Origin of the sequence: Massilia sp. LjRoot122, from assembly GCF_964252725.1 — a bacterium.
GTDB lineage: Bacteria > Pseudomonadota > Gammaproteobacteria > Burkholderiales > Burkholderiaceae_D > Telluria.
Genome location: NZ_CAXUPB020000001.1, coordinates 1,079,178 through 1,190,555, shown reverse-complemented (window position 1 = coordinate 1,190,555; position 111,378 = coordinate 1,079,178). Strand labels below are relative to the sequence as shown.

108 protein-coding genes, 3 tRNA genes and 1 other RNA gene (2 of these 112 running past the window's edge) are annotated in these 111,378 nt (G+C 64.7%); 59 read left to right on the top strand and 53 right to left on the bottom strand.

Going from position 1 to position 111,378, the window contains the following annotated elements:
• The 10 genes from ACSQ25_RS05170 to ACSQ25_RS05125 form a co-directional block, all read left to right on the top strand.
• Positions 1 to 454 carry the final stretch of a tetratricopeptide repeat protein gene (locus ACSQ25_RS05170; RefSeq protein WP_436104636.1) on the top strand. It extends 773 nt beyond the left edge of the window, so only the last 454 of its 1,227 coding nucleotides appear in the window; its start codon lies beyond the left edge, outside the window; it ends in the stop codon at positions 452 to 454.
• A 176-nt stretch (positions 455 to 630) separates the two neighbouring features.
• Complete coding sequence (locus ACSQ25_RS05165; protein ID WP_436104635.1) at positions 631 to 1,602, top strand: bifunctional riboflavin kinase/FAD synthetase; 972 nt, start codon at positions 631 to 633, stop codon at positions 1,600 to 1,602.
• A gap of 84 nt (positions 1,603 to 1,686) precedes the next feature.
• Positions 1,687 to 4,578 (top strand): isoleucine--tRNA ligase, encoded by a 2,892-nt coding sequence (gene ileS / locus ACSQ25_RS05160; RefSeq protein WP_436104634.1) that lies wholly within the window; start codon positions 1,687 to 1,689, stop codon positions 4,576 to 4,578.
• A 64-nt stretch (positions 4,579 to 4,642) separates the two neighbouring features.
• Positions 4,643 to 5,173: a signal peptidase II gene (gene lspA / locus ACSQ25_RS05155; protein WP_436108025.1), complete on the top strand. Its 531-nt coding sequence runs from the start codon at positions 4,643 to 4,645 to the stop codon at positions 5,171 to 5,173.
• A gap of 23 nt (positions 5,174 to 5,196) precedes the next feature.
• Complete coding sequence (coaBC, locus tag ACSQ25_RS05150) at positions 5,197 to 6,417, top strand: bifunctional phosphopantothenoylcysteine decarboxylase/phosphopantothenate--cysteine ligase CoaBC (protein ID WP_436108024.1); 1,221 nt, start codon at positions 5,197 to 5,199, stop codon at positions 6,415 to 6,417.
• A 13-nt stretch (positions 6,418 to 6,430) separates the two neighbouring features.
• Positions 6,431 to 6,880 (top strand): dUTP diphosphatase, encoded by a 450-nt coding sequence (dut, locus tag ACSQ25_RS05145; RefSeq protein ID WP_436104633.1) that lies wholly within the window; start codon positions 6,431 to 6,433, stop codon positions 6,878 to 6,880.
• Between the two features lie 107 nt (positions 6,881 to 6,987).
• Positions 6,988 to 7,986 (top strand): M48 family metalloprotease, encoded by a 999-nt coding sequence (locus ACSQ25_RS05140; RefSeq protein ID WP_436104632.1) that lies wholly within the window; start codon positions 6,988 to 6,990, stop codon positions 7,984 to 7,986.
• Between the two features lie 228 nt (positions 7,987 to 8,214).
• A complete protein-coding gene (locus tag ACSQ25_RS05135; protein ID WP_436104631.1) occupies positions 8,215 to 9,243 on the top strand; it encodes an XdhC family protein in 1,029 nt (342 codons plus the stop codon).
• Positions 9,244 to 9,258: 15 nt separating this feature from the next.
• Positions 9,259 to 10,164, top strand: coding sequence for a DMT family transporter (locus ACSQ25_RS05130; protein ID WP_436104630.1), 906 nt, complete (start codon positions 9,259 to 9,261; stop codon positions 10,162 to 10,164).
• Positions 10,161 to 11,042 carry a DNA-3-methyladenine glycosylase family protein gene (locus ACSQ25_RS05125; protein WP_436104629.1) on the top strand — a complete coding sequence of 294 codons (882 nt, stop codon included), beginning with the start codon at positions 10,161 to 10,163 and terminating at the stop codon, positions 11,040 to 11,042. Before ACSQ25_RS05130 ends, ACSQ25_RS05125 begins: the two co-directional genes overlap by 4 nt.
• A gap of 2 nt (positions 11,043 to 11,044) precedes the next feature.
• Here ACSQ25_RS05125 and ACSQ25_RS05120 read toward each other — a convergent pair whose 3' ends face one another.
• Together ACSQ25_RS05120 and ACSQ25_RS05115 are read right to left on the bottom strand one after the other, a co-directional pair.
• A complete protein-coding gene (locus ACSQ25_RS05120) occupies positions 11,045 to 11,458 on the bottom strand; it encodes a T6SS immunity protein Tdi1 domain-containing protein (RefSeq protein ID WP_369093767.1) in 414 nt (137 codons plus the stop codon).
• A gap of 148 nt (positions 11,459 to 11,606) precedes the next feature.
• Positions 11,607 to 11,683 (bottom strand) — tRNA-Met (locus ACSQ25_RS05115).
• Between the two features lie 139 nt (positions 11,684 to 11,822).
• Here ACSQ25_RS05115 and ACSQ25_RS05110 point away from each other — a divergent pair.
• The 4 genes from ACSQ25_RS05110 (at position 11,823) to ACSQ25_RS05095 (ending at position 15,030) form a co-directional block, all read left to right on the top strand.
• The gene (locus tag ACSQ25_RS05110) at positions 11,823 to 12,404 is read left to right on the top strand and encodes an NUDIX hydrolase (RefSeq protein WP_436104628.1); all 582 of its coding nucleotides are present in this window, start codon (positions 11,823 to 11,825) and stop codon (positions 12,402 to 12,404) included.
• 16 nt (positions 12,405 to 12,420) lie between these two features.
• On the top strand, positions 12,421 to 13,143 hold the full coding sequence (gene aat, locus ACSQ25_RS05105) for a leucyl/phenylalanyl-tRNA--protein transferase (protein WP_436104627.1): 723 nt from the start codon (positions 12,421 to 12,423) through the stop codon (positions 13,141 to 13,143).
• Positions 13,144 to 13,205: 62 nt separating this feature from the next.
• Positions 13,206 to 13,934 (top strand): arginyltransferase, encoded by a 729-nt coding sequence (locus tag ACSQ25_RS05100; RefSeq protein ID WP_436104626.1) that lies wholly within the window; start codon positions 13,206 to 13,208, stop codon positions 13,932 to 13,934.
• A gap of 58 nt (positions 13,935 to 13,992) precedes the next feature.
• The gene (locus ACSQ25_RS05095) at positions 13,993 to 15,030 is read left to right on the top strand and encodes a quinone-dependent dihydroorotate dehydrogenase (protein ID WP_436104625.1); all 1,038 of its coding nucleotides are present in this window, start codon (positions 13,993 to 13,995) and stop codon (positions 15,028 to 15,030) included.
• Between the two features lie 34 nt (positions 15,031 to 15,064).
• Here ACSQ25_RS05095 and ACSQ25_RS05090 read toward each other — a convergent pair whose 3' ends face one another.
• The 7 genes from ACSQ25_RS05090 to ACSQ25_RS05060 all read right to left on the bottom strand — a co-directional run bounded on the left by ACSQ25_RS05090 (position 15,065) and on the right by ACSQ25_RS05060 (position 20,947).
• Complete coding sequence (locus ACSQ25_RS05090; protein WP_436104624.1) at positions 15,065 to 15,994, bottom strand: CysB family HTH-type transcriptional regulator; 930 nt, start codon at positions 15,992 to 15,994, stop codon at positions 15,065 to 15,067.
• Entirely contained in the window at positions 15,991 to 17,064 is a 1,074-nt protein-coding gene (locus ACSQ25_RS05085) for a sulfate/molybdate ABC transporter ATP-binding protein (RefSeq protein WP_436104623.1), read from the bottom strand. Before ACSQ25_RS05085 ends, ACSQ25_RS05090 begins: the two co-directional genes overlap by 4 nt.
• Positions 17,061 to 17,981 (bottom strand): sulfate ABC transporter permease subunit CysW, encoded by a 921-nt coding sequence (gene cysW / locus ACSQ25_RS05080; protein WP_436104622.1) that lies wholly within the window; start codon positions 17,979 to 17,981, stop codon positions 17,061 to 17,063. Before cysW ends, ACSQ25_RS05085 begins: the two co-directional genes overlap by 4 nt.
• The gene (gene cysT, locus ACSQ25_RS05075) at positions 17,978 to 18,823 is read right to left on the bottom strand and encodes a sulfate ABC transporter permease subunit CysT (protein ID WP_436104621.1); all 846 of its coding nucleotides are present in this window, start codon (positions 18,821 to 18,823) and stop codon (positions 17,978 to 17,980) included. The genes cysW and cysT overlap by 4 nt, the downstream gene beginning before the upstream one ends.
• A gap of 120 nt (positions 18,824 to 18,943) precedes the next feature.
• Entirely contained in the window at positions 18,944 to 19,717 is a 774-nt protein-coding gene (locus ACSQ25_RS05070; RefSeq protein WP_436104620.1) for a sulfite exporter TauE/SafE family protein, read from the bottom strand.
• A 120-nt stretch (positions 19,718 to 19,837) separates the two neighbouring features.
• Entirely contained in the window at positions 19,838 to 20,476 is a 639-nt protein-coding gene (locus ACSQ25_RS05065) for a peroxiredoxin (RefSeq protein ID WP_436104619.1), read from the bottom strand.
• Positions 20,477 to 20,560: 84 nt separating this feature from the next.
• Positions 20,561 to 20,947, bottom strand: a complete 387-nt coding sequence (locus ACSQ25_RS05060) for a diacylglycerol kinase (protein WP_436104618.1) — start codon at positions 20,945 to 20,947, stop codon at positions 20,561 to 20,563.
• Positions 20,948 to 21,080: 133 nt separating this feature from the next.
• On the opposite strand from ACSQ25_RS05060, the gene ACSQ25_RS05055 reads away from it, so the two are divergent.
• Positions 21,081 to 21,881 carry an IclR family transcriptional regulator gene (locus ACSQ25_RS05055; protein WP_436104617.1) on the top strand — a complete coding sequence of 267 codons (801 nt, stop codon included), beginning with the start codon at positions 21,081 to 21,083 and terminating at the stop codon, positions 21,879 to 21,881.
• A 4-nt stretch (positions 21,882 to 21,885) separates the two neighbouring features.
• Here ACSQ25_RS05055 and ACSQ25_RS05050 read toward each other — a convergent pair whose 3' ends face one another.
• From ACSQ25_RS05050 to ACSQ25_RS05040, 3 genes are all read right to left on the bottom strand, one after another.
• Positions 21,886 to 23,073 (bottom strand): serine hydrolase, encoded by a 1,188-nt coding sequence (locus ACSQ25_RS05050; protein WP_436104616.1) that lies wholly within the window; start codon positions 23,071 to 23,073, stop codon positions 21,886 to 21,888.
• Between the two features lie 135 nt (positions 23,074 to 23,208).
• Positions 23,209 to 23,904, bottom strand: coding sequence for a nitroreductase (locus ACSQ25_RS05045; protein ID WP_436104615.1), 696 nt, complete (start codon positions 23,902 to 23,904; stop codon positions 23,209 to 23,211).
• Positions 23,901 to 24,821 (bottom strand): DMT family transporter, encoded by a 921-nt coding sequence (locus tag ACSQ25_RS05040; RefSeq protein ID WP_436104614.1) that lies wholly within the window; start codon positions 24,819 to 24,821, stop codon positions 23,901 to 23,903. The genes ACSQ25_RS05045 and ACSQ25_RS05040 overlap by 4 nt, the downstream gene beginning before the upstream one ends.
• A 346-nt stretch (positions 24,822 to 25,167) precedes the next feature.
• Here ACSQ25_RS05040 and phaP point away from each other — a divergent pair, with 346 nt between their 5' ends.
• On the top strand, positions 25,168 to 25,752 hold the full coding sequence (phaP, locus tag ACSQ25_RS05035; RefSeq protein ID WP_436104613.1) for a TIGR01841 family phasin: 585 nt from the start codon (positions 25,168 to 25,170) through the stop codon (positions 25,750 to 25,752).
• Positions 25,753 to 25,999: 247 nt separating this feature from the next.
• On the opposite strand, the gene ACSQ25_RS05030 is transcribed toward phaP, so the two are convergent.
• The 7 genes from ACSQ25_RS05030 to ltrA all read right to left on the bottom strand — a co-directional run bounded on the left by ACSQ25_RS05030 (position 26,000) and on the right by ltrA (position 33,055).
• Positions 26,000 to 26,722 carry an ABC transporter ATP-binding protein gene (locus ACSQ25_RS05030; protein ID WP_436104612.1) on the bottom strand — a complete coding sequence of 241 codons (723 nt, stop codon included), beginning with the start codon at positions 26,720 to 26,722 and terminating at the stop codon, positions 26,000 to 26,002.
• Positions 26,719 to 27,489, bottom strand: a complete 771-nt coding sequence (locus ACSQ25_RS05025; protein ID WP_436104611.1) for an ABC transporter ATP-binding protein — start codon at positions 27,487 to 27,489, stop codon at positions 26,719 to 26,721. Before ACSQ25_RS05025 ends, ACSQ25_RS05030 begins: the two co-directional genes overlap by 4 nt.
• Positions 27,486 to 28,697 carry an ABC transporter permease subunit gene (locus ACSQ25_RS05020; RefSeq protein ID WP_436104610.1) on the bottom strand — a complete coding sequence of 404 codons (1,212 nt, stop codon included), beginning with the start codon at positions 28,695 to 28,697 and terminating at the stop codon, positions 27,486 to 27,488. The genes ACSQ25_RS05025 and ACSQ25_RS05020 overlap by 4 nt, the downstream gene beginning before the upstream one ends.
• A gap of 19 nt (positions 28,698 to 28,716) precedes the next feature.
• On the bottom strand, positions 28,717 to 29,646 hold the full coding sequence (locus ACSQ25_RS05015; protein ID WP_436104609.1) for a branched-chain amino acid ABC transporter permease: 930 nt from the start codon (positions 29,644 to 29,646) through the stop codon (positions 28,717 to 28,719).
• Between the two features lie 177 nt (positions 29,647 to 29,823).
• On the bottom strand, positions 29,824 to 30,765 hold the full coding sequence (gene ispH / locus ACSQ25_RS05010; protein ID WP_436104608.1) for a 4-hydroxy-3-methylbut-2-enyl diphosphate reductase: 942 nt from the start codon (positions 30,763 to 30,765) through the stop codon (positions 29,824 to 29,826).
• A 14-nt stretch (positions 30,766 to 30,779) separates the two neighbouring features.
• A complete protein-coding gene (locus ACSQ25_RS05005; RefSeq protein WP_436104607.1) occupies positions 30,780 to 31,229 on the bottom strand; it encodes an FKBP-type peptidyl-prolyl cis-trans isomerase in 450 nt (149 codons plus the stop codon).
• 125 nt (positions 31,230 to 31,354) lie between these two features.
• Positions 31,355 to 33,055: a group II intron reverse transcriptase/maturase gene (gene ltrA, locus ACSQ25_RS05000; protein ID WP_436104606.1), complete on the bottom strand. Its 1,701-nt coding sequence runs from the start codon at positions 33,053 to 33,055 to the stop codon at positions 31,355 to 31,357.
• A 1,186-nt stretch (positions 33,056 to 34,241) separates the two neighbouring features.
• Here ltrA and radC point away from each other — a divergent pair.
• The 4 genes from radC (at position 34,242) to ACSQ25_RS04980 (ending at position 36,394) form a co-directional block, all read left to right on the top strand.
• Positions 34,242 to 34,913, top strand: coding sequence for a RadC family protein (gene radC / locus ACSQ25_RS04995; protein ID WP_436104605.1), 672 nt, complete (start codon positions 34,242 to 34,244; stop codon positions 34,911 to 34,913).
• 173 nt (positions 34,914 to 35,086) lie between these two features.
• Positions 35,087 to 35,323 (top strand): 50S ribosomal protein L28, encoded by a 237-nt coding sequence (gene rpmB, locus ACSQ25_RS04990; protein WP_026354825.1) that lies wholly within the window; start codon positions 35,087 to 35,089, stop codon positions 35,321 to 35,323.
• Between the two features lie 13 nt (positions 35,324 to 35,336).
• A complete protein-coding gene (gene rpmG / locus ACSQ25_RS04985; RefSeq protein ID WP_005665735.1) occupies positions 35,337 to 35,504 on the top strand; it encodes a 50S ribosomal protein L33 in 168 nt (55 codons plus the stop codon).
• 149 nt (positions 35,505 to 35,653) lie between these two features.
• Positions 35,654 to 36,394 carry a hypothetical protein gene (locus ACSQ25_RS04980; RefSeq protein ID WP_436104604.1) on the top strand — a complete coding sequence of 247 codons (741 nt, stop codon included), beginning with the start codon at positions 35,654 to 35,656 and terminating at the stop codon, positions 36,392 to 36,394.
• Between the two features lie 56 nt (positions 36,395 to 36,450).
• On the opposite strand, the gene ACSQ25_RS04975 is transcribed toward ACSQ25_RS04980, so the two are convergent.
• The 5 genes from ACSQ25_RS04975 to ACSQ25_RS04955 form a co-directional block, all read right to left on the bottom strand.
• Positions 36,451 to 37,665, bottom strand: a complete 1,215-nt coding sequence (locus ACSQ25_RS04975) for a DesA family fatty acid desaturase (protein ID WP_436104603.1) — start codon at positions 37,663 to 37,665, stop codon at positions 36,451 to 36,453.
• A 105-nt stretch (positions 37,666 to 37,770) separates the two neighbouring features.
• A complete protein-coding gene (locus tag ACSQ25_RS04970; protein WP_436104602.1) occupies positions 37,771 to 39,090 on the bottom strand; it encodes a mechanosensitive ion channel family protein in 1,320 nt (439 codons plus the stop codon).
• 9 nt (positions 39,091 to 39,099) lie between these two features.
• The gene (locus ACSQ25_RS04965; RefSeq protein ID WP_436104601.1) at positions 39,100 to 40,413 is read right to left on the bottom strand and encodes an RsmB/NOP family class I SAM-dependent RNA methyltransferase; all 1,314 of its coding nucleotides are present in this window, start codon (positions 40,411 to 40,413) and stop codon (positions 39,100 to 39,102) included.
• 13 nt (positions 40,414 to 40,426) lie between these two features.
• Positions 40,427 to 41,056 carry a phosphoribosylglycinamide formyltransferase gene (gene purN / locus ACSQ25_RS04960; RefSeq protein ID WP_436104600.1) on the bottom strand — a complete coding sequence of 210 codons (630 nt, stop codon included), beginning with the start codon at positions 41,054 to 41,056 and terminating at the stop codon, positions 40,427 to 40,429.
• Between the two features lie 71 nt (positions 41,057 to 41,127).
• Positions 41,128 to 41,535 (bottom strand): barstar family protein, encoded by a 408-nt coding sequence (locus ACSQ25_RS04955; protein ID WP_436104599.1) that lies wholly within the window; start codon positions 41,533 to 41,535, stop codon positions 41,128 to 41,130.
• A 346-nt stretch (positions 41,536 to 41,881) separates the two neighbouring features.
• On the opposite strand from ACSQ25_RS04955, the gene ACSQ25_RS04950 reads away from it, so the two are divergent.
• The 4 genes from ACSQ25_RS04950 to ACSQ25_RS04935 all read left to right on the top strand — a co-directional run bounded on the left by ACSQ25_RS04950 (position 41,882) and on the right by ACSQ25_RS04935 (position 45,238).
• Complete coding sequence (locus tag ACSQ25_RS04950; protein ID WP_436104598.1) at positions 41,882 to 42,391, top strand: glycine zipper 2TM domain-containing protein; 510 nt, start codon at positions 41,882 to 41,884, stop codon at positions 42,389 to 42,391.
• A 95-nt stretch (positions 42,392 to 42,486) separates the two neighbouring features.
• Entirely contained in the window at positions 42,487 to 43,269 is a 783-nt protein-coding gene (locus ACSQ25_RS04945) for a spermidine synthase (RefSeq protein WP_436104597.1), read from the top strand.
• 64 nt (positions 43,270 to 43,333) lie between these two features.
• Complete coding sequence (locus ACSQ25_RS04940) at positions 43,334 to 45,100, top strand: GspE/PulE family protein (protein ID WP_436104596.1); 1,767 nt, start codon at positions 43,334 to 43,336, stop codon at positions 45,098 to 45,100.
• Positions 45,101 to 45,162: 62 nt separating this feature from the next.
• Positions 45,163 to 45,238: transfer RNA gene (locus ACSQ25_RS04935), tRNA-Lys, on the top strand.
• Between the two features lie 72 nt (positions 45,239 to 45,310).
• Here the strand turns inward: ACSQ25_RS04935 and ACSQ25_RS04930 are convergent.
• The 4 genes from ACSQ25_RS04930 to ACSQ25_RS04915 are packed head-to-tail and all read right to left on the bottom strand — an operon-like array spanning position 45,311 to position 51,864.
• Positions 45,311 to 47,386: a phospholipase effector Tle1 domain-containing protein gene (locus tag ACSQ25_RS04930; protein ID WP_436104595.1), complete on the bottom strand. Its 2,076-nt coding sequence runs from the start codon at positions 47,384 to 47,386 to the stop codon at positions 45,311 to 45,313.
• Entirely contained in the window at positions 47,383 to 48,123 is a 741-nt protein-coding gene (locus tag ACSQ25_RS04925) for a DUF3304 domain-containing protein (protein ID WP_436104594.1), read from the bottom strand. Before ACSQ25_RS04925 ends, ACSQ25_RS04930 begins: the two co-directional genes overlap by 4 nt.
• Positions 48,124 to 48,178: 55 nt before the next feature.
• Positions 48,179 to 49,009 (bottom strand): DUF4123 domain-containing protein, encoded by an 831-nt coding sequence (locus ACSQ25_RS04920; RefSeq protein ID WP_436104593.1) that lies wholly within the window; start codon positions 49,007 to 49,009, stop codon positions 48,179 to 48,181.
• A gap of 2 nt (positions 49,010 to 49,011) precedes the next feature.
• Positions 49,012 to 51,864 carry a type VI secretion system Vgr family protein gene (locus ACSQ25_RS04915; protein WP_436104592.1) on the bottom strand — a complete coding sequence of 951 codons (2,853 nt, stop codon included), beginning with the start codon at positions 51,862 to 51,864 and terminating at the stop codon, positions 49,012 to 49,014.
• Between the two features lie 165 nt (positions 51,865 to 52,029).
• On the opposite strand from ACSQ25_RS04915, the gene ACSQ25_RS04910 reads away from it, so the two are divergent.
• Positions 52,030 to 52,545, top strand: coding sequence for a hypothetical protein (locus tag ACSQ25_RS04910; RefSeq protein ID WP_436104591.1), 516 nt, complete (start codon positions 52,030 to 52,032; stop codon positions 52,543 to 52,545).
• Positions 52,546 to 52,559: 14 nt separating this feature from the next.
• On the opposite strand, the gene ACSQ25_RS04905 is transcribed toward ACSQ25_RS04910, so the two are convergent.
• Positions 52,560 to 53,813, bottom strand: coding sequence for a hypothetical protein (locus ACSQ25_RS04905; protein ID WP_436104590.1), 1,254 nt, complete (start codon positions 53,811 to 53,813; stop codon positions 52,560 to 52,562).
• Between the two features lie 186 nt (positions 53,814 to 53,999).
• Here ACSQ25_RS04905 and ACSQ25_RS04900 point away from each other — a divergent pair.
• From ACSQ25_RS04900 to ACSQ25_RS04890, 3 genes are all read left to right on the top strand, one after another.
• Positions 54,000 to 54,075: transfer RNA gene (locus tag ACSQ25_RS04900), tRNA-Lys, on the top strand.
• A gap of 73 nt (positions 54,076 to 54,148) precedes the next feature.
• Positions 54,149 to 54,742, top strand: a complete 594-nt coding sequence (locus tag ACSQ25_RS04895; RefSeq protein ID WP_436104589.1) for an IMPACT family protein — start codon at positions 54,149 to 54,151, stop codon at positions 54,740 to 54,742.
• A 105-nt stretch (positions 54,743 to 54,847) separates the two neighbouring features.
• A complete protein-coding gene (locus ACSQ25_RS04890) occupies positions 54,848 to 56,014 on the top strand; it encodes an MFS transporter (protein ID WP_436104588.1) in 1,167 nt (388 codons plus the stop codon).
• Here the strand turns inward: ACSQ25_RS04890 and ACSQ25_RS04885 are convergent.
• Complete coding sequence (locus ACSQ25_RS04885; protein WP_436104587.1) at positions 55,993 to 56,577, bottom strand: cysteine hydrolase family protein; 585 nt, start codon at positions 56,575 to 56,577, stop codon at positions 55,993 to 55,995. The genes ACSQ25_RS04890 and ACSQ25_RS04885 overlap by 22 nt on opposite strands.
• 107 nt (positions 56,578 to 56,684) lie before the next feature.
• On the opposite strand from ACSQ25_RS04885, the gene ACSQ25_RS04880 reads away from it, so the two are divergent.
• Positions 56,685 to 57,599: a LysR family transcriptional regulator gene (locus ACSQ25_RS04880; RefSeq protein ID WP_436104586.1), complete on the top strand. Its 915-nt coding sequence runs from the start codon at positions 56,685 to 56,687 to the stop codon at positions 57,597 to 57,599.
• Here ACSQ25_RS04880 and ACSQ25_RS04875 read toward each other — a convergent pair.
• The 9 genes from ACSQ25_RS04875 to ACSQ25_RS04835 all read right to left on the bottom strand — a co-directional run bounded on the left by ACSQ25_RS04875 (position 57,596) and on the right by ACSQ25_RS04835 (position 69,259).
• On the bottom strand, positions 57,596 to 58,423 hold the full coding sequence (locus ACSQ25_RS04875) for an HDOD domain-containing protein (protein WP_436104585.1): 828 nt from the start codon (positions 58,421 to 58,423) through the stop codon (positions 57,596 to 57,598). The genes ACSQ25_RS04880 and ACSQ25_RS04875 overlap by 4 nt on opposite strands.
• A 93-nt stretch (positions 58,424 to 58,516) precedes the next feature.
• Positions 58,517 to 59,905: a BON domain-containing protein gene (locus ACSQ25_RS04870; protein ID WP_436104584.1), complete on the bottom strand. Its 1,389-nt coding sequence runs from the start codon at positions 59,903 to 59,905 to the stop codon at positions 58,517 to 58,519.
• 142 nt (positions 59,906 to 60,047) lie between these two features.
• Positions 60,048 to 60,734, bottom strand: coding sequence for a hypothetical protein (locus tag ACSQ25_RS04865; protein WP_436104583.1), 687 nt, complete (start codon positions 60,732 to 60,734; stop codon positions 60,048 to 60,050).
• 103 nt (positions 60,735 to 60,837) lie between these two features.
• Positions 60,838 to 62,013, bottom strand: a complete 1,176-nt coding sequence (locus ACSQ25_RS04860; RefSeq protein ID WP_436104582.1) for a methyl-accepting chemotaxis protein — start codon at positions 62,011 to 62,013, stop codon at positions 60,838 to 60,840.
• Positions 62,014 to 62,179: 166 nt separating this feature from the next.
• A complete protein-coding gene (locus ACSQ25_RS04855; protein ID WP_436104581.1) occupies positions 62,180 to 63,880 on the bottom strand; it encodes a dipeptidyl-peptidase 3 family protein in 1,701 nt (566 codons plus the stop codon).
• 42 nt (positions 63,881 to 63,922) lie between these two features.
• Positions 63,923 to 64,960, bottom strand: coding sequence for a WD40/YVTN/BNR-like repeat-containing protein (locus ACSQ25_RS04850; protein WP_436104580.1), 1,038 nt, complete (start codon positions 64,958 to 64,960; stop codon positions 63,923 to 63,925).
• Positions 64,961 to 65,033: 73 nt separating this feature from the next.
• Positions 65,034 to 66,473, bottom strand: coding sequence for an efflux transporter outer membrane subunit (locus tag ACSQ25_RS04845; protein WP_436104579.1), 1,440 nt, complete (start codon positions 66,471 to 66,473; stop codon positions 65,034 to 65,036).
• 17 nt (positions 66,474 to 66,490) lie between these two features.
• Positions 66,491 to 68,107, bottom strand: coding sequence for a DHA2 family efflux MFS transporter permease subunit (locus ACSQ25_RS04840; protein WP_436104578.1), 1,617 nt, complete (start codon positions 68,105 to 68,107; stop codon positions 66,491 to 66,493).
• A 9-nt stretch (positions 68,108 to 68,116) separates the two neighbouring features.
• Complete coding sequence (locus tag ACSQ25_RS04835; protein WP_436104577.1) at positions 68,117 to 69,259, bottom strand: HlyD family secretion protein; 1,143 nt, start codon at positions 69,257 to 69,259, stop codon at positions 68,117 to 68,119.
• Between the two features lie 114 nt (positions 69,260 to 69,373).
• On the opposite strand from ACSQ25_RS04835, the gene ACSQ25_RS04830 reads away from it, so the two are divergent.
• Positions 69,374 to 70,018 carry a TetR/AcrR family transcriptional regulator gene (locus ACSQ25_RS04830; protein ID WP_436104576.1) on the top strand — a complete coding sequence of 215 codons (645 nt, stop codon included), beginning with the start codon at positions 69,374 to 69,376 and terminating at the stop codon, positions 70,016 to 70,018.
• A 134-nt stretch (positions 70,019 to 70,152) separates the two neighbouring features.
• Positions 70,153 to 70,338 (top strand): hypothetical protein, encoded by a 186-nt coding sequence (locus tag ACSQ25_RS04825; RefSeq protein WP_436104575.1) that lies wholly within the window; start codon positions 70,153 to 70,155, stop codon positions 70,336 to 70,338.
• Positions 70,339 to 70,413: 75 nt separating this feature from the next.
• Here ACSQ25_RS04825 and ACSQ25_RS04820 read toward each other — a convergent pair whose 3' ends face one another.
• Entirely contained in the window at positions 70,414 to 70,734 is a 321-nt protein-coding gene (locus tag ACSQ25_RS04820; protein WP_436104574.1) for a hypothetical protein, read from the bottom strand.
• A 191-nt stretch (positions 70,735 to 70,925) separates the two neighbouring features.
• Between ACSQ25_RS04820 and ACSQ25_RS04815 the strand changes: the two genes are divergently transcribed.
• The 5 genes from ACSQ25_RS04815 to ACSQ25_RS04795 all read left to right on the top strand — a co-directional run bounded on the left by ACSQ25_RS04815 (position 70,926) and on the right by ACSQ25_RS04795 (position 75,852).
• Positions 70,926 to 71,894 (top strand): IS1595 family transposase, encoded by a 969-nt coding sequence (locus ACSQ25_RS04815; protein WP_436104573.1) that lies wholly within the window; start codon positions 70,926 to 70,928, stop codon positions 71,892 to 71,894.
• Between the two features lie 148 nt (positions 71,895 to 72,042).
• A complete protein-coding gene (locus ACSQ25_RS04810) occupies positions 72,043 to 72,456 on the top strand; it encodes a DUF2141 domain-containing protein (protein WP_436104572.1) in 414 nt (137 codons plus the stop codon).
• Between the two features lie 8 nt (positions 72,457 to 72,464).
• On the top strand, positions 72,465 to 73,937 hold the full coding sequence (locus tag ACSQ25_RS04805) for a carotenoid oxygenase family protein (RefSeq protein ID WP_436104571.1): 1,473 nt from the start codon (positions 72,465 to 72,467) through the stop codon (positions 73,935 to 73,937).
• Positions 73,934 to 75,103: a sensor histidine kinase gene (locus ACSQ25_RS04800; protein WP_436104570.1), complete on the top strand. Its 1,170-nt coding sequence runs from the start codon at positions 73,934 to 73,936 to the stop codon at positions 75,101 to 75,103. The genes ACSQ25_RS04805 and ACSQ25_RS04800 overlap by 4 nt, the downstream gene beginning before the upstream one ends.
• A gap of 20 nt (positions 75,104 to 75,123) precedes the next feature.
• The gene (locus tag ACSQ25_RS04795) at positions 75,124 to 75,852 is read left to right on the top strand and encodes a LytR/AlgR family response regulator transcription factor (RefSeq protein ID WP_436108023.1); all 729 of its coding nucleotides are present in this window, start codon (positions 75,124 to 75,126) and stop codon (positions 75,850 to 75,852) included.
• Between the two features lies 1 nt (position 75,853).
• On the opposite strand, the gene ACSQ25_RS04790 is transcribed toward ACSQ25_RS04795, so the two are convergent.
• The 4 genes from ACSQ25_RS04790 to aceE form a co-directional block, all read right to left on the bottom strand.
• Positions 75,854 to 76,063, bottom strand: coding sequence for a hypothetical protein (locus tag ACSQ25_RS04790; protein ID WP_436104569.1), 210 nt, complete (start codon positions 76,061 to 76,063; stop codon positions 75,854 to 75,856).
• A gap of 152 nt (positions 76,064 to 76,215) precedes the next feature.
• Positions 76,216 to 78,024 carry a dihydrolipoyl dehydrogenase gene (gene lpdA, locus ACSQ25_RS04785; protein ID WP_436104568.1) on the bottom strand — a complete coding sequence of 603 codons (1,809 nt, stop codon included), beginning with the start codon at positions 78,022 to 78,024 and terminating at the stop codon, positions 76,216 to 76,218.
• A 10-nt stretch (positions 78,025 to 78,034) separates the two neighbouring features.
• The gene (aceF, locus tag ACSQ25_RS04780) at positions 78,035 to 79,672 is read right to left on the bottom strand and encodes a dihydrolipoyllysine-residue acetyltransferase (protein WP_436104567.1); all 1,638 of its coding nucleotides are present in this window, start codon (positions 79,670 to 79,672) and stop codon (positions 78,035 to 78,037) included.
• Positions 79,673 to 79,749: 77 nt separating this feature from the next.
• Positions 79,750 to 82,449, bottom strand: coding sequence for a pyruvate dehydrogenase (acetyl-transferring), homodimeric type (aceE, locus tag ACSQ25_RS04775; RefSeq protein ID WP_436104566.1), 2,700 nt, complete (start codon positions 82,447 to 82,449; stop codon positions 79,750 to 79,752).
• Between the two features lie 289 nt (positions 82,450 to 82,738).
• On the opposite strand from aceE, the gene folD reads away from it, so the two are divergent.
• The 9 genes from folD to ACSQ25_RS04730 all read left to right on the top strand — a co-directional run bounded on the left by folD (position 82,739) and on the right by ACSQ25_RS04730 (position 93,277).
• Complete coding sequence (gene folD / locus ACSQ25_RS04770) at positions 82,739 to 83,647, top strand: bifunctional methylenetetrahydrofolate dehydrogenase/methenyltetrahydrofolate cyclohydrolase FolD (protein WP_436104565.1); 909 nt, start codon at positions 82,739 to 82,741, stop codon at positions 83,645 to 83,647.
• A gap of 16 nt (positions 83,648 to 83,663) precedes the next feature.
• On the top strand, positions 83,664 to 85,739 hold the full coding sequence (locus tag ACSQ25_RS04765) for a M3 family metallopeptidase (RefSeq protein WP_436104564.1): 2,076 nt from the start codon (positions 83,664 to 83,666) through the stop codon (positions 85,737 to 85,739).
• Positions 85,736 to 86,161 (top strand): DNA polymerase III subunit chi, encoded by a 426-nt coding sequence (locus ACSQ25_RS04760; RefSeq protein ID WP_436104563.1) that lies wholly within the window; start codon positions 85,736 to 85,738, stop codon positions 86,159 to 86,161. The genes ACSQ25_RS04765 and ACSQ25_RS04760 overlap by 4 nt, the downstream gene beginning before the upstream one ends.
• On the top strand, positions 86,158 to 86,529 hold the full coding sequence (locus ACSQ25_RS04755) for a hypothetical protein (protein ID WP_436104562.1): 372 nt from the start codon (positions 86,158 to 86,160) through the stop codon (positions 86,527 to 86,529). The genes ACSQ25_RS04760 and ACSQ25_RS04755 overlap by 4 nt, the downstream gene beginning before the upstream one ends.
• A gap of 84 nt (positions 86,530 to 86,613) precedes the next feature.
• Complete coding sequence (locus tag ACSQ25_RS04750) at positions 86,614 to 87,147, top strand: REP-associated tyrosine transposase (RefSeq protein ID WP_436104561.1); 534 nt, start codon at positions 86,614 to 86,616, stop codon at positions 87,145 to 87,147.
• Positions 87,148 to 87,290: 143 nt separating this feature from the next.
• Positions 87,291 to 88,334 carry an IS110 family transposase gene (locus ACSQ25_RS04745; protein ID WP_436104560.1) on the top strand — a complete coding sequence of 348 codons (1,044 nt, stop codon included), beginning with the start codon at positions 87,291 to 87,293 and terminating at the stop codon, positions 88,332 to 88,334.
• A 315-nt stretch (positions 88,335 to 88,649) separates the two neighbouring features.
• On the top strand, positions 88,650 to 90,818 hold the full coding sequence (locus ACSQ25_RS04740; RefSeq protein WP_436104559.1) for a gluconolaconase: 2,169 nt from the start codon (positions 88,650 to 88,652) through the stop codon (positions 90,816 to 90,818).
• Positions 90,819 to 90,905: 87 nt separating this feature from the next.
• Complete coding sequence (locus ACSQ25_RS04735; RefSeq protein ID WP_436104558.1) at positions 90,906 to 92,456, top strand: FAD-dependent oxidoreductase; 1,551 nt, start codon at positions 90,906 to 90,908, stop codon at positions 92,454 to 92,456.
• A 98-nt stretch (positions 92,457 to 92,554) separates the two neighbouring features.
• The gene (locus tag ACSQ25_RS04730) at positions 92,555 to 93,277 is read left to right on the top strand and encodes an SIMPL domain-containing protein (protein ID WP_436104557.1); all 723 of its coding nucleotides are present in this window, start codon (positions 92,555 to 92,557) and stop codon (positions 93,275 to 93,277) included.
• A 60-nt stretch (positions 93,278 to 93,337) separates the two neighbouring features.
• Here ACSQ25_RS04730 and ACSQ25_RS04725 read toward each other — a convergent pair whose 3' ends face one another.
• Positions 93,338 to 93,646 (bottom strand): c-type cytochrome, encoded by a 309-nt coding sequence (locus tag ACSQ25_RS04725; protein WP_436104556.1) that lies wholly within the window; start codon positions 93,644 to 93,646, stop codon positions 93,338 to 93,340.
• 173 nt (positions 93,647 to 93,819) lie between these two features.
• On the opposite strand from ACSQ25_RS04725, the gene ACSQ25_RS04720 reads away from it, so the two are divergent.
• The 3 genes from ACSQ25_RS04720 (at position 93,820) to lgt (ending at position 95,836) form a co-directional block, all read left to right on the top strand.
• A complete protein-coding gene (locus tag ACSQ25_RS04720) occupies positions 93,820 to 94,050 on the top strand; it encodes a TIGR04438 family Trp-rich protein (RefSeq protein WP_436104555.1) in 231 nt (76 codons plus the stop codon).
• 75 nt (positions 94,051 to 94,125) lie between these two features.
• Entirely contained in the window at positions 94,126 to 95,019 is an 894-nt protein-coding gene (locus tag ACSQ25_RS04715) for a LysR family transcriptional regulator (protein WP_436104554.1), read from the top strand.
• A gap of 7 nt (positions 95,020 to 95,026) precedes the next feature.
• Positions 95,027 to 95,836 carry a prolipoprotein diacylglyceryl transferase gene (gene lgt / locus ACSQ25_RS04710; protein ID WP_436104553.1) on the top strand — a complete coding sequence of 270 codons (810 nt, stop codon included), beginning with the start codon at positions 95,027 to 95,029 and terminating at the stop codon, positions 95,834 to 95,836.
• On the opposite strand, the gene ACSQ25_RS04705 is transcribed toward lgt, so the two are convergent.
• A complete protein-coding gene (locus tag ACSQ25_RS04705) occupies positions 95,837 to 96,181 on the bottom strand; it encodes a hypothetical protein (protein ID WP_436104552.1) in 345 nt (114 codons plus the stop codon).
• A gap of 119 nt (positions 96,182 to 96,300) precedes the next feature.
• On the opposite strand from ACSQ25_RS04705, the gene ACSQ25_RS04700 reads away from it, so the two are divergent.
• The 3 genes from ACSQ25_RS04700 to ACSQ25_RS04690 are packed head-to-tail and all read left to right on the top strand — an operon-like array spanning position 96,301 to position 100,243.
• Positions 96,301 to 97,560: a c-type cytochrome gene (locus ACSQ25_RS04700; protein WP_436104551.1), complete on the top strand. Its 1,260-nt coding sequence runs from the start codon at positions 96,301 to 96,303 to the stop codon at positions 97,558 to 97,560.
• On the top strand, positions 97,557 to 98,045 hold the full coding sequence (locus ACSQ25_RS04695) for a (2Fe-2S)-binding protein (RefSeq protein WP_436104550.1): 489 nt from the start codon (positions 97,557 to 97,559) through the stop codon (positions 98,043 to 98,045). Before ACSQ25_RS04700 ends, ACSQ25_RS04695 begins: the two co-directional genes overlap by 4 nt.
• Positions 98,045 to 100,243, top strand: coding sequence for a molybdopterin cofactor-binding domain-containing protein (locus tag ACSQ25_RS04690; RefSeq protein WP_436104549.1), 2,199 nt, complete (start codon positions 98,045 to 98,047; stop codon positions 100,241 to 100,243). Before ACSQ25_RS04695 ends, ACSQ25_RS04690 begins: the two co-directional genes overlap by 1 nt.
• Here the strand turns inward: ACSQ25_RS04690 and ACSQ25_RS04685 are convergent.
• The 6 genes from ACSQ25_RS04685 to ACSQ25_RS04660 all read right to left on the bottom strand — a co-directional run bounded on the left by ACSQ25_RS04685 (position 100,234) and on the right by ACSQ25_RS04660 (position 103,575).
• On the bottom strand, positions 100,234 to 101,397 hold the full coding sequence (locus ACSQ25_RS04685) for a hypothetical protein (RefSeq protein ID WP_436104548.1): 1,164 nt from the start codon (positions 101,395 to 101,397) through the stop codon (positions 100,234 to 100,236). The two genes, ACSQ25_RS04690 and ACSQ25_RS04685, sit on opposite strands and share 10 nt — an antisense overlap.
• Positions 101,398 to 101,454: 57 nt before the next feature.
• The gene (locus ACSQ25_RS04680; protein WP_436104547.1) at positions 101,455 to 102,258 is read right to left on the bottom strand and encodes a sulfite exporter TauE/SafE family protein; all 804 of its coding nucleotides are present in this window, start codon (positions 102,256 to 102,258) and stop codon (positions 101,455 to 101,457) included.
• Positions 102,258 to 102,728 (bottom strand): EVE domain-containing protein, encoded by a 471-nt coding sequence (locus ACSQ25_RS04675; RefSeq protein WP_436104546.1) that lies wholly within the window; start codon positions 102,726 to 102,728, stop codon positions 102,258 to 102,260. Before ACSQ25_RS04675 ends, ACSQ25_RS04680 begins: the two co-directional genes overlap by 1 nt.
• A gap of 67 nt (positions 102,729 to 102,795) precedes the next feature.
• Positions 102,796 to 102,976, bottom strand: a non-coding RNA gene (gene ssrS, locus ACSQ25_RS04670) — 6S RNA.
• Between the two features lie 45 nt (positions 102,977 to 103,021).
• Complete coding sequence (locus ACSQ25_RS04665) at positions 103,022 to 103,333, bottom strand: cell division protein ZapA (RefSeq protein ID WP_436104545.1); 312 nt, start codon at positions 103,331 to 103,333, stop codon at positions 103,022 to 103,024.
• A complete protein-coding gene (locus ACSQ25_RS04660) occupies positions 103,330 to 103,575 on the bottom strand; it encodes a hypothetical protein (protein ID WP_436104544.1) in 246 nt (81 codons plus the stop codon). The genes ACSQ25_RS04665 and ACSQ25_RS04660 overlap by 4 nt, the downstream gene beginning before the upstream one ends.
• 310 nt (positions 103,576 to 103,885) lie before the next feature.
• Here ACSQ25_RS04660 and groES point away from each other — a divergent pair, with 310 nt between their 5' ends.
• From groES to ACSQ25_RS04645, 3 genes are all read left to right on the top strand, one after another.
• The gene (groES, locus tag ACSQ25_RS04655; RefSeq protein WP_281910124.1) at positions 103,886 to 104,176 is read left to right on the top strand and encodes a co-chaperone GroES; all 291 of its coding nucleotides are present in this window, start codon (positions 103,886 to 103,888) and stop codon (positions 104,174 to 104,176) included.
• 48 nt (positions 104,177 to 104,224) lie between these two features.
• Entirely contained in the window at positions 104,225 to 105,871 is a 1,647-nt protein-coding gene (gene groL, locus ACSQ25_RS04650) for a chaperonin GroEL (protein ID WP_436104543.1), read from the top strand.
• A 94-nt stretch (positions 105,872 to 105,965) separates the two neighbouring features.
• Positions 105,966 to 106,382 (top strand): hypothetical protein, encoded by a 417-nt coding sequence (locus ACSQ25_RS04645; protein WP_436104542.1) that lies wholly within the window; start codon positions 105,966 to 105,968, stop codon positions 106,380 to 106,382.
• Here the strand turns inward: ACSQ25_RS04645 and ACSQ25_RS04640 are convergent.
• A complete protein-coding gene (locus tag ACSQ25_RS04640) occupies positions 106,316 to 106,765 on the bottom strand; it encodes a DoxX family membrane protein (protein ID WP_436104541.1) in 450 nt (149 codons plus the stop codon). The genes ACSQ25_RS04645 and ACSQ25_RS04640 overlap by 67 nt on opposite strands.
• Positions 106,766 to 106,837: 72 nt before the next feature.
• On the opposite strand from ACSQ25_RS04640, the gene ACSQ25_RS04635 reads away from it, so the two are divergent.
• The 5 genes from ACSQ25_RS04635 to ACSQ25_RS04615 all read left to right on the top strand — a co-directional run.
• Positions 106,838 to 107,752, top strand: a complete 915-nt coding sequence (locus ACSQ25_RS04635) for a LysR substrate-binding domain-containing protein (protein ID WP_436104540.1) — start codon at positions 106,838 to 106,840, stop codon at positions 107,750 to 107,752.
• A 93-nt stretch (positions 107,753 to 107,845) separates the two neighbouring features.
• A complete protein-coding gene (locus ACSQ25_RS04630) occupies positions 107,846 to 108,256 on the top strand; it encodes a GntR family transcriptional regulator (RefSeq protein WP_436104539.1) in 411 nt (136 codons plus the stop codon).
• A gap of 8 nt (positions 108,257 to 108,264) precedes the next feature.
• Entirely contained in the window at positions 108,265 to 109,182 is a 918-nt protein-coding gene (locus ACSQ25_RS04625; RefSeq protein WP_436104538.1) for an ABC transporter ATP-binding protein, read from the top strand.
• Positions 109,183 to 109,194: 12 nt separating this feature from the next.
• A complete protein-coding gene (locus ACSQ25_RS04620; RefSeq protein ID WP_436104537.1) occupies positions 109,195 to 111,030 on the top strand; it encodes a hypothetical protein in 1,836 nt (611 codons plus the stop codon).
• 11 nt (positions 111,031 to 111,041) lie between these two features.
• Positions 111,042 to 111,378 carry the 5' end (the start) of a S9 family peptidase gene (locus ACSQ25_RS04615; protein ID WP_436104536.1) on the top strand. Its footprint extends 1,697 nt past the window's final position, so only the first 337 of its 2,034 coding nucleotides appear in the window; it begins with the start codon at positions 111,042 to 111,044; its stop codon lies beyond the right edge, outside the window.

The following is a 111,378-nucleotide window of genomic DNA, read 5'->3' as shown; positions in this document are numbered from 1 at the left end:
GGCCCAGCTGGTGCTGCAGGCGAAAGCCCCGGCCGAAGCGCTGAAGGTCATCGACAAGGGCTACAAGGCCGGCGCCCTGGGCACCGGTACCGACGCCGCGCGTCACCAGCGCCTGAAGGACCTGGCCGAGAAGAACCTGGCCGAGCAAAACAAGGGCGTCGCCGCCCTGGAAGCCGAATACGCCGCCGCCAAGGACAACGACGCGCTGGTGGGCCTCGGCTACGCGCTGGTGCAGGCTGGCCAGGCCGACAAGGGCCTGAAAATGATGGAAACCGCCATCAAGGCCGGCGGCCTGCGTTACGCCGACGAAGCCAAGCTGCGCCTGGGCGAAGCCTATGCTGCGGCCGGCAAGAAGCAACAGGCGATCAGCACGCTCAAGACCGTCGGCGGCAAGGAAGGCGCCGCCGACCTGGCCCGCTACTGGATCATGGCGATCAACCGTCCGATCGCCTGATCACCAGCTGATCAAGCGTCCAGAAAACGCCGCCTGTTCGCAGGCGGCGTTTTTTTTGCGCCAGCGCATCCCTTTCCCACTCCCGCCATCCGGCCCTTCGTTGCTGTGCAACATGCGAGTTACCGTATAATCAGGTATTTCGCGCCGGACCGGCCGGCTGCGTCACTGGAACATTGATGAAGGTATTTCGCGGACTTCCCAACGACAGGGCGCGCGCACCCTGCGCCCTCACGATCGGCAACTTTGACGGTGTCCACCGCGGCCACCAGGCATTGTTGGCGCACGTGCGCGGCGCCGCCGCCAGGCTCGGGATCGAAGCCGCCGTCATGACCTTCGAACCGCATCCGCGCGAATACTTCGCCCGACGCATGGGCGACCTGTCGAAGGCCCCGGCCCGGATCGCCAACCTGCGCGACAAGCTGGGCGACCTGTCCGAGGCCGGCATCGACCGCGTCATCGTCGAACACTTCAACGAACACTTCGCCGCCCAGCCGCCGCAGGACTTCATCGGGCGCGTGCTGGTCGACGGCCTGCACGTCAAATGGCTGATGGTGGGCGACGACTTCCGCTTCGGCGCGAAGCGCGCCGGCGACATCGCCATGCTGCAGGAAGCCGGCCGCCAGTACGGCTTCCAGGTCGAGACCCTGGACGCCGTGATGCTCGGCGCGCGCCGCATCTCGTCCTCGGCCGTGCGCGAAGCGCTGGCCGCCGGCGACTTCGGCGCCACCCAGCAACTGCTCGGCCATCCCTATGCCATGTCGGGCCACGTGATCCATGGCCAGAAGCTGGGCCGTACCCTCGGCTTCCCGACCCTGAACCTGCGCGTCGCGCACCGCCCTGCCCTGTGCGGCATCTTCGTGGTGCAGGTGCATGGCCTGGCGGAGCAAGCGCTGCCGGCCGTCGCCAGCCTCGGCGTGCGCCCCACCGTCGAAGACGCAGGCCGCATGCTGCTCGAAGTGCACGTGTTCGACTATGACCAGCCCGCCTACGGCAAGCTGCTGCGGGTCGAATTCCTCGCCAAGCTGCGCGACGAGGAAAAATACGTCGACCTGCCCACGCTCACCGCCGCGATCGACCGTGATGCGGTGCAGGCACGCGCCTTCTTTGCGCACCGCAACGGCGCCCTGACCGCGACCGACCGAATTTGACGCCTGTCCGAAGGCAGCGCACCGAATGCAGGTGCTGCGCGGCCGCGCCGCGACACCGAACCGAATCCCTTAGAGAAGAAGCATATGTCCGACACCAAACCACAGAACAACGCCGGCCAAAAAGGCGCCAAGAAGCCTGAGAGCAAATACCCGGTCAACATGACCGACACCCCCTTCCCGATGCGCGGCGACCTCGCCAAGCGCGAGCCGGGCTGGGTCAAGCAATGGCAAGAGAAGAAGCTCTACCAGCGCATCCGCAAGGCTGCGGCCGGCCGTCCGAAATTCATCCTGCACGATGGCCCGCCGTATGCGAACGGCGACATCCACCTCGGCCATGCCGTCAACAAGATCCTGAAGGACATGGTCGTCAAATCGCGCACCATGGCCGGCTATGACGCTCCGTATGTCCCGGGCTGGGACTGCCACGGCATGCCGATCGAGATCCAGATCGAAAAACAGTTCGGCAAGAACCTGCCGACCGCCGAGGTGCTGCAGAAGGCCCGTGCCTACGCGCTCGAGCAGATCGACCGCCAGCGTGCCGGCTTCATCCGCCTGGGCGTGCTGGGCGAATGGGAAAACCCCTACATGACCATGGCCTACGGTAACGAGGCCGACGAGCTGCGCGCCCTCGGCAAGCTGCTCGAAAAGGGCTACGTCTACCGCGGCCTGAAGCCGGTCAACTGGTGCTTCGACTGCGGCTCGGCCCTGGCCGAGGCGGAAGTGGAATACCAGGACAAGCGCGATCCGGCGATCGACGTCGGCTTCCCCTTCGCGGAGCCGGAAAAAGTCGCGGCCGCCTTCGGCCTGCCGTCGCTGCCGACCACCAACGGCTTCATCGTGATCTGGACCACCACCCCGTGGACCATCCCGTCGAACCAGGCCCTGAACGTCAATCCGGAAGTGACGTATGCGCTGGTCCAGGCCGAGCGCGAAGGCCAGCCCCTGTTGCTGATCCTGGCGCAGGACCTGGTCGAAGCGACCCTGCAGCGCTACAAGCTGGAAGGGACCGTCATCGCCACCACCCTGGGCGAACAGCTGGACGGCCTGCGCTTCAAGCACCCGCTGCACGCGCAAGACGCCTTCTATGACCGCACGTCGCCGGTCTACCTGGCCGACTACGTCACCACCGACAGCGGCACCGGCGTGGTGCACTCGGCCCCGGCCTACGGCCTGGAAGACTTCCAGTCCTGCAAATCGCACGGCATGAAGGACGACGAGATCCTCAAGCCGGTGATGGGCGACGGCCGCTTCGCCTCGACCCTGCCGCTGTTCGGCGGCCTGACCATCTGGGAAGCCTCGAAGCCGATCTGCGAAGCCCTGCGTGCCGCATCCGCCCTGTTCGAACTGAAGATGTTTGACCACAGCTACATGCACTGCTGGCGCCACAAGACCCCGATCGTCTACCGCGCCACCAGCCAGTGGTTCGCCGGCATGGACCTGACCCCGAAGGACGGCGGCCCGACCCTGCGCGAAACCGCGCTGGCCGGCATCGCCGAAACGAAGTTCTTCCCTGACTGGGGCCAGGCGCGCCTGCACGGCATGATCGCCAACCGTCCGGACTGGACCCTGTCGCGCCAGCGCCAGTGGGGCGTGCCGATGGCCTTCTTCATCCACAAGGAAACCGGCGAGCTGCATCCACGCACCCCGGAACTGCTGGAGCAGGTCGCCAAGCTGATCGAGCAGAACGGCATCGACGCCTGGCAGCAGCTCGACCCGGCCGAGCTGCTGGGTGCGGACGCCGCCACCTACGAGAAGAACAAGGACACGCTGGACGTCTGGTTCGACTCGGGCTCGACCCACCAGACCGTGCTGCGCGGTTCGCACCAGGAGCAATCCGCCTTCCCGGCCGACCTCTACCTGGAAGGCTCGGACCAGCACCGCGGCTGGTTCCACTCCTCGCTGCTGACCTCCTCGATGCTGAACGGCCGCCCGCCCTACAAGGCCCTGCTGACCCACGGCTTCACCGTCGACGAAAACGGCAAGAAAATGTCCAAGTCGCTCGGCAACACGCTGGCGCCGCAAAAGATCTCGGACACCCTGGGCGCCGACATCCTGCGCCTGTGGGTGGCCTCGACTGATTACACCGGCGAGCTGTCGATCGGCGAGGAAATCCTGAAACGCGTCACCGAGTCCTACCGCCGGATCCGCAACACCCTGCGCTTCCTGCTGGCGAACACCTCGGACTTCGACCCGGCCAAGCACGCCGTGCCGATGAACGAGCTGTTCGAGATCGACCGCTATGCGATCGCCGCGATGGCCCAGCTGCAGAACGACATCGCCGGCCACTTCGAGCGCTACGAGTTCCACCCGGTGGTTGCGCGCCTGCAGAACTACTGCTCGGAAGACCTGGGCGGCTTCTACCTCGACATCCTGAAGGACCGCCTGTACACCAGCGGCGTCGATTCGACCGCCCGCCGTTCGGCCCAGACCGCGCTGTGGCACATCGCCCATGCGCTGCTGCGCGTGATGGCGCCGATCCTGTCCTTCACCGCCGAGGAAGCCTGGGCCGTGTTCGCAGGCCAGCAAGGCTACGCGGAATCGGACGAGACCATCTTCACCCAGACCCTGTGGAGCTTCCCGCAGCTGGCGGACGGCGAAGCGCTGCTGGCCAAGTACGCGGCCCTGCGCGAAGTGCGCGCCGACGTCACCAAGCAGCTGGAAGAAGTGCGTGCTTCGGGCGCCATCGGCTCCTCGCTGCAGGCGGAACTGGCGATCAAGGCGGCCGGCGAGAAGTACGGCCTGCTGGCCAGCCTCGAGGATGACCTGAAGTTCGTGTTCATCACCTCGCAGGCGAGCGTGGAACAGGTCGCGGACGCCGCCAACGAAGCGGTAACCGTGACCCCGTCGGAAGCGGAGAAGTGCGAGCGCTGCTGGCACTACCGCCGCGACGTCGGCCACCACCACGAGCACGCCGGCCTGTGCGGCCGTTGCGTGAGCAACCTGTTCGGCAGCGGCGAGAAACGCCGTTACGCTTAAGCCCCTTTTGCGGGTTTTACCGTCATGCCGCGAACGCGGCATGACGGGTACCACTTCCTCTACCATGGCCACCAAAAAGAAAACCGCATCGCCGGGCGCCAAGCCCGTCTACAAGAGCTCCGCCAGCCTGTTCCCGTGGCTCGGCCTTTCCCTGATCATCGTGCTGCTCGACCAGGTCACCAAGCTCACCGTCGAGCGCACCTTTGCTTATGGCGAGCGGCTGCCGATCACGGGCTTCTTCAACCTGATCAAGGTCTACAACCCGGGCGCGGCCTTCAGCTTCCTGGGCGACGCCAGCGGCTGGCAGCGCTACTTCTTCCTCGCGATCGCGATCGGCGCGGTGGGCTTCTGCCTGTACATGATGAAGAAGAACGCCAGCCAGCGCCTGTTCTGCTTCGCGCTAGGCCTGATCATGGCGGGCGCCATCGGCAACGGCATCGACCGTGTGGTGCATGGTCACGTGATCGATTTCCTCGATTTCTACTGGACCGGCATCGGCCACTTCCCGGCGTTTAACATCGCCGACATCGGCATCTCGATCGGCGCCGTGCTGTTCGTCGTCGACGAGCTGCGCCGTGTAAACAAGTCGTCCTGAACGCATCTGGAGGCATCATGAGCATGGACCTGAAGGGGAAGAAGATCGTCCTCGGCCTGACCGGCGGCGTGGCCTGCTACAAGGCGGCGGAACTGTGCCGTGCGCTGACCAAGGAAGGCGCCAGCGTGCAGGTGGTGATGACCGAGGCGGCCACCCACTTCATCGGCACGGTCACCATGCAGGCCCTGTCCGGCAAGCCGGTCTACACCGACCAGTGGGACCCGCGCATGGCCAACAACATGGCCCACATCGACCTCACGCGCGAGGCCGACGCGATCCTGGTCGCGCCCTGCTCGGCCGACTTCATCCGCAAGCTGGCGCACGGCGCCTGCGACGACCTGCTGTCGACCCTGTGCGTGGCGCGCCCGCGCCGGGTGCCGCTGCTGGTGGCGCCGGCGATGAACGTCGAGATGTGGGAAAACCCGGCGACCGCGCGCAACGTGGCCCAGATCCGCGACGACGGTGTGTGCCTGTTCGGCCCCGCAGCCGGTTCCCAGGCCTGCGGCGAGACCGGCCTGGGCCGCATGCTCGAGCCGGAAGAACTGGTCGAAGAACTGATCGCTTCCTTCCAGCACAAGCTGCTGGCCGGGCGCCGCGTGCTGATCACGGCCGGGCCTACCTTCGAGCCGATCGACCCGGTGCGCGGCATCACCAACCTCTCCTCGGGCAAGATGGGCTACGCCGTGGCGCGCGCCGCGCGCGAAGCCGGCGCCGAAGTCACCCTGGTCACCGGCCCGACCTCGCTGCCGACCCCGCACGGGGTGCGCCGCATCGATGTGCTCACCGCCCAGCAGATGCACGACGTCGTCATGGCCGGCATCGAAGGCCAGCACGTCTTCATCGGCGTGGCCGCGGTGGCCGACTGGCGCGTGGCGAATGCCAGCGACCAGAAGCTCAAGAAGCTCGATGACGGCGGCGCGCCCCAGCTGGAATTCGTGCAGAACGCCGACATCCTGGCCACCGTCGCCGCGACCACTACGCTGTCCGGCTGGCCCTACTGCGTGGGCTTCGCGGCCGAATCCGAGAACCTGATGGCCTACGGTCCGGCCAAGCGCGAGAAAAAAGGCATTCCCCTGTTGGTGGGCAATATCGGGCCACAGACTTTCGGGCAGGATGAGAACACCATCATCCTGTTCGACGACAACGGCCATACCGTGCTGCCACGCGCCGACAAACTGAGCCTGGCACGCCAGCTGGTGTCCGAAATCGCGAAGCGCCTCGAACGGCGCTCGCTACTTACCTGAATAGCAGAACAGCATGAAGAACATCGATCTCAAAATCCTCGACCCGCGCATGAAGGAGCTGCTGCCGGCCTACGGCACGCCCGGCAGCGCCGGCCTGGACCTGCGTGCCTGCATCGACGCGCCCCTGGTCATCGAACCCGGCCAGACCGTGCTGGTGCCGACCGGCCTGGCGATCCACATCGGCGATCCGGGCTATGCGGCCATGATCCTGCCGCGCAGTGGACTCGGCCATAAGAACGGCATCGTTCTCGGCAATCTGGTAGGCTTGATCGACTCCGACTACCAGGGCCAGCTGATGGTCTCGACCTGGAACCGCGGCCATGCCACGTTCACGCTGCAGCCGCTGGATCGGCTCGCCCAGCTCGTGATCGTGCCCGTGCTGCAGGTGGGCTTCAATGTGGTGGAGGAGTTCGCATCGAGCGAACGGGGCGCCGGAGGGTTCGGCAGCACCGGCAAACAATAAAGAAGAAAGGAAGAAGGAGGAGCATGATCCGCATTCATCGTTTGCGTCAGACTGCGCTAGGAATCGCTATTGCAGCATTGCTGTCGGCCTGCGCCACGCAGGGACCGATGCAGCCGGGCCAATCGTTCCCACCGGGACAGGCGGCGCCGCAGACCCCGCAAGTGACACCGGAGATGACGGCTGCGGCCGAGACCCTCACCCGGATGGCGACGCTGCAGGACCGCCTGTACAAGGTGTCCGCGCCCCTCCTCATCGACAATGCGGAACTGTGCACACGCCACGCGCGCAACCTGCTCGGCTTCACCGCCAAGAACCGCCACACCTATCCGGGCAGCTACAACGATGCCGCGCACATGGTGCTCGGCATGGGCGAGCGCCTGCAGGTGACCAATGTGCTGGCCGGCAGCGGCGCCGCCAAGGCCGGCCTGCGCAACGGCGACGAACTGGTGGCCGCCGCCAACAAGCCGCTGCCGACCGGTGCTGGTGCGCTGTCCCGGGCCGGCGCCGTGTTCGGCCCCATCGTCGCAAAGCAGGCCAGCCTGCCGCTGACGATCGAGCGCCGCGGTTCGCAACTCGACCTGACCATCCCGGTGACCCGCGCCTGCGCCTTCGGCATCGAACTGGGCAACGCCGACAACGTCAATGCCTACGCCGACGGCCAGCGCGTGATGGTCACGCGCGGCATGATGGGCTTCGTGCAGAGCGACGACGAACTGGCCTACGTGGTGGCGCACACCATGGCGCACAACATGCTGGGCCACGCCGCCAGCCAGCGCAACGCGGCCACCATCGGCAGCATCATCGACAACCTCACCCGGATCTCGCCGGATACCTCGATGCTGATCGGCAGCGGCGGCATCAAGGCGATGCCGGCCACGCTCGACAGCTCGGCCGACCGCCTCGCGGTCTACCTGCTGGCGCGGGCCGACTACCGCATCGAAGGGGTGGCCGGGTTCTGGAAACGCTTTGCCGAGACCTATCCGGCGACGGTCCTGAACGGCCACATGGCCAACCATCCCGCGCTGCCCCAGCGCATGGCGAGCATCGACAAGGCGGTGGCCGAGATCAAGGCGAAGAAGTCGGCCAACAAGCCGCTGACGCCGTAGGGTGGGCGGCTTTGCCGCCCACGCGGTGATAGTTTGCAGCGAGATCATTCGGCGCGGGAGCGGAGCCGTTAGCAATCACCGCGTGGGCGGGTAACCCGCCCACCCTACAGAAGCCTTACCCACCGATCGCGGACGCCTCGTGCGTCCGCGATCGTTTCTGCCCTCCTCCGGCAAGCCTGGCCTGTTTTTTGTATCATTGCCCTCTCGACCACCACAGCAGCAGGCATCATGGACAGCATCGACCTCGACGTACTGAAGACCTGCGAGGCCTGGCTCGCCGCGGGCCGCCGCTGCCAGCTGGTGACCGTCATCAAGACCTGGGGCTCGAGCCCGCGCCCGATCGGCGCGACCCTGGCCATCTGCGAGGACGGCAGCGTGGTCGGTTCGGTCTCGGGCGGCTGCATCGAGGACGACCTGGTCGACAAGGTGCGCGCCAACGGCATCGAACTGGCGCGTCCCGGGATCGTCAGCTACGGCATCAGCGCCGACGAGGCGCACCGCTTCGGCCTGCCCTGCGGCGGCACCATCGAACTGGCCATCGAGCCGCTGTCGCAGGACAGCCGCATCGGCGAACTGCTGAAGCGCCTGGGCGAGGGCGAACTGGTGGAGCGCCGCGTGGCGCTGGCGACCGGCGCGGTCAGCCTGGCGCGCGCCGATGCCGGCGCCGTGCAGCGCGTGGAAGACGGCGTGCTCGCCACCATCCACGGCCCGCGCTGGCGCCTGTTCATCATCGGCGCCGGCCCGCTGTCGCGCTTCCTGGCCCAGGTGGCGAGCGGCATGGATTACCGCGTCGTCGTGTGCGACCCGCGCGAGGAATACCGCAGCGGCTGGAACCTGCCTGGCGTGGAGCTGGTGCACGCCATGCCCGACGACCTGGTGATCGAGGCGCGCCTGGATGCGCGCAGCGCGGTCGTCGCCCTCACCCACGATCCCAAGCTGGACGACCTGGCGCTGATGGAAGCGCTCAAGTCCGAGGCCTTCTACGTCGGCGCGATCGGCTCGCGCCTGAACAACGAGAAGCGCCGCGAACGCCTCAAGCTGTTCGACCTCGGTGATGCCCAGCTGGCGCGCCTGCATGGCCCGGTGGGCATCTACATCGGCAGCAAGACCCCGGCCGAGATCGCGATCTCGATCATGGCCGAAATGACGGCCGTGAAGAACGGCGTGCCGGCCGGGCTGCTGGTGCCGCATGCCGCCGCGCGGCAGCAAGAACCGGATGGCGCCCCGTGCGCCGTGCCGCCACAATCGACCCTTTGATCCCGCACGAGCCCGATGAATACCGCAAACATGCTGCGCCTGGTGGTGCTGGCCGCCATCTGGGGCGGCTCCTTTCTCTTCATGCGCATCGCCGCGCCGGTGCTCGGCCCCGCCGTGCTGATCGAATACCGGGTGCTGTTCGCAGCCCTGTTCCTGGCCGCCGTCGCCTGGGTCATGCGGCGCCGGGGCAAAGGCACGCCGCTCGACCTGCGCCAGCACTGGAAGCACTACCTGATCCTGGGCTTCTTCAATTCGGCCTTGCCCTTCCTGCTGTTCGCCTTCGCGGCGCGCACGCTGTCGGCCTCGGTGCTCTCGGTGCTGAACGCCACCGCGCCGATGTTCGGGGCCCTGGTCGGCGCCGTGTGGGCGCGCCATATGGTATCGGGCCGCGCAGCGCTCGGCCTGGTGCTGGGCACGGTCGGCGTGAGCCTGCTGGTCGGCTTCGACCACGTGTCCGAGCGTCCCGGCGCGGCCCTCGCCATCGGTGCGGCGCTGGTGGCGGCCTTCAGCTACAGCGTCGCCAGCCAGTACGCCAAATCGGCCAGGTCGGTGGCACCCTTCGCGAATGCGCACGGCTCGATGTGGGCGGCGACGCTGTGCGTGATCCCGGCCCTGGCCTTCTTCCCCGCGCCGGGCGAACCGACCGTGGGCATCATGGCGGCGGTGCTGGCGCTGGGCGTGCTGTGCAGCGGCATCGCCTACATCCTCTACTTCAAGCTGATCGAGGAAGTCGGCACCACCTCGGCGCTCACGGTGACCTTCCTGAACCCGATGTTCGGCATCCTGTGGGGCGCGCTCTTCCTGCATGAGGTGATCGGCTGGCATACGCTGCTCGGCTCGGCCATCGTGCTGGTCGGGACTGCCCTGGTGACCGGTTTCGTGCCCTCCTTCCTGCGTGCGCCGCTCGCGCAGGCCAAATGATGCGCTCCGGGATCGCGCTCGACCTGCCTCCAGGCTACCGCACGCAGGACGTGCTGGCTTTCCACAGCCGGGATGCCGAAGGCGTCGCGGAGCAAGTGATGCCCGGCGGCCTGCGCAAGGGCGTGCTGCTCGAGGGCGTGCCGGTGCTGCTGGAAGTCGCGTTCGAGCCTGCCGCCGCGCGCTGCACGGTCGACGCCGACGGGGCGCTGACGCCGGAGCTGCTGGTGCGCGCCCGCGATGCGCTGCTCAACATCCTCGGCCTGCGCATCGACCCGGCCCCATTCGAAGCCTTCGCGCGCACCGATCCCGCGCTGGGTCCGGTGGTGGCGCGCCAGCCCGGCCTGCGCATCGTCCAGTCCGCCACCGTGTTCGAAGCCCTGACCTGGGCCATCATCGGCCAGCAGATCAACCTGCCTTTCGCGATCGCGCTGCGCCGGACCTTCATCCAGCTGGCCGGCCGTGCGCATGCGAGCGGCCTGTGGTGCTATCCGGAGGCAGGTGACGTCGCCCGGCTGGCCCTGGAAGACCTGTGCAGCCGAAAATTCTCGCGCTCGAAAGCCGAGACCCTGCTGCGCCTGGCGCAACTGGTGGTCGACGGCAGCGTCGTGCTCGACCGCGAACGCCCGGTGGCCGAGGTCGTGCAGGAATTACTGGCCGTGAAGGGCATCGGCCCCTGGACCGTCAACTACGCCCTGCTGCGCGGCTACGGCTACCCCGACTGTTCGCTGGAAGGCGACGTGGCCATCCGCACCGCCTTCCACCGCCTGCTGGGCGGCGAGGCACGTCCGGACATTCCGGCCACGCAGCGCCTGCTGGAACGCTATGCGCCGCACCGCACGATGGCGGCTGCCTACCTGTGGGCCAGCCTGAGCGAGTAGTGTCAGTTCCAGCGCGGCAGGTCATCGAACTGCTGCGCACTCTCCCCTGAAAAACGGATCAGTTCCGGCAGCGGCACCGTGGCCAGGTTGTCGCGCCCGTAGTGACCGCCCAGCGCGCTCGGAATCTTGAGGCAATACTTGCGCCCCTCGGCCAGCGGGCCCAGGGTGGATTCCGCCAGGTGCACGACTTCCGGCATGTACCAGTCGTTCAGGAAATCCTGGTTGTAGGCCAATGCGTCGAGCGCGGCGCGGCTGTCGGCCACCGGCTCGCAGCACAGGTCTTGCGGCCGCAGCCGCCAGTAGCGCCCTTCGTCGTCGCGGATGATGAGGTTGCCGAATGCATTGGACCCAAGGACTTCGACAGCGGTCAAGCCGACCCAGCCCCAGGCGTCGTTGATGTCGTCTACGTTGATCATGTGGTCCCCCCATGGTTCGCAGTTGGACAAGGCTGGCTCGACAACATTCCGTGCGGATGCGTCCGGTTTGACCTGCGTCGTATGGGAAGGAAAACGGGGCTGGAATTGAAAAAGCCGTTGATCCTTGCGAATCAACGGCTTCGAATTCTGGTTGCGGGGACAGGATTTGAACCTGTGACCTTCGGGTTATGAGCCCGACGAGCTGCCAGACTGCTCCACCCCGCGTCTGATGAAATGAATTATACGCTCATACGGTCTTTTAGGCAAATGCAATCCTGCCCCAGGGCCACCGCAGCGCGCCGGCGGCGGCCAAAGGCGAGGAAATCAGTGTAAAGTAAGCACAATATCAACCTGCCGCCGACCTATGAAATTCTGTTCCGAGTGCGCCCATCCCGTCGCCCTGTCGATCCCCGAAGGCGACAACCGGCCGCGCTACGTTTGTCCGCACTGCCACACCATCCACTACCAGAATCCCAAGCTGGTCATCGGCTCGATCCCCGTCTGGGAACAGGACGGCAAACTGCAGGTACTGCTGTGCAAGCGCGCGATCGAGCCGCGCTACGGCTACTGGACGCTGCCGGCCGGCTTCATGGAAAACGAGGAAACCACCGAGCAGGCCGCCGTGCGTGAAACCGAGGAGGAAGCCGGCGCCGACGTCGAGCTCGGCAACCTGTTCACCCTGCTCAACGTCGCCCACGTGCACCAAGTCCACCTGTTCTACCTGGCGCGGCTGCGCACGCTCGACTTCGCCCCTGGCGAAGAAAGCCTGGAAGTGCAGCTGTTCACGCAGAACGAGATCCCCTGGGACGAACTGGCTTTCCCAACGGTACGTACGACGCTGGAACTCTTCTTTGCCGACCGCGTCAAAGTGCGCGAGGGCGGCAGCTACGGTTTCCATAGCCGGGACATCGTGCGCCCGATGCTGGCTCCCCGCGAACCCGACTGATTCGATAGAAGCCGCCATGATTCCCTGGCTCGAGCCGACATCGCCCTTCCCCGACGTATCCGAGGCGCTGACGATCGACGCTCCCGGCCTGCTCGCGGCCGGCGCCGACCTGTCGCCCCAGCGCCTGCTGCTGGCTTACCAGAACGGCATCTTCCCCTGGTTCTCCGAAGGCCAGCCCATCCTGTGGTGGAGCACCGACCCGCGCATGGTGCTGCGCCCCGAGCGCTTCAAGATCAGCGACAGCCTCCGGAAAACCCTGCGCCGCGTCGAGCGCAGCCGCCTCGAGGGTGGTCCGTGGGACGTGCGCTTCGACACGGTCTTCGAAGCCGTGATGCGTGCCTGCGCCGCACCGCGCAAGGACGGGCCGGGCACCTGGATCTCGGAAGACATCATCGACGGCTATACCGGCCTGCACGCGATGGGCTATGCCCACTCGGCCGAGGTCTGGCACGAGGGCGAGCTGGTGGGCGGCGCCTACGGCGTCTGCATCGGCCGCATGTTCTACGGCGAATCGATGTTCGCACGGGTGACGGACGCATCCAAGGTGGCGCTGGCCTACCTGGTCGCCTTCCTGCGCAGCCAGGGCGTGCAGATGATCGACTGCCAGCAGGAGACCGGCCACCTGGCTTCGCTGGGCGCCTCGCCGATTCCGCGCAGCGCCTTCCTGGCGCACCTGCGCCAGGCCATCCGCGAGCCGGCCATCCCCCGCTGGGCGCCGGTGACTCCGTTGACTGGCTAACAGTGGTGGCCCTTCGAATTCGTTAGAATAGGTCCAATCACGTCGTCTCGAGAGCTTTTTGCATGACGCACTTAAATGACCTGCCCTTCGCCACGCTGCAGTTCTACACGACGGCGCCCTATCCCTGCAGTTACCTCGACGCCCGCCAGGCCCGTTCGCAGGTGGCGACTCCTTCGCACCTCATCAATGCCGACGTGTATTCCGAGCTGGTGCGCAACGGTTTCCGCCGCAGCGGCATCTTTACCTACCGCCCCTATTGCGACGGCTGCCAGGCCTGCATCCCGGTGCGGGTCAAGTGCGAAGACTTCACGCCCAGCCGCACCCAGCGCCGCGCCTGGAAGCGCCATGGCGACCTGGTCGCGATGGTGGCCAACCTCGCCTTCTCGGACGAGCACTACGCGCTCTACCTGCGCTACCAGACCACCCGCCACGTCGGCGGCGGCATGGACCAGGACAGCCGCGACCAGTACGCCCAGTTCCTGCTGCAGAGCCGCGTGAACACCCGCCTGGTCGAGTTCCGCGAACCCGACGGCCTGCTGCGCATGGTCTCGATCATCGACGTGCTGTCCGACGGCCTGTCCTCGGTCTACACCTTCTTCGATCCGGACGTGGCGGGTGCCTCCTTCGGCACCTACAACGTGATGTGGCAGGTAAACCAGGCGCGCGAACTCGGCCTCCAGTACGTCTACCTCGGCTACTGGATCGAGCAGAGCCCAAAGATGGCCTACAAGATCAACTTCCGCCCGCTGGAAGCGCGTGTCAAGGGCGTCTGGAGCGTGCTGGAGCGCTGAGGGCCGCCGCGTTCTCGCGGCGCTGTAAAATGGCGGGAGTCCTTATTACGAGTCCCCCATGTCCGACAAGCTCCTGTACTCCCTCGCCCGCCCGCTGCTGTTCTCGCTCGATGCCGAGCAAGCCCATAACCTCGCCCTGCCGCTGCTGCGCCGCGCCGCCGCACTCGGCCTGACGAAGCTGGCGAGCCGGCCCGCACCGGACCCGCGCACGGTCATGGGCATCACCTTCCCGAACCCGGTCGGCCTGGCCGCTGGTCTCGACAAGGACGGCGCCTACATCGACGGCCTGGCCTCGCTCGGCTTCGGCTCGATCGAGATCGGTACCGTGACGCCGCGCCCCCAGGGCGGCAACCCGAAGCCGCGCATCTTCCGCCTGCCGCAGGCGCAGGGCATCATCAACCGCATGGGCTTCAACAACGGCGGCGTGGACGCCTTCGTCGCCAACGTGCAGGCCTCGCGCTTCTACCAGGACAAGCAGGGCGTGCTGGGCCTGAACATCGGCAAGAACGCCGACACCCCGATCGAGCGCGCCGCCGACGACTACCTGCACTGCCTGCGCAAGGTCTATCCCTACGCCAGCTACGTGACGGTCAACATCTCGTCGCCGAATACCAAGAACCTGCGCCAGCTCCAAGGGGAGTCGGAGCTCGACGCCCTGCTGGCGCAGTTGAAGGAAGAGCAGCTGCGGCTGGCCGACCAGCACAAGCGCTATGTGCCGGTAGCGCTGAAGATCGCCCCGGACATCGACGGCGACCAGGTACGCAACATCGCCGGCGCCCTGCTGCGCCACAAGATCGACGGGGTGATCGCCACCAACACCACGCTCAGCCGCACCGCCGTACAGGGCATGCAGCACGGCGAGGAAGCGGGCGGCCTGTCGGGCGCGCCCGTGTTCGAGCTGTCGAACACCGTGATCCGCCTGTTGAAGGCCGAGCTGGGCGACGCGCTGCCGATCATCGGCGTCGGCGGCATCATGCGCGGCGAGGATGCGCGCGCCAAGATCGCCGCCGGCGCCCAGCTGGTGCAGCTCTACACCGGCTTCATTTATGCCGGCCCGGCGCTGATCCGCGATTGCGCGGCCGCACTGCGCCGCTGAAGGAGGAATCCTGGGGAGTGAGTGGTAGCGGCGCTCACTCCGCCGCCTGCAAGGCCTGCTCGATATCCGCCCGCGTATACCCTTGGGCAAAGCGCTCGATGAAGTGATAGGCATACGCGCGCAGGTACGAGCCCTTGCGCACGGCGAGCCGCGTCACGTTCGGCGCGAACAGGTGCGAGGCTTCGATCGCCCGCATCCCCTTGTCGCGTCCATGATCGAAGGCCATCGAGGCCACGATCCCCACGCCCATCCCCAGCGCCACGTACTGCTTGATGACGTCCGAGTCCATCGCGGTGAGCACGATGTCCGGCGCCAGGCCCGCTTCGACGAAAGCCGCATCGATGTGGCTGCGGCCGGTGAAGCCGACGTCGTAGGTGATGAGCGGATACTCGGCCAGGTCTTCCAGCCGCAGCGGCGTGGCCGAGGTAAAGATCGGATGTCCTTCCGGCGCCACGATCAGGTGGCTCCAGCGGTAGCATGGGAAGGACACCAGGTCCGGGAAGGCCGACAGGCCCTCGGTCGCGATGCCGATGTCGGCCTTGCCCGACAGGACCCATTCGGCGATGTGTTCCGGCGCGCTCTGCTGCAGGGCGATGCGCACGCCCGGGAAGGCGTTGCGGAAGGACTGCACCACCTGCGGCAGTGCATAGCGCGCCTGGGTGTGGGTGACGGCCACCGTCAGGGTGCCGCTGTCCTGGGCCGCGAATTCGCGGCTGGCCTGCTGCAGGTTCTCGGCTTCCACCAGCAGCTTCTCGACGATCTTGAGGATGCCCTTGCCCGGCGGCGTCAGGCCGGTCAGGCGCTTGCCGTTGCGCTCGAAGATCTCGACCCCGAGCTCTTCCTCGAGCTCGCGGATCTGGCGCGACACGCCGGGCTGCGAGGTGAACAGCGCATTGGCCACCTCGGTCAGGTTGAAGTCGCGGCGTGCGGCCTCGCGCACGGAACGCAGCTGCTGGAAGTTCATATGCCCTCTCCCGCGTCCACGAAGACTTCGATGCGGCGCGGCCTGACCACCAGGGTCTCGCCTTCCTTGAAGCCCTGGCGCGAGAACAGCTCGTTCGGGATCACGGCCTCGATCAGCTGCTGGTTGTCGGCACGTTCCAGGTCGAGCTGGGCCAGCGGGCCGATCGCATGGGCGCGGCGCAGCTTCGCGACCACGCCGTCGGCACCCGGCGTATAGCGTTCGACGTCGAGCTCGTGCGGACGCACGTAGCCGATGCCTTCGCCGTTGCGCACAGCCGCATGTTCGGGCGCCTGGAACTGCACGTCGCCGCTGGCCAGCACGCCTTCGTGCACGCGGCCGTGGAACAGATTCACGTTACCCAGGAAGCCGTAGACGAAGGGCGACGCCGGCTTGTTGTACACGGCGTCGGGCGTGCCGAGCTGCTCGATGCGGCCCTTGTTCATCAAGACCACCTGGTCGGCCACTTCCAGCGCTTCTTCCTGGTCGTGGGTGACGAAGATCGAGGTCACGTGCAGGTCGTCGTGCAGGCGGCGCAGCCAGCGCCGCAGTTCCTTGCGCACCTTGGCATCCAGTGCGCCGAAGGGTTCGTCGAGCAGCAGGACGCGCGGCTCCACCGCCAAGGCGCGGGCCAATGCAATCCGCTGGCGCTGGCCGCCCGAGAGCTGGGGCGGGTAGCGGTCGGCGATCCAGTCGAGCTGCACGAGTTCGAGCAGTTGGCGCACCTTGTCGCGGATCTGCTGCTCGGACGGGCGCTCCTTGCGCGGCTTGACGCGCAGGCCGAAGGCGACGTTCTCGAACACGGTCATGTGCTTGAACAGCGCATAGTGCTGGAACACGAAGCCGACCTGGCGCTCGCGCACGTGGCGGTGCGAAGCGTCCTGGCCGTCGAGCAGCACGGCGCCCGAATCGGGGTGTTCCAGGCCTGCGATGACGCGCAACAGGGTCGTCTTGCCACAGCCGGAAGGGCCGAGCAAGGCGGTCAGCTGCCCGTCCGGGAACTGGAGCGAGACGTCGTCGAGCGCGGTGAACTGGCCGAACTGTTTGCGGATATGCTGGACTTCGATGGTCATGCTGCGTGCTCCATGTTACGTTCGTCTGCGGCTGCCTTCTTGGCCTGGTGCAGGCGCCATTCGATAAAACTCTTCACCGCCAGCGTGACCAGCGCGAGCAGCGCCAGCAGCGATGCGATCGCGAACGCGGCCGTGAAGTTGTATTCGTTGTAGAGAATCTCGACCTGCAGCGGCATGGTGTTGGTCTCGCCGCGGATGTGGCCCGACACCACCGACACCGCGCCGAACTCGCCCATGGCGCGCGCGTTGCACAGGATCACGCCGTACAGCAGGCCCCACTTGATGTTCGGGATCGTCACGCGCCAGAAGGTCGACCAGCCCGAGGCCCCCAGCACCAGCGCCGCCTCTTCCTCTTCGGTGCCCTGCTGCTGCATCAGCGGAATCAGCTCGCGTGCGACGAAGGGGAAGGTAATGAAGATGGTCGCCAGCACGATCCCCGGCACCGCGAACAGGATCTTGATGTCGTGTTCCGCCAGCCATTCGCCGAACCAGCCCTGGGCGCCGAACAGCAGTACGTAGATCAGGCCGGCGATCACCGGCGACACCGAGAACGGCAGGTCGATCAGCGTCAAGAGGATGCTCTTGCCGCGGAATTCGAACTTGGCGATGGCCCAGGCGGCGGCGACGCCGAACACCAGGTTCAGCGGCACCGAGATACCGGCGGCGATGAGGGTGAGCTTGATGGCCGACAGCGCGTCCGGGTCGCGGATCGATTCGAGGTAGACGTCCCAGCCGCGCTTGAGCGCCTCATGGAACACGGCCGCCAGCGGCACGAACAGGAACAGGGTCAGGAAGGCCAGGGCCGCCGCGATCAGCAGGTAGCGGACCCAGTCCGGCTCCAGCACGTTGTTCTTCGAACGGCGCACGGGGGCGGCGGTCTTTGGCGCCGGCTGGATGTTGTCGAGGACTGCGCTCATTTCTTGCCTGCCCGTTTGCGGGTCCATGCCTGCAGCAGGTTAATCGTCAGCAGCAGGATGAAGGAGATGACCAGCATGACCACCGCGATCGCCGTGGCGCCCGCGTAGTCGTACTGCTCGAGTTTGGTGATGATGAACAGCGGCGTGATCTCGGACACCATCGGCAGGTTGCCCGCGATGAAGATCACCGAGCCGTATTCGCCGGTGGCGCGCGCGAAGGCCAGCGCGAAGCCGGTCAGCAGCGCCGGCACGATCGCCGGCAGCACCACGCGCCAGAAGGTCTGCAGCGGCGAGGCGCCCAGGCTGGCGGCGGCTTCTTCCAGCTCGCGCTCGGCTTCTTCCAGCACCGGCTGCACCGTGCGCACCACGAAGGGCAGGCCGATGAAGGTCAGCGCCACCAGCACGCCGAGCGGGGTGAAGGCCACCTTGATGCCGAACTTGGCCAGCTGTTCGCCGATCAGGCCATTGTGCGAGTACAGGGCGGTCAGCGTGATGCCGGCCACCGCCGTGGGCAGGGCGAAGGGCAGGTCGACCAGGGCGTCGATGATGCGCTTGCCCGGGAAGGTGTAGCGCACCAGCACCCAGGCCACGATGCCGCCGAAGATCACGTTGATGAAGGCGGCCAGCAGCGAGGCGCCGAAGCTGAGCTTGTAGGATGCGACCACGCGCTCGGAAGTGACGGCGGTCCAGAACGCGTCCCAGCTCATCGTGAAGGTCTTCAGGAAGACGGCCGACAGCGGGATCAGGACGATCAGTGCGAGGTAGAAAATCGTGAAGCCGAGCGAGATGCCAAAACCGGGGATGACCCGGCCCGGAGATCTGCGTGGCGCTATGGTTTGCATGGAAGCCCTTATAACGAATTCTTCTAACGGGATACCATAATCGCACGCAGCCCTTATATTACAAACGAAACTTTCCTCATTTGTATAGACGGTTTCGGCTATTAGGCAGTAGCAAAGAAATCAGAAAACCAGCTTGGCCGCCACGCCGGTCAACGTGGTTGCGAGCAGGCCGCGCAGCACGCGCTCCGGCACCTTGCGCGCCGCCATGGCACCAAGGGTAATGCCCGGCACCGAGCCGATGAGCAGGGTCAGCAGCAGCATCCAGTCGATCGAACCCAGCCACCAGTGACCGACCGCGGCGATCGCGGTCAGCGGCACGGCATAGGCGATGTCGGTGCCGGCCACTTCGGCCGGCGTGAGGCGCGGATAGAGCATGACCAGCAAGGTGGCGCCGATCGCGCCCGCCCCGATCGAGGACACGGTGACGAGCACGCCCAGCACCGCACCCGAGACGACGGTGGCCGTGGTGAGCGCCCTGCCCTGCAGCTGGCGTCCCGGCCTGGCGTTGACCCAGGCCAGCATGCGGGCGCGGAACAGCAGCGCGACCACGGTCAGCATCACGGAGACGGCGATCGAATAGCGGATGAGCTGGCCGATTTCGGCGTCGAGTCCGCCGAAATGTTTCAGCGCCAGGGTCGCCACCAGCGCGGCCGGCAAGGCGCCCAGGCACAGGCGGCCGACGATAGGCCAGTGGACGGTACGGTTGAAGCGATGGGTGATGGTGCCGACGCCCTTGGTGATGGACGCGAAGGCCAGGTCGGTGCCGACGGCGACCGAAGGCGAGACGCCGAACAGCAGCGTGAGCAGCGGCGTCATGAGTGAACCGCCGCCCACGCCGGTCATGCCGACCAGTAGCCCTACTGCAAAACCCGCGATGATATACGTCGTCGACATGCCTTTACCCCTAAGTTAATGCACAGGGTAAGGTGACTCGGCAGTTAGGCAAACAACAGGTTTCTTATTTGCTTATGCGGGGTCATCGGCGGCAGTGCCGCCGATGACGAATGGCGGCAATTACTTGTTCGGCTGCGGGGTCAGGCGCAGGTAAGGACGCGGCGAGGTATAGCCTTTCGGATACTTCTGCTGGATGACAGCCGGATCCTGCACGGTCAGCGGGATGATGACGTCGTCGCCATCTTTCCAGTTGCCCGGGGTGGCCACGGTGTAGCCGTCGGTCAGCTGCAGGGCGTCGATCACGCGCAGCACTTCGTCGAAGTTGCGGCCGGTGCTCATCGGGTAGGTGATCATCAGGCGCACCTTCTTGGCCGGGTCGATCACGAACAGCGAGCGCACGGTGGCGGTGGCCGAGGCTTCCGGGTGAATCATGTCGTACAGGGTAGAGACCGATTTGTCGGCGTCGGCGATGATCGGGAAACCGACCACGGTCTGCTGGGTTTCTTCGATGTCCTTGATCCAGTCGCGGTGCTGGTCGGCCGGGTCCACCGACAGCGCGATCGCCTTGACATTACGCTTGTCGAATTCCGGCTTCAGCTTGGCAGTCAGGCCCAGCTCGGTCGTGCAGACCGGGGTGAAGTCGGCCGGGTGCGAGAACAGCACCACCCAGGAATCGCCCGCCCATTCGTGGAAACGGATCTTGCCGATGCTGGAATCCTGCTCGAAATCGGGGGCGGTATCGCCAAGGCGTAAGCTCATCGTAATTTCTCCATGGTGGACGACGGGTGGCTGGCCAGTCTAAGTGGACTCGACCATTAATCAAACGACAGCTTTGTAATTTGCTTAGAAAAATCGACTGTACAGGACGACAGCCCAGGTCGCCACTGCCAGAAGCAGGGTCAGGGCGACCGCCGCGCTGCCCATGTCCTTGGCCACCTTCGACAGCGGATGGCGCTCGAGCGAGATGCGGTCGACGATCGCTTCGATGGCCGAGTTGATGATCTCGACGATCAGCACCAGGATCAGCACGCCGACCAAGACCAGTTTCTGGAAGCCGGACACCGGCAGCAGCAGGGCCGCCACGGTGGCGATGGCGATCACCACGACCTCCTGCCGGAAGGCAGCCTCGCTGCGCCAGGCCCAGGCCAGGCCGTCGCGGGTGTTGCGGCAGGCTGCGAGAATGCGGTCGATGCCGCGCCTGGTCTTGAACTCGCTGATCGGGTGTTCCATGGCTTGCTCGAAAAGAATGTTGGAATATCATTATGCCCCGCCGGCAAGACCTTGCACACCAAAGCCCATCGGTTTGCATCCGCGTTTCACATCATGGTATAAAGGGGCAATACTGCACCGCACCAAGCACCTCATGAAAATGGAAACCTCAGAACTGGCAGCGCCGACACCCGGCAAGACGTCGATCCAGGTCATCGAACGCATGATGGCCCTGCTCGATGCGCTGGCCACGTACTCCGATCCGGTGAGCCTCAAGGAATTGTCGAAGGTCTCCGGCCTGCATCCCTCGACCGCCCACCGCATCCTGAACGACATGGTGGTCACGCGCTTCGTCGACCGGGTCGAGCCGGGCACCTACCGCCTCGGTATGCGCCTGCTGGAACTGGGGAACGTCGTGAAAAGCCGGCTGTCGGTGCGCGAAGCGGCGCTCGATTTCATGCGCGCCCTGCACAAGAAAACCCAGCAGACCGTGAACCTGTCGGTGCGCCAGGGCGACGAGATCGTCTACATCGACCGCGCCTATTCCGAGCGCTCCGGCATGCAGGTGGTGCGCGCGATCGGCGGCCGGGCGCCGCTGCACCTGACCTCGACCGGCAAGCTGTTCCTGTCGATCGACGACGCCAAGACGATCCGCGCCTATGCCACGCGCACCGGGCTGGCGGGCCACAACAAGAATTCGATCACCGACCTGGCGCGCTTTGAGCGCGAGCTGAGCCTGGTCCGGGCGCGCGGCTATGCGCGCGACAACGAGGAGCTGGAACTGGGCGTGCGCTGCATGGCCGCCGGCATCCATGACGACAGCGGCAAGCTGGTGGCCGGCCTGTCGATCTCGGCCCCGGCCGACCGCCTGCAGGAAGAATGGCTGGATGACCTGGTGCAGACCGCGTCGAGTATTTCCGCCACCCTCGGCTACCGCCCTACTCCGGCAGTCTGAACTGCTAGTGCAGCACCGGCGCCGACACGGTGGCGGTGCTGATGATCTGCGTATCGTTCGCCCCCAGGGTGCCCGGCGTCAGCACGTCGACCTTGCTCGGCGCCAGCGCTTCCAGGAAGCGGCGCACCCGGCCGGCATCGGCGGTGCGCGACATCTTTCCCTTCGAATCCAGGAACACCATGATCACGTTGCGACCCTGGATGGCTGCCTGCATCACCAGGCAGCGCCCCGCTTCGTTGATGAAACCGGTTTTCTGCAGGCCGATGTTCCAGTCGGGCAGCGCCACCAGGTAGTTGGTGTTGGCGTAGCGCATCGGGCGGCCGCTTGCCTTCACGACCGAGTTCGGCGTGGTGGAATATTCGCGCAGCAGCGGCTCATGGTAAGCCGTGGAGACCAGGCGCGCCAGGTCGCGCGCGCTCGACACGTTGCGGCTCGACAGGCCGCTCGAGTCGACGAAGCGGGTGTCTTTCATTCCGAGTGCGCGCGCCTGGGCGTTCATGGCCGCCACGAAGGCATCGATACCACCCGGGTAGTTGCGCCCGAGCGCGGACGCGGCGCGGTTTTCCGAACTCATCAGGGCAATGTGCAGCAGCTCGCGGCGCGTCATGCGCGTTCCCACCGGCAGGCGCGAGCTGGAATACTTGTGGCGGTCGACGTCGGCGTCGGTGATGCGCAGGGTTTCGTCGAGGTCCTGTTTGGCCTGCACCACGACCAGTCCGGTCATGAGCTTGGTGATGGAGGCGATCGGCAGGGCGACGTTGGCGTTCTTTTCGAACAGGACTTCGGAGCTGTTCTGGTCGAGCACGAAGGCGACGTTCGAGCGCAGCGACAGCGGATCGGTGGTGCGGCGCAGGCCGGCGGCGTCGCCGACCGTGCGCAGATCGATGGCAAGGGCGGGCGCGGCGCGCCGGACCAGCTGGTAGGTGACCTTGCGCTTGCCGCGCACCATTTCCACGCGGCGCACCATGCGCTGGCGGTTGTCGTCCGCGATGACCTGGGCCAGGTCCTTGCGCTTGCCGCGCACGGTCTTGCGGACCGTCGCGCGCTTCTTCTTGACGACCTTCTTCTTGGCGGCCTTGGACTTGGATTCGGCACCTGCGCCCACGCCCGCACCTGCGCCCGCACCTGCCCCGTGGACAGGCTGGAAGGCAAACAGCAGCGAAACGATGGCAGCCAATGCAAGTTTGAACATCTGGATCCCTTCGGCGCAAACTGATGAGGTACGGATGAAGTTTAGCGGATCGAGGCCTGATCGCAAGCGAAAATTAGAATCCGTGCGGCAACACCGAATAAGAACAAGCCTTTGCAATCAAGTATTTACAATAGCTTACTCCAGGAAGCGCGCGAACTGTGCCGGCTTTTCGCGTTCGGTCACCAGCGTGTTCTCGATCTTGTCCGGATCGGCCCAGCCGAGGGCCATACCGCACACCACCATTTCATTCTCCGGCAACCCGAGCTGCTGTGCAATCACGCGGTGATACTGTGTGAAGGCCGCCTGCGGGCAAGTGTCGAGGCCGCGCCCGCGCGCGGCGACCATGATGTTTTGCAGGAACATGCCGTAGTCGAGCCAGGAGCCCTGCTCCATGATGCGGTCGATGGTGAAGATCAGGCCGACCGGCGCGTCGAAGAAGCGGTAGTTGCGCGCATGCTGGGCCGCCATGCCGGCCTTGTTGTCGCGCGTGAGTCCCAGCAGCGAATACAGGTCCCAGCCCACCTTGCGGCGGCGGTCGACGTAGGGCGAGATCCATTCGCGCGGATAGTAGGCATATTCCTCGGTGTGGCGGCGCGCCCCCTCGGGGTCGGCGTTCGCCGCCAGGATCGCCTCGCTCAGGTCGCGGCGCGCCTGCCCCGTCAGCACATAGACTTTCCACGGTTGGGTGTTGGTGCCGGACGGCGCGCGCGCGGCCACCTCGAGGATGCGCTCGACGTCGGCCCGCTCGACCGGCTTGTCCAGAAACGCGCGGATGGAACGGCGCGAAGTGATGGCCGCGTCGACGGCTTCCTGCTGGGGGCTGGTGATCATGGGCTCTCCTTGTTGTTGGCTTGCTTGACGACGAATGCGACACCCAGCACGGCGATGACCATGCCGGCCAGTGCCAGGGGGCTGAACGACTCGCCGAACAGCAGCCAGGCCATGACGGCGGTGGTGGGCGGCGTCAGGTACATCAGGCTGGTGACTTCAGTAGCGCGGCTGCGCCGGATCAGGGTGAACAGCAAAAACAGCGCGCCGATCGACAGCGCGAAAATCGACCACAGCCAGGCAGCGATGAACTCCACACTCCAGGTCACTGTCGAAAAGCGCAGGTCCAGGCCTTCCAGCACGATGGCCAGCGGCAGCAGCGCCACCACGGTGGCGGCGAACTGGATCACGGTGCCGGTGCGCAAATCGAAGCCCGGACACCAGCGTTTCTGGTACATGGTGCCGGCTGTGATGCACAGCAGCGCGAACACGCACAGCACGATGCCGGCCGCGCTCAGGCCGGCCAGGTGCAGCTTGGCCTGTACCACCAGCGCCACACCGGAGAGGCCGAGCACGAAGCCGAGCCACTGGCGCGGCCTTACCCGTTCGCCGATCAGGGGCGCAGCGGCGGCCGTCAGGACAGGCTGCATGCCGACGATGAGGGCGGTCAGTCCGGCCGGCATGCCGAGCTCGATGGCAGCCCAGACGCCGCCGAGGTAGCCGGCCTGCAGCAGCAATCCCGCGACCGCGACGTGCAGCAACTGGCCGCGCGGCCAAGGCGCGCGCACGATGAACACGACCGGCAGCAGCACGGCCAGCACGCCCAGGCAGCGCAGGATCAGGAAGGTGAGCGGCGGCGCATATGGCAGGCCGAGCTTGGCGACGATGAAGCCGGTACTCCACAGGAACACGAACAGCAGCGGCACCGGCGACAGCCAGGATGCGGACGGGACGGGATGGGTGCTGGTGCTGGAGGACATGGATGGATGCTGCACAGCAGCTTATTCCGAACGACTTGGTGAAAACACAAGCCATGAGTCTACCACGCTGTCGAAAGCGGGCCGGGCGCTGTCGCCGTTTCAACATTTCTTGCGTTAAATCAAGCCTAAGTCTTTGAAATTTCTTGCAATCAATGCATTCAAGAAATTTATGAACAGATTATGGTGCGTTGCATCAAATTCGCTTGACTCCCCCGAAAACATGGTTGAAAATCGGGTCTGTTGCGGTGCACAAAAAAGAGTTTCGTCGAAACTACGCGAATAAAACCTGCCTCACCGGTCCAAGCAACATTTCATCCACTGAACTTATTGAAATTTGGAGATCCACATGTTTGCAATCCCTGAGCAGTTCTCGAATGCTACCAAAGCCAACCTGGAGTCGCAGTTCGCGCTGATGTCCTCGCTGACTGCCAAGACCTTCGAAAGCATGGAGAAACTGGTCGAGCTGAACATCAGCACTGCCCGCAGCACCCTGGAAGAGTCGTCCAACGTCACCCGCCAGCTGCTGAGCGCCAAGGATCCACAAGAATTCTTCTCGCTGACCGCTTCGCAAGCCCAGCCGACCGCTGAAAAAGCCCTGTCGTACAACCGCCAGCTGGCCGCCATCGCCACCGGCACCGGCGCCGAGTTCTCGAAGGCCGCCGAAAGCCAGATCGTCGAAACCAACCGCAAGGTCATCGCCCTGGTCGACGAAGTGAGCAAGAACGCCCCGGCCGGTTCGGAAACCTTCGTTGCCGCCGTCAAGACCGTGATCAGCAACGCCAACGCCGGCTACGAGCAGTTCAGCAAGACCAGCAAGCAGGCTGCCGAAGCGATCGAAAACAACGTCAACGCCGCGGTGAGCCAATTTTCGGCTACTGCTCGCAAGGCTACCGCTACTGCGGCTGCTGCGACCCAGACGGCTGCCGCCTAAGCTGCGCCTGGTTCAAATAAGAAAGCCGGGACGGTGACGTCCCGGCTTTTTGTTTTTGCATGCAAGCTTTGGCGTCTCCAATCCCGTTAGCAGAAAGACCGTCATTCCCGCGTAGGCGGGAATCCAAGTTTGCTAGCACGTCGCTAACTTGAAACTGTAAGTGGAACGCGGCGAAATTGGGTCCCGGCCTTCGCCGGGACGACGGTTTTGAGGTTAACGTGCTAACTGCGTTAGCGGAGCTCCGGCATCACTCCCCCAGATACGCCGCCTGCACCCGCGGATCGTTGAGCATGTCCGCCGCATTCCCGCTCATGGTCAGGCTACCCGACTCCATCACATAGCCCCGGTGCGCCGCCTGCAGCGCCAGCCTGGCGTTCTGCTCCACCAGCAGGATCGTGATCCCCTGCCGCGAGACCTCGCGGATCACCTCGAAGATCTTCTCCACCATGATAGGCGCCAGGCCCATCGACGGCTCGTCGAGCAGCAGCAGGGTCGGGTGGCACATCAGCGCGCGCGCCATGGCCAGCATCTGCTGCTCCCCGCCCGACAGGGTGCCCGCCAGCTGGCTCGATCTCTCCTTCAGGCGCGGGAACACGGCATACCACTTCTCGATGTCCTGGGCGATCGCCGCCTTGTCATTGCGCGTGTAGGCGCCCATCAAGAGGTTCTCGTGGATGGTCATGCGGGTGAACACGCCCCGCCCTTCCGGCACCATGGCCAGCTTGCGCTGCACCATGCGGAAGGATGGCGTGCCGCGCAGCGGCTGGCCGAGGTAGCTGATCTCGCCCTCGACCCTGCAGGGCGGGAGGGTGCCGGTGATGGCTTTCAGCGTGGTGGTCTTGCCGGCGCCGTTGGCGCCGATCAGGGTCACCAGCTCGCCCTTGTTCACCTCCAGGTCCAGGCCCTTCACGGCCTTGATGCCGCCGTAGGCGACCTTCAGGCCCGAGATTTTCAGGATGTTGTCGCTCATTGCTGCGCTCCGCCGAGATAGGCCTTGATGACGGCCTCGTTCTTCTGGATCTCGGCCGGCAGACCTTCCGCGATCTGCTTGCCGTACTCGAGCACCGTGATGCGGTCGCACAGGCCCATCATCAGCTTGACGTCGTGCTCGATCAGCAGCACGGTCTTGCCTTCGTTCTTGATCTTCACCAGCAGCTCGCGCAGGGCCAGCTTCTCGGTGGCGTTCATGCCGGCCGCCGGTTCGTCCAGCGCCAGCAGCTGCGGGTCGGTCGCCAGCGCGCGCGCGATCTCGAGGCGGCGCTGGTCGCCATAGGACAGGTATTTCGCGGTGCGATGGGCAAACTGGCCGATGCCGACGAAATCCAGCAGTTCCTGCGCGCGCCGGCGGATCGCCGCTTCTTCCTCGCGCGCCGCCTTGTGGCGGAAGATGGCGCCGAACACGCCCTGGCGGGTGCGCACGTGGCGGCCCACCATCACGTTCTCGAGCGCGCTCATCTCGCCGAACAGGCGAATGTTCTGGAAGGTGCGCGCGATGCCGGCTTTCGCCACTTCGTGCGGTGCCGAAGGCGAGTATGGCTTGCCGGCCAGTTCGAAGCTCCCGCTGTCCGGCTGGTACAGGCCGGTGATCACGTTGAAGAAGGTGGTCTTGCCGGCGCCGTTCGGGCCGATCAGGCCGACGATCTGGCCGCGCTCGATGCGGATGCCGACCTCGGTCAGCGCCTGCAGGCCGCCGAAGCGCTTGTTGACGCCGGCGATGTTCAAGATGATCTCGCTCATGCCTTGGCCTCCTCTTCTTCCTCGCGTGCCAGTGCGGCGTTCGGGCGGTCTTCCTTGTTCGGCGACGGCCACAGCCCGGCCGGACGCACCAGCATGATCAGCACCAGCGCCAGGCCGTACAGCAGCTGGCGCAGCACCTCGGCCTCGATCACGACGGTGCCGAACAGCGCCTGCTGCGCCGGCTCCACCACGTGGCGCAGCACTTCCGGCAGCGCCGCCAGCAGCACGCCGCCCAGCACCACGCCGGGGATGTGGCCGATCCCGCCCAGCACCACCATCGCCAGCACGGCGATCGATTCGGTCAGCGAGAAGGACTCGGGCGACACGAAGCCCTGGAAGGCGCCGAACATCGCGCCGGCCACGCCCCCAAAAGAAGCACCCATCGCGAAGGCCAGCAGCTTGACGTTGCGGGTATTGATGCCCATGGCCTTGGCCGCGATCTCGTCCTCGCGGATCGCCACCCAGGCGCGGCCCAGGCGCGAATGCTGCAGGCGGCTGGTGACGAAGATGGTCGCGATGGTGAGGAACAGGAACAGGAAGTAATAGGCGTTCACCGAGGGCATCGAGAAGCCGGCGACCTGCACCGTCGCCTGCGAGCCTGCTTCGCCCGCCAGCGACACCCCGAACACCCGGATCGGGTCGATCATGTTGATCCCCTGCGGCCCGTTGGTGAAGTTGATCGGGTCGTTCAGGTTGTTCATGAAGATGCGGATGATCTCGCCGAAGCCGAGGGTCACGATGGCGAGGTAGTCGCCGCGCAGCTTCAGGGTCGGGGCGCCCAGCAGCGCGCCGAACAGGGCCGCCACCAGCGCCGCCAGCGGCACGACTGCCCATACCGACAGGTGGATGCCGTTCTGCTGGATCTCCGGGCCGAAGAAGGCCACCAGCGCTTCGCCCAGCGCGGGCGAATAATAGATGACGGATTCCAGCAGCGCCGCGAACTGCGGCGAGGAGAACAGGCCGACGAGATACGCGCCCACCGCGAAGAAGGCGATGTAGCCCAGGTCGAGCAGGCCGGCGAAGCCGACCACGATGTTCAGGCCCAGGGCCAGCATGATGTACAGCAGCGCGATGTCGATGATGCGCACCCAGGAATTGCCGAACTGGGAAGCGACGAAGGGGAAGACCAGCATCAGGGCCAGCACGATACCCATGCTGGCGTAGGCCTGGCGCGGCTTGTGCTGGACGTCGAAAGTCAGGAGTGCCATGGTGTCTGTCCTCCTTGGTTCAGGCGCGGTCCGCCACGCGCTCGCCCATGATGCCGGACGGGCGCAGGGTCAGCACGAGGATCAGCACGACGAAGGCGAAGATGTCCTGGTAGTGGCTGCCCAGGAAGCCGCCGGTCAGGTCGCCGATGTAGCCGGCGCCGAGCGCTTCGATGATGCCCAGCAGGATGCCGCCGATCATGGCGCCGTAGATGTTGCCGATCCCGCCCAGCACGGCGGCGCAGAAGGCCTTCAGGCCCGGCAGCACGCCCATGGTGAAGGTGATCGAGGCGTAGTTGGCGCCCCACATCACACCGGCCACCGCGGCCAGCGCGGCGCCGATGGCGAAGGTGGCGACGATCACGCGGTTCGAATCCACCCCCATCAGGCCGGCCACGCGCGGATTCTCGGCCACGGCGCGCATGGCGCGGCCCATGCGGGTGCGCTCGACCAGCAGCACCAGGGCGACCATGGCAAGCGCCGCCAGCACCAGCAGCAGGATCTGGGTGTGCGAGATCAGGGCGCCGCCGATCGACACCGGCTCGGGCGAGAGCAGCTGCGGGAAAGGCAGCGGGCTGCGGCCCCAGATCATCATGGCGAAGGTCTGCAGCAGGATCGACACGCCGATCGCCGTGATCAGGGGCGCCAGGCGCGGCGCATTGCGCAGGCGGCGGTAGGCGACGCGCTCGATCAGGATGTTGACCAGGATCGCCACCGGAATGGCGCCGATGATGGCGGCCGCCAGCTGCAGATAGCCCGGCAGGCCGGGTGCATAGGCCTCGAGCAGCTTGAGGATGCTCAGGCCGATCATGGCGCCGATCATCAGCACGTCGCCATGGGCGAAGTTGATCAGGTTGAGCACCCCGTACACCATCGTGTAGCCGAGGGCGACCAGGGCATACATGCTGCCCAGCACCAGGCCGTTGAGGATTTGTTGAATGAAGGTTTCCATTGTGCGTCCGCGCTTTCGTGACGGGCCAAGAAAAACGGCACTCCGGGTATCCCCGCAGTGCCGTCCCTGGCCTGGCGTTCATGTTCCGATTGCCGCCATCATAACTTGGCAAATGGAAAACTTACACTGGAAAACACCTCATTTCGGCAAATTTGCTCCGATGTAAAGACGCCTTATTCAGGCGGCCTTGGCCCCGTCCAGCCCCTTCGGCAGCGGGAACACCACATTCTCTTCGACACCCTCGAGGGCGCGCACGCTGGCCGCGCCCAGTTCCTTGAGGCGGTCGATCACGGCCTGCACCAGCACTTCCGGGGCCGAGGCGCCGGCCGTCACGCCGATGCGCTTCTTGCCGGCGATCCATTGCGGGTCGATTGCATCGGCCCTGTCGACCATGTAGGCCGGGGTGCCCATCTTGTCCGCCACTTCGCGCAGGCGGTTCGAGTTCGAGCTGTTCGGGCTGCCGACCACTACCACGACTTCCACCTGGGGCGCGAGGAACTTGACGGCTTCCTGGCGGTTGGTGGTGGCGTAGCAGATGTCGCCCTTCTTCGGCTCGATGATGTTCGGGAAGCGCAGCTTCAGTGCGGCGATGATGTCGGCGGTATCGTCCACCGACAGCGTGGTCTGCGACACGTAGGCCAGCTGGTCCGGGTTGTTGACCTGCAGCGTGGCGACGTCGTCCACGGTCTCGACCAGGTGCATGCCCTCGTCGGCCTGGCCCATCGTGCCTTCGACTTCCGGGTGGCCGTCGTGGCCGATCATGATGATCTCGCAGCCCTGCTTGCGCATCTTGGCCACTTCCACGTGGACCTTGGTCACCAGCGGACAGGTGGCGTCGAAGATGGTCAGGCCGCGCGCCTCGGCATCGGCACGGACGGCCTTCGAGACGCCGTGCGCCGAGAACACCAGGGTGTTGCCGGCCGGGACGTCTTCGAGATTTTCGATGAAGATCGCGCCCTTGTTGCGCAGGTCTTCGACCACATAGGCGTTGTGCACGATTTCATGGCGCACATAGATCGGGGCGCCGAACTGGCGCAGGGCGCGCTCGACGATCTCAATGGCGCGGTCGACGCCGGCGCAGAAGCCGCGCGGCTGGGCAAGCAGAATTTCGTTGTCCATGAAGGTTTCCTGTTTTACAGAACCGAAATCAGTTTCACTTCGAATTGCAGGGCCTGGCCGGCCAGCGGGTGGTTGAAATCGAACAGCGCGCTGGACTCGCGCATTTCCAGCAGCACGCCGGCGAAGCGGCCGCCCTTGGGCGCGTTGAACTCGATCAGCTCGCCCACCTTGTAGTCGGCGTCCGGCACCGAGTTCTCTTGCAGCGTTGCCTTCGACACCGCCTGGATCAGCTCCGGGTTGCGTTCGCCGAAAGCGTCAAGCGCGCTGAGCTGGAAAGTCTGGTGCGCGCCTTCCGGCAGGCCGATCAGGCGCGACTCGAGGAAAGGTGCCAGCTGGCCCTGGCCCAGCAGCAAGGTGGCCGGGGTGCCGCTGAAGGTAGTGATGAGATCAGTACCGTCGGCGGTGGCAAGCCGATAATGCAGGGTCAGGTAGGACGATTCGTTGACGACTGGTGCGTTGGACATGTTCTTTGTGATGACAGGCAGGCCTGTTGCAGGGAGGGTAGGAAGGGTCTGTTACCAGAACCCCTCCCCCCTAAGAACCGTGCATGCGACTTTCACCGCACACGGCTCAAGCATAATAAAAGTTCCTATACAGGAACCGGTTTAACAACTTGCAAATTTTGGCTATGCACTCGGGCATGGCAATTGGGGTGCAATAATACGCGATTTCGAAGGGCCTCGGAGCCTCCCGCCACACGGTACTCAATGTGGTGGTCGTGCCATCCAGTTTCCATGTTCATTTCGTATCCACACAGCGCGCACGTGCCGCGTTGGTTCATGTACAACGTCGCCAACTCCTTCCGGTAGCCAATGTTTTTCAACATTCGCTCCTGCCGAAGGGCTTCGCCGTACTCTTCCCATTGCGGATCGTAGGGATTGAATTCCCCCTTGATCTTTCTGTGGCGCTCGATGGGAGTACCCGCAAGCGAGTACAGTTCCATCACCTTCTTGCTACCATCCTTCGCGACAACGTCCGCAGCAAACACCCAGTTTCGTCCTCCGACTGACCGCCAATACTTCTGGCGAATCCATCCGGCGTTCTTGCTGGGGTGCCTTCGCTTGGCCCACCGCATAAGCCGCCATAGCAACAGCGACTCCATGCGCGAGAGTGCCTCCTTGGCCACGACGGGACTGTGATACTGCGCCCAGCCCCGTAGCATCGGATTCAGCAGTCGGATCAGGTCCTCCTGCTTCACCATCAGACGCTCCCCGATGACCTTCCTGAGCTTTTCATAGAACGCGTCCACGTTCTTCTTACTAGGCTTGATGAGCAGTCTCCCCTCGTACTTCCGGAAATTCCACCCAAGGAAGTCAAAACCTTGGTCGATGTGCACGATCTTGGTCTTGGCCTGAGACAGCCGCAATCCTCGTGCTGCCAGGAACGCTTCTATCCATGGCCGGATTTCGATGTCGAGCAGTTCTTGCGAAGCACCCGACACTACGAAATCGTCCGCGTATCGTATGACACCAACTTTCAGCTTCTCGACCTTTGACTTACCAACCTGCGTACCGAGGTACGCGGTTAGTTCCGTTTCCAGTCCGTTTAGCGTCCAATTTGCCAAGGCAGGGCTGATGATGCCACCCTGCGGCGTCCCTGCTGTGGTTGCCAGCAACTGCGCCCGGTCGACTACTCCGGACTTAAGCCACTTCCGGAGGATCGTCTTATCCATGCGGACGTTGTCGATCAGCCAGTTGTGGTTGATGTTGTCGAAGAAACCCTCGATGTCCGCATCCAGTATCCATTGCGCCGAGGCCTTCCGACACGTCTGGAGAAAGATCTGTGACATCGCGTCTGCCGTTGAGCGGTTTTTCCTGAACCCGTACGAGTTCGGGTCGCTCGTCGTTTCAAGGACGGGATCTAGCGCCAGCAGGTGTAATGCCTGCATTGCTCGATCTTTCATGGTCGGGATGCCTAGAGGGCGTTCCTTCCCATTGGCCTTGGGTATGTAGACCCTCCGAAGTGGTAGGGGCCGATACCGACGCTTCTCCAACTGCGCAATCGCCGCAAACTTCTGCAGCGGCGTGTCCCATAACTGCCGGTCCACACCCGCGGTACGCTTGCCTTGATTCTCCGTCACCCGTTTAACTGCTAGCGCTTTCGCGCTAAACGAGCGGGTCAGCCACCGTTGCAGGGATTTCACCCGGCGCCAGTTGCCTTCCTGTGTTGCCTTCGTTAGACGAATCTGCATGACTCTCACGTTTTTCTGAACGCGCCGCCAATCAATGGCGGCCCACTCTGTAGGGACGTGCGAGGACGCAGAACCGAAACTATTTTCGATTACTTTCATTGCGGAACCTCGTCGTAGTGATGCCCGCCGAGGACGCACTTCTCCCCCGAAGGGAAGAAATGCATCCCTTCGGGGCTGATAAGCTACTTGTCTATGTAGTCGCTGAACGACTATTGCACCAGATGGAAGTCTGCTCGCTTTCACGACAGGACAAATTTCGAATCCCTATCCAACCCATTACAGGTTGGCATTCGCTTTTTCCATCCTCCCATACCCGCTCCGCCATGGGCTTCCCTTGCGGGTTGCTTGCCTACCCCGGTACTCTGGGGCAGGCGGCGGGTCGGGCTTACCACGTTCCCTGCGAAACCAGCACGGCCTGATTGCGCCGCACATGACTGTTTAGGGTCTGACTCTCCCCCGGTGGTCCAATGACGACGTGTCCCCAGTTTGCACAGAGACATCCGACCACGTACCTTTTGGTTCAGGCCGCCAGCAGATTGGGCCTGTTAATAGTCACGAGGGTTCACCCGTCAGTTCACTTTATGTTACCCATGCAGCCTCACCTAGCCCCTCAACCGCCTTTCTGCTGGCAGTCTCCGCGCATCCATTCACATGGGGAGCACGCTGCTTGCGCAGGGGTACATTGTCGTCGAAGCTTCACACCCCTCCGTTGCCAGAGACGCATGTCCGACTAGGTGACAAGTGGTCGTACACTTGGTCACAGCCCCATATCCTCCTAAGGAAGACATGGGGTGTGACAAGGTATCGCAGAGCTTGCACGATCTTGCTGAGCTACCTTGTTTCAATTTGACCGTAGATGGTCATTTCTTACCCCTGCTGATCCGAGGCTCGTTGTTTAAGTTCGTTTTAGAAAATTTTCTTGAACTGTGGCAACTGGACAACACTTCTTTCGCTTTTGAGCGAAAGCACGGGCCGCAACGATATCTAAATCACAATCAATGACGTGATTTCGACGTGTTTGGACCTGATGTTGTTGCAGTAAGATTTTCTGATTTTCACCCTGAATTGCGGACGCAACTAGGGAGCCCACGGCATTTAGGTGTCAGTCCTGAGTGATTTAAGTAATTAAATCAAGGACTTGCCGAGTGACTTGCAAGGTAGGTACAGCTTCTAATGCTTGCCGTAGAACGGCGATCGCGACTACGTGTCGCACGCAAACCGCTATTGTAAGCCACGCCCGACTCTCGCGCCGTGGCGTGCCCTTATTTATGGCAAGGATCAGACAATGAGAATCACTGAATGGCCGGAAGAGCAACGCCCGCGCGAGCGGCTGCTGCGCGGCGGCGCCGGCGTGCTGTCGGACACCGAACTGCTGGCGATCTTCCTGCGCGTGGGCGTCGCGGGCAAGAGCGCGGTGGCGCTGGCGCGCGACATGCTCGACCATTTCGGCTCGCTGCACCGGCTGCTGCACGCCAGTTCGAGCGAATTCGGCGCCCTGCACGGGCTCGGCCCGGCCAAGTATGCCCAGCTGCAGGCGGCAATCGAACTGACGCGGCGCGCCGTGGCCGAGGAGTTCGAACGCGAGGGCATGTGCTCGCCCGAGGCGGTGCGCGCCTGGCTGCGCCACCAGTTCGCGTTGCAGGCGCACGAATCCTTCGTCGTGCTCTTCCTCGACGTCAAGAACCGCCTGATCACATTTAGAGAAATGTTTAAGGGAACACTGACGCACACCAGCGTCTATCCGCGTGAAGTCGTCAAGGCTGCCTTGCAATGCAATGCCGCGGCCCTGATCCTGGCACACAACCACCCCTCCGGCGTGGCCGATCCGAGCGAGGCCGACCTGCGCCTGACGGTGGCCCTGGTGCAGGCCCTGGCCCTGGTCGACATCCGCGTGCTCGACCATTTCGTGGTCGCCGGGACACAGGTGCACTCCTTCGCCGAACACGGCCAGCTGTAAGGACGAAAGACGGAATATCAGCGTGAAAACAGGGAGTTACTTCACTCAACTGGAATTGTTAAATAAGTGCACTGGAGTAAGACACAATTGTTTTTCGCAAGTGATTGATTTGTCGTGGGTTTCCACGCTATACTCTCGTTTTTCCAAATTTGGATATTCTTAAGGAGTGCACTATGGCACGTGTCTGCCAAGTTACCGGCAAGGGAGTGATGGTTGGCAACAACGTCTCCCACGCTAACAACAAAACCAAGCGTCGTTTCCTGCCGAACCTGCAGAACCGCCGCATCTTCGTGGAATCGGAAAACCGCTGGGTCTCCCTGCGTCTGTCCAACGCCGGTCTGCGTGTGATCGACAAGCTCGGCATCGACGCCGTGCTGGCCGACATGCGTGCCCGTGGCGAAAAAGTTTAATTAGGGAGCTATCATGGCAAAAACTGGCCGCGACAAAATCAAGCTGGAATCGACCGCAGGTACCGGTCACTTCTACACCACCACCAAGAACAAGCGCACCATGCCGGCGAAGATGGAAATCACCAAATTCGACCCGAAGGCACGCAAGCACGTGATCTACAAGGAAACCAAGATCAAGTAATCGATCTTGTTTCTGCGAAAAAGCCGCCCGTTTCGACTGGCGGCTTTTTTATTGCAGCTTGACTCCGCTCAGCGGCGCGGAAATGCATATATTGCCATTTCCGCTGGGGCGTGAAAGCATAGGGCGTTGTCGACTTCACCACGAGCGGCATGCTCTCTCTGCTGAAATTTTCCGTGTTGTCCCTGGCCGCCTGCCTGCTGTGCGGCTCGCCGGTGCACGCCCAGCCGCCCTCCCCCGAGGGCTTGCCGACGGTGGAAGTCAAGGCTGCCCGCACCCGCCTGCTGCCCTACAAGGAATGGTTCTACCCGATGGCCAAGGCGGTCCAGCAGAGCCTGGCCGGAAGGGCTGCACTGGCGGTCCAGCTGCGGCCGGCCAGGGCCGGCGTCCGCACCGACGACCTGTCCCTGTGGCTCGAAGGGGGCGGCGAATCGCTGCCGGTGCGTGCGGGCGAACACGGCCTGTACATCGTCCCGGTCGCCGACCGCATTGCGCAGCAGGACGGCAGCTTTTCGATCAACAAGAATCCCGCCGACCTGCGCGCCAACCTGGTGCTGATCCCCACCCTGGCGCCGGATGCCTGGACGGTGGGCGAAATGCGGCGCCTGCTGCGCGACGTGCATGCGACCATCGATCCGCTGGTGCCATGGCACCATCGCCTCCTGAACCGGGTCTCGATGCGCAAGCTGGGCGTGTCCGTCTGCAGCCTGTCGCCGAACGCCTACGTCGAGGTCCGCGACGGCAATCGCCTGCTGGCGCGCTATCCGACCAGCGAGCCGGAGCGCAACCATGCGAACTCGCCGGTCTATTGCCACCGCTTTACGGGCAACGAAGACTTCGATCCGCGCGCGCGCCTGGTGCTGCCGGAAGATGCGCAGGTGCTGCTGATTTGAGGGGAAGTAAAAAAAACGGCTCCCGAAGGAGCCGCTTGTTATCGTCGCAGAACTGTTTATGCGTAGCTGCGCAGGCGCAGCGAGAAGTCCTGCAGCGACTTGATGCCCGAGGCTTCGGCGCGTGCGCACCAGTCCTGCAGCTGCTGCAGCAGCTGGTCGCGGGTTGCATGCGAACGCTCCCAGATGGCACCCAGTTCCACGCGCATCTGATGCATGGTTTCCAGCGCCTTGCTGTGCTGGAACAGCTCGACCAGTTGCTGCTTCTGCGACGACTCCAGCTTGGCCGGCTCGCGCTGCATCAGCTTGCGCGAGCTCTTCAGGAAGCGCGCTTCCAGCTCGGCCTTGTGCTTCAGGTGCTCGAATTCCTCGTGGAAAGCATGGCGCACCGACTTGGCATACTTGGCCATCACGTCGTAGCGGTTCGCGATCACCGACTGCAGGGTGTCGAGGTCGGCCACCATCTTGCCCTTGGCGAACTTCGGTGCCGGGGCGACCTTTTTCACCTTGGCCAGACCCAGGGTTTCCAGGATGCGGATATAGCCCCAGCCCAGGTCGAACTCGTACCACTTGCTCGACAGCTTGGCCGAGGTGGCGAAGGTGTGGTGGTTGTTGTGCAGTTCCTCGCCGCCGATCAGGATGCCCAGCGGGAAGATGTTGGTGGCCGCATCGCTGCAGTCATAGTTGCGGTAGCCCCAGTAGTGGCCGATGCCGTTGATGATGCCGGCGGCGGTGATCGGGATCCACATCATCTGGACCGCCCACACCGACATACCGACGATGCCGAACAGCGCAAGGTCGATCAGGAGCATCAACACCACGCCCATGGCGCTGTGCTTGGTGTACAGCTTACGTTCGATCCAGTCGTCCGGCGTACCGTGGCCGTACTTCTCCATCGTTTCCTTGACCTTGCTCTCGGCGCGGTACAGCTCGGCACCTTCGAACAGCACCTTGCGGATGCCGCGGGTCTGCGGGCTGTGCGGATCCTCTTCGGTATCGCACTTGGCGTGGTGCTTGCGGTGGATCGACGCCCATTCCTTGGTCACCTGGCCGGTCGTCAGCCACAGCCAGAAGCGGAAAAAGTGGCTCGGGATGGCGTGCAGGTCGAGGGCGCGGTGCGCCTGGTGACGGTGCAGGTAGATCGTCACGGCGGCGATCGTGATGTGCGTCAGCACCAGCGTGGCAAAGAACACCTGCCAGCCGGTGAAATCCAGCAGGCCGGTGGACAGGAAAGTCAGCACAGCTTGCACGGGGTCGCTACTAAAGAAATTCATTCAGTCTCCATGGATATCGTCCGCCAGATAAACGTGGCAGCGCCCCACATTTTACGCGGTTCCAGTGACCCACGGCACATTTAAGTACCGTAACCCATGCATGGATCAGGAAGCGGTCGGGGTTCGCGCCACAACTGATGTTATGTGTGCATCGAGCAGGCGCGTATCCATGGACGGATGGCCAAGTTTGATCTCGCCCGAATGGACAAGTGCATAAATCTTCTTGTTCACGTCGGAGATCGGCCCGCCCTGCCCGTTTTCCGGGTCGCCCAGCCAGAAACCGACTTCCAGCTCATAACCGTCTTGCGTGAAGGCATTAAGCAGCACATTCGGCGCCGGCTCTTCCAGTACCCGCGGCACGCCGCGCGGCTGGGCTTCCAGCAGCGGCATCACCACCGACAGGTCGCTGTCGTAGGACACGGTCAGCTTGGTGACGGCGCGCACGTTGCGGTTGGTCGATGACTGGTTCAGCACCACGCCGGTAATCAGCATCTCGTTCGGCAACAGGGTCTGGGTACCGTCGGCACCGCGCAGCACCGTGTAGCGCGTGTTGATGCGCGCCACCTTGCCGGAATATTTATCGAGCGTGATCGGATCGCCGATGGTCAGGCTGCGTTCCAGCAGGATGATGAAGCCGGACACGTAATTACTCGCGATACGCTGCATGCCGAGACCGAGGCCGACGCCCAGGGCACCGCCGAATACCGACAGCACCGTCAGGTCGAGGCCCGCCTGCCTCAGGCTGAACAGCACGGCGACAAGGATCAGTACTGCCCGGCTCATGCGCGCCAGCACCACCCGGCTCGAGGTGTGCATGCGCTCGACCTTCATCAGACGCTCTTCCAGTGCCGCGCCGGCCCACAACGCCAGCATCATCAGCACCACGATCGACACGATGCCTTCGACCAGCTCGGTCAGCGACGTCCCGTCTTTGCCGACTGGCAGTTTAGTGTGATCGAAGAAGCGGATGACGTCCGGCAACGCACCGACGATGTGCAGGGCGACGACCAGCCACACGCCCAGCGCGAAGATCTTCTCGAAGGTCTGCAGCGCTTCGCCCAGTTGGCCGTGACGCGCGAATATCCGCCGCAACAGGTAAAAGAAGGTGCGGATGACTGCGAACGACGAGGACAGCGGCACCGCGATATCGAGCAGGTGCACGCTCTGGTAGTTCGCCATGACGGCACGCGTGGCCACCAGCAGGCCGAGGATCAGCAGCGGCGGCAGCACGCGGCTGAAACTGGCCATGCCCAGGCCGATCAGACCGCGGTGCTGGTTCTGGTGGCTCTGCAGCCAGGACCGGTGCATCAGCCGCGCCAGTCCCCAGCCGACTGCCACGCACAGGACAATGGCGAGCGCCTGCCACAGGATGGCAGGCTGGTGGATGTCGCCGAGCAGGTCGGCCAGCAGTTGCTGGAGCGGCATGTTCCGGCGTTAAGCTTCTTCTTCGCCGGCCTCGTCGGCCGCTTTCTCTACCTCGGCCGCCTTGGCTTTCGCCTTGCGCTGGAGCACGGCAGCGAAGAAGCCGTCGGTCTGGTGCTTGTGCGGCAGCATCTTGAGATACTGGTCCATCTCGAGCGGAATCTTCTGCTCGGCCAGCACGTCCTTCATCGGCACCAGTTCGAAGTCCGGGTGGGTCGACAGGAATTGTTCGACGATCACGTCGTTCTCTTCGTTCAGCAGGCTGCAGGTGGCGTACACCAGGCGGCCGCCGTTCTTGACCAGGCGCGCCGCACCATCCAGGATTGCGGTCTGCTTTTCCTGCATCTCGGCCACGGCTTCCGGCTTCTGGCGCCACTTGACATCCGGGTTGCGGCGCAGGGTGCCCAGGCCGCTGCATGGTGCATCGACCAGCACGCGGTCGATCTTGCCGGCCAGGCGCTTGATCTTGGCGTCGCGCTCGTGCGCGATCAGCACCGGATGCACGTTCGACAGGCCGCTGCGCGCCATGCGCGGTTTCAGCTTGGCGAGGCGCTTTTCCGAGACGTCGAAGGCATACAGGCGGCCGGTATTGCGCATGGTCGCGCCCAGCGCCAGGGTCTTGCCGCCGGCACCGGCGCAGAAGTCCACCACCATCTCGCCGCGGCGCGCGCCCACGATCTGGGCCAGCACCTGGCTGCCCTCGTCCTGGACTTCGATCGCGCCTTCCTTGAACAGCGGCAGATTCTGCAGCGCAGGCTTCTTGAACACGCGCAGGCCGAGCGGTGCGTATGGCATCGGCTCGGCAGCGATCGGCGCCTTGGCCAGTTCCGCCATCACCTCATCGCGGTTGGCCTTGATGGAATTGACGCGCAGGTCGAGCGGCGCCGGGGTGTTCAGCACCGCGGCCAGCTCGAGCGCTTCGGTTTCGCCGAACTGCGCCACGAATTTGTCGTACAGCCAGGTCGGCAGGTTGGCCTGCATCTGCGGCGGCAGCAGCTTGCGGTCGACTTCCTGGATGCGGGTGAGAAACTGCGTTTCGTCCTCGCTCAGGCCGCCGAGGGCATCGATGCCGACGGTTTCGGACAGGCCCAGCAGGGCCAGCTTGCGCATCGACGGCATGTTGCCGGCGCCGGCGAAATCGGTGAAGAAGGATTTGTTGCGCAGGACCGCATACACCGCCTCGGCGATGACGCCGCGCTCGCGGCCGCCGAAGCGTGGGTGGTCCTTGAAGTAGCGCGATAGTGTAACGTCGGCCGGCGATGTAAAGCGCAGTACCTCGCGCAATACTTCTTCCGTATTGCCGAGGATTGCTGGTGGCAATCTCATTGTGTTCCTTTGTTTAGATGCTGGTGGTTTCGGCGGGCGCTTCGTTAATGCGCACATCGCCGTTTTCAATACTGAGCCTGTCTTCGACGAACAGGCGCACCGCATACGGGTAGAGCTTGTGTTCCTCGACGAGCACGCGGGCGGACAGCGTGTCCTCGGTGTCATCCGGCAGCACCGGCACGCGCGCCTGCGCCACGACCGGGCCATGGTCGAGCTCGGCCGTCACGAAATGGACGGTCGCGCCATGTTCCTTCTCGCCGGCGTCGATGGCCTGCTGGTGCGTGCCCAGGCCCGGGAACAGCGGCAGCAGCGAAGGATGGATGTTCAGCATGCGGCCGGCGTAGTGTTCGACGAAAGGCGCAGTGAGGATGCGCATGAAGCCGGCGAGCACGACGAGGTCGGGGGCGAAGCGGTCGATCGTTTCCTGCAGCGCCGCGTCGAATTCGGCGCGGCTTGCGTATTCCTTGTTGGCGACGACTGCGGTCGGGATGCCGCGGGCGGCGGCGAATTCCAGGCCCTTCGCTTCCGGTTTGTTGCTGATGACTGCCGCGATTCTGGCCGGCCAGCCTTCGGTTTCAAGGGCGCGCACAAGCGCTTCCATGTTGCTGCCACGGCCGGAAATGAGGATCACGATATTTTTCATACCCCGCATTGTACCGTATCGCCGGCGGGCAACCGCGGCGGGCGGGGGTATGCCGGCCGTTCGAGGCGCTCTTAGGCTGGAATCGCGAAAGAGTAGAAGACGCGGAACGGGACCTTCTTCTCGGCCCAGAATTCGGCGGCGTCGCGGAACACGTCGAGCAGATTCTCGCGCGCTTCCTTGTCGAATTTTTGTGCGCTTGGCAACTGTTCCAGAACGACGAGGAAGCCCGGCTGCGGACCGGCCTCGGCGACGGTCTCGGTGAGACACTTGCGCAACGCGTCGAAGTTCTTGCTGCAGGGCTTGGGGAAATAAAAGTTTTCGCCGATGCGGGCGCACACCTGCTGCTTGGTCAAGGTATTGGCACAATGTGCATACAAGAAGTGCTGACCAAGGCGCGCAGCCTCCTGCTGCAGCTCGACGACGCGGAAGGCGCGGATCGACTGCACAAGATTGGGCGGCACTCTCATCAACAAACTCATTTTTTCCTCAAGTTGACCAGGTCGGCACTCCTATTGTCATTTCCACGCGCCAATAAGACCCTGATTTGTGTAAGGGTAACGTTTTGTGGTATTGGAAGCAACCCAAATGTGATTACAGGAATTGTATTTGTAAAAAATGGTAGGACGACATCTGTATAAATAAGGCCTCCGACCAGGCCCCTGCCATTCTGGCGCTGGAAGAAAGATGGTTGCGCTGCTGTTACATTTTGTTGCCACACAGATTCGTTGAGTCCGCCGGGATCGGATTACCATAGGAGGCATCAAAGTCCGGTCGGTTCCCTTTCCCCCACCAGACTCGTCGATCGTCCCCACTACGAGGTAGAACATGAACTTTCAAGCCAAACTGATCATCGCCGCCATGGGCATTGCCGCACTGCCGCTGGCCCAGGCCCAGGATTTCGAAGACTTCGGCCGCGTGGTGCGTGTCCAGCCGCGCGTGGAACAGATCCGCATGCCGCGCCAGGAATGCCGCACCGAGTACGTGCAGGTGCCGGTCGAGCAGCAGCGTGGGGCGGGCGGCGGCATCGTCGGGGGTATCGTCGGCGGCCTGCTCGGCAACCAGGTCGGCAGCGGTAGCGGCCGTGTCGCCGCGACGGCGGCCGGCGCCATCGCCGGCGCCATGGTCGGCGACCGCGCGGAAAACAACAACCGCCAGCAGGGCGGCGTGCAGGAACAGGCCGTGCGCCAGTGCCGTACCGTCGATGCCTACGAGTCGCGCACCGCCGGCTACGACGTCACCTATGAATTCCGCGGCCAGACCTACACCACGCTGATGAACCGCGATCCGGGCAACCGCGTGCGCCTGCGCGTCTCGGTCCAGCCGATCGATTATTAATCTCGGCGCCGGCTTCCAGCCGGCGCCACGGGATCCCGCGCTTGCGCTGCGGGAACCCCTCCCCCGATAATAGGGCGACTCAACCAGGTTGCCCTATGCTCATCAAACGTAAATCCATCGAACAGGCCGAATCCTCGCGCCGTCCCACGCGCAAGCCGAAGTTCGCCCCCGTCACCCTGTCCGAACAGGACGGCGTCCGCTACCTTCACTTCGGCACCGAATGGGTGCAGGGAGCGATGCGCATCCGCAAGCCGGACTGGCCGGAGCTGGAATACGCGCAGCAGATGATGGCCTGGATGCTGTTCATCGAATCGCCGCGCGTCATCGTGCAGCTGGGCCTTGGTGCTGCCACCTTGACCAAGTTCTGCTACCGCCAATTCCCGGAGGCGAGCGTCACCGCGGTCGAACTCAATGCCGCAGTGATCGGCATCTGCGCCTCGATGTTCAAGCTGCCGCCGGAGGACGAGCGCCTGAGCGTGCTGGAAATGGATGCGATGGATTTCGTCCACGACCCTGCCAATCACGGTGCGATCGACGTGCTGCAATGCGACCTGTACGACGCCACCGCGCGCGGGCCGGTCCTCGATACGCCGGAGTTCTACCAGGCCTGCAACGAGTGCCTGGCCGAGGGCGGCATCATGACGGTCAACCTGTTCGGCGACCATCCGAGCTACGCCAAGAACCTGAAGGCGATGAAATTCGCCTTCGAGCACGTGATCTGCCTGCCGGAAGTCCACGAAGGCAATGTGGTGGCGCTATGCTTCAAGAACCGCCCGCAGCTGGACAAGGAAGCGCTGACCGCGCGCGCGGCGCAGATCGTGGCCGGCACCAAGCTGCCGGCGAAGACCTGGGTCAAGGGCATTTTCGCCGCCGACTGAAGCAAACCCTCGGGAGCCGAACGTGAACACGAGTGCCATCCCCTCTACGTCCAAGGCGCCGCGCATGCGCGCGCTCGACCTGCAGTCGATTTTCTCCTGGCTGCTGGCGGACGGCATCGTCACCAAGGAACACGTCAAGGCGCATTTTTCCCATGCGCAGGGCATCCTCAAGAATGCGGCCGGATCGATGCATCCGCTCACCGCGGTGGCCCAGTGCAAGCTGGTCTCGGCCCAGCCGCCGCACCGACTGCTGACGCTCGACGCGCTGACCGAATGGTGCGCGAGCAAGGTCGGCCTGCCCTTCATCCGCATCGATCCGCTGAAGATCGATTTCACCAAGGTGGCCGACGTGATGTCGGCCAGCTATGCGGCGCGCTTCAATATCCTGCCGGTGGAAATGACCGGCTCCACGCTGGTGGTGGCGACGGCCGATCCGGCCAATGTGGAGTGGGAAGCGGAGATCGCCAAGGTCTCGCGCCGCAAGATCGAACTGGTGCTGGCCAATCCGCTCGACATCGCCCAGTACATCTCGCAGTTTTTCAGCCTGGCCAAGACGATCCGCGATGCCAACCGCAGCACCGGGCAAGACCTGGCGATGCGCAACAACTTCGAGCAACTGGTCGAACTGGGCAAGTCGAACAAGCAGTTCGATGCAAATGACCAGCACATCGTCAACATCGTCGACTGGCTGTGGAGTTATGCCTTCGAACAGCGCGCATCGGATATTCACCTGGAGCCGAAACGCGAATTCGCGGTGATCCGTTTCCGCATCGATGGCGTGCTGCACCAGGTCTACCAGGTGCCGGCCGTGGTCATGATCGCCATGACGGCGCGCATCAAGCTGCTGGGGCGAATGGACGTGATCGAAAAACGGCGGCCGCAGGATGGGCGGATCAAGACGCGTACCGCAGGCGGCCAGGAAGTCGAGCTGCGCCTGTCGACGCTGCCGACGGCGTTTGGCGAAAAGCTCGTCATGCGTATTTTCGATCCGGAAGTGGTCGTCAAAACGCTGCCGGAACTGGGCTTTCCGCCGGACGATGCGGCGCGCTGGGATGCGCTGACCAATCGGCCGCACGGGATCATCCTCGTTACCGGACCGACCGGGTCGGGCAAGACGACGACTTTGTATACGACCCTGAAAGCGCTGGCGACCAGCGAGGTGAACGTGTGCACGGTCGAGGACCCGATCGAAATGGTCGAGGCTTCGTTCAACCAGATGCAGGTGCAACCGGGGATCGATTTGTCGTTTGCGGATGGCGTGCGCGCGCTGATGCGGCAGGACCCGGACATCATCATGGTGGGCGAGATTCGCGATCTGCAGACGGCCGAGATGGCGATCCAGGCGGCGTTGACGGGGCACCTGGTGTTTTCGACGCTGCATACGAACGATGCGCCGGCTGCAGTGGTGCGCTTGCTGGAGCTGGGAGTGCCGGATTATCTGCTCGAGACGACGCTGATCGGGGTGATGGCGCAGCGGCTGGTCCGCACGCTCTGCCCAGACTGCAAGGCGGCTGGGGGCGAGCTGAGCGATGAAGTGTGGCAGGGTATTGGGGGTGCGTGGAATATTCCCAGGCCGACGAGCGTGTACCGTCCGATCGGGTGTCCGGAGTGCCGGCAGACTGGTTACCGTGGGCGTACCGGCATCTATGAGCTGCTGACGGTGAGCGAAGGATTCGCGCACGTCATCCGGGAATCCGGCGACATTCAGAAGCTGCGCCAGCAGAGCGTGGCCGATGGCATGAAGCCGCTGCGGATTGCCGGGGCGATGAAGGTTGTCGAAGGGGTGACCACGGTTGATGAGGTGCTGAAGGTGACTGCAGCGCTGGGTTGATGCCAGCCTATGCAAAGGCACTAGCGCAAACCGCAACGCCCGGCTATAATGCTGCCTCTTTCGGGTCGTTAGCTCAGCTGGTAGAGCAGCGGACTTTTAATCCGTTGGTCGCAGGTTCGAATCCCGCACGGCCTACCACGAATTTAGCAGTAGCAATGAAGGCGTTACGAGCGATCGTAGCGCCTTTTTTGTTTTTCACTGCCAATACGCTTAGGCTGCCGCCTGCGCTCTACTCACATTATCAGTAGCAGATCCAAGCAGCACCTCGTCAAAGCCTCCATACACTTTACGGAATCTAAGATATCCCGCAAACACAGGATAACCTAACGGTTCGCGGCCACTATTAATCATCCGAGGAATTTTCCCAGTTTTTCCGTACTCATCAGCAGCCTTCCTTTTTGTCGCGTCCAGTCCATCGAACAGCGGCAGACCTAATCCTGCGTTTGCAGCACTATAATTTTCGAAAAATCTCTTCTTCTTTAACCAGTCGCCTAAGTCACGGCGTAAATCCTTTTCATTATCTGCGCCGTCCAACTTAAAGGATGCGCGAGAATCGTGAACATACTCATCAAAGAATTGAATAACCACCGGCATGGGCGTCGCAAGATTCTTCCACCATCTTGCTATCTCCTCCCATTCAGCTTTTTCTTCGTTTTGGAAACCAGCTTTTTGTGACCGCGGAACAAATTTTGTACCTTTCTCGCTTAACCAATTAGTAAATTCCTTCAGTTCCTCTTCAAACTCCACAGCAGCACTATGGATATCATTCTTATATAAAACAGTTGCTCGGGAAAAGCTCGCCACTTTCAGTATCGAATTTTTTCCAGTCACACGTCGGAAAATTCTCCATTCGATGTACTTTCTAGCGTGCTCACGCATGATGTGATGGATCGGACCTTGCTTCTCCTTACATGTAGCAATATAGGCATTAAAGTCTGTGATGGTTTGGGGTGCCACCTTAAATCCCGCTTTCGCCTCGCGACTGGCATGCTCGAGTTTTAGGGGCACTCCATTTAAGCGCGCGGCTTTATACATCATAAGAAGAGGAATTCTCGACATCATATCTGCACCGTTGCCATCAACCCCCTTCCCCTGCTCCCCAGGCCCATACCCGCCCCCAACGTCCGAGTGCGCACCAGGCAGTACAATTTCTTCGCATCCCGCTGGCATTACTCCTCGCACGGAAATAGAGTCGAGTGGAAAGCTCCGTCTGACTTCGTGTGAAGCAACGAGATGCAAACAATTAACTCCTGGGGGAACCCGAAGACTGTCTTCGGAATCCGCCCATCCACTGTGCCCATCGAGTCGTCTGCCAAGCAAGCTGTTCCCTAGTGTATTACCTAGCCCAACAGACGCCACAGTATCAAACACTCCTAGAAAGTCGATCTGAACGTCAAACCCACCGAGTGACATACCGCTTTTCCTCCCGCACATTCGCGAATCGAGTGTGCAAAGGGACTGAAACCAATTTGCAAAAACTCTTGCTTGAGTAGCTCCGCGCGAAAAACCAAAAACCGACACGTGAATTGTTTTAACGATCGCAGGATCTGTTTTCTTTGGCTTTCCCGTTCGAGCGTCCGGCCAATGTTGTGAGACCGCTGAATGCAACTTCTGCAAAAGGAACTGAAAATAGATAGTCGCAGCCAAATCATGTCCGGGAGCAACTGAAGTTACGTTCTTTATTGGCTTCGAAAGTGGGTTTCGATCCTCCATTAATCTACGAGCATTTTTATTTAGTACAACTCGGTTATACATATCCTCCAGATCAACCTTACCTACAAGGGGTTTCTTACAAAAGTAACGGTGCACATTATTGATGGCTTGAACAAGTGCCCAAACGATGCGCCGCTCTCCAAACTTTCCAAACGCAGCTCCATACGTGAGATCGTCCCCTGCCCCGGTGTCGTTAACGAAAGAAAATTGAGAGGCCACCCCTGGGATATAGACTTTAAAGAAATGCTCATATTGCGATGGCTCATGCTTCCAATCGGCACTAGCATCAAGCACATTTTGTATACCCTGCCCCGGGAAACAATTGTATAAATGCGCAATATTAGAAAAATCTTTTCCAGCCATTGCGTTCCGATAATTATTTTTGGTTCCATCGAAGAAGAAGCCGAAGAAAAGATTGGTATCACAAGACCTTGCAGGATCCCTAAAGGCAGCCTGCTCCCCCGGGCCCCACTTCCGGAATATATAATCTGCGCCAGCGTTGCCAAAGAATTTTTTGAAATCTTCCGCTTCGGCAAATTCGGAAGGAATTGGCGCACACAGCGACGCTGTCATGGTCGAGCCTCCACAATTACTTGTAATCGCTGTTTCGTTTGAGCCAGTCCTTGCCTAATACGCTGCTTAACGGCTGACCAATATCGAGGATCGTGTGGCCCAGCAAAGCCCTCCACGGATTTGGGGTCATATTTCTTTTCCGTTTCCCAAATCTTCTGCGCCGCTTGCGCGGGTGATCGCTCTAATTCATCGAGCAACTCGACAGCAGCAGCCACTCCGTCTTCTTCATGTTTTTTTGAAATGGCCCACTTCTCTCTTCTGTATTCAAGCGATGGCACAGGCCATCCTTTGATTCTTCCAGGCCAATTCGGATGATTAGGTTGCAAATCGCTAGACACAGCGCTGATTTTTCCGCTTGATTCACGTAAGATCCAGAGCTCCCCCGGTTTACCGATGGCGTACCTCGGGATCTCTACTTGATGAATTTCGTGGATCTCTTGGCGAGCACCGTCAGGCAGCTTATTTAACCAATGGATCGTTTTGACTTCTAACTTCATCCCAGGGCGCCAACTTTTGGGAAGCGTGGCACAACAGGTGATGCCTCCAGCGCTAAACGGTCCCACCAAATCCCCCCAGCCGCCGGCATTAGGATCCGCAGGATCCACGACGTAGAAACGAAACGTGTACTCACTATAATTGACACCGTGAAGATTGACTTCCGCAGTTTTGTGTTCGAACGCCCACATCGCAGAAGCGGGCAGAAGAAATATAACCATCAGAAATACCCGAATCACCATTTCGCATTCCAGCAAAAATTTTCAATTAACTAAATTCATTAACTTGCGTCCTGCGTCAATTTATCTCGCGACTGAGCATACCATTCTCCTTACGCCATGTTTCCAGGATGCTTACCACCGAGTCATCACAAAGGTGAGAATTTTTAACGTACCAAATTGCCCATTCGATCAGATCAGAATCGCGTAAATCAGATGCATCAGCGACCTTAATGGCCTCAATTACTAGAACCCAGCGTTGATAACATGTAACCCCCGTTTCCTCTCCGCGATACGCCATTACTGCAAGTATCTCGTCTGGCCGGCTGTCGTCCAGAAGTGCTGCAAACTGGGATTTTTGAAGAATGGGATAAAAATATTGTGCGTGATATTTATGGCGCGTCTCGACGATATCCAAATCCGCCCAATCTCCTTCTCTATTTACAAACGACCATCTTTGTGCCGGTCCGAAAAAGTGGCGACACTGCTCAGCCGTGAGATATTTGGCGATAGCAGGGAGACGCCGAGTGTCAGCAAATCGGAAATTAAATCGATCGTTTTCCACTTCAACTACGCACCAAGCGGATAGACGAGTAAACAAGTCGCTTAATTCCTCTGGTGTCTCAATAAGACTGATCATTGGCCATCCACATGCACGACTCAATAAAATGCGCTGTCTCTGGTCAAAAGGATCAAATCGAATCAAAAACGGAGATACGTTTCTTGTCTCATCATTACATGACGGCAAAGCTTCGAATAGAATCCGTTTCTCCTCTACTTTAAACGATTTGTGGATGCCTCTTACAAAAGCTCCATCCACCAAGAGATACAGGTTGTATTTTCGCTGAAGTTGGGATGCACGTTCATAAAGATCATCAAGGAAACATTGTTCAAATCTATCGATGAGCATTGTTATTCGACCATTGAAAATGCCGGGCCGGCAATGAGAGATTTTCTTAAGCACTCTACGCAAATACTGCGCGGCAATGCGGGCATTGGGTAGTTAGTTTGTTCGGATCCAGTAAAGCTCTTCCTATTGGCGTGCATCTTTATTTTCCCAGGACACTGCAATGTAATATTTCCGGCGTCGATTGTAATATTCGCCCCACCTGCTGTTGCGAGAGTAATTTTCTTCGCAGCAGCAAAATCGATATATCCGCCGGCGCTGATCGCATTTACCTCATTTTTAGCGTTTACACGCAGCTCATCAGCTTGGGACTGTATATCGACGGCCTCTTTAGCTGCGATGATACTTAGGCCGATGTTCTCTTCGTCGTGCTTCACCGTTCCAGCTAATACTCCAATCGTCTGCTTTGTCTGAGTTCGCATCTGCGCACCGGTCGCGAACTGAGTTGCTTGGCCGCTAACTAAAAGAACTGTTTCACCATTTGCTAACTGGATACTCTGTCCTGCATTTACGCCGACACTACTTCGGGCAGCGACTGCGACAATTGGGTCAGTCATGACGGGAATACTTCCTTTACCTGCACTCGAATTCTTCGCGCGGGCATCCGCGAACGCTGTTCGAAAATCGTTTGCGCTGCCAACTCCTGACAAGCTGATCGACATCGCGCTGACTGGCGCGGCTGCGCTATCCAACACGCTTTGGTTTAGTTTCATCACGCCTAAATGCGCGGCCAAGGTTACCGTTTGATGCGCACCGGCTGCCACGCAAAATGCGTCCGTCATTACACGCACCTGCTTCATAGATGCAACTCCAGCAGCGTTTTCACCTGATGAGTCTCTGGCAGTCGATCTGTGATTAATTTTGTAACTCGACACCAATAATCCTGCTCCTGCCCGCGCAACGCCATGCGCATCCGTACGCAACTCGATGCCAGTGCCCCGGAAGTTGCCTCTATAGTTGTCGGCTGCGTGAATCAGATGACCCAGATTCAGCTCGCTTCCCTGATATGTGCATCTCAACTGCACCCGCCCTTGCCCATCTATGTCATCGAACAACAGCTGAGAGTATCCAGACCCGCCAAACTCCTTACTCCGTACCCCCCATTGCGAAGTCGGATTCCGATGCCCGGCGCTATCACCCGCTGCGCCATGCCACACTGGGCTATTCCCCCCGCTCAGATTTCCTTGCCCCGATGACGCATGATCGTGCGCGGCTTTAAAACAGGAAATGTCCGCCTCCCTAACGCGACGACCTGCAGGCGTCGCGACAACGCCACCTTCACCCTTCCCGTTGTACAGCGCACCAACGACAATCGGCCGGTCGATATCGTTCTCGAGGAATTGCACCAGCACCTCCTGCCCGATGCGCGGCAAAAATTGCTGCCCCATTCCCCCACCCGCCGAGCGCTGTGCAACTCGCACCCAACAAGTCGCATTCCCACCGTCCTGCCAATGAAACCGAATGCGTATCCGCCCCAGCCTGTCGCAATACAGCTCATCCGTACCACTCGGCTGATCGTTGCCATCTGCCCCCACGACGATGGCACTCTGGGCCCCGAACGCAACCGGCTTTGGATACGCCCGTCCATCGAATGCCGTCAACTTCGGACGCCAAACGATATCGCTCGCCACTGCACTGAAGCAGTTCGCATAGCCCGTCTCCCGCGCCTGCGCAACCGCAAGATCCAGCTCCTCAGGCATATCCGCGCGGGCAAGTTCCTCTAGCAGTTCCGGAATCGGCCCGAACAACTCGGCCAGCGCATGCTGCGCCTGCGGCGGCATGTTGTTGACGCCGATACTCAGGACACGAAGCACAGTAAAGGACGCCGACTCACCCAACTGCTGCAGCGGCGCACCCAAAACCTGCACCCGGGTCCCGGCGCGAAGCGTCCGCACAGTCGAACGACCACGCCACATTTGCCCTTGCGCCTCCCGCTCCTGCATGCGCAGGTCCGCGTAATGCTGCGCCTGCTGCCAATCGGCATAGGCATACTGCCCCGGCACCTCAAACGCCTCCAGCGCCGGCAGCTTGCCGTAGATGGTGTGCGACGGCGAACTGGCGCCTATAGCCTGTTTGGCCTTGTAGTCGACACTCAGCACCGTCGTCAGCGAAGCGTGCAACCGCCGTTGCGCCGACAGCGCCTGGATGCTGTCCGACTCTTCCACCGAACGGGCCCCGTGGAAGCGGATGCCGCCGAGCGCCTCACTGCTGGCATCTTCCGGCACGGCGCACAGCTGGCTGCTATCCGCAAACAGCACCAGGCCCGGCCCGTCATCGGTCTGCTCGAGCCGCCAGCTCAGGCCCTCCTCGGCAAGCAGTCGGTGCACGAAATCGAGGTCGGATTCGCGATACTGACAGCAGTAGCTGCGTGACGAGACCTCCGCCAGGAAGGGCCCGACATCGTCGCTCCAGCGCCAGCGTGCCAGCGGCTGATACGCTTCGAACACCGCATCGACGATCTCGACCACGCTCATGTTCTGCCACACCCGGCTATTGCGCACCTGCCCCAGCCGCCATAGCCAGGACGAGATGCGGACACGGTAGCGCGCCAGCCCACCGTCGCTGCCGAGCATCGCGGCTTCGCAGATCTCGCCGGCGAAGCGCTCACGTGCACCGTCCGCCAGGGAGATTTCCAGCACCGCCGGCTGGCCCAGCAGCGTCTCCAGCGCCACGAAGGCATCGGTCGACAAGGCAATCACGTCGCGCGTGCCGACCACCTGCAGGGCATCGTCGGCAAGAAATGCTTCGACCAGCAGGCCGGCCTCCTCACCGTCGCCGATCTTGAGCTCATACAGCCGGCTTGCACTGCTGAACTCAGCCAGGGCGGCAAAGATCTGATCCCTCAGCGTCGTGCTCATGACCGTCTTGATTCCTCGTGGGTTCACAGCGAAGGCACCACGATATAAGCAGTCTGAGCGTCAATTCTTGCGCCGTGTCATCAGTTATAGACCCGGACTGAACCGAACGCGCCCCTTACCCGAATATTGTTAAAATAATTACAACTCTCTCACCTGGCGCCTGTCGTGAAATACATCCAGAACATCTTCCTGGTCGGGTACATGTTGATCGTCGCCCTGTTCTTCGTGTGCGGCCTGGGCCTGATCGTTCTCGCCGCCGTGGAAACCTGGAGCGCCCTCAATCCTGGTGCTGGACTCAAGGTAAGGGAGCGTTTCGAACTCATCCTGGAATGCGTGGGCCTGCTGACGATCGCGGTCGCCTCGCTGGAATTGGGCCAGACCGTGCTGGAAGAAGAAGTGCAGCGCTCGGTCAACATCAGTTCCCCTACCCGCGTGCGCCGCTTCCTGTCGCGCTTCCTGATCGTGGTGGTGGTATCGCTGTCGATCGAATGCCTGATCGGCGTGTTCCAGTTCATGCATGGCCGACCGGAATTCCTGCTGCATGCCGCCTCTGTCGGCCTGGCCGCGGCCGCCATCCTCGCCACCTGGGGCCTGTTCGTGCGCATGAACGTCGATGCCGAAAAGCTCGAACCGCATTCCATGCACGAGGTCCAGGCCGAGGACAAGGCAATCAAAACCTGAGCGCTACACCGGCATCATCGGCCGAACAGTCCCCGGGTCAATGCATCGACCACACCTTTGGTCACGGCTTCCGTCACCGCCCCTTTGACGGGAGCAGGGGCCGTTTTCTCTTCCGATGGCCCGGTCTGTTCCACCATAGCGGCATTCATCGCCGCCCCCATGCCCGGCGCCAGCGACGCAACCGACTTCAGCCGGACCTTGAGGTTCCATTGCGGTTCCCACGTGATCTTCGGATCCTTCGGCCGCGGCGGATACGCCATATTCAGCTCATCGCCATAGGCGATGACACTCGACATCGACATGGCGCTGACCGCCTCTTTCGGCGCCATGCACTCGGTCGCCCCGGCTGGCAGCAGCACCTTTTCCTTTTGCCACTTGCTGATGGAGCCGTTCGGTTGGTAGTTCACCAGGCCCATCCCCATGTCCGGCAACTCGCTCGAGGTCCAGTACACCATCTCCATGTCGCCAGCGTCACCCTTGCCAAGCTCCCGCATGCCCATGGCCTGCACGAACCATCCGCTGGCCTGCTGCATCGGCTTCCACTTGAACAGCACAGCCTGGCCTTCATCGTTGCGGCTTGCCTCGACGGCCGGCATCAGGTCGTGCTGCGCGTCGATGTTGAACTTGAAGCCGTCCACTACGCCGTCGCCGGCAAAGGCGTGCTCCCCCACCAGCGACGCACCATCCGGCAAGCGGCGGGCATCGCTCTTGTTGGGCCAGGCCGGGCGGCCGGGCGCCGGCTGCGGCACGCGAGCAGTGGCACTGCGATTCTGGAAGAACTTGCCGAATTGCGCCGGATCCATCTTGGCGAGACCGATGACCAGCGGCTGTCCTTTGCGCACTTCCGTTCCACAGCCCCAATACAGATACATTTTCCCTTTCGGCATCTCGAACTTTGGCGGTACCGTCTCTGTATCTTCCGGGCCGGGCAGGTCTGCCGGCCCCTGGTCCGGTGCCAGCAGGTTCAGCACTGGCCCCAGCTTCGAGCCGGTCGGCACGCTTTGCGTCGCCGTCTTCAGCTTGCTGTTGTTGCGAGTCAGGAGCGTGACGTCCATCCAGCGGCCCGGGCTCTGGGCCTGGGTCATGCCGAAGGTATTGTTCAAGCCGCCGCCCCCACCGGGCATCGGCATGCCGCCGGAGAAAGTCGCCAGATCGATATAGGCCTGGCTGACGGGCGGCTTGACCTTCTGCACCGGCGGTGCGGCGAAGACGGAAGGGAGGACAAACATGCCCGAGACGGCAAGCGCTAAGTGTTTTGGCGAGAACATGGAAGCTTCCTATGATGTGGTATGGGTATCCGGAAGCGGCTAGTTTGCTGGCATGTCCGTGTCCATCCCATCCCCCCGGGAGGGGGAAGTTGACGTATCAGGAAGCCGATTGCCTCCAGCGCCAAACAAAATTGGCACGAAGCACTTGGATATTCGCGCAAACGCCGCTATAATCTTGGCTTCTTCGGGTCGTTAGCTCAGCTGGTAGAGCAGCGGACTTTTAATCCGTTGGTCGCAGGTTCGAATCCCGCACGGCCTACCAAAGATTCAGCAAGGAAGGCGTCATGAGAAATCGTGACGCCTTTTTTGTTTTTTGACGGTTGGCATTTCCTCCCATGCCCTATTCCATCGCTGCGCCCGTCCACTTCGAACTCGTCATCAAGAAGAGCCGCTTCCTCGCCTGCGTCCAGCCGATGCCCGACCGGGCCGGCGCCCAGCAGGTCGTCGCCAGCCTGCGCGCCGGGCATCCCGGCGCCGCCCACGTGTGCTGGGCGCTGCTGGCCGGCGGCCAGTCGGCGGCGGTCGATGACGGCGAGCCGAGCGGCACCGCGGGGCGCCCGATGCTCGACGTGCTGCGCCACCAGGACCTGGAGGGCGTGCTGGCCACCGTGGTGCGCTACTTCGGCGGGGTCAAGCTGGGGGCGGGCGGCCTGGTGCGTGCCTATACCGACAGCGTGGCTCAGGCCCTGTTGCAGGCGCAGAAGATGCCGATCATCAAGTTGCAGCAGCTGCGTTGTACGGCCCCCTACGCGCTCGAAGGCCTGGTGCGCCGCGAGCTCGACGGCGCCGGCGCGACGCTGAATGAGGTTGCCCACGGCGACGAGGTGTTGTTCGACTTCAGTCTTCCCGCCCAGGACGCCGGCGCGCTGCGCATCCGCCTCGACAACGCGGGCCATGGACGGATTGCCTGGCCGAAGGCTGGGGAATAAGCGTATTTCATATCGGCCCGCTATACCTGTCATCACGACAGGAAAGCGGACTGGACGCGCGCAAGCCGCTATAGTGGCCGGTCCTCCCTGCCACGTCTGCGCACCTTGATCAAGAAAAGCCTCCTTCCCCTCGCCCTTGGCGGCTTCGGCATCGGCATGACCGAATTCGTCATCATGGGCATTCTGCCCGAGGTCGCCGGCGGCCTGCACGTCAGCATCCCGCAGGCCGGCTACCTCATCACCGCCTACGCCCTCGGCGTCGTGGTCGGCGCGCCGACCCTGGTCAGCCTGATGGCGCACCGCCCGCCGCGCAGCGTGCTGATGTGGTTCATGGCGATGTTCACGCTGTTCAATGCGATGTCGGCCTTCGCACCGAATTTCGAGGTGATGATGCTGTCGCGCTTCATGGCCGGCCTGCCGCACGGCGCCTTCTTCGGCGTCGGCGCCGTCGTCGCCAGCCGCCTGGCCGACGAAGGCAAGGTGGCCGCTGCACTGGCGACCATGTTCACCGGTCTGACCCTGGCCAATGTGGTGGGCGTGCCCGCCGGCACCTGGCTCGGCCACAACATGAGCTGGCGCGCGGTGTTCCTGGTGGTGGCGGCAATCGGCCTGCTGACGGTGCTGGCCCTGCGCCAGCTGGTGCCGCACATCGAGGCAAAAGCGCGCACCAGCCTGATGCAGGACCTGCGCATCTTCCGCAGCCCCGCCCTGTGGCTGGCGCTGGCCATCACCTCGATCGGCACCGGCGGCTTCTTCGCCTTCTTCAGCTATATCGCACCCTTGCTGACCGAGGTCACGCACTTCCAGCCTGCAAGCATCCCGATGGTGATGACCGTGGTCGGGGTCGGCATGACCGTGGGCGTGCTGCTGGGCGGCAGGCTGGCGGACCGGGTGCCGCCGCTGCAGGCGATCCTGCTCTTGCTGGCCAGCATGACCACCCTGCTGCTGTGCAACGGCCTGTTCGCCGGGTCGCAGCCGGCCATGCTGCTGCTGGCCTTCGCCACCGGCGCCAATGCGCTGGCCCTGGGACCGCCGATCCAGATGCTGCTGATCGAGCATTCGCGCGAGGCGGAAATGCTGGGCTCCTCGCTGGGCCAGTCGGGCTTCAATATCGGCAACGCCCTGGGGGCCTTCCTCGGCGGCATTCCGCTGACCCTTGGTTATTCGTATGCCTCGCCGCAGTGGGTCGCGGCCGGGCTCGCGCTGGCCGGTGTGGCGCTGGCTGCGACGATGCTGGCCCAGGGCCGGGTTCAGGCGCGCGCCGTCGCCTGAGTCCCGAGGGCTGCCAGCACCTCTTCCGTCCAGAGCACTGTGGCGAATTCGCCATGCAGGCTGGCCAGGGCCGTGTCGTGCATCTGCTCGGCCGTGTAATGGCGGCCGTCCGGACCGGTACGCTCGAAAGTCGCGCTGGCATCCGCCACAAAGTAAGTCTCGAAGCCGAAGTTGCCGGCCATGCGCGTCGTGGTCGACACGCAGTGGTCGGTGGTCAGTCCCATGATCACCAGGGTACCGATGCCGGCCGCGCGCAGACGCGCCTCCAGGTCGGTGCCGATGAAGGAACTGTTGACGTTCTTGACGATCACCGGCTCGCCCGCCAGCGGCCGTCCTTCCGGCTTGAGTTCGTAGCCAGGTGTCCCCGGCCGGAACAGCCCGGTTGGCGACGCCGAGCGGTGCTGGATGTGGAAGATCGGCCGGCTTGTTGTGCGCCAGGCCGCCAGCAGCGCGGCGATCTTTTGCTCGGCATCGGGATTGTTGCGCTGGCCCCAGCTGGGGTCGTTGAAGGCCTGCTGCACGTCGATGCTGATCAGGGCGGCATTCTGGGGAAGTGATGTCATGTGGCTGTTCCGCTGAGTGGATCGGAACGCCATCCTGCGCCCCTTGCCATGAAGCCACAACCGAAATGGCGGATAATGGCCGGCTTGACATGAAGGATTTCGATGGCATGAAGCTGAGCCAACTGAAGATGCTGGTTGCCGTGGCCGAGCACGGCAGTTTCAGCGCCGCTGCCGCCGAGCTGGACTGCACGCAATCGCGCATCAGCCATGCGATCGCCGAGCTCGAAGGCGAGCTCGGCGTCAGCCTGCTGGCGCGCGGCCGCGCCGGCTCGGTGCCGACCGAGGCCGGGCAGCGCGTGCTGGCCAAGGCGCGCCAGATGCTGCGCCTGGAGGCCGGCCTGCGCGACGCGGCTTTGGCCGGCGATGGCCTGTGCGGCAGCGTGCGGATCGCCTGCTTCCGCAGCATCGGCACCCACCTGCTGCCCCATGTGGTCGAAGCGCTGGCGCAGGCCCACCCGCAGCTGCAGGTCGAGATCGACGACAGCTGCGAGCAGCGCGCCGACATCCACGGCGCACTGCAGGACGGCCTGGCCGAGATCGGCATTGCCCAGCTGCCGCTGGCCGCCGCGCTGGCCTCGCACCCTTACCTGCATGACGACTACGTGCTGGTCGTTCCCCGCGCGCTGCCGCTCCCGGGAGATGGCTTCCCCGGCTGGCCCGCGCTGGGCGCCCTGCCCTTCATCGGCCTGGCCTGCAGCGGCGCCGCCGAGATCCTGGCGCGCTGCCGCGCCGCCGGCTTCGCGCCCGAGCCAAGCCGCCTGCTTTCCAACGACACCAGCATCGCCGCCATGGTCGGCCGCGGCATGGGCTATTCGATCCTGCCGCGCCTGGCCACCTTCCCGGAACCGCCCGACGTGCGCGTCCTGCCGCTGCCGATTCCGGCGCGGCGCCAGTTCGCGATCGCGGCGCTGCCGGACGTGATGCGCCAACCGGCTGTACGCGCCGTGGTACGCGCGCTGCGCGACCGCAGCCTGGCCGCCGTTACGCAGGCCGGCCGCGCCGGAATCATCGGCTGGGATTAAACCAGGGTAGGATCGCCGAGCGCCTGCGCGATCTCGGCGGCCTCGTTGCGCAAGACCTGCAGCGTGGCCGCGTCGAGCGGCCCCGGTTCGGTATCGTTCGGGTGTTCCGCCGGTCCGCCCAGCGGCGAATCGACCAGGGCATAGCGGTTCGCCAGCAGCAGGGTGTCGAGCAGGGTGTGCGGCTCCGGGTTCAGGACGCCGTCGCGCAGGGTGCCGATGGCTTGCGCCACGTCCGCCGGGATCGCCAGCTTGCGCATGATTTCCAGGCTGGCCACGTCCTCGACCAGCACGCCCCAGTTCTCGGTGTCGTCTTCCAGCAGGCCGGGAAACTCGTCGGCGCGCGACAACAGGTAGAAGCCGCCGACCTCGTGCACGATGCCGGCGAACAGGGCGGTGTCGGGATCGACCTTGGTGACGTGGCGCGCCAGCGCATGCGCCAGTGCCGCCACCTGGGCGCTGTGGTTCCACAGCTGCTCGGCCTTGGCGCGCAGCAGCGGGTCGGCGATGCGGTGGCCGAACTGGCGCACCATCAGCGCCGCCACCAGGCCGCGCAGGCGGCGGTAGCCGATGCGCAGCACCGCAGCGCGTACATTGTTTACCTGCACGCCATTGGCGGCCCCATACGCGGCGGTATTCGCCAGCGCCACGGTGCGCGCGGCCAGTTGCGGCTCGGACAGCACCAGCCGGATCGCCTCGTCCACATGGCAATCCGGATCGTCCAGCGCCAGCTGCAGGCGCAGCACGGCATTCACGCTGGTGGGGAAGGTAATATCCCCGCGCGCGGCCTGGGCGGCAATGTATCCGAAGGCTTCGAGTTTGTTCACACGGGAATTATAACCCCGCCGCTGCGCCTGCCCGACAGTAAAAAGCCCGCAGGAAAGGCCTGCGGGCTTCGGTGACGGCAGGAGTGCAGGCGCTTACTTCACCTTGATCGTGCTCTTGACGCGGCTGACGCCCTCGACGCCCTTGGCGACCTTCTCGGCGCGCTCGGCTTCGGCCTTCGAATCGACGAAGCCGCTCAGCATGACGACGCCCTTCTCGGTCTCGACCTTGACCGCCAGCGCGCTGGTGTCCGGTTCGGCGGCCAGGCCAGCCTTGACCTTGGCGGTGATCGCGGTATCCGACAGGTTGGACGCGGTGCGCGAGCCGGCGCGCTCGGTCGCCCTTTCGGTCTTGTCGCCCATGTTCTCGGCGGTACGTTCGGTGCGGGCTGCTGCGCCGCCGGTCACTTCGCGGGTCTTGTCGGCCACGTTACGGCCGGCTTCCTTGGTCTTGTCGACAACGCCTGCGACCGCATTGCGGGTCTTTTCGCCGGCGCGCTCGAGGGCGGTGTCCGGCTTGTCCTTGTTCTCGACCAGGCAGGCGGTCTTGTTGCCCCGTTCGTCGCACTTCTCGACGGCCGCCGCCTTCACCGGATCCTTGGTGTCGGTCGAGGCGACCAGGCCGGCGCTGCCGCTACCGCCCACGGTGCGGGAATCACGCGCATCGGCATCGCGGGCGTCGCCGAGCTTGGCCAGGGCGGCGGTGCGTACCGACTTGGCCTTGTCCATGCAGCTGTCCTTGGTGTTGCCGTTCATGGCATCGCATTTCTCTTCAGCCAGCTCATACTCGGCCTCGGCCAGCTTGCGGCGCGCCGCATCGAGGTTGGCCGTATTGTTCTTGTCGTGCTTCTGCACGGCAGCCAGTTCGGCGCGCGCGCGGGCGACGTCGGCCTGCTCTTCGCAGACGTCTTCCTTCTTGAGGGCATCGCATTTCTGCTTGGCAGCCTTGTGGTCGGCCGCGACCTTGTCCATGGCCTGGCGGTAAGCCGGGCTGTCGTTCCGGGACAAGGCGGAAGCGGTGGCGGCCGTGCTGCCGCTACCGCCCACGGCGACTGCGGTGCGGGCGTCGCGCGCATCATCGGCATCGCGGGTGCCGCCCAGCTTGGCCAGGGCGGCGGTGCGCACCGACTTGGCATTGTTCATGCAGCTGTCCTTGGTGTCGCCCTTCATGGTGTCGCATTTCTCTTCAGCCAGCTCATACTCGGCCTCGGCCAGCTTGCGCTGTGCAGCATTGCGGCTCGCGGTGGTGTTGTCGTGCTTTTGCACGGCAGCCAGTTCGGCGCGTGCGCGGGCGACGTCGGCCTGTTCCTCGCAGACATCTTCGTCCTTGAGGGCATCGCATTTCTGCTTGGCCGCCTTGTGGTCGGCCGCGATCTTGTCCATGGCCTGACGGTAAGCCGCGCTGTCGTTCTGGGCGAAGGCGGGAGCGGCGGCAATGGTGGCGCCTGCGGCGCTTGCCAGCAGGGCTGCGAGGAGTCGGTTCATGATGGTGTCCCTTGTGGTGGTTGTTGTGATGACATCATCATTAGACGCTCCACACCCGACAGCATCTGTGCGAGAACGAACACTCACGGGCTTCCTTGCCGTTCTGGCGGCGTCTGCTGTTGCGCCAGCGCCGCAGCAGGCCTTATTCCGGGGCCAGCAAGCCTTCGCGCCAGAGGTCGTCGACGTCGGCGAAGGGTGCCTCCGCTTCTCCGAAGGCGGCGCCGTCGCCCGCCAGGCGGACCCACACGCGCGTGTCGTGGCCGCTGCGCGGCACCGCGACCCTGTCGCGTACGCCGGCCAGCCAGCGGTAGACCCGCGCGTAGTCGTCCGGGTTGCTGCGCCGGGTCCAGGCCAGGGCCGCCAGATCGGCGAAGCCTTCCTCGCGGCGCGTCTCGCGCATGGCTTTCGATGCCGCCAGCAACGAGGCATCGGACGCACGCTCTTCATTCACCTCCACGAAACCGGCCGGCAGCGCATGCCAGGCACCCTGCGCATAGCGCCAGCAGTGCGCGATCTCGTGGGCGGCCATGGCTTCGATCAGCGCGCCCTGCTCTGCTTCGGGAATGCCGGCCAGCACGGTTTCGGCATCGGGGTTGTTACGCAGGGACATCACCAGCTTGCAGCGGCCCTTGTCGAAGCCCATCGCCAGCGGCACGTCGCCCGGTCGCGGCCGGGGCTGTACGGTGATGTCGAGCGGAAGCTTGAGTTGCCGGGAATAGGCCAGGACCGGCCCGGCGGCGCTGAGCCAGCGCTTTTCCAGCGCGGTCAGTTCGGCGGCGTGAAGTGCCGGTGCCAGCAGGAGCGTTGCGAACAGCAGGGGCTTGAACATGGCGTTTCCCTCAAGGACAGTAAGATGCCTATCGGCAATTCTAGCCCGGGATCAAGCCCATCTTGAGGGAAAATATTTCGCCGTTTTGAGAACGGCAAGCTTGTCAGTTTTGCCTGTCCGACGCGGCGTCGCCGGCCGGCAGCACCGGCGCCAGCATGGCGGCGAGGCGTTGCGCTTCGGCTTCCATGGCGGCGGCCGCGGTCGAGGCCTGCAGCAGGGCCGTGGTGCGGCGCGAGCTTTCGGTCTGCCCTTGCGGCGGGCCTTCGTCGAGGCCGATCGAAGCGGTCACCGCGGTCACCCTGGCCACCGCGTTCGCGATGGCCTGCAGGGCGCCGGCATCTTCCATGTGCGCCACCGGGCTGCCGACCAGGTCGCGGATGTCCTTCACCACGGCGGTCGAGCGCAGCGCCAGCGCCTGCAGTTCCTGGACCACGGCGGTCTGGCCTTCGTCGTGCTCGCCGGTGCGCAGGGCTTGCACGGCAGCATCGAGCGCCAGGATGTTGGCCCGGAAGGCCAGGCCGTCGATGGCGCCGACGATGTCGTCGACACGCTTGGGTGCGGCGCTCTCTTCGCTTGGGGCCGCCGGACTGTCGTCGGACGCTGCGGCGGGGGGTATACGCGGCAGCCCGCGCACGACGTACCAGGTGCCGCACACGGCCGCCGCCACCGCAGCGGCGCACAGCAGCACGAACCATTGCGAGAAGCCGGAAGACAGCCCGCGTGCCGCCGCCATGTCGTCGGCCGCCAGTTTCTGTTCGAGTTCGATGAAGCGCGTCAGGCTGGCGAGCCAGTCCTCGAAGGCCGGTGCCGCCTGTTGCGACAGCAGCGTGGCCGCTTCCTGCGCCTGCCCTTCGGCGTGCAGGGCGATGACCCGCTCGACCAGCGGGCGGGTGCGCCTTTCCTGTTCCTTGATGGCGGCCAGCGCTTCACGTTCCGCAGGCAGGATGCCCGGCAGTTCCTGGAACAGCGCATCCAGCGGCGAGGCCGCGCGCGCATAGGCGTCGGCCAGGGTCTTGAGACGGCCGATGGGTGCGGCGGCGGCGGCGGGATGAGGGGCGAGTGCGACGTCGCGCACCGCGATCGCACGGTCGCGCACGCTGCTGCGCAGTTCGAAGGCATAGCGCTGCTTGATGCCGCCGACCTCGTCGATGCGGTACAGCAGCTGCTCGATCTGCCCCGCACGCGCGGCCGCCAGCACGGCCAGCGCGATCATCAGGAGGATCACGGCGCCGTAGCCGATGGCCAGCCGGGCGCCAGTGGAAAGGGGCTTCGTCGTCATGTTCTTGTCGTTGGTAGCGGGAGGCGCCGAAGGCGCAAATTCTTTCCCCTAAGCAATGCAGCGACTATAACATGGTCCTGTATGGATTGACGAAGCCTTCAGTTTAAGTTAAGTAAATCTGGCGGCAACTGTTGCGTCGATGCCAATCGCGCCGCCAGTTCCGGGCTTATTTGCTCAGCGATGCCGCGGTCACGAAGCTCGGACGGATGTCGTTCGGCACGGTCGGCTTGAGGCGGTCGAGCGCCTTTTGCACTTCCGGACGGATCACCACGTACTTCGTCATCATCGCCTTGGCACGCGCGTAGTCGCCGGTGGCTTCGATGCTCAGGAACTCGCGGTCGAGGTCGATGACGGCCTGCTTGATCTTCTTGAAGTCCACCGAGAAGGTCCCGTCGCTGTTGGCGACGAAACCGCCCTTGTCGAGCAGGTAATTCACCTGGATCGCCATGCCGCGCGCGTGCGAGGAGGTCAGGCCGAAGTGCAGGGTGCGGAAGCTGGACGCCAGGAAGGTGTTGTACAGCTTGCGCTCGGCAGCGGCGCCCTGCCCCAGCGTGTCCTTCAGCATGCCCTTCTCCATCATGTAGCCCAGCGCCCACAGGCCGGTGATGTCGGCCTTGGCTTCCTCGATGGTCGAATAGCTGTCCTTCAGGTCCTGGCGCGGGGTCGATTCCTTGCCGCCCTGCTTGGTGTGGTGCGGGCCGAGGCCGTGCATGATCTCGTGCGCGAGGATGTGGGTGAAGAAGGAGTCGAAGTCGAGGTCCTTCTGGTCGGCCGGACGCAGCACCAGCTTGGAGATCGGCTTCAGGGTCGATTCGAACTTCGCTTCCTGCACGTTCTTGAGCATCACGCGCTTGGAGCCGCGCTCGCGGATCACACGCTCGTCGTTCGGCAGGTTGTAGGCGGCGGTCTGCACGCCCATGTTGCCGTCGCCGGCGCCATAGACCTCGTTCACCACCACCATCGGGGCGATCGCGCCGACCTTCGGGTTGCGGTACTGCTTGTCGAGCGGCAGATTGTCTTCGAGTTCCTGCAGGTGCTGGCTGAAGAAGGCCAGCTTCTGGGTTTCCTTCTGGTCGCGGATGCTGACGTAGGCTTCGAAGGCGGCCTTGTAGCCGAACAGCTCGTCGTTATAGGTTTCGTAGGGGCCAATGGTGACGTCCACCGGCGAATCCAGGTCCATCCAGGCGAAGTCCGAAGCCAGGTAATCGTTGCTCAGGAAGGCGTCGGCGCGCAGGCCCAGGAATTTCTTGAGCGAGGCGTTGTCGGTGAGCGCAGCGGCTTCGCGCAGCAGCTTGGCCAGCTTCTCGAGCTCCGGGCGGTATTCGTCCGAGTACTTCACGGTGCGGAACTTGCCGTCCGCACCAGGGCGGATCACGGTGAAGAACCATTGCGCGTCGGCCTTCTGTGCGGCCGGCAGACCGTTCATCCAGCTTTCCAGGGCTTCCTTGCTTGCGTTTTCCGGATAGAAGTTGGCGCCCAGCGGCTTCTTGGCCGGGATCTTGATGCCGGCATACTCCGCGGGCATGAAGGAGGTGTTGTCGTCGATGCCCGACCACGGGCCCTTGTTCAGCCAGAAGGCGTTCTGGCGCGCGCGGCCGAGCTCGGAGTTGTCTTTCTGCAGCGCGGCCCACAGGGCTTCGTTGCCCGACCAGCGCTGGCGCAGCTGCAGGGTGTCGACGATCTTGGCGGCCTCGATCAGCTTGACCATGGCGGCGCGGTCGCCTTTCGACAGTTTGGAGGTATCAGCCTTCAGTTCGACCGGCGCGAAGCGCTTGCTCATGCCGGTGAGCTGGGTAACGGTGGCGGGTTCGGCGTAGGCGCTAGCGATGGCCGCAAACAACACGAGAGGAGCAAGGAGTTTCGTCATGATGTCTCTGAGAATGGTTATTGTCCGGCGATTGTAATCGCTTCAGCGCAGCGCAGGCCCCGTGTACTTCATCAGTAATCCCTTCGGCCCCACCGCCCAGCCCTGGGTCGGGCCGGAGAAGCCGACCGTGTTCATCGGCGTCTTGTCCAGTTCAGTCCAGCTGCGGCCGCCGTTCAGCGAATACCCCGATCCGGCCAGGCCGGCCGCCACCAGGGCGCGGGGCGCACCGGGCACCGGCACCACCACCGACATGTAGCCGCTTGGGGCCAGCTCGACCGGGGTCCAGCTGGCGCCGCCGTCCTGGCTGTAGGCGCCGTTGATGCCGGCCATGCGGGCCTCCTTGTAATCGCCGCCGGCGGCGAATCCCTCTTTCGTGTTCAGGAAGGCGACCGAGAACACGCCGCGCGCGGGCGCGCCGGCCGGGATCGGGGTCGAGGCCGGGCGCCAGGTCTTGCCGCGGTCGGCGGAGTGGAAGACGCGCGCGGTGGCGCTGCCGCCGGTGGCGATCCAGGCGTCATTGGCGCCGGCCACGGTGAGACAGGTGCCGCTGGCGGCGAAGGCGCCCTCGTTCGGCATCGCTTCGATGCCCTTGGCCGCGACTTCCTGCCAGGTCTTGCCGCCGTCGCCGGTGGTGTAGACCTGGAAGCTGCCCTTGACCGGATCGCCGAACAGGATGCCATTGTCCTTGTCCCAGAACGCCATCGCGTCCCAGAAGCCCTCGGCGACGCCGTTGGTGACGACCAGCTGCCAGCTGGCGCCGCCGTCGATGGTGCGGTAGATGCGCGAGGCCGCGCCAGGCCCTGCCCCCATCACCACGGCCGTCTTGGCATCGAAGGCCTGGATGTCGCGGAAGTCGATCTTGTCGGCCTCCGGGACCTGCATCGCCTGCCAGTTGCTGCCATCGACCATGCGCAGGACGGTGCCCTTGGCGCCGCTGGCCCAGGCCACCTTGTCGCTGACGACCGACAGGCCGCGCAGCTCGGCGCTGGTACCGCTGGGGGTGGCTTGCCAGGATTGGGCGGAGGCCGCGCTCGAGGACAGAAGCGCGGCGATGAGCAGGGCACGTGCGGGCAGGGACATGGATGCGGATCCTCTCATGGTTGAGTATTGATGCCGCATTGTAGCCTGCCGTTCCCGGCCCGCTGCCGGGATATCAGGGCTTGGCGATCGTGGCCAGTGCTTCACCCTGCTGCCAGCCGCCGCCGAGGGCGCGCGCCACCGCCACGGTGGCCAGCAGGCGCTGGGTGCGAATCTGCGCCGCCGCCCGGTCCGCCGCCAGCGAGGTGCGCTGGGCATCGGTCACGTCGAGATAGGTCGACACGCCGCGCTCGTAGCGTGCCTGCGCCACCAGCAAGGCACGCGCCGCGGCCTGCTGCGACTGCGCCTGCACCTCGCCCTGCTGCGCGCGGCCCTGCAGGTCGGACAGCGCGTCTTCGACTTCGCGCAAGGCCGTCAGGAGGCGGGTCTGGTGGTTCGCCACCGCTTCTTCGTAGCGCGCTTTCGAGAGCGCCAGGTTGGCGCGGTTGCGGCCGCCGTCGAAGATCGGCAGCGACAGCGCCAGCGGACCGGCCGAGAACGCGCGCGCGCCGCCGCTGGCGAGGTCGCGCAGGTGTTCGGACGCGAAACCGAAGTTCGAGGTCAGCGACAAGGAGGGATAGAAGGCCCCTTCGGCCACGCCCACCTGGGCATTGGCCGCCTTCAGCTGGGCCACGCTGGCCGCCAGGTCGGGACGCTGCCCCACCAGGCTGGCCGGCAGGCCGACCGGGATGCCCGGGGGCTGCGGCAGCTGTGCGCCCTGCGCAGCGGCCAGCAGCGGCGCGCTCGGCGAGGCGCCCACCAGCGTGGCCAGCGCGTGTTCGACCGTATTGCGCTGGCGCTGCACCTCGTGCAGGTCGGCTTCGGCATTGGCGCGCTCGATGCGGGCACGCGAGACGTCCAGTTCGTTCGACAGGCCGGCCTTGAAGCGGGCCTCGACCAATTCCTGGGCTTCGCGGCGCGCATCCAGGGCATTGCGCAGGATCGCCAGCTCGGCGTCCAGGCCGCGCAGCTGCCAGTAGCTGCTTGCTACCTGGCTCGACAGCAGCAACAGCACGCCGTCGCGGTCGTCCTGGGCCGCCAGGGCCTGCGCATCGGCCGCTTCCACCACGCGGCGCACGCGGCCCCACAGGTCGAGCTCATACGACAGCGAGGCGCCCAGGCTGAAGTTGTTGCCCTCGATCGAGCGGCGGCCCAGGGCGATGCCCTGCGCGGTCTCGCTCGAGCTGCGCGTATTCGATACGCCCGCGCTCACCGCCAGGTTCGGCGCCTGGCCGGCACGCACCACGCCCAGCTGGGCCTGGGCCTGCAGCAGGCGCTGCGCCGCGGCCTTCACACCCGGGTTGTCGCGCAGCGCGCGCTCTTCGAGTCCATTCAGGGTGCTGTCGCCGAACACGGTCCACCACTGGGCCGGCAGCTGCGCAGCTTCCTGCGTCGTTGCCGCGTGACGGAACGCCGCGTCGGGCGCACCGGCCGGCGCCTTGAAGTCGGGGCCGACGGTGGCGCAGCCGCCGAGGGCTGCGGCCAGCGCGGAGACGAGTACAAAATTCTTCAGCATAGTCATTCTCTTCAATATCAATGTGCGGCCGAGGCACCGCCCGGCGACTTCACCTTGTCCGCCAGCCAGATCGCGGCGATGCAGCCGATCAGCACCAGGCCGACGATCCAGAAGGCGTCGTTGTAGGCCATCACGTAGGACTCGCGCCGCACGATGCGGTCGAGCACGGCCAGCGCCTGATTCGCGGCGGTTGCCGGGTCCATGCCGCCGGCGATGAAGCCCTGGGTCAGCCCGTCCAGCCGCTGCTGGGTCGCCGGTGCAAAGCTCGACACCGCCTCGCCCAGGCGCGCCGAGTGGAAGTGCTCGCGCTTGGTCAGCGCCGTGGCCAGCAGCGCGATGCCGATCGAGCCGCCCAGGTTGCGGGTCATGTTGAACAGGCTCGAGGCCGAGGGCATGTCCTTCGGCGCCACGCCCTGCATCGCGAAGTTCGACAGGGTCAGCATCACGAAGGGCTGGCCGATCGCGCGGATGACTTGCGTGAGCATGAGCTGGTCGTAGCCGGTGCCGGCATCCATGAAGGCATTCATCAGGCAGGAACCGCCGAACAGCAGCAGGCCGAAGGAGCACAGGATGCGGTTGTCCACCTTCGAGGACAGCGCCGCCGCGAAAGGCATCACGAGCAGCTGCGGCAGGCCGACCCAGGCGATCACTTCGCCGATCTGCATCGGCGTGTAGCCGGCGATCTGGCCCAGGTAGAGCGGCAGCAGGAAGGAGGAGCCGTACAGCCCCATGCCGGTGACCGCCGACAGCACGGTCGCGACCAGGAAGTTGCGCTGGCTGTAGAGGCGCAGGTTCACGAAGGGTTCGGGCTTGGTAAAACTGACCGCGACCCAGCCCAGGATGCCCACCAGGGACAGCGAGGCGAACATGACGATGAACGAGGACTCGAACCAGTCCTTCGAATTGCCCTCTTCCAGGAAGATGGTCAGGCAGGCCAGGCCCATCGCCATCAGGCCGATGCCGAGCCAGTCGGCGCTCAGCAAGGCCCTGGCGTTGGTCTTTTCCTTGTCCAGCCCCCACCACATGCCGGCGATCAGGAGCACGCCCGGGATCCAGTTGATGTAGAAGATCGAGGGCCAGCCGTACAGCTCGGACAGATAGCCGCCCAGGGTCGGGCCCATGGCCGGCGCCAGGGTGGCGGTGAGGCCGAAGATCGCCATGCCGGCCGCGCGCTTCGAGGCCGGCAGGCGCGTCATCACCAGCGTCATCGCCATCGGGATCAGGGCGCCGCCGGTGAAGCCCTGTAGCATGCGGAACACGATCATGCTTTCCAGGTTCCAGGCCGCACCGCACAGGGTCGAGAACACCAGGAACAGGGCCGTGGTACCGATCATGTAGCTGCGCGCGCCGAGCGCGCGGGTGAACAGCGCCGTCATCGGGATCACGACGATCTCGGCGCACAGGTAGGCGGTCGAGATCCACGAGCCCTCTTCCTGCGTGGCCGACAGCGAACCGAGGATGTCGCGCAGCGAGGAATTGGTGATCTGGATGTCGAGCACCGCCATGAAGGCGCCCAGCATGCCGGCGGCGACCGCGATCCAGGTGCGGGCGTCGACGCGGGCGCCGTCGGCCGGCGCACCCGCGAAGGTGCCCACTGCAGCCATGGGCGGTGCGGCCTTGGTGAGGCTGGTCATCGCAAGTCCTTAGTGCGCGGCGGCTGCGGTGTGAATAGCGGCTGGCTTCTGGCCCAGTTCGACCTCGGCCACCACCGACATGCCCGGCACCAGGCGGCCCGCGTATTTCCTGACGTCCGCCGGGTCGAGCACGATCTTGACCGGCACGCGCTGGACGATCTTGGTGAAGTTGCCGGTCGCGTTATCGGCCGGCAGCAGCGCGAACTGGTTGCCCGAGGCCGGCGAGAAGCTGTGCACGCGGCCCACCAGGTGCTTGCCCGGCAGCGCATCGACCTCGAGTTCGACCTTCTGGCCCGGCTCCAGGCCGGCGAGCTGGGTTTCCTTGAAGTTGGCGGTGACCCAGACCTCGTCCTCGACCACGGCCAGCAGCTGCTGGCCCGGCTGCACGCGGGCGCCGGCTTCGATGCTGCGCTTGCCGATGCGGCCGGCCACCGGCGCCACGATCCGGTTGTAGGCCAGCTGCTGGCGCGCGTCTTTCAACTGGGCCTGCAGCACCTTGACCTGGGCTTTCAGCACTTCGCGGCCGGCATCGGCGGCGGCCACCTGGGCCAGGGCGGCGGCGGCATTGTCGCGGCGCGCCGCCACGTCGGCGCCGGCGGCGGTGCGTGCGGCGGCCGAAGCGTCGACTTCCGCCTTCGACACCGCCTTCATGGTCTCGTTGTAGAGCTGGCCAAAACGCTCGGCGTCCTGGCGCGCGCGCAGCAGCTGGGCTTCGGCCTGCTTCACCTGGGAGCCGGCGGCGGCGGCCTGGGCCCGCACCTGCGCCACCTGGGCGCCGGCCTGGGCGATCTGCTGCTCGACGGAGGCGATTTGTGCCTCGATCTGCTCGACGCGCACGTGGTGGTCGGCCGGATCCAGCTCGGCGATGACCTCGCCCGCCTTGACGAGCTGGTTGTCGTCCACCAGCACGCGGGTGACCACGCCGGGCACGCGGCTCGATACCGGGTGCACCCGGCCGGTGAGGTAGGCGTTCTCGGTCTCGACATAGTGGTGGCTGCGGTACCACATGCGCCCGCCCGCACCGAGGGCGACCAGGGCGATCAGTGCGACCACGCCCAGCACGCGCTTGTTGGGAGGGGTTTTTCCCGGCGCCGCAGGCGCGGGCGTCTGGATGGCTGGCTGGGTGGCGGCCGGGATGTGCGATTCTGCCATGGGGTCAAGCTCCGGTAATAATGAAATGGGTCATGCGCATTATTTGCCGACCACCCGGCAAAAGTCAAGAAATGAAACGGTTGCATTTCATTTCTCATGCATTAAAATGGGTGCATGACGAAAGCCACCCCCACCAGCCCGGCCAAGTCGGCCGGCCGCCCGAAAGCCTCGGAAGTCGAAGCACGCACGCAGGAACTGATCGATGTCGCCGGCTGCCTGTTCCTGAAACAGGGCTATATCGGCGTGAGCCTGGAGGCCATCGCCCGCGAGGCACGGGTAGCCGTGCGCACCATCTACGTGAAGTTCGGCGGCAAGGCCGGCCTGCTCAAGGCCGTGCTGGCGGCGCGGCGCGAACGCTTCTTCCCAGTCGGAAAGATGGATGTCGACCAACGCCCGCTGCGCGAAGTCATTGACGAGTTCGCTCACTATCTCTACGACATGCTGTGCGAGCCGGACGCGATGACCTTGCAGCGCATGGTGATCGCGGAAGCCGCCACCAACCCAGAACTGGCTGAAGCCTTCTATGAAGGCGGGCCGCGCATGACCCGCGAGATGCTGGAGCGTTACTTCGCCCGTCCAGACGTCCGCGCCCAGCTGCGTCCCGATGCCCCGGTCTCCCAGCTACCCTCCTACCTGATCGCCTGCATCATTGGCGACCCGGTGGTGCGCTACCTGTTCCCCGAACGCGCAGCGGGCTCCGAAGAAGCACGCCGCCTGCTTGCCGAGCGTTTAGAGTTGTTTTATCGCAGCATTCTTTGACCACCTGGTCAAACAGCGGTCTGTGCGTGATCGCACCGACTTTGGGCGAGCACTTGTGTCAATCTGACATCCTTAATTATGGAGGATGTCATGAACAATAAAACGACAGCGGCTGTTCGCCGCGAGGAGGAAGCATGAGCAAGTCTTCCCGATACGAATGGCGTGACCAGCAGGCCTCGCTGCAAGAGCGCATGAAAGGTTTTCTGCAAAACCCTGACAACGAACAGCTGGAAGCGGTCGTTGCAGAAATGCGTGCCTATGCCGCCGCCGCCCAGGCCGGCACCATCGATATTCCGCAACGCTTCATCGCATTTACCTGAGCCACCCCACACCGAACCGCCGCCCCGCGCAAGCCGGGCGGCTATTTTTTTGTCCAGACGGGCAGGAACGCTGCCTCAGCCGGCCATGGCCGGGGCCGGGCTGCCCTGTGATTGCGGTTCGAAGTCGAACAGCCGGCTCAGGCAATACACCTTGCGCGGTGCACGGTGGCGTTCGTGGATTTCGCGGGTCATGACTTCGACCCGGCGCGGCTGGAGCGACAGCTGGCTTGGATCGATGTGGTCGGGCGCGCCTTCGAGGAAGCGTGCCGCGAGCTGCTGGGAAATGGTGCCGTGAACGAGATGGGCTTCGCCGTGGACGGTGGTCCTGAGCTCGAAGCAGCGTGTTTCGGGCAGCACATATACCGTCCCGATGTATTCATTGCCGTGTTCGTACATAGCAGTCTCCCTGTAGCTTGACACGCGCTGGCGGCATGGCTTGCCGCCACACGTCCCCATCATAGCAAGTCAATACAGCGCAGCACCCTGTCACGATTGAAATTGGCGCTGTCATCGTTAGCTATGGATGAGGATTGAACTGCTGAGTTCACCCATGGTCCAAGTCCTGTCCGCATCGACAGGAATCGGCCATGAAAGCGCCCAGTTTCACAAAATGGTTTGCACAGCTGCCCGATCTGAACCAGCCACAACGGCTGCAAACGCTTGCCGCGCTGCATCCGGCTGCCGGGCTCGACGAGGTGATCGCCCTGATCGGGCAGATTGGCGCGGCCAAACGCCAATGCCCGCGCTGCGCGTGCGAACGCTACTATCGGCATGGCCAGGCCAACGGCCTGCAGCGCTACCGTTGCCGCGAATGCAGGCGCAGCTTCAACGACCTGAGCGGCACGCCTCTGGCACGGCTGCGGCTGCGCGACAAATGGCTTGACTACCTGGCTGCAGTGCTCGATTCGAAACCGGTGCGCGCGGCGGCCAAGCAGGTAGATGTGCATCGCAATACCGCCTTCCGCTGGCGTCACCGCTTCCTCGAGCGGGTCAAGCACGATCGACCACGATACTTGAGCGGCGTCGTTGAGGCCGATGAAATGTTCATGCTGGAGTCTCAGAAAGGCGCGCGCAAACTGGAGCGGGCGCCGCGCAAGCGTGGTGGCCGGGCCAGCAGGCGCGGGATCTCACGCGAACTCGACTGCATCCTCGTCGCGCGTGACCGCAGCGGCCAGACCATCGATGCGCTCGCTGGTCGCGGCGCCCTGACGGTGGCGCAGCTGGAGCGTCACCTCTTGCCCAAGCTCGACAGGCAAGCACTGCTGGTCAGCGACGCGAACGCCGCCTACCGGGCTTTTTCCCGCAAACACGGCATCGCCCATGAGGCAGTGAACCTGCACGCGGGCGAGCGGGTCCGTCGCGGCAGCGCCGGCGCCATCCATGTCCAAAACGTGAATGCCTATCACCAGCGCTTGCGCGAATGGCTGGCGCGTTTTCACGGCGTCGCCTCGCGCTATTTACCGAATTACCTGGGCTGGCGCTGGGCACTTGATGGCGGACGGATTACTTCTGCTGAACAATTGCTGCGCATCGCAATCAGAGTCATCCATAGATAACGGTGACAGCGCCTTGAAATTTGTCTTGCGCAGTTCGCGCTGCCGGAATGCAGCTCGCGCCAGGCCGCCGCCGCTTCGTCGCAAGCGCCCGCACGGTCCCGGTGGGCTCGCCAGAATGGCTCCACCAACCCACCACGAGGAGACCGTCATGAAGCCCATCCATACCGCAGCTGCCTTGCTCCTGTTCGCCGCCGGCGCGGCCAGTGCCGCCGACCTGACCGTCCGCGTCGACGACGTCAGGACGGCGCAGGGCAAGCTCATGGTTGCCGTCTACGATTCCGCCGACGGCTTCCTGAAGCGCCCGGCCAAGGCCGCCCATGCGGTCGCCGCCGAGGGTCTCGTCACGGTGCTCATCAAGGACTTGCCGGCAGGCGAATACGGCATCGCCCTGTTCCACGACGCCAACGGCAACGGCAAGATGGACCGCAATGCGATGGGCATCCCGTCGGAAGACTACGCGTTCAGCAACAACGCCCGCGGCATGATGGGCCCGCCGAGCTTCGAGCAGGTGAAGTTCACCGTGCCGGCGGACGGCGCCACCGCCACCATCAGCCTGCGCTGAGGACGGCCATGGAACGCCGCCGCTTCCTGGAAGCCGTACTAAGCCTTGGTGCGCTCGCGCCGGGCAGCGCCGCCCGCGCCGACCAGGAAACCCGGCGCCGCTTCCACGCCGCCCTGGCCCGCGATCCTTCCTTCGCCGTGTATGCCGACACGGTCGGCAGCCAGGCCGGCGAAGCCGCGCTCAGCGGCCGCATCCCGGGCGACCTGGCGGGCAGCTTCTACCGCAACGGTCCCGGCCGTTTCGAGCTGGGCGGCGAGCGCTACCACCACTGGTTCGACGGCGACGGCTTCGCCCAACGCTGGACCATCGCCGGCGGCAAGGTCCGCCACCAGGGCCGCTTCGTCGAAACGCGCCGCTTCCTCGACGAATCGGAGGCCGGGCAGTTCCTCTACCCGTCCTTCGGCACCCACGTTCTGCGCCGCGGTTTCCGCGACAACGACACCATGAACGCGGCCAACACCAATCTGCTGCCCTTCAACGGCCGCCTGTACGCGCTGTGGGAAGGCGGCTCGGCGACGCAGCTGGATCCGGACACGCTGGCGACGATCGGCCTCAAGACCTGGCGCGAGGACCTGCGCGCGATGCCCTTCTCGGCCCATCCGAAGCTCGACCCGCAGGGCGGCATGTGGAATTTCGGCGCCCTGCCCGGCTCCGACCGCATCGCGGTCTACCAGATCGGCGCGGATGGACAGGTCCTGCGCACGGCCCTGATTCCGGTGCCGCGGCAAGCCATGGTGCATGACTTCGCCGTCAGTGCGAAGCACCTGGTCTTCCTGGTTCCGCCCTACGACCTGCAGCCGGGCAGCAGCATGAGCTTCGCCGAGCGCCAGGCCTGGGCTGGCAGCGGGCCCGATGCGCGGCCGCTGCGCGCGGTCGTGGTGGCCAAGGACACGCTGACCGTGCGCCGGGTGTTCGAACTGCCGCCGCGCATGGTGTTCCACTTCGGGAACGCCTGGGAAGATGGCGACTGCACCCGTTTCGACGTGGTGCTGCACGAAGGCGACGTGCTGGCCGGACTCGGCGGCCTGATGGCCGGCAAACGCCAGCTTGGTGCGCGCAGCGAAGCACTGCAGGTTTGCCTCGATTACGCCAAGGGCACGGCCGCTACCCACCGCATGTTCGGCAACAGCGAGTTCCCGCGCGTCGCGCCGCAGGTGGTCGGCCGGCGCCACCGCAAGCTCGTCCTGCTCGGTGGCGACGCCCTGCTGTCCTCGGTCAACCTGGTCGATATCGACAGCGGCAAGGTGGATGGCCATGATTTCGGCGCCGGCTGGCAGCTCGAGGAGCACGTGCTGGTCCCGCGCCGCCATGCACGCAGCGAAACCGACGCCTACCTGGTCGGGGTGGCGCAGGACCTGCGCAAGGGCGTCGGCGTGCTGAGCGTGTTCGATGCGACGCGCGTGTCCGCCGGTCCGCTGGCGCTGGCCAGACTGCCCTATCGCACGCCGCACTGCTTTCATGGTAATTTCGTAAGCGCATGATCACCGCCACCCCCTCCCCCAAACGCTGCGACACGGCGCGCGAGCGCGGCCATCCACTGGAACTGATCCCCCTGTTCCGGCGCTGGCCGCCCTCGCTCCTGCGCAACCTCGTCTATACGGCCATCTGGAGCTCGGCGATCGCCCTGCTCCTGACCGTGCTGCAGAAACTGTTCGGCCGCACCAGCATGTCGTTTGCGCGGCTGCTGTTCGCGACCCTTGTCATCAGCAACCTGATCGGCTTCCTGATCCATGGCGCCCTGCACCTGCTCGAACGCCATTTCCCACGTGAGAACATGCTGCTCTTCCGCAGCGCGCAGGTGCTGGCGATCGCGGCGGCCAGCGTGATCGGCATCCCCTTCGGCAATGCGCTGGTGGCCGGCAGGAGCCCGCTGCGCTTCTACCAGACCAGCACCACCCTGGTGTTCCTGCTGGCCTTCGGCCTGATGACGGCGGTGTTGATGGTGCTGGTATTGTCCGCCGGCGAACGGCGCATGCGGCGCGAAGCGGAAGCGGCGCGCCAGCAGGAACAGTTCGCGGCCGCCGGCCGCCTGGTGGCCGAGGCGCGGCTGCGCGCGCTGCAGGCGCAAATCGAGCCGCACTTTCTGTACAACACCCTGGCCAACGTCGTCAGCCTGATCGACAGCCAGCCGGCCAAGGCCAGGCGCATGCTCGAGCGCTTCATCGACTACCTGCGCGCCAGCCTGTCGGCCAGCCGCGCCGAGCATGCGACGCTCGGCAGCGAAGCCGATCTCGCCGGCGCCTACCTCGACGTGCTCGGTGTGCGCATGGAAGGCCGCCTGCGCTGGCGCTTCGAGCTCGACGCCGCCATGCGCGCGCTGCCGGTGGCGCCGATGCTGCTCCAGCCCCTGGTCGAGAACGCGATCATGCACGGCATCGAACCGAAGCTGGAAGGCGGCGAGATCGTGGTGCGCGCCGGCTTGAACGACGACGTGCTGTGCGTCGAAGTGTGCGACAGCGGCCACGGGCTGCGCATGGCGCCACCGCGGCCTGGCGGCGGCGTCGGCCTGTCCAACCTGCGCGAGCGCCTGCGCCAGCTGTACGGCACGGGCGCGCAGCTGCAGCTCATTGAAAACCCCACAGGCGGCGTCACCGCGCGCCTGCTGCTTCCTCTCCTGGTGCCATCATCGACCATCCCCACGCCCTGATCGCGGACGACGAGCCGCACCTGCTCGACTACCTGGAATCGCAGCTGGCGCTTGCCTGGCCCGAGCTGCGCGTCACGCGCGCCGCCAACGGCGTGCAGGCACTGGAACTGATCGACGCGCTGGCGCCGCAGGTGGTCTTCCTCGACATCCAGATGCCCGGCCTGAACGGCATCGAGCTGGCGGCGCGCCTGTGCGAAGGCGGCAATCCGCCGCGGGTCGTGTTCACCACGGCCTACGACCACTACACCCTGCAGGCCTTCGAGCACGCGGCCTTCGATTACCTGCTCAAGCCGATCGGACTCGAACGGCTGGCACGCACGGTGGCGCGGCTGAAAGGGGCGCTGGCCGCGCCTGTCCCTGCGCCGGCGCTTGACACCCTGCAGGCACTGCTGCGCCAGCTGGGCGTGGCGGCGCCGGCCCCCGCGCCCTTGCAGTGGATCCGGGCGGCCAAGGGACAGGAGACGCGGCTGATCGCGATCGACGAGGTGATCTACTTCCAGAGCAACGACAAGTACACGAGCGTGTACCTGGCGGACGGCGAAAGCCTGATCCGCACGCCGTTGAGCAAGCTGAAGGAACAACTCGATCCGCAGCAGTTCTGGCAGATCCACCGCGGCGTGATCGTCGCGGCACGGCACGTGGCGGGCACGCGCACCGATTTCCGCGGCCGGCTGCACGTGCGCTTGAGGGGACGCGAGGAACAGCTCGTGGTGAGCCGGAACTACGTCGACCTGTTCAGGCAGATGTAGGCTACTCGACTTCGCTGGTGTTGCCGACGCCGAGGAAACTCCAGTCGTCGACCAGTGCCAGCAGCAGTCCGCCATAGGTCAGGACGGCGGCAAGGATCGCCAGCAGGATTCCGATGACCGGGTAGATATTGATTGTGGAGGTCTTGGTGGGCGCAGATGCGCACTCTTCTGCCGATTCGCAAGATGCTTCAACTGGAGGAACTGCGTTCATGAGGACTCACTGCTGAAAAGAAAGTCATTAATTATAGTGAACAATTTTAATTTAGTAACTATTGTTACTGCTAGTAAAACAATCTGCAGTGATGGGGCTGTAAACGAAAAACGGGACCATGAGGTCCCGTTTCTTGACTGCTCAGGCAGCGATCACTTCTTGCGTGCCGGCGGCAGGTCGGTGCAGACGCCCTTGTAGGCTTCCGCCGCCATGCCGATCGATTCGCCCAGGGTCGGGTGCGGGTGGATGGTCTTGCCGATGTCCACGCCGTCCGCGCCCATCTCGATGGCCAGCGCCACTTCGCCGATCATGTCGCCGGCATTGGTGCCGACGATGGTGCCGCCGATGATGCGCTTGGTTTCCTTGTCGAACAGCAGCTTGGTGAAGCCTTCGTCGCGGCCGTTGGCGACCGCGCGGCCGCTGGCGTTCCACGGGAAGTGGCCCTTCTCGACGGCGATGCCCTTCTGCCTGGCTTCGTCCTCGGTCAGGCCGACCCATGCCACTTCCGGATCGGTGTAGGCCACCGACGGAATCACCTTGGCATCGAAGAAGGCTTTCTCGCCGTGTGCCGCTTCAGCCGCCACGTGGGCCTCGTGCACCGCCTTGTGCGCCAGCATCGGCTGACCCACCAGGTCGCCGATGGCGAAGATGTGCGGCACGTTGGTGCGCATCTGGCCGTCCACGCCGATGAAGCCGCGGTCACTCACGACCACGCCGGCCTTCTCGGCGGCGATCTTCTTGCCGTTCGGGCTGCGGCCCACGGCCACCAGCACCAGGTCGTAGAGCTGCGGTTCCGGTGCGGTGGCGCCGGCTTCCGCTGCTTCGAACGTGACCTTGATCCCTTCCGGCAGCGCTTCCACGCCGACGGTCTTGGTCTTCAACATGATGTTGTCGAAGCGGTGGGCGTTGTACTTCTGCCAGACCTTGACGGCCTCGCGGTCGGCGCCCTGCATCAGACCGTCCATCATCTCGACCACGTCGATGCGCGCACCCAGGGTCGAGTACACGGTCGCCATTTCCAGGCCAATGATGCCGCCGCCGATCACCAGCATGCGTTTCGGCACCTGGCGCAGTTCGAGCGCGCCGGTCGAATCGACGATGCGCGGATCTTCCGGCACGAAAGGCAGCTTCACCACCGCGGAACCGGCGGCGATGATCGCTTTCTGGAACTTGATGACTTTCTTGCTGCCGTCGGCTGCGCTGACTTCGATGTGGTTCGGGCTCAGGAACTGGCCCACGCCCTGCACCACGTTGACCTTGCGCGCCTTGGCCATGAAATTCAGGCCGCCGGTCATCTTCTTGATCACGCCATCTTTATAGGCGCGCAGCTTGTCGATGTCGACGTCGGGCTTGGCGAAGCTCACGCCCAGGTCGGCCATGTGCGCGGTCTCGTCCATGATGTGGGCCACGTGCAGCAGCGCCTTGGACGGGATGCAGCCCACGTTCAGGCAGACGCCGCCCAGGGTCGCGTACTTCTCGACCAGCACGGTGTTCATGCCCAGGTCGGCCGCGCGGAAGGCGGCCGAGTAGCCGCCAGGGCCGGCGCCCAGCACCATCATCTCGCATTCGATGTCGACCTGGCCGCTGTAGCTGGCCGCGCCCGGTGCAGGCGCTGCTGCCGGCGTGGCCGCAGGTGCCGGGTGTGCCGGCGCATACGAATCGGTCGGCTTGGTGGCTGCCGTCGGCGCTGCCGGCTTGGCCTCCGGTGCAGCTGCGGCCGCACCGGACTCCTCGATCATCAGCAGCAGCGAACCTTCGTTCACCTTGTCGCCGACTTTCACTTTGACTTCCTTGACCACGCCGGCGTTCGTCGACGGGATCTCCATGCTGGCCTTGTCCGACTCGACGGTGACCAGCGACTGGTCGACCTTGATGGTGTCGCCCGGCTTGACCAGCAGCTCGATGACCTCGACGTCCTTGAAGTCGCCGATGTTCGGAACCTTCACTTCAACAGTGCTCATGCTCGGCTCCTTACAGAAGGGTCTTGCGCAGGTCGGCCAGGACGTCGGCCAGGTAGGCGGCGAAGCGTGCTGCGCCGGCGCCATCGATCACGCGGTGGTCGTAGGACAGCGACAGCGGCAGCATCAGGCGCGGCTGGAATGCCGAGCCGTCCCATACCGGCTTCATCGCCGACTTCGACAGGCCCAGGATCGCCAGTTCAGGTGCATTGATGATCGGCGTAAAGGCGGTACCGCCAATGCCGCCGAGCGAAGAAATCGTGAACGTTGCACCCTGCATGTTCGCGGGCGACAGCTTGCCGTCGCGTGCCGCGCTCGAGAGCTCACCCATTTCGGTAGCGATCTGCGACACCGTCTTCTTGTCCGCATCCTTCACCACCGGGACCACCAGGCCGTTCGGGGTGTCGGCTGCGAAGCCGATGTTGTAGTACTGCTTCAGGATCAGGTTCGCACCGTCTTCGCTGAGCGAGGCATTAAATTGCGGGAACTTCTTCAGCGCGGCGACGGATGCCTTGATGACGAAGGCCAGCATGGTCAGCTTGACGGTCGACTTCTGCTTGGCCAGCGCGGCGTTCGAATCGACGCGGAACTGTTCCAGGTCGGTGACGTCGGCTTCGTCAAAGGTCGTGACGTGCGGGATCATGACCCAGTTGCGATGCAGGTTCGGGCCGGAGATCTTCTTGATGCGCGACAGCGGCAGCAGTTCGGTCGGACCGAACTTGGAGAAGTCGAGCGAAGGCCATGGCAACAGGTCCAGGCCCACGCCGCTGCCGCCGGCCTTTGCCGGGGCCGCCGCCGGGGCAGCCATCACGCCCTTGACGAAGTTCTGCACGTCCTGCTGGGTGATGCGGCCTTTCGGGCCGGTGCCCGGCACGCGGCCCAGGTCGACGCCCAGTTCGCGGGCGAACTTGCGGATCGACGGCGAAGCGTGGGCCTTGGAGCCGGTCACGCCTTGTGCCGGTGCCGCGGCAGGAGCCGGAGCAGCGGCAGCCGGCGCGGCTGCGGGAGCCGACGGTGCGGCGGCGGCAGGTGCCGGCGCTGCAGCGGCAGGTGCGGCGGCGGGTGCGCCACCGGTCGATTCGACCAGCAGCACCAGCGAGCCCTTGGCGACCTTGTCGCCCACCTTGACCTTGATTTCCTTGACGGTACCGGCGTGGCTGGACGGGATCTCCATGCTCGCCTTGTCCGATTCGACCGTGATCAGCGACTGGTCGACCTTGATCTGGTCGCCCGGCTTGACCATCAGTTCGATGACTTCGACTTCCTTGAAGTCGCCGATGTCGGGCACGGTGACTTCGACGATGCCGCCCGCGGCTGCCGGGGCAGCGGCAGGTGCAGGTGCGGCTGCGGCAGCCGGCGCAGCCGCGGCGGCCGGTGCGGCTTCAGCGGCCGGTGCAGGCGCAGCGGCGCCGCCGGCTTCTTCCAGCAGCAGCACCAGCGAACCTTCGGCAACCTTGTCGCCGACCTTGACCTTGATTTCCTTGACGACGCCGGCGTGGCTGGACGGGATTTCCATGCTCGCCTTGTCCGACTCGACGGTGACCAGCGACTGGTCGACCTTGATCGTGTCGCCCGGCTTGACCATCAGTTCGATGACTTCCACTTCCTTGAAGTCGCCGATGTCCGGGACTTTGACTTCCACAATGCTCATAGTGTTAGCTCCGTTTGTTCTTTGAGTTAGCGCTTAAGCCGCCGCCCCGCATCGACGGGGCGGCGGGCTTCGAGCATTTACTGGGTCACAGGATTCGGCTTGTTCTGGTCGATGCCGTACTTGGCGATCGCCTGCGACACGATGGCGCGGTCGATCTTGCCTTCGTCGGCCAGCGAACGCAGTGCCGCCACGGTCACATAGTAACGGTTCACCTCGAAGAACTCGCGCAGCTTGACGCGCGAATCCGAGCGGCCGAAGCCGTCGGTGCCCAGCACTTTATAGGTGCGGTCCTTCGGCATGAAGGCGCGGATCTGCTCGGCGAACATGCGCATGTAGTCGGTGGTCGCGATGATCGGGCCCGAGGTGTTCTGCAGCAGCGAGGTCACGTAAGGCACGCGCTGTTCCTGCTCCGGGTTGACCATGTTCCAGCGCTCGGCATCCTGGCCGTCGCGGGCCAGCAGGGTCAGCGACGGGGCCGACCACACGTCCGCATCCACGCCCCAGTCGTTCTTCAGCAGCTCGGCGGCGAAGATCGACTCGCGCAGGATGGTGCCGCAGCCGATCAGCTGCACGCGCGGCGCCTGCGATGCGGTGGCGCCTTCCTGGAGCAGGTACATGCCCTTCAGGATGCCCTCTTCCTGGCCCGGCTTGATGCCCGGATGCGCGTAGTTCTCGTTCATGATGGTGATGTAGTAGAACACGTCTTCCTGTTCTTCCACCATGCGGCGCAGGCCGTCCTGGATGATCACGGCCACTTCATGGCCGAAGGTCGGGTCGTAGGGCAGGCAGTTCGGGACCGTGGCCGCGATGATGTGGCTGTGGCCGTCCTCGTGCTGCAGGCCTTCACCGTTCAGCGTGGTACGGCCGGCGGTGCCGCCCATCAGGAAGCCGCGCGCACGGATGTCGCCTGCCAGCCAGACCAGGTCGCCCACGCGCTGCATGCCGAACATCGAGTAGAAGGTGTAGAACGGGATCATGGTGCGGTTGTTCGACGAGTACGAGGTCGCCGCGGCGATCCACGAGCTCATGCCGCCCGCTTCGTTGATACCTTCCTGCAGGATCTGGCCGGCCTTGTCTTCACGGTAGTACATCACCTGGTCGCGGTCGACCGGCTCGTACAGCTGGCCCTGCTGGTTGAAGATGCCGATCTGGCGGAACAGGCCTTCCATGCCGAAGGTACGCGATTCGTCGACCAGGATCGGCACGATGCGCTGGCCGATGCTCGGGTCCTTCAGCAGGCTGGTGATGACGCGCACGTAGGACTGGGTGGTCGAGATCTCGCGGCCTTCCGCGGTCGGCTCGAGCACGGACTTGAAGGTCTCCAGCTTCGGCACCACCAGGGCTTCGTCGGACTTCGAGCGGCGCTGCGGCAGGTAGCCGCCGAGGGCCTTGCGGCGCTCGTGCAGGTACTGCATTTCCGGGGCGTCGTCGGACGGCTTGAAGAACGGGATCTCGGCCAGCTTGTCGTCCGGGATCGGGATGTTGAAGCGGTCGCGCATTTCGCGGATGGCGGCGTCGTCCAGCTTCTTGGTCTGGTGCGCGGTGTTGCGCGCCTCGCCCGACTTGCCCATGCCGAAGCCCTTGACGGTCTTCACCAGCAGCACGGTCGGCGAACCCTTGTTCTCCTGCGCGTTCTTGAAGGCGGCATAAATCTTGTGCGGGTCGTGGCCGCCGCGGGTCAGGCGCCAGATGTCGTCGTCGCTCATGTTGGCGACCATCTTCAGCAGCTCCGGGTGCTTGCCGAAGAAGTGCTTGCGCACGTAGGCGCCGTCCTTGGCCTTGTAGTTCTGGTATTCGCCGTCGACGGTTTCCATCATCACGCGCTGCAGGATGCCGTCCTTGTCCTTCGACAGCAGGGCGTCCCACTGCGAGCCCCAGATGACCTTGACCACGTTCCAGCCGGCGCCGCGGAAGTCGGCTTCGAGTTCCTGGATGATCTTGCCGTTGCCGCGCACCGGACCGTCCAGGCGCTGCAGGTTGCAGTTGACGACCATGACCAGGTTGTCGAGGCGTTCGCGTGCGGCCATGCCGATCGCGCCCATCGATTCCGGCTCGTCCATCTCGCCGTCGCCGCAGAAGACCCAGACCTTGCGATTCTCGGTGTCGGCGATGCCGCGTGCGTGCAGGTACTTCAGGAAGCGCGCCTGGTAGATCGCCATCAGCGGGCCCAGGCCCATCGACACGGTCGGGAACTGCCAGAAGTCCGGCATCAGTTTCGGGTGCGGATACGAAGACAGGCCCTTGCCGTCGACTTCGCGGCGGAAGTTCAGCATCTGCTCTTCGGTGATGCGGCCTTCCAGGTAGGCGCGGGCGTAGATGCCCGGCGAGGAGTGGCCCTGGATGTACAGCAGGTCGCCGCCGTGGTCTTCGGTCGGGGCGTGCCAGAAGTGGTTGAAGCCGATGCCCAGCATGTTCGCCAGCGAGGCGAAGGAGGAGATGTGGCCGCCCAGGTCGCCGTCGGCACGGTTGGCCTTGACCACCATCGCCATCGCGTTCCAGCGCATCCACGAGCGCAGGCGCTCTTCGTATTCGAGGTTGCCCGGGCAGTTCACGTTCAGGTGGGCCGGGATGGTGTTCACGTAGGCGGTGTTGCTCGAGAACGGGATGTGGGCGCCACGGCGGCGTGCCAGGTCGACCATGCGCTCCATCAGGTAGTGCGCGCGGTCGGTGCCTTCATGTTCGATCACCGCTTCCAGCGCATCCAGCCATTCCTGGGTTTCGAGCGTGTCCGGGTCGTTGGCAGCTTGTGCCGTCAACTGGTCGAGTTGAGCTGACATTAATGCGTCTCCTTGAGTGTGCGCCCCGACCTATCCCTAGAAATGGCTGGTGGCGGTATGGTGAAATTTCAAATATCTGAAAATAAACTCTTCGATTCTACCAGTGGACCTTGGGTTTTTCAAATTGCGATATGTCATTTCATATTGTGGAATCTCATGCTGCAAGTGCACATTCCCGCTGCGGCACGGGCGGTAACAGCTGACAAATATGACAATGCTTCGCCGGCTGCGGCGCGCGATATGGACGTCGGCCTTATAATTTCATTTTTGCCTAGCCGTGAGCCCAAACATGCCAGCCCAGAATATCGACGGAGTCCTCCTTTCCCAACAATTGCGCGGCGAAATCGCCCAGCGCGCCGCCAAACTCAGCGCTGCCGGCCGGCAGCCGGGCCTGGCGGTCATCCTGGTCGGCGAGGACCCGGCGAGCCATGTCTACGTGCGCAACAAGGTCAAGGCTTGCGGCGACGTCGGTTTCCACTCGGTGCTGGAAAAATACGATGCCGACCTGAGCGAGCAGGCCCTGCTGGACCGTATCGCCGCCCTGAACGCCGACCCGGCGATCCACGGCATCCTGGTGCAGATGCCGCTGCCGAAGCACATCAACCCGAGCAAGGTCATCGAAGCGATCGCCACCAGCAAGGACGTCGACGGCTACTCGGTGCTGTCGGCCGGCGAACTGGTCGCCAACCTGCCCGGCTTCCGCCCCTGCACCCCGTACGGCTGCATGAAGCTGATCGAGACCACCGGCATCGACCTGCGCGGCAAGCACGCCGTCGTGATCGGCCGCTCGAACACGGTCGGCAAGCCGATGGCCCTGCTGCTCTTGCAAGCCAACGCCACCGTCACCATCTGCCATAGCGCAACGCCGGACCTGGGCCTGTACACCCGCCAGGCCGACGTGGTGGTGGCCGCCGTCGGCCGCCGCAATACCCTGACCGCCGACATGGTCAAACCGGGTGCGGTCGTGATCGACGTCGGCATGAACCGCGACGACGCGGGCAAGCTGTGCGGGGACGTCGATTACGCCGGTGTGCGCGAAGTCGCGTCGCACATCACCCCGGTGCCGGGCGGCGTCGGTCCGATGACGATCACCATGCTGTTGATGAATACCGTGGAGTCCGCAGAACGCGTGCACTCCAGCAGCCAATTAGTGCCTGGCCAGGCATCGGGAATGGAACCGAAGACCGGCCTGGCCTGAACCCGAAAGGAAGACCATGACCATCGACACCAGCAATCCCCTCCTCGATTTCTCGGGCCTGACCCGGTTCGACCTGGTCAAGCCGGAGCACGTCACGCCGGCCATCGAGCAGCTGATCAAGCAGGCTGCGGACGTCGTCGCCCGGCTTGAAGCGCCTGCCGATCAAGTCACCTGGGACAGCTTCGTGGTGCCGCTCGAGGAAGCCACCGAGCGCCTGGGGCGTGCCTGGGGCGTGGTCAACCACCTGAACCACGTGGTGGACACGCCCGAGCTGCGCGCCACCTACAACGAGAACCAGCCCAAGGTCACCGAGTTCTGGACTTCGCTGGGCCAGAACGAGGCCCTGTTCGCCAAGTACAAGGCGCTGCGTGCCGGCGCTGAATACGCGAGCCTGAGCCCGGCCCGCAAGCGCATCGTCGAGAACGCGCTGCGCGACTTCCGCCTGGGCGGCGCCGAGCTGCCGGAAGATAAAAAGCAGCGCTTCGCCGAGATCCAGGAACAGCAGGCCGCGACCTCGACCAACTTCTCGCAGAACGTGCTGGACGCCACCAACGACTACAAGCTGCTGGTGGAAAGCGAAGCGGAACTGTCGGGCATCCCGGACGACGTGAAAGCCGCCGCGCGCGCCCTGGCCGAGAAGGACGGCAAGGCCGGCTGGCAGTTCACCCTGCACTTCCCGTCCTATTACCCGGTGCTGCAGTTCTGCGACAACCGCGCCCTGCGCGAAACGATCTACCGCGCCAGCGCCACCAAGGCCTCGGACGCCGGCACCATGTTCAGCGACGCTGCCCGCTGGGACAACACCGCGAACATCGTCAAGCTGCTGCAGCTGCGCCATGAAGAAGCCCAGCTGCTGGAGTACGCCAACTTCGCCGAAGTCTCGCTGGTGCCGAAGATGGCGGAGAGCCCGCAGCACGTGGTCGAGTTCCTCGAAGACCTCGCGAAGCGCGCCCGCCCCTTCGCCGAGAAGGACCTGGAAGAGCTGCGCAGCTTCGCCAGAACCGAGCTGGGCATCGACGACCTGCAGTCCTGGGACGTGGCCTACGCTTCCGAGAAGCTGCGCGAGCAGCGCTATGCCTTCTCCGAAAAGGAAGTGAAGGAATACTTCCCCGAGCCGAAGGTCGTGCAAGGCCTGTTCACCGTCATCCAGGACCTGTTCGACGTCGAGATCAAGCCGGACCAGGCGCCCGTGTGGCATCCGGACGTGCGCTTCTTCCGCATCGAACGTGGCAATGAGCTGATCGGGCAGTTCTACCTCGACCTGTACGCGCGTCCCGGCAAGAACCAGGGCGCCTGGATGGACGATGCACGCGGCCGCCGCGTGAGCTTCGGGGGCATCGTACAGACGCCGATCGCCTACCTGACCTGCAACTTCACCCCACCGGCGACTGTCGACGGCAAGCAGCAGCCTTCGCTGTTCACGCACGACGAAGTCATCACCCTGTTCCACGAATTCGGCCACGGCCTGCACCACATGCTGACCGAAGTCGAGGAACTGTCGGTGTCGGGCATCTCGGGCGTGGAATGGGATGCGGTGGAGCTGCCGTCCCAGTTCATGGAAAACTTCTGCTGGGAGTGGGACAAGCTGCAGCAGATGACCGCCCACGTGAAGACCGGCGAACCGCTGCCGCGCGCGCTGTACGACAAGATGCTGGCGGCGAAGAACTTCCAGTCCGGGATGATGACCTTGCGCCAGGTCGAGTTCTCGCTGATCGACATGCACCTGCATTACGACTTCGATCCGCAAAGCGAACGCACGGTGCAGGGGCTGATCGACGACATCCGCAGGCAGTTCTCGGTCATGATCCCGCCGAGCTTCAACCGCTTCCAGCACTCCTTCGGCCACATCTTCTCGGGCGGCTACGCGGCCGGCTACTACAGCTACAAATGGGCCGAGGTGCTGTCCGCCGACGCCTATGCGGCCTTCGAAGAGGCGATCGACAGCGGCAAGCTGCAGGAAACCGGCAAGCGCTTCCAGCAAGAGATCCTGGCGGTGGGCGGCTCGCGCCCGGCGCTGGAATCCTTCAAGGCCTTCCGCGGCCGCGAGCCGTCGATCGACGCGCTGCTGCGCCACAGCGGCATGAACGCATGACCCGCATCGACTTCCATACCAACATCCCGGACAAGCTGGCCTATGCCTGCCGCCTGGCCCGCAAGGCGTATGCCGCCAAGGCCAGGGTGGTGGTGCTGGCCGAAGACGCCGCCCAGGCCGAAGCGCTGAACGCGGCGCTGTGGACGGTATCGGATACCGACTTCATTCCCCACGTGCCGGCCGGCGATCCGCTGGCCAGCGAAACGCCGGTCATCATCACCGCCGACGAAGGGGTGGAGCTGCCCCATCATGAGATGCTGGTCAACCTCACCCGCCGCCAGCCCGCTACACTGGCGCAGTTCGCGCGCGTGTTCGAGATCATTTCGATCGACGAAGACGATGCGGCTGCCGGGCGCCAGCGCTACGTCGCCTACAAGAAGCAGAACTATCCCCTGACCCACTTCGTCGCAGGACAGTCATGAGCCAGAATCCCGCATTCGACCCGAGCATTCCGGTACTGACCGAAGTCGTCAGCGAACCAGTCGCTTCTGCTCCAGCTTCCGCGCCTGCGCACGAGCCGGTCGCCGAACAGCTGGAACGCCGCGCCACCGAACGCTGGACCGGCGAGGAATGGAGCGTGCTGGAACGCCGCGTCACCGAACGCGTGCTGCAGCAGTTGCAGGGCCGGGTCGACTTCGTCCTCGAGCAGCGCGTGCGCGACGCCATGGCCGACGCCATGCAGCGTACCCTGGAGATCTTCACTGCCGACCTGCGCGAAGGCCTGCACACTGCGCTGGGCGAGATCGTCAGCCAGGCTGTGGCCCGGGAGATTGAATACCTGAAGACGTAGGGTGGACGGCTTCGCCGTCCGCGCGTTCAACTTTCATTTGATCTGACGCACCCTGCAATTTCGGCGCCCACCTAACATGCGCCGATGCCCCGCTATCGCCGCTCCCTAACCGGTACGACCTACTTCTTCACGGTCGTCACTCACCGTCGCCGTCCCATCCTGTGTGACGATGCCGTCCGGCTTGCCCTGCGCCACGCAATCGAACGCGTGCGTGTCCGTCTTCCATTCGCGACCGATGCAATGGTCCTGATGCCGGATCACCTGCACTGCATCTGGACGCTCCCTCAAGGCGACACGAACTTCTCGTCCCGCTGGGTACAAATCAAGCATCACGTTTCCTATACCTGCGGCAAGCTGTATCCGATGACGATGTCCAGATCCCGGCAAGACCGACGAACATCGCCTATCTGGCAGCGCCGTTTCTGGGAACATCAGATCCGAGACGAAATCGATATGGAGCGGCATGTCGATTACATCCATTTCAATCCGGTGAAGCATGGATTCGTGAAGGCGGCATCTCAATGGCCGTATTCCACGTTTGAAAGGTTCGTGCGCCAAGGAATTTACGCAGCGGATTGGGGCGGCAATCCGGCATGTGATGGTATGGAGTTCGAATAGCGCCACAGCGCGCACGGGAGTTGGACGCGCGGACGGCGGAGCCGTCCACCCTAATGTGATGGACTCCACCCTCCCGATATCGGCATCATTGTGCCAAGCGTGCCAGATTGGGCTGGCAAGCTAAAACAGGAGGGGGAGTCACCATGAATGCTAGCGCAAAAGTGGTTGGTTTGGATATTGCGAAGGACGTGTTCTTTGCTGTCGGGCTCGACGGAAACGGCAAGCCGGTATTCAAGCGTAAGCTCTCGCGAGCTCAGGTTCTTCCATTTATTGCACAGGTGGCACCTGCGGTGATTGGTATCGAATCATGCGCCGGTTCGCACTACTGGGCACGCAAGTTCGTCGAGATGGGGCACGATGCCAGGCTAATTGCGGCCCAGCACGTCAGGGCATATGTCACCGGTAACAAGAACGACATGAATGATGCTGCTGCGATTGCCGAGGCACGCTCGCGTGGAGCGACTAAATATGTTCCGATCAATACGGCTGCGCAGCAAGATTTGCAGATGCTACACCGCGCCCGAAGCGCCTTGATGACGGAACGTGTAGCGACGATTAACCGGATCCGGGCATTCGCGGGCGAATACGGCCAGGTGTTTCCTAAGCGTGTAGAAAGATTCCGTGACGGACTGAGAGCATGGCTGAACGATCCAGACAATGGTTTGTCTGGCATGGCCTTAGAGACCTTTCGGGAGCTTAAGTCCCAACTGGACGATAAGGATGAGAGGCTCCAGGCATACGACCGCCGCCTGAATCAGGCTGCGAAATCGGAGCTGGCGAAGAAGCTGATGGAAGTGCCGGGTGTAGGGCCGTTGACGGCAACGGCAGTGCAGGCAACCATCGCCGATCCTCACCACTACAAGAGCGCTCGGGATTTTGCGGCGAATCTGGGTCTTGTGCCACGCGAGCATAGTAGCGGCGGCAAGCAGCGTCTATATGGCATTACCCACAGAGGCGACAGCTACCTGCGCACCCTGCTCATACATGGAGCCCGCAGCGCACTGCGAACAGCAGAGGGCAAGCCAGACAAGCTGCTGCAGTGGGCGACAAAACTGGTGGAGCGGCGCAGTTTCAACGTAGCCACAACTGCACTGGCCAACAAGATGGCCAGGGTAATCTGGGCATTGATGGCGCACGGACGCGCTTATGTTCCGGCCTGGTCGAAAGACATGCCCAGGCCGGCTTGAAAACACTGTCGATTAACTCAGCAACAGCAAGGAGCAACACCGCCAAGTTTGCGATGATGAAGAAAAAATGATGCCAACAGGTTGAACCGGCGTCGGGTGAATCCGCTAACCGTAGTGGCCATCAAGGCCGTCACCCTATGAGGATCCCGACGCGCGTATCACATCAGGGCCCGAGCACTGAACACGCTCACAAACAGGCCGAATAGATACAAGCAAACTCTTCCTAAAGGCAGTAATTCAATCTTCTTCTTGCAAAATGGGTGGAGTCCATAGATACGGTAAGATTGCAGCCCCAGCAATCATCCAGCGGCTCCAGTGAACCGAAAGATCCTCATCGCGGCGCTTGCGGCCGCAGGCGTCGCCATCGCAGGCGCCGTTCTCACCTTCACCGATATCATCGGGCGCCAGCCGGGCGCGCTGGCCGTGCTCACGCCCAAGGCGGCCAAGACGCTGCCCTTCTGGCCCGCGCGCCTCACCACCCTGGCCGGCGACGGCGTCCCCGGCACCGTGGACGGCCCCGCCGCGACGAGCCGCTTCGACGACCCCTTCGGCGTCGCCCTCGACAAGCGCGGCAGCGTCTACCTTGCCGACGCCGGCAACAGCAACCGCATCCGCAAGATCGCCCCCGATGGCACGGTCAGCACCTTCGCCGGCAGCAAGGAAGGCTTCCTCGACGGCATCGGCAGCGCCGCCGCCTTCCACACCCCGTCCGCCATCGCCTTCGACCACGAAGGCAATTTGTACGTGGCCGACACCGGCAACCACGCGATCCGCAAGATCACGAAAGACGGCACGGTGAGCACGCTGGCCGGCAACGGCACGCCGGGTGAGGCCGACGGCATCGGCCGGGCAGCGCAGTTCAACGGCCCGGTCGGCCTCGCGGTGGATGACGCCGGCATCGTCTACGTGGCCGACACCTACAACGACCGCATCCGCCGCATCGGCCGCGACGGCAGCGTGAGCACCATTGCTGGTGGCAGCAAGCCGGGCAACGCGGACGGTCTCGGCACGGCTGCCAGCTTCGACACCCCGAGCGCCATCGCGGTGACGGCTTACGGCACGCTCTACGTGGCCGACACCGGCAACAATGCGATCCGCCGCATTGCCGCCGACGGCACGGTCACGACCATCGCGGCGCCCGCCGAAGGCGAACGGCGCGCGCCGCTGCGCCGTCCGGTCGGGCTGGCCCTCACGCGCGACGGCTACCTCTACATCGCCGCCAGTGCGGGCGGACGTATCCTGCAGCTCACGCCCGAAGGCGAGGTGCGCCCCTTGCCGGACGCTGACGTCCCGGCCTCGAGCGACGGCTTCGGTCCCGACGGCAGCGTGCAGCTCTACGGCCCGCGCGGCATCGCGGTCGAGCGCGACGGCAGCCTGGTGGTGGCCGATGCCCAGGCCCACCGCCTGCACCGCCTGTCCAGCCCACGCGCCGGCGAAGCGGCGCCGGCCCGGCCGCAGCCGGTGGCGGTGGCGGTGCGGCGCCAGGAACCGATGCCCTGGCCGGTCGGCCCGCAGGACATGGTGCATGAGGTGGTCGGGGTGATGGGCGAGGTGCGCGGCAGCTACAACGGCGACAGCCGCGACCACTTCCACGCCGGCCTCGACGTGCGCGCCGACGTCGGCTCGAAGGTGCTGGCGGTGTTCCCGTCCAAGGTCTCGGATCCGTATGCGAACTGGGGCTTCGACTCGCTCAGCGAGGGCATCAGCGTCGGGCCGCTATCGTATATCCACATGCGGGTCGGCCGCGACACCCGCGGCCGGCCGCTCGATCCGCGCTTCCAGGTGTTGACCGGTGAACGCGGGAAAGCCGAGCGCGTGCGGGTGCCGCGCGGTACCCGCTTCGCCGTGGGCGACCCGCTCGGCACCATCAATGCGATGGCCCACGTCCACCTCGACTATTACCAGGGCGGCGCGGTGGTCAATCCGCTCAGCCTTCCCTTCGTGGGTTTCACCGATACCGTGGCGCCGCGCATCAACAGCATCGCGCTGTTCGACGCGGCCGGCAAGCGCCTGCGCCCCCCAAGCGGCACGCGCAAGCGTCCGGTCGCGGACAAGCGCCTGCGCGTGCCCCGTTCGCTGGGCGAGGTGCACATCGTGGTCGACGCCTATGACCAGGTGAACGGCAACCTGGCGCGGCGCCGCCTCGGCCTGTACAAGCTCGGCTACCAGCTGCTGCGCGCCGACGGCACGCCGATGCCGGGCCATGAGCGCCCGCTGATCACGCAAGTGTACGACCGCCTGCCGCGCAACCCGGACGCGGTCAAGGCCGTCTACGCGCCCAACAGCGGCATCACCGTCTACGGCAGCAAGGCCACCCACTTCGCCTACGCGCTGCACAGCCGCCTGCAGGATGGCCAGGTGGAAACCGGCAGCTGGCAGCTCGGCAACATTGCGCCGGGCGAGTATATCCTGCGCATCTATGCGGCCGACTATGCCGGCCAGGTCGCGCTCGAAGGCCGCGACCTGCCCCTCGTCCTTGAATAAGCCTACAATAAGTATCGCGTAACCGGCCCGCGGAACATTCGGACCGCGCCGGCATCTGTGCAAGCAAGACTTGCAACAGGAGGCCATATGGACCGTTATGACGTACTCATCGCCGGCGCAGGCCCGACCGGCATGGTGCTGGCGCTGTCGCTGGCAAAGCAGGGCATCCGGGTCTGCATCGTCGACAAGGCCGACGGACCGGGCACCACCTCGCGCGCCATGGCGGTACAGGCGCGCACGCTGGAGCTGTACCGCCCGCTCGGGCTGGCCGAGGAAGTGGCCGCCGCCGGGCGGCCCAACCCCTGCATCAACCTGTGGGTCAGGGGCAAGCGGCGCGCCCAGCTGTCGCTGCGCGACGCCGGCGCCCGCCTGACACCCTACCCCTATGTGCTGATCTATCCGCAGGACGCGCACGAGCAGCTGCTGGTGCGCCATCTCGAGGCCGCCGGCGTGGCGATTCTCCGCCGCACCGAGCTGGCCGGCTTCGAGGAAATGGGAGACTACGTGCTGGCCCGACTGCGCCGCGCCAGCGGCGACGACCTGCAGGTCGAGGCGCGCTACCTGGCCGGCTGCGACGGCGCCCGCTCGACCGTGCGGCGCCAGCTCGGCACCGGTTTCGGCGGCGGCACCTACGACCACCTGTTCTACGTTGCCGACGTACAGTCACGGGGCCCGGCCGCCAACGGCGAAATCCACCTGTCGCTCGAGACCTCCGACTTCGTCATCTTCCTGGGCTACGACGACAGCGGCCGCGGGCGCCTGGTCGGTACCATTCGTGATGCGCACGGCGACGCCGATGCCCTGAGCTTCAACGACGTCAGCCACCGGGCGATGGCCAGCCTCGGACTGGAAGTCGAGCAGGTGCACTGGTTCTCGACCTACCGCGTGCATCACCGGGTGACCGACCACTATCGCAAGGGGCGTGCCTTCCTGCTGGGCGACGCGGCCCACGTGCACAGCCCGGCCGGCGGCCAGGGCATGAACACCGGCATCGGCGACGCCGTCAACCTGGCCTGGAAGCTGGCCGCCGTGGTGCGCGGCGACGCATCCGACAGCCTGCTCGACACCTACGAGCAGGAACGGATCGCCTTCGCCCGCAAGCTGGTCGACACCACCGACCGCCTGTTCAGCTTCGTCACCGCGGAGAGCGGTTTCGCCGACTTCATGCGCACGCGGATCGCGCCGATGTTCGCCAGCGCCGCCTACGGCATCGGGCCGGTGCGCGAGATGATCTTCCGGATCCTGTCGCAGACCACGATCAGCTACCACGACAGTCCGCTCTCGAGCGGCGCGGCCGGCCGCGTGCATGGCGGCGACCGCCTGCCCTGGGTGCTGCGCGAAGGCCTCGACAATTACGCGCCGCCGGGACGGATCGACTGGCAGGTCCACGTGTACGGTGAGGCCTACCCGGACCTGCGCGCCTGGTGCGATCGCCACGGCATGATCCTGCGCGAGTTCGACTGGGGCGCCGAACACGATGAAGCCGGTTTCGCGCGCAATGCCGGCTACCTGCTGCGGCCGGACGGCTACGTCGCCCTGTGCGATCCGGGCGCCTCGGCGCAGGCGCTGGAGGATTATTTCTGCGAGCTCGACTACCGGCGCTTCCGCATGTGCCAGCCTGGACCGGCTGCGCTATGAGGCCGGCATAAGTTGCGTGTATGCACTGGAATCTTGTAGACAGACTTGTCTAGTAAGTTTATTGTCGGGGCATTCCTCAATCTCCCGGAGTGCCCCGCATGCTGAAACGATTCGCCGCCGCCCTGCTGCTGGCCGCCGCCGCCCTTCCCGGCATGGCGGCCGACCTGCCCAAGCACCCCTTCATCCACGTGAGCGGCGCCGCCGAATTCCACGTGATGCCCGACATCGGTGAAATCGACATCGACATCGTGTCGCTCGAACCCGATGCCGATGCCGCCTGGAAGCTCGTCAACGAGAGGCTCGATGCCAGCCGCGCGCTGTTCGCCCAGCATGGCGTGGCGACGGAGGACATCTCCGTGCAGGATATCGTGCGCCGTCCGCGCAAGGTCGAGGTCCTGCCCGAAGGCCAGCCGGTGCCGATGGAGACCCGGGTCGCGCTGCACGTGACCGTGCGCGACCTGGGCCAGTGGACGCCGATGCTGCGCGCCCTGCTGGTCATGAAGGACCTCGAATCGCTCGCGGTCTCCTTCAACCGCAGCGACCGCGACAAGATCGAAACCGAGCTCCTCACGCAAGCGCTGGTCTCGGCCAAGGACAAGGCGCAAAACATCGCGCGCGGCGTGGGCGCCAGGCTGGGGCCGGCAACCGGCGTATCGCCGGGGCCGCTGAAGAACCTGTCCCATTCGATGGGCATGGCAAGCGATCCGGGCGCGCGCAATATCGGCGACCGGCGCACCCCGCCGAGGCCGGACATGGCGCTGGTCCAGGCGATGCGGCTGGCGCAGGGCGTCGATGTGATCTACCGGATCGGCGGAAAATAAACGGCAATAAAAAAAGCGCGCCTTGCTCACGCAGGCGCGCTTCTTGTTTCGGAGGCAGATTTACTTCTGCGTCAACACCCATTTCACCAGGCTGCGGGCTTCGGCCTCGCTCACCTGTGGATTGGCCGGCATCGGGACCGGGCCCCAGACGCCCGCGCCGCCCTTCATGACCTTCTGTACCAGCTTGTCCTCGGCACCCTTCTGGCCGTTGTACTTGGCGGCAACGTCCTTGTAGGAGGGGCCGACGAGCTTGTTCGCTACCGCGTGGCAAGCCATGCAATTCTTGGCTTTCGCCAGGTCGGCTTGTGCGAACGCGCTGGTGGAAGCGAAGGCCGACATCACCACACACAACAACAAAGACCGTTTCATTTGTTTCTCCAGGTTCATGACAACTGCATTCTACCGTGCTTTGTCGCTGGCTTCATGGAGGGATACACTCTGTAACCAAGAGGCGGCAGGACGTTGACAAATTTCCACAAACTGCAAAATTTTTCCACACGGAAACCTTTTTGTTTGTAATATGCATGCTGAAGGAGTCTTCCATGCCGCTCATCCTTATCATTGCCGCGCTGTGCGTGCTGCGCCTGTTCGAAGTCTGGCGTTTTGCCGAACTGTCCTGGTGGATCATCTCCGCCCTGATGGTGTGCGCCTTCGTCTGGTTCGAATTCATCGAAAAGGCGCTCGGGCTCGACAAGAAGAAGGAACACAAGGTCCTCGACATCCACCGCGAAGCGCGCGTCAGGCAAACCTTCGGCAAGCGTCGCAAGACCTGATCCCCGCCAATACGCCGCGTGTTGTGTGATATGTTCCACATATCACCGGGCCCAACCCATACACCACGCGTATCAATGAACCTCGAACTCCGCCAGCTCCGCCATTTCGTGACGGTCGCCGAAGAATTGCACTTCGGCCGCGCCGCCGAGCGCCTGCACATGACGCAGCCGCCGCTGTCGCAAAGCATCGCCGGGCTGGAAGAGTTGCTCGGCGCCCCGCTGTTCCTGCGTAACCGCCGCCAGGTGGCGCTCACCGCCGCCGGCAGCGCCCTGCTGCCGGAAGCGCGCCGCATCCTGGAAGACGCCGGCGCCCTGCCCGCCCTGGTGCGCCGGGTCGCCGCCGGCGAAGCGGGCCGCCTGACGCTGGCCTTCGTCTCCACCGCCGACTACAGCGTGCTGCCCGCGATCCTGCAGCGCTACCGCGCCGCCTTCCCGGACGTCGGACTGGTGCTGCGCGAAGCGACCTCCGACGTGCAGGCCGAGGAACTGCTGAGCGGCCGCATCGACGCCGGTTTCGTGATCCCGCCGCTGCCAAGCCACACCGATGCGGCCCTCGCCTACATGAAAGTGCTGGAAGAACCGCTGATCCTGTGCGCGCCCGCCGGGCTGGATGTGCTGCGCGGCGGGGGACCGGTGCGCCTGCGCGACCTGCCGCCGCTGCCGCTGGTGATCTTCCCGCGCACGGCGGCACCGGCCCTGCACGACGCCATCCTGTCATGCTTCCGCGCGGCCGGCATCACCCCGGTCATCGGCCAGGAAGCGCTGCAGATGCAGACCATCGTCAGCCTGGTTTCCGGCGGCATGGGATTGGCACTTGTGCCACAATCCGTGTCGAACCTGATGCGCGCGGGGGTGGAATACCGTGCCCTGCTCGATCCGACGCCGCTGGCCGAAACCGGCCTGGCCTGGCGCCGCGACCATGACTCGCCCGTGCTCAGGGGCTTCCTGGAACTACTCGAGAAAGATTGAACCCATTATGCTGATTCATCCGCAGCCGGATCCCATCGCCTTTGCCATCGGACCGGTGCAGATCCACTGGTATGGCCTGATGTACGTGGTGGCCTTCGCCCTGTTCCTGATCCTGGGCCGCGTGCGCATCCGCCAGCCGCACATCGCCGCCCAGGGCTGGAAGGCCGAGGACCTGGACGACATGCTGTTCTACGGCATGCTCGGCGTGGTGCTGGGCGGCCGCCTGGGCGAAGTGCTGTTCTACCAGCCGGCCTATTTCTTCGAACACCCGCTCGAGATCTTCATGGTCTGGCGCGGCGGCATGTCCTTCCACGGCGGCTTCCTGGGCGTGCTGATCGCCATGGCCCTGTGGGCGCGCAAGAGCAAACGCAATCTGCTCGATGTCTACGACTTCATCGCACCGATGGTGCCGCTCGGCTATGCGGCCGGCCGCCTGGGCAACTTCATCAACGCCGAACTGCCGGGGCGCATCGCCGACCCCAGCTTGCCCTGGGCCATGCTGTGGCCGGGCGTCGAAGGCCCGCGCCATCCCTCGCCGCTGTACCAGATGCTGCTCGACGGGATCGTCGTATTCCTGATCCTGTGGCCTTACGCGCGCAAGCAGCGTCCGCGCCTGGCGGTCGGCGCCATGTTCACCCTGCTGTACGGCTGCGCGCGCTTCACCACCGAATACTTCCGCGTGCCGGACTGGGAAACCACCGTGCTCGGGATGCCGATCACCTCGGGCCAGGTGCTGTCGCTGCCGATGATCGTCGGCGCCCTCGTCATGCTGGCCTGGGCTTACCGCCAGCCGAACGGGCGTCCGGCGACCGCCTGACTATTCGAAGTCTTCGGCCAGGTTTTTCCAGCCGCGGCTCTTGGCGAAGGCGGTGAATTCCTCGGGCGCCTCGAGCACGATCAGTTTGCTCTCCTGCAGGCCGGGGTCGCTGTGCCCGAAGTCCGGGCCCTTGTAGCCGAGCGCGCGCAGGCGGTCGACGAGCTGGCGCACCAGCACCGTGTCCCTGAACGCGCCGGGCTCCAGCCTGTCCTTGAAGTCCACGTACACGTCGATGATCCCGTAGCCCTCGTCGAAGATGCGGATCGCCTTGACGTCGAGGGTACGGCCGTTGCCGTCCTTGGCCTGGAAGGGGCCGGACAGCTCGATGTCGGAATCGGTAGTCATGGCGCCAGCATACCACCTCCGTGCGCTGGTCACGCGCAAGCGTCGTGTTGTCGATTCGCCCATGTTATTCTCCGGGCGACATGCAAACAAGGAAAACAAGGGGCCGAGCTGGATGGTGGGTGGCACTGGCGGTGTTCGCCGTGCTGGCGCTCGCCGCCTTCTTCATCACCTGGCGCCCTGCGCTCGACTCGCAGGCGGCGCCGGTCCGCTTCGACCAGGCCCAGGTGCAGCGTGGCGCCAGGCTGGCGACGCTGGGCATGTGCGCCTCCTGCCACACGGTCGACCCAATCAAACCCTTCGCCGGCGGCCTGGCCTTGAAAACGCCCTTCGGCACCGTCTACAGCACCAATATCACGCCCCATGCGGGCACCGGCATCGGCGGCTGGAGCCTGGAGGCCTTCGACCGGTCCATGCGCCAGGGCGTCTCGCGCGACGGCCGCCTGCTCTATCCGGCCTTCCCCTACAACCACTACACCAAGCTGGCGCAGGACGACATGCGCGCCCTGTACGCCTACTTCATGACGCGTCCGGCCCTCGCGGCGCCGGCGCGCGCGAACCGGATGCGTTTCCCCTTCGGTTTCCGGCCGCTGGTGGCGTTCTGGAACCTGCTCTACCTCGACGAAACGCCCTGGAAGACCGACCCGCAACAGCCGGCCGACTGGAACCGCGGCGCCTATATCGCCAACACGCTCGCGCATTGCACCGCATGCCACACCCCGCGCACCGCGCTCGGCGGGCCCGATCTTGAACGCCAGCTCGACGGCGGCGATGCCGAGGACTGGTATGCGCCGGCGCTCAACGCGACATCCCCCTCGCCGCTGCCGTGGACGCGCGAGCACCTCACGCACTACCTGCGCACCGGCATCGCGCCCGGCCACGCCGTGGCCGGCGGCCCCATGCAGGACGTGGTGGTCCAGCTCGGACAGGCCGACGAGGGCGAGGTCGCCGCCATCGCCACCTATATCCACGGCTTCCTGAAACAGGCGCCGGAGCGCGTCACGCCTGCCCGCCGCGACGGCCCCCTGCCCGCACCTGCCGACGATGACCCCGACCTGGCGCGCATGCGCCTCGGCTACGAGACCTATGCGATGGCCTGCGCCAGCTGCCACGACGCCGGGCGCGGCGTGAGCTCCGGCGCCGCGCTGCACTTGCAGAAGGCGGTGGCCCTGTACGACCCCGACCCGCGCAGCCTGGTCCACATCATCCGCCAGGGCATCGTGCCGCGCGAGGGCGAAGCCGGACGCTGGATGCCGGGCTTCGCCACGCTGCTGGGCGATGAACAGCTCACGGCGCTGGCGGCCTACCTGCGGCGCTATGGCGCGGGGGCCGAGCCCTGGCCGGAGCTGAACGAAGCAGTGAAGAAAGCGAAGCAACCATGAGCAAATACACCCTGCAGGTCAACGGCAAGCCGCAGACCGTCGACGTCGACGCCGACACCCCGCTGCTCTACGTGCTGCGCAACGACCTGAAACTCAACGGCGCCAAGTTCGGCTGCGGCCTGGGCCAGTGCGGCTCCTGCACCGTCATGCTCGACAAGGAGCCGGTGATGTCCTGCCTGCTGCCGGTGTCGATGGTGGGCAGCCGCGCGGTGCGCACGGTGGAATCGGGCGGCACGCGCTGGGTACCGAGCTCGGTGCTGCAGCAGGCCTTCATCGACGAGCAGGCGGCCCAGTGCGGCTACTGCATCGCCGGCATGATCATGCGCGCCACCGCCCTGTTCGAGCAGGTGGCCTCGCCCACCGACGCCCAGATCCGCAGCTGGATGCAGCCGAACCTGTGCCGCTGCGGCACCCACCTGCGCATCCTGCGCGCGGTGCGCCGCGCCGCCGACGTGCTGGCGGCCCAGCCGATCCGGAACTACTGATGGACCAGGATCTCCAGCACCCCGGCCGGCGCCGCTTCCTGGCAAGCGGCGGCGCCCTGACCCTGTCGTTTGCGCTGCCCTTGCGCGCAGCGCCCGGTGCGCTGCCCGGCAGCCTGGCGGACGAGCCCTGGCTCGACGCCTGGATCCGGGTCGGCGCCGACAACCGGGTCACGGTTTTTACCGGCAAGGTGGAGCTGGGCCAGGGCATCAAGACCGCGCTGCTGCAGGTCGCCGCGCACGAACTGCAGATCGATCCCGGGCGCCTGATCCTGATCACCGCCGACACCGAGCGTACGCCCGATGAAGGCTATACCGCCGGCAGCCACTCGATGCAGGACAGCGCCACCGCCATCCGCCACGCGGCGGCCCAGGTGCGCGCCCTGCTGCACCAGAAGGCCGCCGAGCGCCTGCAGGTGCCGGCGGCGGCGCTGGCCCAGGACAACAGCGTGTTCCGGGCGCCGGACGGGCGCCGCGTGAGCTTCAGCGAACTGGTGGCGGGCAGCGAGCAGCACCTGCGCGCGACCGACGCCCTGCCGCCGCGCATGCCGAACGCGCGGCGCCATATCGGCGTCACGCTGCCGCGGGTCGACATCCCCGGCAAACTGAAAGGGCAGCTGGCCTACCTGCAGGACATCCGCCTGCCCGCCATGATGCATGGCCGCGTGGTGCGCCCGCCCTCGCCCGGCGCGCGCCTGCTCGGCGTCGACAAGGCGGCGGTGGCGCGCCTGCCCGGCGTGCTGGAAGTGGTGCAGGACGGCCGCTTCCTGGCCGTGATCGCGGACGAGGAATACCGCGCGGTGAAGGCGGCGAAGGCCCTGGCGCAGGCGGCGCGCTGGGAAGTCCCGGCGACCCTGCCGGCCGGCCGCGACGTCGCTGCCCAGGTGCGCAGCCTGCCCTCGTCCCCGCAGCAGGTGCTGGCACGCGGCGTGCCGGGAACGGCGGGCCGCAGCCTGCGCGCGAGTTACACCCGCCCCTACCAGCTGCACGCCTCGATCGGCCCCTCGTGCGCGATCGCCCTGCTGGAAGGCGGCCGCTACACGGTGTGGACGCATTCGCAGGGCGTGTATCCGCTGCGCGCGGCGCTGGCCGAGCTGCTGGGCGCGCCGGAGGAAGCGCTGCGCTGCATCCATGCCGAGGGGTCCGGTTGCTACGGCCACAACGGCGCCGACGACGTCGCGGCAGACGCGGTGCTGCTGGCGCGCGCCTTCCCCGACCTGCCGGTGCGGGTGCAGTGGATGCGCGAGGACGAACACGCCTGGGAACCCTTCGGCCCGGCGATGGTGGCGGACGTCCAGGCCAGCTTGGACGCGGCCGGCCGCATCGTCGACTGGCACTACGAGGTCTGGAGCCAGGCCCACGCCACCCGCCCCGGCAAGGCCGGCAACCTGCTGGCCGCCACCCTGCTGGCGCGCCCGTTCGCCCCGCCCGCACCGAAGCCGATCCCGCAACCCGAAGGCGGCGGCGACCGCAATGCCATTCCCTATTACGTGCTGCCGAACGCGCGCGTGACCCACCATTTCCAGCCGGCCGGGCCCTTCCGCACCTCGGCGCTGCGCTCGCTCGGCGCCTACTGCAACGTGTTCGCGATCGAAAGCTTCATGGACGAGCTGGCGCGCGCCGCGAACACCGACCCGGTGGCCTTCCGCCTGCGCCACCTGGCGGATCCACGCGCCATCGAGGTGGTGAAACTGGCGGCGGCGAAGTTCGGCTGGGACGCCTACAAGAAGACGCCCCGGCGCGGCCGCGGCTTCGCCTTCGCCCGCTATAAAAACTCGGCGGCCTATTGCGCGGTGGCGCTGGAAGTCGAGGTGGCGCTGGAGACCGGCTTCGTACGCATCGTGCGCGGCGATGCGGCGGTGGACTGCGGCGAAGTGGTCAACCCGGACGGCGTGCGCAACCAGATCGAGGGCGGCATCGTCCAGTCGGCCAGCTGGACCCTGCTGGAAGGGGTGCGCTTCGATGCCGGCCGGGTGCTGAGCCAGGACTGGGCCGGCTATCCGATCCTGCGTTTCAACGGGGTGCCGGAGCGCCTCGCCGTCCACCTGCTGGACCGGCCGGGCCAGCCTTTCCTCGGCACCGGCGAAGCGGCGCAGGGACCGGCCGCGGCGGCGCTGGCGAATGCGGTGGCGGATGCCTGCGGCCTGCGCGTGCGCGAGCTGCCGCTGGACCGTGCGCGCCTGCGCCGGCTTCAGGCCTGACGCGAGGCCAGCGTTACACCCTCGCCGATGGCGGGGGCCACCACGCGCAGGCCGCCGCGCAGGCTGGCTTCGCGGTCGATCAGGAAGGCCACCAGCAGCACCAGGCCGGTAAAGGTCATGCTCAGGTTGCGCAGTTCGCCGGTGGCGCAGAAGGCCAGGAACAGCGGCAGGTTGACCAGCGCGCAGATCGCCAGGTGGCGGCGCAGCACGCGCGGCGCCAGCGGCCAGGCGCGCCACAGCACGATCCCCAGCACCCCCAGGGTGCCGACGAAAGCGCGCGACGGCCCCACCAGGCCATAGGTGGTCTCGAGGCGGAAGTAGGGATTGCCGGACAAATAGGCCGCGACGTTGGCCGGCAGGTGGAATTCCAGCGCGCCGCCGAAGGCTTCGAGGTAGGCCGCCTTCAGCGCCAGGTTCATCAGGCCGGCGAGCAGCACCAGCATGCCCACCGCCAGCCAGGCCCTGCGGCGCGACAGCCGGCGGCGCAGCAGCGGATACAGGGCCGGCAGCACGAAGAAGAAAGTCTCCTTGTTCAGGGTCGCCACCAGCACCAGGGCCGCCAGCGCAATCAGCCTGGCGCGCAGGGCCAGCAGGAAGGCCAGGCTGGCGAACAGCAGTTCGACCGTATCGTAGAAGTAGCCGCCCACCGTCTGCAGATAGGGGAAACTCAATGCGAAGGCGGTCGGCGCCAGTACCGCGGCCAGCGGCGAGACATTGAAGTGCAACAGGATCCGGCGCAGCACGAACAGGCTGCCCAGCAGCGCGAGGAAGCTGAGGTAGTACACGACCGCATAGCGGAAGCGCGCGTCGTGCGTGCTGCCCGGCCGGCTCTTGGCGAAGACTGCGTCCGGCCGGAAGCGCGCGGCCACGCGCTCCTTGAGGCGATCGGGGGCGACGGCGTCGAGGCGGCGCGCCAGGTCCGGCAGCAGCTGGCGGTAGACGAAGGGCTTGTGCGCCTCCATGTCGAGCATGGCCGCGACGCCGAAGCGCGGATCGCCGTCGCGCAGTCCCCACTTGCCGGCGAAGCCCGAGAAGGCGGCCGCCGCCACGATCCAGAAGAAGGCGAACAGCAGGAAGCAGGCGGCAACACGCGACATCGCGCCCTGGTCCGTGGGGGAACTGGGGTGAAGGAAGCGGAGGGTGTCGGCTGTCATGATATATGCATATGACAGTAACGAAGCGAGGCCCTCGCGTCAACCTGTATGTACGGCCTAGTTGAAGGCCTTCCAGAACATGTAGGCCGCCAGCGCGTACAGGATCACCGCGAACACCTGCTGCAGCCGGCGCACCGGCATCCGGTGCGCGGTGCGCGCGCCGACCGGCGCCATCGTCACGCTGGCCAGCACGATGATGGCCAGCGCCGGCAGGTAGATGAAGCCGAGCGCGTACTCCGGCAGGCCGGGCTCGCCCCAGCCGAACCAGATGTTCGAGAGCGTGCCGGACAGCGCGATCGGGAAGCCCAGCGCCGCGCTGGTGGCGACCGCATTGTGGATGCGCACCCCGCACCAGGTCATGAAGGGCACCGACACGAAGCCGCCGCCGGCGCCGACGATGCCCGAGAGCGTGCCGATGAAGCCGCCGGTGGCGAACATGCCCGCCGTCCCCGGCAGCGCGCGCGCGGCCGCCGGCTTCTTCCCGATCAGCATCTGGGTGGCCGAGAAGGCGACGAAGACGCCGAAGAAGGCCGCCAGTACCGAAGAATCCATCTGCTTGCCGATCCAGGGCCCGATCCAGGAACCGACCAGGATGCCCGGCGCCAGCAGCTTCACCACGGGCCACAGCACCGCGCCGTGCTGGTGGTGGGCGCGCACCGAGGACAGGGAGGTAAACAGGATGGTCGCAAGCGAGGTCGCGATCGCCATGTGGATGGTCAGCTCCGGTGCGATGCCGCGCGCCGTGAAGATCATCGTGATGAAGGGCACCAGGATCATGCCGCCGCCGATGCCGAGCAGTCCGGCCGCGAAACCGCCGAAGGCGCCCATGGCGAGCAGCGCCAGGATCAGGCCGATGTCCATCAGCGCTTCCCTTCGCGCACCAGGGCGACGATGGTGTTCCACTCCGCCTGCGTCACCGGCGACACCGACAGCCGGCTGCCCTTCTGCAGCAGCACCATGTCTTCCAGTCCCGGCGTGGCGCGCAGTTCGGCCAGCGGCAGGTAGCGCCCTGCGTCCAGCGCGCGCACGTCGACCGAGATCCAGCGCGGTTCTTCCTGCTTTGCCTTGGGGTCGTGGTAAGGGGAAGATGGATCGAACTGGGTGGCGTCCGGATACGCGCCGCTGGCCACTTCGGCGATGCCGGCCACGCCGGGCACGGCGCAGCTGGAGTGGTAGAACAGGATGCCGTCGCCGACCGACATGGCGTCGCGCATGAAGTTGCGCGCCTGGTAGTTGCGCACCCCGAACCAGGACACGGTCTTCGCGGGCGCCGCCAGCACGTCGTCGAAACTGACTTCGTCCGGTTCGGATTTCATCAACCAATAGCGCATCGCATCTCCATCAACATCGCGCAAAAAAAAAGCGGCTGCGTACCTTAAGTGCGCAACCGCTCGTGTGTGTAGCCCCGCCTGTGTCGTTATTGCCGGCATCCCGAACCAAAAGGCTCAAGGTGGTCGCAGTCAGCTCAATTTCGGGTTCGTCAGACTAGTGACGCTCGCGCCCACCAAGCATGTCCCACAACCTATGCGAAAGAATGGTTCAAGGAATATATGACAAATCTCGAACACCGCAGGGTAGAGCGCAGTTTACTCTGTTGGCCGAGCATGTCAACCGAATCGCGAGCTCAGGACAGGTTTTCCTGCGGCGCCAGCGCCTTGTCGAGGACGGTGTGCATCGCTTCCAGCTTCTGCTTGACTTCGAGGATCGACATGTCGGACAACGGGCCCTGGGGCGATTTCACCGACAGGAATTCCGCTGCCACGCTGAGCGCCGCCATGACCGCGATGCGGTCGGTGCCCTTGACCTTGCCCGAGTCGCGCAGCGCGCACATCTTGCCGTCCAGGTAGCTGACCGCTTCGCGCAGGGTGCGCTCCTCGCCTTCGCGGCAGGCCAGGCGGTAAGGCTGGCCCATGATGGTGCAATCGAGATGGATCATTGGGTGGCCTCGCTGGCTTCGCCGTCGGCTTCAGGCGCCTCGGGTTCCTCCGGCGCCGGGAACTGCTCGAGCAGCGCCTCGACGCGGCGCTGGGCCTCGTTCAGGCGCTCCTTGAACGCGAGGTTCTCGGCGCTCAGCAGGCTGTTGGCCTGGCGCAGCAGGTAGTTCTCGGCACGCAGCGACTGGGTCAGCTGGGCGAGCCGGTCGATTTTGTCGGAGAGGTCTTGGAATTCGGAAATCATTCGACACTATAGGACTGAGATGGTTTTTCCGTCAACCGAATCGCAAGCGCGCGTCACGGCCTTGCCATCCAGTGTACCCTGCCCGGCTGTTGTCGGCGAGACCACATCAAAACCCTGCTCAGCCCTCCATTACATTGGTCCTCGTCAAAAAAGTCAGTGCGAGCACACACACAGCGTCTTGAAATGGGATGTTATGATCCCTATAATTAGCACTCGTTAGTAGAGAGTGCTAACAACTCTTTCGAAGCCGACGCCACCTGGCGGCGGCACTGAATCGCAAGTCAAACCACTGAAAAATAAGGAGTTTTGCATGAACCTTCGTCCTCTGCACGATCGCGTAATCGTGAAGCGTCTCGACCAGGAAACCAAAACTGCATCCGGCCTGATCATTCCCGATGCAGCCGCCGAGAAGCCGGACCAGGGTGAGATCCTCGCCGTCGGTAACGGCAAGGTGCAGGAAAACGGCCAGGTCCGTCCGCTGGAAGTGAAGGTCGGCGACCGCGTCCTGTTCGGCAAGTACTCGGGCCAGGCCGTCAAGGTCGATGGCCAGGAACTGCTGGTCATGCGCGAAGAAGACATCATGGCCGTCGTGGCCCTGTAATCTCGCATCCTCCCTCAATACCCTCGAAACCATTCGGAGAAACAAGACATGGCAGCTAAAGAAGTAATTTTCGGCGACGCAGCGCGCGCCAAGATGGTTGAAGGCGTCAACATCCTCGCCAACGCAGTCAAGGTCACCCTGGGCCCGAAAGGCCGCAACGTCGTGCTGGAGCGCTCGTTCGGCGCCCCGACCGTCACCAAGGACGGCGTCTCGGTCGCGAAAGAGATCGAACTGAAGGACAAGCTCCAGAACATGGGCGCGCAGATGGTCAAGGAAGTCGCGTCGAAGACCAGCGACAATGCCGGTGACGGCACCACCACCGCGACCGTGCTGGCACAAGCCATCGTCCGCGAAGGCATGAAGTTCGTTGCCGCCGGCATGAACCCGATGGACCTGAAGCGCGGCATCGACAAAGCCGTCGCCGCCACCGTCGAAGAACTGAAGAAGATCGCCAAGCCGACCACCACCTCGAAAGAGATCGCCCAGGTCGGCGCCATCTCGGCCAACTCGGAAACCTCGATCGGCGAGCGCATTGCTGAAGCAATGGAAAAAGTCGGCAAGGAAGGCGTCATCACCGTCGAAGACGGCAAGTCGCTGAACGACGAGCTGGACATCGTGGAAGGCATGCAGTTCGACCGCGGCTACCTGTCGCCGTACTTCATCAACAACCCGGACAAGCAGGTCGCCGTTCACGAGAACCCGTTCATCCTGCTGTGCGACAAGAAGATCTCGAACATCCGTGACCTGCTGCCGGTGCTGGAGCAGGTCGCCAAGGCCGGCCGTCCGCTGGTGATCGTCGCCGAAGACATCGAAGGCGAAGCGCTGGCGACCCTGGTGGTCAACAACATCCGTGGCATCCTGAAGACCGTCGCCGTCAAGGCACCGGGCTTCGGCGACCGCCGCAAGGCCATGCTGGAAGACATCGCCATCCTGACCGGTGGCCAGGTCATCGCCGAAGAAGTCGGCCTGACCCTGGAAAAGGTCACGCTGAACGAACTGGGCCAGGCCAAGCGCGTCGAAGTGGGCAAGGAAAACACCATCATCATCGACGGCGCCGGCGCCGCTGAAGCGATCGAAGCACGCGTCAAGATGGTCCGCGTCCAGATCGAAGAAGCGACCTCGGACTACGACCGCGAAAAACTGCAAGAGCGCGTGGCCAAGCTGGCCGGCGGCGTTGCCGTGATCCGCGTCGGTGCAGCCACCGAAGTCGAGATGAAAGAGAAGAAGGCACGCGTGGAAGACGCGCTGCACGCTACCCGCGCTGCCGTGGAAGAAGGCATCGTCCCGGGCGGCGGCGTGGCCCTGCTGCGCGCACGTTCGAACATCGACATCAAGGGCGACAACCCTGACCAGGACGCAGGCATCAAGATCGTCCTGCGCGCCATGGAAGAGCCGCTGCGCATGATCGTCCAGAACGCCGGCGACGAGCCGTCGGTCGTGGTGGCAGCCGTCATCGCCGGCACCGGCAACTACGGCTACAACGCCGCCAACGGCACCTACGGCGACATGGTCGAAATGGGCGTGCTGGATCCGGCCAAGGTCACCCGTTCGGCCCTGCAGAACGCAGCGTCGATCGCCGGCCTGATGCTGACCACCGACTGCATGGTGTCGGAAGTCACCGAAGACAAGCCGGCCGGCGGCATGGGCGGCATGGGTGGCATGGGCGGCATGGGCGGCATGGACGGCATGATGTAATTAGTCCAGGCCTGGCGCCGGCGTTGCCGGCGCTGCCCTGTCGAAAAGCCTGTAAGGTTAACGCCTTGCAGGCTTTTTTCTTTTGGAGGCAAGCATGGCGACCGTGAATGCGGACGAACTCGAGAACGCGATGATCCTGGCCGACCCGCCGCGCGCCGGCAGGGCCTGGGTCTGCCGCGCCAGCGGCGAGGTGCTGGTCAAGGCCGACATGGTGGGCAGCCACACGCCCCTGCCGGACGACATCCACGAAGAAGAAACGTACATCCCGGTGCCCGGGTGCAGCCGCCTCGGCCTGGGCCAGGCCGTCGTGCTCGATTTCGTGCGGCAGCAGCTGCCCGGCGAGGAAGAGAACGTGGGAACCATGCTGCGCGGCGCGGGCGGCTTCGAACGCTTCGCGAAGCTGGCGCAGGAGCGCGGCCTGCTCGCAGCCTGGCACGCCTTCCGTCAGGAGCGCACGCTTGCCGCGCTGCGCGCATGGTGCGAAGCGCAGGGCCTGGAACTGGGTTCCTGAAGCAGCGCGGCGGCGCCGTCCCCGGCCCTCAGGTGGAGCAGCGTCGCCATCATCAGGAAGGACGGATACAGCCAGCCGCCGCCGGGAATCATCGTCGTCCAGCCATTGCCCGTGTGCGCGACCAGGGCGCCGGCCAGCAGGGGCAGCAATGCCAGCGAGGCCACGCGCCCGTGGATGCCGAGGATGATCAGGACGCCGCCCGCCAGCTCCAGCAGCGCCACCGGCCACGCAATCGGCGTGGGCATGCCTTGCGCATTGAGGAAGGCGGCAAGAGCGGGCATACTGAAGGCCGCCAGTTTCAGGAAGGCGTGGGACAGCCAGGCGGCGCCGAGCGCGAGGCGCAGCAGCAATGTGGCGTAGGGAGCGATGCTGTAGCGGTTCATGATCTGCCTTTGCGAAGTGGTTGGAGGTGCGTTCACTCTAGCCATGCAGGGCCCCCATTAAAATAAGCAGCCATGAAAGCACCCCCTGCAAAAATGCAAGCGAAGCTGGGACTGCCCGACCTGGAAATCATCCTGGCCCTACACCGCGGCCGCACCCTGGCACGGGCTGCCGAACGGCTGCAGGTGGATGCCTCCACGGTGTTTCGCGCGATCCGGCGCATCGAAAAGGACATCGGCGAACTGCTGTTCGACCGCGGGCGCCATGGGTATGCCGCTACCACGCTCGGGCGCGCCCTCGCCGCGCATGCGGAGCGCATCGAACAACAGCTCGAGGAAGCGCGCGAGACCGCCTTCAACCAGGACGCCGAGCCTTCCGGCCTGCTGCGCATCACGCTCACCGAGACCCTGTTCCACACCGTGCTGCTGCCGGTGCTGCCGCGCTTCAGCGCCGCCTATCCGCGCATCGCGCTCGAACTGGTAACCTCGAATGCGCTTGCCAACCTGGGGCAGCGCGAGGCCGATATCGCCATCCGGGTCACCAATGCGCCGCCCGAGCATTTAGTGGGCATCCGCCTCGGCACCATGCGCTCGGCGCTGTGGGCCGGCAGGGATTTCCTGGCCGCGCAGCCGGCGGACCGCCAGGTCGCGGAGATGGACTGGATCGCCCTGGACGACAGCCTGGCGGAGCATCCCTCGCAGCTGTGGCGCCGCACTGCCCTGCCGGCGGTGACGCCACGCTACAAGGTCGGCAACCTGCTGGCGGTCGCGGGCGCCGTGGTGAACGGCCTGGGCGTCGGCGTGGTGCCGCTGGCGGTCATGCGCGGGCATCCGCATGCGGAGATGATCGGCGCTCCACTGCCCGAGCTGGACATCGGCCTGTGGGTACTGGCCCATCCCGATACCCGCTACCTCGGGCGGATGAAGGCCATGTTCGATTTCCTGCGCACGTCCATCGTCTTACCCGAGGCCGGCACGCGCCTGTCCTGACGGGCACCACCTGCCCCTCCCATGCATTGCGCATTGACGAGGTCTTGACGCGATGTTACTGTACTAACCGTACTAGTACAGCATGGAGATCACATGAGTCGCCGAACACCCTTGATGCTCAACATCGCCACCGGCGACACCCGCCCGATCAACCGCCAGATCGTCGACGGCGTGCGCCGCCTGATCGCCAGCGGCGAGCTGCCGGTGGGCGCCGCCCTGCCCAGCGTGCGCGGCCTGGCCCAGCAGCTGTCGATCAATCCCAACACCGTGGCCAAGGCCTATGGCGAACTGGCCGCCGAGGGCTGGGTGGAGTCGCGCGCGGGCCTCGGCCTGTTCGTACTGCCGCCGCGCCAGCTGCTGTCGGACGCCGAGCGCGAACGGCGCCTGGGCGAGGCGGTCGACCGCTTCACCGGCGACGTCATCGGCCTGGGTTATTCCAGCGACGAAGTGCTGGACCGTGTTGCCGGCGAGCTGGCCGCCTGCCTGCCGCGCAAGCGCGCATAAGGACCACCATGAACGACTTCGTCATCTCGACCGACCAGCTGTGCCTGTCCTACAAGGGCAAGCAAGCCCTCGACCACCTGAGTCTGCAGCTGCCGCGCGGCGGCGTGCATGCCATCGTCGGCGCCAACGGCGCCGGCAAATCCACGCTGTTCCGCGTGCTGCTCGGCTTCGCCTGCGCCGACAGCGGCTCCGCCTCCGTGCTGGGCTGCGACAGCCGCCTACTAACCCCGCAGCTGCGCTCGCGCATCGGCTTCGTCAATGAAGAGCACACCCTGCCGGGCTGGATGCGGGTCGAGGAGCTGGCCAACATGCAGCGCCGCCTCTACCCGCTATGGAACGACGCGCGCTACCGCCAGGTGCTGGCCAACTTCAACGTCGGCGACCGCCAGCGGGTCGCCGAACTGTCGCGGGGCGAGCGCGCCGGCGTCAGCCTGGCCCTCGCGCTGGCGCAGGGGCCGGAACTGCTGATCCTCGACGAACCCACGCTCGGCCTGGACGTGGTGGCCAAGCGCGCCTTCCTCGACGCCCTGCTGCAGACCAGCCTGGACGACGGCGCCACCATCGTCTACTGCTCGCACCAGATGGAAGAGATCGAGCGCGTCGCCGACAACCTCGTGATCCTCGAGCGCGGCCTGCTGCGCCACATGTCGCCGCCCGGCGATTTCTGCGAGCGGGTCAGCTTGTGGATCGCCGACTTCCCCTTCCGCCAACCCGAAGCTGCCCACCTCCCGGGCGTGCTCGAGATGCGCGTGATCGACGGCCTGACCCACCTGGTGGTGTTCGACGGCGGCATCGATTTCGGCCACCGCCTGCGCCTGATGGGTGCACGCACCGCACAGCAGATGCCGGTCAGTCTCGACCGCGCCGTCAACGGTTTCCTGGCGCGCGGCCATGCCGGCGTCCCCACGCTTTCCGCCGCAGCCTGAAAGACCCGACAGATGAAAGAACTTTTCCTCAGCGAGTGCCGGCGTTTCCGCACCCTCGCCCTGGTCGCCGCCGCCGTGCACCTGGTGCTCCTGCAACTGGCGTCACGCCTCATCGAACCGCTGCAGCAGCGCTGGCAGCCCCAGGCCCTGTTCCTGGTGATCAGCGCCGTCGCCGGACTGGCCTTCGCCGCCGTCCAGTTCAACAGCGTCCGCCAGCCCAGCCGCTGGCTGTGGCTGATGCACCGTCCGCTGCCGCGCGGCCGCATCTTCGGCGCGCTGTCGCTGGCGTCAACGGCGCTGCTGGTCTTCGTCATCGGCCTGCCGGCCCTGCTGGCCGTGGCCGGCAACGACCACTTCACCGGGCGCACCGTCGACACCCGTCACTACCTGATTCCGCTGCACCTGCTGCTGGCCAGCCTCACCGCCTGGCTGGGCGGCACCTACCTGATGCTGTGCGGCCGGCGCAGCGCCTTCGTGGTGCTGTTCGTGCCCGTGCTGCTGGTCTGCCACCTGGCGTCCGGCGCCGCGCTGCTGGCGCCGGCGCTGGCCGGCCTGGCGATGATGGCGGCGCTGGCCTACACCGCCTTCAAGCCGGACCGCGTGGCAGCTCCCGCCACGTCGGGCGGACAGCTCGCGGCCGGCATCCCCTTGGTGCTGGGCTTCTACTGCCTGCTGCTGTGGGGCGGCTCGATCGGCTTCCAGTTCGGCCAGATGCTGGTCGGCACGAGTCCGCTCAACGGCATGGTGCCGCCCGCCGGCGGCTACGTCGAACTGGTGCGCACGCACGGCAGCAACAACCTGCAGCGCGCGCTCGCGGCGTCGAACGACCCGCGCGCCGCGCACTGGCGCCGCCAGCTGGCGCTGCTCGAGGTCGGCAAGGTCCAGCCCGAGGGCCGCGCGCATCCGGTGCGCGGCGCCATCGCCAACCTCGAGCCCACGCAATGGAGCAATGGACCTCGCAACATCATATGGACCTTCAAGCACGACCGCATGCTGTACGAGGGACGCGACATGCATACCGATGCGCCGCGCGGCTGGTTCGGGCTGGGCGGGATGAAGGACTTGCGCAGCTTCGACTCGGTGCCGGTCATGGTGGGGAAATTCTTCATGACCCGGCAGCGGCTGCTGCAGCTCGATGCGGACGGCGGCCGCGCGCTCACTATCGTCCAGGTGCGCGCACCCGAGACCCTGAGCGGCGGCGTGCAGGAAGTCGGCCGCCAACCCTTCGTGCTGAGCAACCAACGCCTGATCGCCTACCGCCGCCCTGGCGATCCGCAAGCGCCGCTGGAAGAGCTCTACAGCGTTCCGCTACCCGGTCCCTTCGGCGACCTGGCCCGGGTCGACGTCGCACGCCTGCTCGACGGCACCCTGCTGTCCTTCAATTTCGGCCGGCGCATGGTCGACGGCGAGGCCGGCTCGCGCCAGCAGCTCGTGTTCGTCGACGCCGCGGGGCGTGCGCAGACGGTCGCCTCGCGTGCCGTCGGCCACGATTTCCCGCTGCTGTTCGAACACAAGGACTGGTGGCTGTCGCCGCTGTCTCACGCCGTGCTCGACCTGCCCGAACGCCTGCTCGACAAGGGCCTGATCGGGGACGCGCCGGGCGCGCCGGCCCAGGTGCGCCCGCAGGGTGTCGTCGCGGCGGCGCTCATTGCAGCCTTGCTGTCCGCCACCTTGGCTGCGTGGCGCCTGCGCCGGCATCCGCTGCGCCACCGCCTGGCCTGGAGCGCGGCCGCACTGGTGCTGGGACCGCCCGCCGTCGCCACCCTGTGGGTGCTGGCGCCGCGCGTCATTCCCGCCGCCTCCACCAAAGCCGTACACGCCGTGCAAGCCATGCCGGCTGCCGCCTGAAAGGACCGATCATGCGATACCCTGACTGCGCCGCACTGGCGCGGGCCGGCGCACGCCTGTGCCTCGGCGCCCTGCTGGCCATCTCCTCCGCTCAGGCCGCGCCCCTGTCCGCCGAGCTGGCGCGCAATGCCGCACTGCCGCGCGCGCCGCTGCTGAATCCCGAGCTGTTCGAGCGCCCGGCGCGCCTGCGCGAGGTGCGCCTCGCGCCCGACGGCGCCCACCTGGCCTGGGTCGAGGAAGTGGACGGCAAGGCCGAGCTCCACGTCACGCCGCTGGCCGGCGGACCGGCCCGGCCCCTGGCCACGCTCGACCCGCAGGACCGGGTGCATTGGTCGCGCGACGGCGCCG

Coding starts and splice junctions, on each gene's coding strand:
- ACSQ25_RS05165 (WP_436104635.1), top strand. CDS start 631: ATGAAGGTATTTCGCGGACTTCCCAACGACAGGGCGCGCGCACCCTGC.
- ileS (WP_436104634.1), top strand. CDS start 1,687: ATGTCCGACACCAAACCACAGAACAACGCCGGCCAAAAAGGCGCCAAG.
- lspA (WP_436108025.1), top strand. CDS start 4,643: ATGGCCACCAAAAAGAAAACCGCATCGCCGGGCGCCAAGCCCGTCTAC.
- coaBC (WP_436108024.1), top strand. CDS start 5,197: ATGGACCTGAAGGGGAAGAAGATCGTCCTCGGCCTGACCGGCGGCGTG.
- dut (WP_436104633.1), top strand. CDS start 6,431: ATGAAGAACATCGATCTCAAAATCCTCGACCCGCGCATGAAGGAGCTG.
- ACSQ25_RS05140 (WP_436104632.1), top strand. CDS start 6,988: ATGCAGCCGGGCCAATCGTTCCCACCGGGACAGGCGGCGCCGCAGACC.
- ACSQ25_RS05135 (WP_436104631.1), top strand. CDS start 8,215: ATGGACAGCATCGACCTCGACGTACTGAAGACCTGCGAGGCCTGGCTC.
- ACSQ25_RS05130 (WP_436104630.1), top strand. CDS start 9,259: ATGAATACCGCAAACATGCTGCGCCTGGTGGTGCTGGCCGCCATCTGG.
- ACSQ25_RS05125 (WP_436104629.1), top strand. CDS start 10,161: ATGATGCGCTCCGGGATCGCGCTCGACCTGCCTCCAGGCTACCGCACG.
- ACSQ25_RS05120 (WP_369093767.1), bottom strand. CDS start 11,458: ATGATCAACGTAGACGACATCAACGACGCCTGGGGCTGGGTCGGCTTG.
- ACSQ25_RS05110 (WP_436104628.1), top strand. CDS start 11,823: ATGAAATTCTGTTCCGAGTGCGCCCATCCCGTCGCCCTGTCGATCCCC.
- aat (WP_436104627.1), top strand. CDS start 12,421: ATGATTCCCTGGCTCGAGCCGACATCGCCCTTCCCCGACGTATCCGAG.
- ACSQ25_RS05100 (WP_436104626.1), top strand. CDS start 13,206: ATGACGCACTTAAATGACCTGCCCTTCGCCACGCTGCAGTTCTACACG.
- ACSQ25_RS05095 (WP_436104625.1), top strand. CDS start 13,993: ATGTCCGACAAGCTCCTGTACTCCCTCGCCCGCCCGCTGCTGTTCTCG.
- ACSQ25_RS05090 (WP_436104624.1), bottom strand. CDS start 15,994: ATGAACTTCCAGCAGCTGCGTTCCGTGCGCGAGGCCGCACGCCGCGAC.
- ACSQ25_RS05085 (WP_436104623.1), bottom strand. CDS start 17,064: ATGACCATCGAAGTCCAGCATATCCGCAAACAGTTCGGCCAGTTCACC.
- cysW (WP_436104622.1), bottom strand. CDS start 17,981: ATGAGCGCAGTCCTCGACAACATCCAGCCGGCGCCAAAGACCGCCGCC.
- cysT (WP_436104621.1), bottom strand. CDS start 18,823: ATGCAAACCATAGCGCCACGCAGATCTCCGGGCCGGGTCATCCCCGGT.
- ACSQ25_RS05070 (WP_436104620.1), bottom strand. CDS start 19,717: ATGTCGACGACGTATATCATCGCGGGTTTTGCAGTAGGGCTACTGGTC.
- ACSQ25_RS05065 (WP_436104619.1), bottom strand. CDS start 20,476: ATGAGCTTACGCCTTGGCGATACCGCCCCCGATTTCGAGCAGGATTCC.
- ACSQ25_RS05060 (WP_436104618.1), bottom strand. CDS start 20,947: ATGGAACACCCGATCAGCGAGTTCAAGACCAGGCGCGGCATCGACCGC.
- ACSQ25_RS05055 (WP_436104617.1), top strand. CDS start 21,081: ATGAAAATGGAAACCTCAGAACTGGCAGCGCCGACACCCGGCAAGACG.
- ACSQ25_RS05050 (WP_436104616.1), bottom strand. CDS start 23,073: ATGTTCAAACTTGCATTGGCTGCCATCGTTTCGCTGCTGTTTGCCTTC.
- ACSQ25_RS05045 (WP_436104615.1), bottom strand. CDS start 23,904: ATGATCACCAGCCCCCAGCAGGAAGCCGTCGACGCGGCCATCACTTCG.
- ACSQ25_RS05040 (WP_436104614.1), bottom strand. CDS start 24,821: ATGTCCTCCAGCACCAGCACCCATCCCGTCCCGTCCGCATCCTGGCTG.
- phaP (WP_436104613.1), top strand. CDS start 25,168: ATGTTTGCAATCCCTGAGCAGTTCTCGAATGCTACCAAAGCCAACCTG.
- ACSQ25_RS05030 (WP_436104612.1), bottom strand. CDS start 26,722: ATGAGCGACAACATCCTGAAAATCTCGGGCCTGAAGGTCGCCTACGGC.
- ACSQ25_RS05025 (WP_436104611.1), bottom strand. CDS start 27,489: ATGAGCGAGATCATCTTGAACATCGCCGGCGTCAACAAGCGCTTCGGC.
- ACSQ25_RS05020 (WP_436104610.1), bottom strand. CDS start 28,697: ATGGCACTCCTGACTTTCGACGTCCAGCACAAGCCGCGCCAGGCCTAC.
- ACSQ25_RS05015 (WP_436104609.1), bottom strand. CDS start 29,646: ATGGAAACCTTCATTCAACAAATCCTCAACGGCCTGGTGCTGGGCAGC.
- ispH (WP_436104608.1), bottom strand. CDS start 30,765: ATGGACAACGAAATTCTGCTTGCCCAGCCGCGCGGCTTCTGCGCCGGC.
- ACSQ25_RS05005 (WP_436104607.1), bottom strand. CDS start 31,229: ATGTCCAACGCACCAGTCGTCAACGAATCGTCCTACCTGACCCTGCAT.
- ltrA (WP_436104606.1), bottom strand. CDS start 33,055: ATGAAAGTAATCGAAAATAGTTTCGGTTCTGCGTCCTCGCACGTCCCT.
- radC (WP_436104605.1), top strand. CDS start 34,242: ATGAGAATCACTGAATGGCCGGAAGAGCAACGCCCGCGCGAGCGGCTG.
- rpmB (WP_026354825.1), top strand. CDS start 35,087: ATGGCACGTGTCTGCCAAGTTACCGGCAAGGGAGTGATGGTTGGCAAC.
- rpmG (WP_005665735.1), top strand. CDS start 35,337: ATGGCAAAAACTGGCCGCGACAAAATCAAGCTGGAATCGACCGCAGGT.
- ACSQ25_RS04980 (WP_436104604.1), top strand. CDS start 35,654: ATGCTCTCTCTGCTGAAATTTTCCGTGTTGTCCCTGGCCGCCTGCCTG.
- ACSQ25_RS04975 (WP_436104603.1), bottom strand. CDS start 37,665: ATGAATTTCTTTAGTAGCGACCCCGTGCAAGCTGTGCTGACTTTCCTG.
- ACSQ25_RS04970 (WP_436104602.1), bottom strand. CDS start 39,090: ATGCCGCTCCAGCAACTGCTGGCCGACCTGCTCGGCGACATCCACCAG.
- ACSQ25_RS04965 (WP_436104601.1), bottom strand. CDS start 40,413: ATGAGATTGCCACCAGCAATCCTCGGCAATACGGAAGAAGTATTGCGC.
- purN (WP_436104600.1), bottom strand. CDS start 41,056: ATGAAAAATATCGTGATCCTCATTTCCGGCCGTGGCAGCAACATGGAA.
- ACSQ25_RS04955 (WP_436104599.1), bottom strand. CDS start 41,535: ATGAGTTTGTTGATGAGAGTGCCGCCCAATCTTGTGCAGTCGATCCGC.
- ACSQ25_RS04950 (WP_436104598.1), top strand. CDS start 41,882: ATGAACTTTCAAGCCAAACTGATCATCGCCGCCATGGGCATTGCCGCA.
- ACSQ25_RS04945 (WP_436104597.1), top strand. CDS start 42,487: ATGCTCATCAAACGTAAATCCATCGAACAGGCCGAATCCTCGCGCCGT.
- ACSQ25_RS04940 (WP_436104596.1), top strand. CDS start 43,334: ATGCGCGCGCTCGACCTGCAGTCGATTTTCTCCTGGCTGCTGGCGGAC.
- ACSQ25_RS04930 (WP_436104595.1), bottom strand. CDS start 47,386: ATGACAGCGTCGCTGTGTGCGCCAATTCCTTCCGAATTTGCCGAAGCG.
- ACSQ25_RS04925 (WP_436104594.1), bottom strand. CDS start 48,123: ATGGTGATTCGGGTATTTCTGATGGTTATATTTCTTCTGCCCGCTTCT.
- ACSQ25_RS04920 (WP_436104593.1), bottom strand. CDS start 49,009: ATGCTCATCGATAGATTTGAACAATGTTTCCTTGATGATCTTTATGAA.
- ACSQ25_RS04915 (WP_436104592.1), bottom strand. CDS start 51,864: ATGAGCACGACGCTGAGGGATCAGATCTTTGCCGCCCTGGCTGAGTTC.
- ACSQ25_RS04905 (WP_436104590.1), bottom strand. CDS start 53,813: ATGTTCTCGCCAAAACACTTAGCGCTTGCCGTCTCGGGCATGTTTGTC.
- ACSQ25_RS04895 (WP_436104589.1), top strand. CDS start 54,149: ATGCCCTATTCCATCGCTGCGCCCGTCCACTTCGAACTCGTCATCAAG.
- ACSQ25_RS04885 (WP_436104587.1), bottom strand. CDS start 56,577: ATGACATCACTTCCCCAGAATGCCGCCCTGATCAGCATCGACGTGCAG.
- ACSQ25_RS04880 (WP_436104586.1), top strand. CDS start 56,685: ATGAAGCTGAGCCAACTGAAGATGCTGGTTGCCGTGGCCGAGCACGGC.
- ACSQ25_RS04870 (WP_436104584.1), bottom strand. CDS start 59,905: ATGAACCGACTCCTCGCAGCCCTGCTGGCAAGCGCCGCAGGCGCCACC.
- ACSQ25_RS04865 (WP_436104583.1), bottom strand. CDS start 60,734: ATGTTCAAGCCCCTGCTGTTCGCAACGCTCCTGCTGGCACCGGCACTT.
- ACSQ25_RS04860 (WP_436104582.1), bottom strand. CDS start 62,013: ATGACGACGAAGCCCCTTTCCACTGGCGCCCGGCTGGCCATCGGCTAC.
- ACSQ25_RS04855 (WP_436104581.1), bottom strand. CDS start 63,880: ATGACGAAACTCCTTGCTCCTCTCGTGTTGTTTGCGGCCATCGCTAGC.
- ACSQ25_RS04850 (WP_436104580.1), bottom strand. CDS start 64,960: ATGTCCCTGCCCGCACGTGCCCTGCTCATCGCCGCGCTTCTGTCCTCG.
- ACSQ25_RS04845 (WP_436104579.1), bottom strand. CDS start 66,473: ATGCTGAAGAATTTTGTACTCGTCTCCGCGCTGGCCGCAGCCCTCGGC.
- ACSQ25_RS04840 (WP_436104578.1), bottom strand. CDS start 68,107: ATGACCAGCCTCACCAAGGCCGCACCGCCCATGGCTGCAGTGGGCACC.
- ACSQ25_RS04835 (WP_436104577.1), bottom strand. CDS start 69,259: ATGGCAGAATCGCACATCCCGGCCGCCACCCAGCCAGCCATCCAGACG.
- ACSQ25_RS04830 (WP_436104576.1), top strand. CDS start 69,374: ATGACGAAAGCCACCCCCACCAGCCCGGCCAAGTCGGCCGGCCGCCCG.
- ACSQ25_RS04825 (WP_436104575.1), top strand. CDS start 70,153: ATGAGCAAGTCTTCCCGATACGAATGGCGTGACCAGCAGGCCTCGCTG.
- ACSQ25_RS04820 (WP_436104574.1), bottom strand. CDS start 70,734: ATGTACGAACACGGCAATGAATACATCGGGACGGTATATGTGCTGCCC.
- ACSQ25_RS04815 (WP_436104573.1), top strand. CDS start 70,926: ATGAAAGCGCCCAGTTTCACAAAATGGTTTGCACAGCTGCCCGATCTG.
- ACSQ25_RS04810 (WP_436104572.1), top strand. CDS start 72,043: ATGAAGCCCATCCATACCGCAGCTGCCTTGCTCCTGTTCGCCGCCGGC.
- ACSQ25_RS04805 (WP_436104571.1), top strand. CDS start 72,465: ATGGAACGCCGCCGCTTCCTGGAAGCCGTACTAAGCCTTGGTGCGCTC.
- ACSQ25_RS04800 (WP_436104570.1), top strand. CDS start 73,934: ATGATCACCGCCACCCCCTCCCCCAAACGCTGCGACACGGCGCGCGAG.
- ACSQ25_RS04790 (WP_436104569.1), bottom strand. CDS start 76,063: ATGAACGCAGTTCCTCCAGTTGAAGCATCTTGCGAATCGGCAGAAGAG.
- lpdA (WP_436104568.1), bottom strand. CDS start 78,024: ATGAGCACTGTTGAAGTGAAGGTTCCGAACATCGGCGACTTCAAGGAC.
- aceF (WP_436104567.1), bottom strand. CDS start 79,672: ATGAGCATTGTGGAAGTCAAAGTCCCGGACATCGGCGACTTCAAGGAA.
- aceE (WP_436104566.1), bottom strand. CDS start 82,449: ATGTCAGCTCAACTCGACCAGTTGACGGCACAAGCTGCCAACGACCCG.
- folD (WP_436104565.1), top strand. CDS start 82,739: ATGCCAGCCCAGAATATCGACGGAGTCCTCCTTTCCCAACAATTGCGC.
- ACSQ25_RS04765 (WP_436104564.1), top strand. CDS start 83,664: ATGACCATCGACACCAGCAATCCCCTCCTCGATTTCTCGGGCCTGACC.
- ACSQ25_RS04760 (WP_436104563.1), top strand. CDS start 85,736: ATGACCCGCATCGACTTCCATACCAACATCCCGGACAAGCTGGCCTAT.
- ACSQ25_RS04755 (WP_436104562.1), top strand. CDS start 86,158: ATGAGCCAGAATCCCGCATTCGACCCGAGCATTCCGGTACTGACCGAA.
- ACSQ25_RS04750 (WP_436104561.1), top strand. CDS start 86,614: ATGCCCCGCTATCGCCGCTCCCTAACCGGTACGACCTACTTCTTCACG.
- ACSQ25_RS04745 (WP_436104560.1), top strand. CDS start 87,291: ATGAATGCTAGCGCAAAAGTGGTTGGTTTGGATATTGCGAAGGACGTG.
- ACSQ25_RS04735 (WP_436104558.1), top strand. CDS start 90,906: ATGGACCGTTATGACGTACTCATCGCCGGCGCAGGCCCGACCGGCATG.
- ACSQ25_RS04730 (WP_436104557.1), top strand. CDS start 92,555: ATGCTGAAACGATTCGCCGCCGCCCTGCTGCTGGCCGCCGCCGCCCTT.
- ACSQ25_RS04725 (WP_436104556.1), bottom strand. CDS start 93,646: ATGAAACGGTCTTTGTTGTTGTGTGTGGTGATGTCGGCCTTCGCTTCC.
- ACSQ25_RS04720 (WP_436104555.1), top strand. CDS start 93,820: ATGCCGCTCATCCTTATCATTGCCGCGCTGTGCGTGCTGCGCCTGTTC.
- ACSQ25_RS04715 (WP_436104554.1), top strand. CDS start 94,126: ATGAACCTCGAACTCCGCCAGCTCCGCCATTTCGTGACGGTCGCCGAA.
- lgt (WP_436104553.1), top strand. CDS start 95,027: ATGCTGATTCATCCGCAGCCGGATCCCATCGCCTTTGCCATCGGACCG.
- ACSQ25_RS04705 (WP_436104552.1), bottom strand. CDS start 96,181: ATGACTACCGATTCCGACATCGAGCTGTCCGGCCCCTTCCAGGCCAAG.
- ACSQ25_RS04695 (WP_436104550.1), top strand. CDS start 97,557: ATGAGCAAATACACCCTGCAGGTCAACGGCAAGCCGCAGACCGTCGAC.
- ACSQ25_RS04690 (WP_436104549.1), top strand. CDS start 98,045: ATGGACCAGGATCTCCAGCACCCCGGCCGGCGCCGCTTCCTGGCAAGC.
- ACSQ25_RS04685 (WP_436104548.1), bottom strand. CDS start 101,397: ATGACAGCCGACACCCTCCGCTTCCTTCACCCCAGTTCCCCCACGGAC.
- ACSQ25_RS04680 (WP_436104547.1), bottom strand. CDS start 102,258: ATGGACATCGGCCTGATCCTGGCGCTGCTCGCCATGGGCGCCTTCGGC.
- ACSQ25_RS04675 (WP_436104546.1), bottom strand. CDS start 102,728: ATGCGCTATTGGTTGATGAAATCCGAACCGGACGAAGTCAGTTTCGAC.
- ACSQ25_RS04665 (WP_436104545.1), bottom strand. CDS start 103,333: ATGATCCATCTCGATTGCACCATCATGGGCCAGCCTTACCGCCTGGCC.
- ACSQ25_RS04660 (WP_436104544.1), bottom strand. CDS start 103,575: ATGATTTCCGAATTCCAAGACCTCTCCGACAAAATCGACCGGCTCGCC.
- groES (WP_281910124.1), top strand. CDS start 103,886: ATGAACCTTCGTCCTCTGCACGATCGCGTAATCGTGAAGCGTCTCGAC.
- groL (WP_436104543.1), top strand. CDS start 104,225: ATGGCAGCTAAAGAAGTAATTTTCGGCGACGCAGCGCGCGCCAAGATG.
- ACSQ25_RS04645 (WP_436104542.1), top strand. CDS start 105,966: ATGGCGACCGTGAATGCGGACGAACTCGAGAACGCGATGATCCTGGCC.
- ACSQ25_RS04640 (WP_436104541.1), bottom strand. CDS start 106,765: ATGAACCGCTACAGCATCGCTCCCTACGCCACATTGCTGCTGCGCCTC.
- ACSQ25_RS04635 (WP_436104540.1), top strand. CDS start 106,838: ATGAAAGCACCCCCTGCAAAAATGCAAGCGAAGCTGGGACTGCCCGAC.
- ACSQ25_RS04630 (WP_436104539.1), top strand. CDS start 107,846: ATGAGTCGCCGAACACCCTTGATGCTCAACATCGCCACCGGCGACACC.
- ACSQ25_RS04625 (WP_436104538.1), top strand. CDS start 108,265: ATGAACGACTTCGTCATCTCGACCGACCAGCTGTGCCTGTCCTACAAG.
- ACSQ25_RS04620 (WP_436104537.1), top strand. CDS start 109,195: ATGAAAGAACTTTTCCTCAGCGAGTGCCGGCGTTTCCGCACCCTCGCC.